General features: G+C 70.3%; 98 protein-coding genes, 1 tRNA gene and 1 pseudogene (2 of these 100 running past the window's edge). 27 read left to right on the forward strand and 73 right to left on the reverse strand.

Annotation, left to right across the window (positions count from 1 at the left end; genetic code table 11):
- From HSO01S_RS02460 to HSO01S_RS02470, 3 genes are all read right to left on the reverse strand, one after another.
- A protein-coding gene (locus HSO01S_RS02460; RefSeq protein ID WP_066038964.1) for a glycoside hydrolase family 3 N-terminal domain-containing protein crosses the window boundary here: on the reverse strand, window positions 1–3,188 show its 5' portion. Its footprint begins 1,720 nt before the window's first position; 3,188 of the gene's 4,908 nt are visible here — the first part of the coding sequence; it begins with the start codon at window positions 3,186–3,188; its stop codon lies beyond the left edge, outside the window.
- A gap of 2 nt (window positions 3,189–3,190) precedes the next feature.
- Window positions 3,191–4,426 (reverse strand): ROK family transcriptional regulator, encoded by a 1,236-nt coding sequence (locus tag HSO01S_RS02465; protein ID WP_066038965.1) that lies wholly within the window; start codon window positions 4,424–4,426, stop codon window positions 3,191–3,193.
- A gap of 118 nt (window positions 4,427–4,544) precedes the next feature.
- Complete coding sequence (locus HSO01S_RS02470; protein ID WP_066038966.1) at window positions 4,545–4,904, reverse strand: DUF2200 domain-containing protein; 360 nt, start codon at window positions 4,902–4,904, stop codon at window positions 4,545–4,547.
- Between the two features lie 105 nt (window positions 4,905–5,009).
- Between HSO01S_RS02470 and HSO01S_RS02475 the strand changes: the two genes are divergently transcribed.
- Both HSO01S_RS02475 and HSO01S_RS02480 read left to right on the forward strand, forming a co-directional pair.
- The gene (locus HSO01S_RS02475) at window positions 5,010–5,456 is read left to right on the forward strand and encodes a MarR family winged helix-turn-helix transcriptional regulator (RefSeq protein ID WP_066038967.1); all 447 of its coding nucleotides are present in this window, start codon (window positions 5,010–5,012) and stop codon (window positions 5,454–5,456) included.
- Window positions 5,457–5,635: 179 nt separating this feature from the next.
- Window positions 5,636–7,036, forward strand: a complete 1,401-nt coding sequence (locus HSO01S_RS02480) for an MATE family efflux transporter (protein WP_066038968.1) — start codon at window positions 5,636–5,638, stop codon at window positions 7,034–7,036.
- A gap of 6 nt (window positions 7,037–7,042) precedes the next feature.
- On the opposite strand, the gene HSO01S_RS02485 is transcribed toward HSO01S_RS02480, so the two are convergent.
- Window positions 7,043–7,600, reverse strand: a complete 558-nt coding sequence (locus HSO01S_RS02485; protein WP_066038969.1) for a 2'-5' RNA ligase family protein — start codon at window positions 7,598–7,600, stop codon at window positions 7,043–7,045.
- A gap of 108 nt (window positions 7,601–7,708) precedes the next feature.
- On the opposite strand from HSO01S_RS02485, the gene HSO01S_RS02490 reads away from it, so the two are divergent.
- Window positions 7,709–8,356, forward strand: coding sequence for a 3'-5' exonuclease (locus HSO01S_RS02490; protein WP_066038970.1), 648 nt, complete (start codon window positions 7,709–7,711; stop codon window positions 8,354–8,356).
- 32 nt (window positions 8,357–8,388) lie between these two features.
- On the opposite strand, the gene HSO01S_RS02495 is transcribed toward HSO01S_RS02490, so the two are convergent.
- Window positions 8,389–8,925 carry a winged helix-turn-helix transcriptional regulator gene (locus HSO01S_RS02495; RefSeq protein ID WP_084361223.1) on the reverse strand — a complete coding sequence of 179 codons (537 nt, stop codon included), beginning with the start codon at window positions 8,923–8,925 and terminating at the stop codon, window positions 8,389–8,391.
- 89 nt (window positions 8,926–9,014) lie between these two features.
- Between HSO01S_RS02495 and HSO01S_RS02500 the strand changes: the two genes are divergently transcribed.
- Window positions 9,015–9,716: an SDR family oxidoreductase gene (locus HSO01S_RS02500; RefSeq protein WP_066038971.1), complete on the forward strand. Its 702-nt coding sequence runs from the start codon at window positions 9,015–9,017 to the stop codon at window positions 9,714–9,716.
- On the opposite strand, the gene HSO01S_RS02505 is transcribed toward HSO01S_RS02500, so the two are convergent.
- Window positions 9,703–10,572: a helix-turn-helix transcriptional regulator gene (locus tag HSO01S_RS02505; RefSeq protein ID WP_066038972.1), complete on the reverse strand. Its 870-nt coding sequence runs from the start codon at window positions 10,570–10,572 to the stop codon at window positions 9,703–9,705. The genes HSO01S_RS02500 and HSO01S_RS02505 overlap by 14 nt on opposite strands.
- Window positions 10,573–10,673: 101 nt before the next feature.
- Between HSO01S_RS02505 and HSO01S_RS02510 the strand changes: the two genes are divergently transcribed.
- Complete coding sequence (locus HSO01S_RS02510) at window positions 10,674–11,354, forward strand: SDR family NAD(P)-dependent oxidoreductase (protein ID WP_066038973.1); 681 nt, start codon at window positions 10,674–10,676, stop codon at window positions 11,352–11,354.
- 16 nt (window positions 11,355–11,370) lie between these two features.
- Here the strand turns inward: HSO01S_RS02510 and HSO01S_RS02515 are convergent, their stop codons facing one another.
- The 4 genes from HSO01S_RS02515 to HSO01S_RS02530 all read right to left on the reverse strand — a co-directional run bounded on the left by HSO01S_RS02515 (window position 11,371) and on the right by HSO01S_RS02530 (window position 16,598).
- The gene (locus HSO01S_RS02515) at window positions 11,371–12,678 is read right to left on the reverse strand and encodes an MFS transporter (RefSeq protein WP_066038974.1); all 1,308 of its coding nucleotides are present in this window, start codon (window positions 12,676–12,678) and stop codon (window positions 11,371–11,373) included.
- A gap of 39 nt (window positions 12,679–12,717) precedes the next feature.
- Window positions 12,718–13,458 (reverse strand): VOC family protein, encoded by a 741-nt coding sequence (locus tag HSO01S_RS02520; RefSeq protein WP_066038975.1) that lies wholly within the window; start codon window positions 13,456–13,458, stop codon window positions 12,718–12,720.
- 148 nt (window positions 13,459–13,606) lie between these two features.
- Entirely contained in the window at window positions 13,607–14,101 is a 495-nt protein-coding gene (locus HSO01S_RS02525; protein ID WP_066038976.1) for a MarR family winged helix-turn-helix transcriptional regulator, read from the reverse strand.
- Window positions 14,094–16,598 carry a glycoside hydrolase family 3 C-terminal domain-containing protein gene (locus HSO01S_RS02530; protein ID WP_066038977.1) on the reverse strand — a complete coding sequence of 835 codons (2,505 nt, stop codon included), beginning with the start codon at window positions 16,596–16,598 and terminating at the stop codon, window positions 14,094–14,096. Before HSO01S_RS02530 ends, HSO01S_RS02525 begins: the two co-directional genes overlap by 8 nt.
- Before the next feature lie 69 nt (window positions 16,599–16,667).
- Between HSO01S_RS02530 and HSO01S_RS02535 the strand changes: the two genes are divergently transcribed.
- On the forward strand, window positions 16,668–17,525 hold the full coding sequence (locus HSO01S_RS02535) for a glycosyltransferase family 2 protein (RefSeq protein ID WP_066039137.1): 858 nt from the start codon (window positions 16,668–16,670) through the stop codon (window positions 17,523–17,525).
- A gap of 54 nt (window positions 17,526–17,579) precedes the next feature.
- Here HSO01S_RS02535 and HSO01S_RS02540 read toward each other — a convergent pair whose 3' ends face one another.
- From HSO01S_RS02540 to HSO01S_RS02645, 21 genes and pseudogenes are all read right to left on the reverse strand, one after another.
- Complete coding sequence (locus HSO01S_RS02540) at window positions 17,580–18,539, reverse strand: SDR family NAD(P)-dependent oxidoreductase (protein WP_084361226.1); 960 nt, start codon at window positions 18,537–18,539, stop codon at window positions 17,580–17,582.
- Between the two features lie 62 nt (window positions 18,540–18,601).
- Window positions 18,602–19,522 (reverse strand): RluA family pseudouridine synthase, encoded by a 921-nt coding sequence (locus tag HSO01S_RS02545; protein ID WP_066039139.1) that lies wholly within the window; start codon window positions 19,520–19,522, stop codon window positions 18,602–18,604.
- A 2-nt stretch (window positions 19,523–19,524) separates the two neighbouring features.
- Window positions 19,525–20,100 (reverse strand): signal peptidase II, encoded by a 576-nt coding sequence (gene lspA, locus HSO01S_RS02550; protein WP_066038978.1) that lies wholly within the window; start codon window positions 20,098–20,100, stop codon window positions 19,525–19,527.
- Window positions 20,090–20,731 carry a DivIVA domain-containing protein gene (locus HSO01S_RS02555; protein ID WP_066038979.1) on the reverse strand — a complete coding sequence of 214 codons (642 nt, stop codon included), beginning with the start codon at window positions 20,729–20,731 and terminating at the stop codon, window positions 20,090–20,092. The genes lspA and HSO01S_RS02555 overlap by 11 nt, the downstream gene beginning before the upstream one ends.
- 149 nt (window positions 20,732–20,880) lie before the next feature.
- Window positions 20,881–21,186, reverse strand: coding sequence for a YggT family protein (locus HSO01S_RS02560; protein ID WP_066038980.1), 306 nt, complete (start codon window positions 21,184–21,186; stop codon window positions 20,881–20,883).
- Between the two features lie 7 nt (window positions 21,187–21,193).
- The gene (locus HSO01S_RS02565; protein WP_066038981.1) at window positions 21,194–21,700 is read right to left on the reverse strand and encodes a cell division protein SepF; all 507 of its coding nucleotides are present in this window, start codon (window positions 21,698–21,700) and stop codon (window positions 21,194–21,196) included.
- Window positions 21,701–21,740: 40 nt separating this feature from the next.
- Window positions 21,741–22,415: a YggS family pyridoxal phosphate-dependent enzyme gene (locus tag HSO01S_RS02570; RefSeq protein ID WP_218003760.1), complete on the reverse strand. Its 675-nt coding sequence runs from the start codon at window positions 22,413–22,415 to the stop codon at window positions 21,741–21,743.
- Entirely contained in the window at window positions 22,415–23,632 is a 1,218-nt protein-coding gene (gene ftsZ / locus HSO01S_RS02575) for a cell division protein FtsZ (RefSeq protein ID WP_066038983.1), read from the reverse strand. The genes HSO01S_RS02570 and ftsZ overlap by 1 nt, the downstream gene beginning before the upstream one ends.
- Before the next feature lie 203 nt (window positions 23,633–23,835).
- Window positions 23,836–25,197, reverse strand: coding sequence for a cell division protein FtsQ/DivIB (locus tag HSO01S_RS02580; protein ID WP_245635855.1), 1,362 nt, complete (start codon window positions 25,195–25,197; stop codon window positions 23,836–23,838).
- 302 nt (window positions 25,198–25,499) lie between these two features.
- Window positions 25,500–26,930, reverse strand: a pseudogene (gene murC / locus HSO01S_RS02590) (UDP-N-acetylmuramate--L-alanine ligase); the annotation flags it as partial.
- Between the two features lie 78 nt (window positions 26,931–27,008).
- Complete coding sequence (locus tag HSO01S_RS02595) at window positions 27,009–28,142, reverse strand: UDP-N-acetylglucosamine--N-acetylmuramyl-(pentapeptide) pyrophosphoryl-undecaprenol N-acetylglucosamine transferase (RefSeq protein WP_066038985.1); 1,134 nt, start codon at window positions 28,140–28,142, stop codon at window positions 27,009–27,011.
- The gene (gene ftsW, locus HSO01S_RS02600; protein ID WP_373280199.1) at window positions 28,139–29,500 is read right to left on the reverse strand and encodes a putative lipid II flippase FtsW; all 1,362 of its coding nucleotides are present in this window, start codon (window positions 29,498–29,500) and stop codon (window positions 28,139–28,141) included. Before ftsW ends, HSO01S_RS02595 begins: the two co-directional genes overlap by 4 nt.
- Window positions 29,457–31,007 (reverse strand): UDP-N-acetylmuramoyl-L-alanine--D-glutamate ligase, encoded by a 1,551-nt coding sequence (gene murD, locus HSO01S_RS02605; RefSeq protein WP_066038986.1) that lies wholly within the window; start codon window positions 31,005–31,007, stop codon window positions 29,457–29,459. Before murD ends, ftsW begins: the two co-directional genes overlap by 44 nt.
- On the reverse strand, window positions 31,007–32,101 hold the full coding sequence (gene mraY, locus HSO01S_RS02610) for a phospho-N-acetylmuramoyl-pentapeptide-transferase (RefSeq protein WP_066038987.1): 1,095 nt from the start codon (window positions 32,099–32,101) through the stop codon (window positions 31,007–31,009). Before mraY ends, murD begins: the two co-directional genes overlap by 1 nt.
- Window positions 32,098–33,540: a UDP-N-acetylmuramoyl-tripeptide--D-alanyl-D-alanine ligase gene (locus HSO01S_RS02615; RefSeq protein WP_066038988.1), complete on the reverse strand. Its 1,443-nt coding sequence runs from the start codon at window positions 33,538–33,540 to the stop codon at window positions 32,098–32,100. Before HSO01S_RS02615 ends, mraY begins: the two co-directional genes overlap by 4 nt.
- A 3-nt stretch (window positions 33,541–33,543) precedes the next feature.
- Window positions 33,544–35,130 (reverse strand): Mur ligase family protein, encoded by a 1,587-nt coding sequence (locus HSO01S_RS02620; RefSeq protein WP_066038989.1) that lies wholly within the window; start codon window positions 35,128–35,130, stop codon window positions 33,544–33,546.
- A 15-nt stretch (window positions 35,131–35,145) separates the two neighbouring features.
- Complete coding sequence (locus HSO01S_RS02625; protein ID WP_245635856.1) at window positions 35,146–36,933, reverse strand: peptidoglycan D,D-transpeptidase FtsI family protein; 1,788 nt, start codon at window positions 36,931–36,933, stop codon at window positions 35,146–35,148.
- Between the two features lie 6 nt (window positions 36,934–36,939).
- Complete coding sequence (gene ftsL / locus HSO01S_RS19175) at window positions 36,940–37,662, reverse strand: cell division protein FtsL (protein ID WP_066038991.1); 723 nt, start codon at window positions 37,660–37,662, stop codon at window positions 36,940–36,942.
- Window positions 37,659–38,630 carry a 16S rRNA (cytosine(1402)-N(4))-methyltransferase RsmH gene (gene rsmH, locus HSO01S_RS02635; protein WP_066038992.1) on the reverse strand — a complete coding sequence of 324 codons (972 nt, stop codon included), beginning with the start codon at window positions 38,628–38,630 and terminating at the stop codon, window positions 37,659–37,661. Before rsmH ends, ftsL begins: the two co-directional genes overlap by 4 nt.
- A 104-nt stretch (window positions 38,631–38,734) precedes the next feature.
- Complete coding sequence (gene mraZ / locus HSO01S_RS02640) at window positions 38,735–39,166, reverse strand: division/cell wall cluster transcriptional repressor MraZ (protein WP_066038993.1); 432 nt, start codon at window positions 39,164–39,166, stop codon at window positions 38,735–38,737.
- Between the two features lie 261 nt (window positions 39,167–39,427).
- The gene (locus HSO01S_RS02645) at window positions 39,428–39,823 is read right to left on the reverse strand and encodes an SCO2097 family morphological protein (RefSeq protein ID WP_066038994.1); all 396 of its coding nucleotides are present in this window, start codon (window positions 39,821–39,823) and stop codon (window positions 39,428–39,430) included.
- A gap of 77 nt (window positions 39,824–39,900) precedes the next feature.
- Here HSO01S_RS02645 and HSO01S_RS02650 point away from each other — a divergent pair, with 77 nt between their 5' ends.
- On the forward strand, window positions 39,901–41,013 hold the full coding sequence (locus HSO01S_RS02650) for a polyprenyl synthetase family protein (RefSeq protein WP_066038995.1): 1,113 nt from the start codon (window positions 39,901–39,903) through the stop codon (window positions 41,011–41,013).
- 16 nt (window positions 41,014–41,029) lie between these two features.
- Here HSO01S_RS02650 and HSO01S_RS02655 read toward each other — a convergent pair whose 3' ends face one another.
- Window positions 41,030–41,365 carry an Rv2175c family DNA-binding protein gene (locus HSO01S_RS02655; RefSeq protein WP_066038996.1) on the reverse strand — a complete coding sequence of 112 codons (336 nt, stop codon included), beginning with the start codon at window positions 41,363–41,365 and terminating at the stop codon, window positions 41,030–41,032.
- Between the two features lie 135 nt (window positions 41,366–41,500).
- Between HSO01S_RS02655 and pknB the strand changes: the two genes are divergently transcribed.
- Entirely contained in the window at window positions 41,501–43,519 is a 2,019-nt protein-coding gene (pknB, locus tag HSO01S_RS02660; protein WP_066038997.1) for a Stk1 family PASTA domain-containing Ser/Thr kinase, read from the forward strand.
- Between the two features lie 153 nt (window positions 43,520–43,672).
- Here pknB and HSO01S_RS02665 read toward each other — a convergent pair whose 3' ends face one another.
- Genes HSO01S_RS02665 through HSO01S_RS02675 form a run of 3 tightly spaced genes read right to left on the reverse strand, consistent with a single transcriptional unit; the run spans window position 43,673 to window position 46,742 of the window.
- A complete protein-coding gene (locus HSO01S_RS02665; protein WP_066038998.1) occupies window positions 43,673–45,055 on the reverse strand; it encodes a class II 3-deoxy-7-phosphoheptulonate synthase in 1,383 nt (460 codons plus the stop codon).
- A gap of 31 nt (window positions 45,056–45,086) precedes the next feature.
- Window positions 45,087–45,791 (reverse strand): lysophospholipid acyltransferase family protein, encoded by a 705-nt coding sequence (locus tag HSO01S_RS02670; protein WP_066038999.1) that lies wholly within the window; start codon window positions 45,789–45,791, stop codon window positions 45,087–45,089.
- Between the two features lie 3 nt (window positions 45,792–45,794).
- Window positions 45,795–46,742: an ROK family glucokinase gene (locus HSO01S_RS02675; protein ID WP_066039000.1), complete on the reverse strand. Its 948-nt coding sequence runs from the start codon at window positions 46,740–46,742 to the stop codon at window positions 45,795–45,797.
- Window positions 46,743–46,845: 103 nt separating this feature from the next.
- Between HSO01S_RS02675 and HSO01S_RS02680 the strand changes: the two genes are divergently transcribed.
- Window positions 46,846–48,669 carry an AMP-dependent synthetase/ligase gene (locus HSO01S_RS02680; protein ID WP_066039001.1) on the forward strand — a complete coding sequence of 608 codons (1,824 nt, stop codon included), beginning with the start codon at window positions 46,846–46,848 and terminating at the stop codon, window positions 48,667–48,669.
- Window positions 48,670–48,759: 90 nt separating this feature from the next.
- Here the strand turns inward: HSO01S_RS02680 and def are convergent, their stop codons facing one another.
- Window positions 48,760–49,251, reverse strand: coding sequence for a peptide deformylase (def, locus tag HSO01S_RS02685; RefSeq protein WP_066039002.1), 492 nt, complete (start codon window positions 49,249–49,251; stop codon window positions 48,760–48,762).
- 44 nt (window positions 49,252–49,295) lie between these two features.
- On the reverse strand, window positions 49,296–52,706 hold the full coding sequence (locus HSO01S_RS02690; protein ID WP_066039003.1) for a pyruvate carboxylase: 3,411 nt from the start codon (window positions 52,704–52,706) through the stop codon (window positions 49,296–49,298).
- A 75-nt stretch (window positions 52,707–52,781) separates the two neighbouring features.
- Between HSO01S_RS02690 and HSO01S_RS02695 the strand changes: the two genes are divergently transcribed.
- Window positions 52,782–53,591 (forward strand): ParA family protein, encoded by an 810-nt coding sequence (locus tag HSO01S_RS02695; RefSeq protein WP_066039004.1) that lies wholly within the window; start codon window positions 52,782–52,784, stop codon window positions 53,589–53,591.
- A 95-nt stretch (window positions 53,592–53,686) separates the two neighbouring features.
- On the opposite strand, the gene HSO01S_RS02700 is transcribed toward HSO01S_RS02695, so the two are convergent.
- From HSO01S_RS02700 to HSO01S_RS02710, 3 genes are all read right to left on the reverse strand, one after another.
- Window positions 53,687–54,235, reverse strand: a complete 549-nt coding sequence (locus HSO01S_RS02700; protein WP_066039005.1) for a MerR family transcriptional regulator — start codon at window positions 54,233–54,235, stop codon at window positions 53,687–53,689.
- A gap of 123 nt (window positions 54,236–54,358) precedes the next feature.
- Window positions 54,359–55,105 (reverse strand): transcriptional regulator FtsR, encoded by a 747-nt coding sequence (gene ftsR, locus HSO01S_RS02705; RefSeq protein WP_084361229.1) that lies wholly within the window; start codon window positions 55,103–55,105, stop codon window positions 54,359–54,361.
- Window positions 55,105–55,587 (reverse strand): FHA domain-containing protein, encoded by a 483-nt coding sequence (locus HSO01S_RS02710; protein WP_066039006.1) that lies wholly within the window; start codon window positions 55,585–55,587, stop codon window positions 55,105–55,107. The genes ftsR and HSO01S_RS02710 overlap by 1 nt, the downstream gene beginning before the upstream one ends.
- Before the next feature lie 99 nt (window positions 55,588–55,686).
- Here HSO01S_RS02710 and HSO01S_RS02715 point away from each other — a divergent pair, with 99 nt between their 5' ends.
- A complete protein-coding gene (locus HSO01S_RS02715; protein WP_066039007.1) occupies window positions 55,687–56,535 on the forward strand; it encodes a DUF1295 domain-containing protein in 849 nt (282 codons plus the stop codon).
- Here the strand turns inward: HSO01S_RS02715 and HSO01S_RS02720 are convergent.
- The gene (locus HSO01S_RS02720; protein WP_066039008.1) at window positions 56,532–57,362 is read right to left on the reverse strand and encodes an aldo/keto reductase; all 831 of its coding nucleotides are present in this window, start codon (window positions 57,360–57,362) and stop codon (window positions 56,532–56,534) included. The genes HSO01S_RS02715 and HSO01S_RS02720 overlap by 4 nt on opposite strands.
- The gene (locus tag HSO01S_RS02725) at window positions 57,359–57,832 is read right to left on the reverse strand and encodes a hypothetical protein (protein WP_066039009.1); all 474 of its coding nucleotides are present in this window, start codon (window positions 57,830–57,832) and stop codon (window positions 57,359–57,361) included. The genes HSO01S_RS02720 and HSO01S_RS02725 overlap by 4 nt, the downstream gene beginning before the upstream one ends.
- A gap of 162 nt (window positions 57,833–57,994) precedes the next feature.
- On the opposite strand from HSO01S_RS02725, the gene HSO01S_RS02730 reads away from it, so the two are divergent.
- Window positions 57,995–58,870 (forward strand): alpha/beta fold hydrolase, encoded by an 876-nt coding sequence (locus HSO01S_RS02730; RefSeq protein ID WP_066039143.1) that lies wholly within the window; start codon window positions 57,995–57,997, stop codon window positions 58,868–58,870.
- Here HSO01S_RS02730 and ppk2 read toward each other — a convergent pair.
- The 5 genes from ppk2 to HSO01S_RS02750 all read right to left on the reverse strand — a co-directional run bounded on the left by ppk2 (window position 58,849) and on the right by HSO01S_RS02750 (window position 64,300).
- Window positions 58,849–59,769, reverse strand: a complete 921-nt coding sequence (gene ppk2 / locus HSO01S_RS02735) for a polyphosphate kinase 2 (RefSeq protein ID WP_157078854.1) — start codon at window positions 59,767–59,769, stop codon at window positions 58,849–58,851. The two genes, HSO01S_RS02730 and ppk2, sit on opposite strands and share 22 nt — an antisense overlap.
- 57 nt (window positions 59,770–59,826) lie before the next feature.
- Window positions 59,827–59,979: a hypothetical protein gene (locus HSO01S_RS18570; protein ID WP_157078855.1), complete on the reverse strand. Its 153-nt coding sequence runs from the start codon at window positions 59,977–59,979 to the stop codon at window positions 59,827–59,829.
- A gap of 48 nt (window positions 59,980–60,027) precedes the next feature.
- Window positions 60,028–63,273, reverse strand: coding sequence for a helix-turn-helix transcriptional regulator (locus HSO01S_RS19575; protein WP_066039010.1), 3,246 nt, complete (start codon window positions 63,271–63,273; stop codon window positions 60,028–60,030).
- A 2-nt stretch (window positions 63,274–63,275) separates the two neighbouring features.
- Entirely contained in the window at window positions 63,276–63,557 is a 282-nt protein-coding gene (locus HSO01S_RS02745; protein ID WP_066039011.1) for a hypothetical protein, read from the reverse strand.
- A 125-nt stretch (window positions 63,558–63,682) separates the two neighbouring features.
- On the reverse strand, window positions 63,683–64,300 hold the full coding sequence (locus HSO01S_RS02750) for a PadR family transcriptional regulator (protein ID WP_066039012.1): 618 nt from the start codon (window positions 64,298–64,300) through the stop codon (window positions 63,683–63,685).
- A 174-nt stretch (window positions 64,301–64,474) separates the two neighbouring features.
- Here HSO01S_RS02750 and HSO01S_RS02755 point away from each other — a divergent pair, with 174 nt between their 5' ends.
- Window positions 64,475–65,431 carry a Dyp-type peroxidase gene (locus HSO01S_RS02755; protein ID WP_066039013.1) on the forward strand — a complete coding sequence of 319 codons (957 nt, stop codon included), beginning with the start codon at window positions 64,475–64,477 and terminating at the stop codon, window positions 65,429–65,431.
- A gap of 28 nt (window positions 65,432–65,459) precedes the next feature.
- Here HSO01S_RS02755 and HSO01S_RS02760 read toward each other — a convergent pair whose 3' ends face one another.
- Window positions 65,460–66,839 carry an NtaA/DmoA family FMN-dependent monooxygenase gene (locus tag HSO01S_RS02760; RefSeq protein ID WP_066039014.1) on the reverse strand — a complete coding sequence of 460 codons (1,380 nt, stop codon included), beginning with the start codon at window positions 66,837–66,839 and terminating at the stop codon, window positions 65,460–65,462.
- 55 nt (window positions 66,840–66,894) lie between these two features.
- On the opposite strand from HSO01S_RS02760, the gene HSO01S_RS02765 reads away from it, so the two are divergent.
- Window positions 66,895–67,500 (forward strand): helix-turn-helix domain-containing protein, encoded by a 606-nt coding sequence (locus tag HSO01S_RS02765; protein ID WP_066039015.1) that lies wholly within the window; start codon window positions 66,895–66,897, stop codon window positions 67,498–67,500.
- 39 nt (window positions 67,501–67,539) lie between these two features.
- Here HSO01S_RS02765 and HSO01S_RS02770 read toward each other — a convergent pair whose 3' ends face one another.
- From HSO01S_RS02770 to HSO01S_RS02800, 7 genes are all read right to left on the reverse strand, one after another.
- Window positions 67,540–68,391 carry a mycofactocin-coupled SDR family oxidoreductase gene (locus HSO01S_RS02770; protein ID WP_066039016.1) on the reverse strand — a complete coding sequence of 284 codons (852 nt, stop codon included), beginning with the start codon at window positions 68,389–68,391 and terminating at the stop codon, window positions 67,540–67,542.
- Window positions 68,392–68,558: 167 nt separating this feature from the next.
- Window positions 68,559–68,631, reverse strand: a tRNA-Ala gene (locus HSO01S_RS02775).
- A 79-nt stretch (window positions 68,632–68,710) separates the two neighbouring features.
- The gene (rsfS, locus tag HSO01S_RS02780; RefSeq protein ID WP_066039017.1) at window positions 68,711–69,082 is read right to left on the reverse strand and encodes a ribosome silencing factor; all 372 of its coding nucleotides are present in this window, start codon (window positions 69,080–69,082) and stop codon (window positions 68,711–68,713) included.
- Window positions 69,083–69,108: 26 nt separating this feature from the next.
- A complete protein-coding gene (locus HSO01S_RS02785) occupies window positions 69,109–70,245 on the reverse strand; it encodes a hypothetical protein (RefSeq protein WP_066039018.1) in 1,137 nt (378 codons plus the stop codon).
- Window positions 70,246–70,292: 47 nt separating this feature from the next.
- The gene (gene nadD / locus HSO01S_RS02790) at window positions 70,293–70,946 is read right to left on the reverse strand and encodes a nicotinate-nucleotide adenylyltransferase (RefSeq protein ID WP_084361232.1); all 654 of its coding nucleotides are present in this window, start codon (window positions 70,944–70,946) and stop codon (window positions 70,293–70,295) included.
- 9 nt (window positions 70,947–70,955) lie between these two features.
- The gene (locus HSO01S_RS02795; protein ID WP_066039020.1) at window positions 70,956–71,180 is read right to left on the reverse strand and encodes a hypothetical protein; all 225 of its coding nucleotides are present in this window, start codon (window positions 71,178–71,180) and stop codon (window positions 70,956–70,958) included.
- Between the two features lie 41 nt (window positions 71,181–71,221).
- On the reverse strand, window positions 71,222–72,568 hold the full coding sequence (locus HSO01S_RS02800; RefSeq protein ID WP_084361233.1) for a glutamate-5-semialdehyde dehydrogenase: 1,347 nt from the start codon (window positions 72,566–72,568) through the stop codon (window positions 71,222–71,224).
- Between the two features lie 36 nt (window positions 72,569–72,604).
- Between HSO01S_RS02800 and HSO01S_RS02805 the strand changes: the two genes are divergently transcribed.
- From HSO01S_RS02805 to HSO01S_RS02815, 3 genes are all read left to right on the forward strand, one after another.
- Window positions 72,605–73,543 (forward strand): EamA family transporter, encoded by a 939-nt coding sequence (locus HSO01S_RS02805; protein ID WP_066039021.1) that lies wholly within the window; start codon window positions 72,605–72,607, stop codon window positions 73,541–73,543.
- Window positions 73,544–73,616: 73 nt separating this feature from the next.
- Entirely contained in the window at window positions 73,617–75,845 is a 2,229-nt protein-coding gene (locus HSO01S_RS02810; RefSeq protein WP_157078856.1) for a hypothetical protein, read from the forward strand.
- Between the two features lie 4 nt (window positions 75,846–75,849).
- On the forward strand, window positions 75,850–76,917 hold the full coding sequence (locus tag HSO01S_RS02815) for a YncE family protein (protein ID WP_157078857.1): 1,068 nt from the start codon (window positions 75,850–75,852) through the stop codon (window positions 76,915–76,917).
- A gap of 77 nt (window positions 76,918–76,994) precedes the next feature.
- Here HSO01S_RS02815 and proB read toward each other — a convergent pair whose 3' ends face one another.
- The 4 genes from proB to rplU form a co-directional block, all read right to left on the reverse strand.
- Entirely contained in the window at window positions 76,995–77,834 is an 840-nt protein-coding gene (gene proB / locus HSO01S_RS02820; protein WP_245635858.1) for a glutamate 5-kinase, read from the reverse strand.
- A complete protein-coding gene (gene obgE / locus HSO01S_RS02825; protein WP_066039024.1) occupies window positions 77,831–79,345 on the reverse strand; it encodes a GTPase ObgE in 1,515 nt (504 codons plus the stop codon). Before obgE ends, proB begins: the two co-directional genes overlap by 4 nt.
- A 120-nt stretch (window positions 79,346–79,465) precedes the next feature.
- A complete protein-coding gene (rpmA, locus tag HSO01S_RS02830; RefSeq protein ID WP_066039025.1) occupies window positions 79,466–79,726 on the reverse strand; it encodes a 50S ribosomal protein L27 in 261 nt (86 codons plus the stop codon).
- Between the two features lie 12 nt (window positions 79,727–79,738).
- Window positions 79,739–80,047 carry a 50S ribosomal protein L21 gene (gene rplU / locus HSO01S_RS02835; protein WP_066039026.1) on the reverse strand — a complete coding sequence of 103 codons (309 nt, stop codon included), beginning with the start codon at window positions 80,045–80,047 and terminating at the stop codon, window positions 79,739–79,741.
- 156 nt (window positions 80,048–80,203) lie between these two features.
- Here rplU and HSO01S_RS02840 point away from each other — a divergent pair, with 156 nt between their 5' ends.
- Window positions 80,204–80,479 (forward strand): DUF4031 domain-containing protein, encoded by a 276-nt coding sequence (locus tag HSO01S_RS02840; RefSeq protein WP_066039027.1) that lies wholly within the window; start codon window positions 80,204–80,206, stop codon window positions 80,477–80,479.
- Between the two features lie 39 nt (window positions 80,480–80,518).
- Here the strand turns inward: HSO01S_RS02840 and HSO01S_RS02845 are convergent, their stop codons facing one another.
- Complete coding sequence (locus HSO01S_RS02845) at window positions 80,519–83,452, reverse strand: Rne/Rng family ribonuclease (protein ID WP_066039028.1); 2,934 nt, start codon at window positions 83,450–83,452, stop codon at window positions 80,519–80,521.
- A gap of 296 nt (window positions 83,453–83,748) precedes the next feature.
- Here HSO01S_RS02845 and HSO01S_RS02850 point away from each other — a divergent pair, with 296 nt between their 5' ends.
- Window positions 83,749–84,363, forward strand: a complete 615-nt coding sequence (locus HSO01S_RS02850) for a vitamin K epoxide reductase family protein (protein WP_245635859.1) — start codon at window positions 83,749–83,751, stop codon at window positions 84,361–84,363.
- Between the two features lie 44 nt (window positions 84,364–84,407).
- Here the strand turns inward: HSO01S_RS02850 and ndk are convergent, their stop codons facing one another.
- From ndk to HSO01S_RS02875, 5 genes are all read right to left on the reverse strand, one after another.
- On the reverse strand, window positions 84,408–84,836 hold the full coding sequence (ndk, locus tag HSO01S_RS02855; RefSeq protein ID WP_066039030.1) for a nucleoside-diphosphate kinase: 429 nt from the start codon (window positions 84,834–84,836) through the stop codon (window positions 84,408–84,410).
- A 61-nt stretch (window positions 84,837–84,897) separates the two neighbouring features.
- Entirely contained in the window at window positions 84,898–85,308 is a 411-nt protein-coding gene (locus tag HSO01S_RS02860; protein ID WP_066039031.1) for a DUF4233 domain-containing protein, read from the reverse strand.
- Window positions 85,305–86,765, reverse strand: coding sequence for a bifunctional folylpolyglutamate synthase/dihydrofolate synthase (locus tag HSO01S_RS02865; protein WP_084361235.1), 1,461 nt, complete (start codon window positions 86,763–86,765; stop codon window positions 85,305–85,307). Before HSO01S_RS02865 ends, HSO01S_RS02860 begins: the two co-directional genes overlap by 4 nt.
- The gene (locus HSO01S_RS02870; RefSeq protein ID WP_066039032.1) at window positions 86,758–90,192 is read right to left on the reverse strand and encodes an isoleucine--tRNA ligase; all 3,435 of its coding nucleotides are present in this window, start codon (window positions 90,190–90,192) and stop codon (window positions 86,758–86,760) included. Before HSO01S_RS02870 ends, HSO01S_RS02865 begins: the two co-directional genes overlap by 8 nt.
- 227 nt (window positions 90,193–90,419) lie before the next feature.
- Window positions 90,420–91,082, reverse strand: coding sequence for a TetR/AcrR family transcriptional regulator (locus HSO01S_RS02875; protein WP_066039033.1), 663 nt, complete (start codon window positions 91,080–91,082; stop codon window positions 90,420–90,422).
- A gap of 112 nt (window positions 91,083–91,194) precedes the next feature.
- Between HSO01S_RS02875 and HSO01S_RS02880 the strand changes: the two genes are divergently transcribed.
- From HSO01S_RS02880 to HSO01S_RS02895, 4 genes are all read left to right on the forward strand, one after another.
- Window positions 91,195–92,871 carry an ABC transporter substrate-binding protein gene (locus tag HSO01S_RS02880; RefSeq protein WP_066039034.1) on the forward strand — a complete coding sequence of 559 codons (1,677 nt, stop codon included), beginning with the start codon at window positions 91,195–91,197 and terminating at the stop codon, window positions 92,869–92,871.
- A 4-nt stretch (window positions 92,872–92,875) separates the two neighbouring features.
- Window positions 92,876–93,853, forward strand: coding sequence for an ABC transporter permease (locus HSO01S_RS02885; RefSeq protein WP_373280200.1), 978 nt, complete (start codon window positions 92,876–92,878; stop codon window positions 93,851–93,853).
- Window positions 93,854–93,942: 89 nt separating this feature from the next.
- The gene (locus tag HSO01S_RS02890) at window positions 93,943–94,773 is read left to right on the forward strand and encodes an ABC transporter permease (protein ID WP_066039147.1); all 831 of its coding nucleotides are present in this window, start codon (window positions 93,943–93,945) and stop codon (window positions 94,771–94,773) included.
- Window positions 94,770–96,569: a dipeptide ABC transporter ATP-binding protein gene (locus tag HSO01S_RS02895; RefSeq protein WP_066039036.1), complete on the forward strand. Its 1,800-nt coding sequence runs from the start codon at window positions 94,770–94,772 to the stop codon at window positions 96,567–96,569. Before HSO01S_RS02890 ends, HSO01S_RS02895 begins: the two co-directional genes overlap by 4 nt.
- Window positions 96,570–96,676: 107 nt before the next feature.
- Here HSO01S_RS02895 and HSO01S_RS02900 read toward each other — a convergent pair whose 3' ends face one another.
- Window positions 96,677–103,060 carry a family 78 glycoside hydrolase catalytic domain gene (locus HSO01S_RS02900; RefSeq protein ID WP_066039037.1) on the reverse strand — a complete coding sequence of 2,128 codons (6,384 nt, stop codon included), beginning with the start codon at window positions 103,058–103,060 and terminating at the stop codon, window positions 96,677–96,679.
- 338 nt (window positions 103,061–103,398) lie between these two features.
- Here HSO01S_RS02900 and HSO01S_RS02905 point away from each other — a divergent pair, with 338 nt between their 5' ends.
- Window positions 103,399–104,283, forward strand: a complete 885-nt coding sequence (locus HSO01S_RS02905) for a type IV toxin-antitoxin system AbiEi family antitoxin domain-containing protein (protein ID WP_066039038.1) — start codon at window positions 103,399–103,401, stop codon at window positions 104,281–104,283.
- 66 nt (window positions 104,284–104,349) lie between these two features.
- Here the strand turns inward: HSO01S_RS02905 and ispG are convergent, their stop codons facing one another.
- The 5 genes from ispG to HSO01S_RS02930 form a co-directional block, all read right to left on the reverse strand.
- Entirely contained in the window at window positions 104,350–105,498 is a 1,149-nt protein-coding gene (gene ispG, locus HSO01S_RS02910; protein WP_174522960.1) for a flavodoxin-dependent (E)-4-hydroxy-3-methylbut-2-enyl-diphosphate synthase, read from the reverse strand.
- Between the two features lie 103 nt (window positions 105,499–105,601).
- Window positions 105,602–106,930, reverse strand: coding sequence for a M50 family metallopeptidase (locus HSO01S_RS02915; RefSeq protein WP_066039040.1), 1,329 nt, complete (start codon window positions 106,928–106,930; stop codon window positions 105,602–105,604).
- A gap of 122 nt (window positions 106,931–107,052) precedes the next feature.
- Window positions 107,053–108,135 carry a 1-deoxy-D-xylulose-5-phosphate reductoisomerase gene (gene dxr / locus HSO01S_RS02920; RefSeq protein ID WP_066039041.1) on the reverse strand — a complete coding sequence of 361 codons (1,083 nt, stop codon included), beginning with the start codon at window positions 108,133–108,135 and terminating at the stop codon, window positions 107,053–107,055.
- 102 nt (window positions 108,136–108,237) lie between these two features.
- The gene (locus HSO01S_RS02925; RefSeq protein WP_066039042.1) at window positions 108,238–109,224 is read right to left on the reverse strand and encodes an FKBP-type peptidyl-prolyl cis-trans isomerase; all 987 of its coding nucleotides are present in this window, start codon (window positions 109,222–109,224) and stop codon (window positions 108,238–108,240) included.
- 107 nt (window positions 109,225–109,331) lie between these two features.
- Window positions 109,332–110,822, reverse strand: a complete 1,491-nt coding sequence (locus HSO01S_RS02930) for a DHA2 family efflux MFS transporter permease subunit (protein WP_245635860.1) — start codon at window positions 110,820–110,822, stop codon at window positions 109,332–109,334.
- Between the two features lie 74 nt (window positions 110,823–110,896).
- Here HSO01S_RS02930 and HSO01S_RS02935 point away from each other — a divergent pair, with 74 nt between their 5' ends.
- Window positions 110,897–112,087 carry a glycoside hydrolase family 76 protein gene (locus HSO01S_RS02935; RefSeq protein ID WP_066039043.1) on the forward strand — a complete coding sequence of 397 codons (1,191 nt, stop codon included), beginning with the start codon at window positions 110,897–110,899 and terminating at the stop codon, window positions 112,085–112,087.
- On the opposite strand, the gene HSO01S_RS02940 is transcribed toward HSO01S_RS02935, so the two are convergent.
- Both HSO01S_RS02940 and HSO01S_RS02945 read right to left on the reverse strand, forming a co-directional pair.
- Window positions 112,049–112,492 (reverse strand): hypothetical protein, encoded by a 444-nt coding sequence (locus HSO01S_RS02940; RefSeq protein WP_066039044.1) that lies wholly within the window; start codon window positions 112,490–112,492, stop codon window positions 112,049–112,051. The genes HSO01S_RS02935 and HSO01S_RS02940 overlap by 39 nt on opposite strands.
- A 2-nt stretch (window positions 112,493–112,494) precedes the next feature.
- Window positions 112,495–113,022: an OsmC family protein gene (locus HSO01S_RS02945; RefSeq protein WP_066039045.1), complete on the reverse strand. Its 528-nt coding sequence runs from the start codon at window positions 113,020–113,022 to the stop codon at window positions 112,495–112,497.
- A 52-nt stretch (window positions 113,023–113,074) separates the two neighbouring features.
- On the opposite strand from HSO01S_RS02945, the gene gabT reads away from it, so the two are divergent.
- Together gabT and HSO01S_RS02955 are read left to right on the forward strand one after the other, a co-directional pair.
- On the forward strand, window positions 113,075–114,448 hold the full coding sequence (gene gabT, locus HSO01S_RS02950; RefSeq protein ID WP_066039046.1) for a 4-aminobutyrate--2-oxoglutarate transaminase: 1,374 nt from the start codon (window positions 113,075–113,077) through the stop codon (window positions 114,446–114,448).
- Window positions 114,449–114,462: 14 nt separating this feature from the next.
- On the forward strand, window positions 114,463–115,107 hold the 5' portion of the coding sequence (locus HSO01S_RS02955; protein ID WP_084361254.1) for an asparaginase. It continues 345 nt past the right edge of the window; the window shows 645 of its 990 coding nt (coding positions 1–645); the start codon lies at window positions 114,463–114,465; the stop codon falls past the right edge of the window.

A 115,107-nucleotide genomic window follows, 5' to 3' on the forward strand; every position in this document is an offset into this window, starting at 1 on the left:
ACGTCGCCCGTGCCGCCGATGTCGACACCCGAGTACGACGGCATGATGCTGCCGACCCCCGCGTCGATCGAGGGGATGTACGGGTCGACGTAGGTCGTCATGAACTGCTCGAGCGACGGCGACTCGGTGAGCCCCTGGTCGATCGGGTAGCCGTTGCCGGCCTTGGACGGGTCGTAGGTCGTGCCGCCGTCACCGACCCAGTGCTTCGCCGTGGCGAGCACCTCGTCGGCCGCCGACTTGTCGGCCGGGTCGTCGCCCTGGAGGCCGACCGTGTTGGCCGCCGAGAAGGTGGTGACCAGCGCCGGGTCCTCACCGAACGACTCGTAGGTGCGGCCCCAGCGCTCGTCGCGGCTGACGCACAGGCACGGGGCGAACGCCCAGTTCACACCGGTGGTCTTGGTCTCGATCGCGGTGTCCTCGGCCAGCGTCTGCACGAGGGCGGGGTCGCGGGTCGCGCCGAGTCCGATGTTGTGCGGGAAGATCGTCGCGTCGAGCACGTTGCTGTGGCCGTGCACCGCGTCCGCGCCGTAGAGCAGCGGGATCTGGAGCGAGGTCGACAGCGCCTGCTTCTGGAACCCGTCGATCATCCCGGCCCACGCTTCCGGCGTGTTCTGGGCGGGCGTGGATCCGCCGCCCGAGAGGATCGAACCGAGGCCGAGGTCGGCGATCTGGCTCGGCGTCTTGAGTCCGAGCCGCTCGGCCTGCGCCATCTGGCCGACCTTCTCGGCCAGGCTCATCCGGCTCATCAGGTCTTCGACCCTGGTCGCCGTGGGGAGCGAGGAGTCGAGGTACGGCAGGCCGTGGGCGTTGACCACGACCTTCGGCGCCGACGCCGGGAGCTGCGCGCCCTCGGCGTCGAGCACGATCGGGATGCTCCGGGCCTGGTCACCCGTGGTGCCGGCCGCCAGCGCCGAGACGTCGAAGGTCTGGGTCGTGCCGGACTCGGTTCCCGCGGCGAAGGTGAGCGTGCCGCCGAAGCCGGCGACGTGCGTGCCGATCTCGGCGGTGCCCGTCCCGGGGCCGTAGGTCACGTCGACGGGGCCGGTGAGGGGCTCGCCGTTCGAGGTGGTCAGGGTCACGCCGACCTGCGCGGTGGCGCCCGGGTCGAGGAGGTAGACGTCCTGCGAGGTGGTGACCGTCAGGTTCGCCGCCTGCTCCGGGGTGCCGTAGAGCTGCACGTCGTCGACGGCCCAGTTGGCGCTCGTCGGCTTGCCGGGCGCGAAGGTGATCGCGAAGCCCCAGGCGCTCGTGAGGTCGAGGGTACCGTTCTTCGTGGCGGCGTTTCCGGGCTGGTAGTCGCCGATCTTGAAGGCGCTGAACGGCAGTTCGACCAGCTTCCAGCGGCTCGTCGAGCTGCCCCAGTTGTCCTTGAAGGTCGCGGTCCAGAGCTCGGAGTGCTCGCCGTCGGGCCCGCCGTCCTTGAGCTCGACCTTGATGTCGTCACCGGCGGTCGGCGAGGCGGGGTTCGACGCCTGCGAGGCGTACCACCAGAAGCGGAGGCCCTGGTACGAGCTCCAGTCCTGTGACGAGGCGAGGTTGTCGCTGAAGCCCGCGTAGCCGCCGGCCGGGATCAGGTAGCTGCCGGAGAGCACCTTGTTGTCGGGCACGTCACCGCGCTCCTGTGAGGTGACGGACATGGTCGCCAGGTTCTCCGACGAACCCCAGGTGAAGAAGCCGACGGGGTTCGCGGAGGTGCTGAGCGGCACGGTGCCCTGGAAGTCCTCCAGGGTGGTCGCGCGCTCGAAGGTGCCGAAATCGTCGAACGACCAGGTGCCCGCGCCGAGGCCGGTGAGGGTGACGGCGAAGCCGGTCGCGGCCGAGGGCGTGAAGCGGGCCGGGTTCGCCGGGTCGTTCTTCACGCGGAGGTCGGTGAACAGCACGCTGACCCGGCGCCATCCGGTCGAGTCGTCGATGACGGTGCGGTCGAAGAGCTGGCCGCCGGACTTGACCTCGTAGCCGAGCGACTTGCCGCTGCCAGTGCCGAGGAACCAGAAGCTGAAGCCGTCCGACGCCGACCAGTCCTGCGCGGCGGTGTCGTTGGTGAAGCCGAACCAGTCGGAGCCGGTGGGCACGCCCGATACGGTCGCGACGAGCACGTGATTGTCGACCGGGGAGCCGGGGATGGTGTCGTCGACGACGGTCGAGAGCACGGGCTTCACCTCGTCGCGGCTGGCCCAGGTGGAGTAGTCGGCGGGGACGCCGGACTCGAAGCCCTGGAGCACCGTGGTCGCGCCGTCGTTCGGCAGGTCGCCGGTCGGGCGGATGGTCACCACGGCGGTGTTCCGCGAGCCGATGGTGATGCCGTCGGAGGGGTCGGTGAGAGCGAGCGTGAAGGTGCGGACGGGCGTCAGTGCGCCGTGCGAGACGGTGGGCACGGTGACGGATGCGGTGGTCTGGCCGGCCGGGATGGTCACGACCTGGTCGACGGCCGTGTAGTCGGTGCCCGCGGTGGCGGAGGCGTCCGAGCTGGTGACGTGCACCGTCTGGTCGGCGTCCGAGACGCTGTTCAGCGAGACACCGACGGTCGCGTCGGATCCGGCGGCCACGTCGACGGCCTGCGTGTCGAAACCGGCGGTGGGCACGGCGACCGTGCCGCGCACCGCGAAGGTGTACACGGAGTAGCCGTAGTAGTGCAGCGTCGGTGCCTCCCAGGTGGCGGCCGCACGCTTCAGCATCGCCAGGCGCACGTACCGGGCCTGGACGGGGGCGTCGAAGACGACCTGCTCGGTGCCGCCGACGCCCGCGGTCTTCGAGGCCGCGGTGCTCCAGCTGGCCTCCTCACCCGGGTTCGCGGAGGCGACCTGCACGTCGTAGGCGACCGCGTAGGCGGCCTCCCACGAGATCGAGACGCCGGTGACCGTGGCGATCGAGCCGAGGTCGCTGGTGAGGGACGCCGTGAAGGTCGTGTCCGAGTCGGGACCGTTGCCGCTGGCCCAGCGGGTGGCGTCGTTGCCGTCGGTGGCGTTCGACGCGGGGAAGTTGCCGTCCTTGTCGTTCTGCGACGCCGACGCGGTGGTCGTGCCGGTGAGCGCGAGGTCGGGCTCCGCGGCGACCGCGGACTGGGCGGCCGACTGGCCGACGACCAGGAACGCCGCCATCAGCGCGGAGACGACTCCGGTGGCGACGATGCCGCGCAGTGAGCGGCGGGGGAAACGGATGGCAACGGACCGAGGGCCGGGTGCGGGCACTGTCACTCCTTCATGACGAACCGTTCGGCATCGAACGGAACTTCCAGTACAACCTCTGAATTCGTCCGGTCCCAGGACGAATGCGCCCCGGTCCGGCGTGTCGCGGATCGACCCGCTCCGGAGGCCCAGGCGGCCGAGAGGGTGCGGTCGATGATGCCCACGAGTTCTGAGCGCTCGCCGAGCGCAGCAGCCTGGATGCGCACGCGGGGTGACCCCTCAGCGGCTCCGCCGGCACCCTCACCGCTGGGATCCTCGTTGTCCGGCGTGAACCGGGCGAACGCATCCTTCACGCCCTCCATCAAGGCGCCGTCCGAGGCCCCGAAACGGCCGCCGAGGATGACGACCTCGGCGTCGACGAACGCGCTCAGCTGTGCGATCGCGCGGCCGACGCGGAGGCCGGCGAGCCGGCGGTCGGGCAGGCTCGCGGCGACGACCGTCTCGAGGCATCCGCGACGGCCGCAGCGGCAGACCTCGCCGTGCGGGTCGACCTGGATGTGGCCCATCTCGCCGCTGGTGCCCCGGGCGCCCGACAGCAGCATCCCGTCGACGATCACCCCCGAGCCGATGCCGTGTCCGAGCTTGACGTAGAGCAGGTTGTCGAGCTCGGGTGAGCCGCCGTGGATGCGTTCGCCCCAGGCGCCGAAATTCGCGTCGTTGTCGTGCACGATCGGCCCGGGCAGCCCCGGCGGTCTCGCTTCGACAGCGGAGACGTTCTGCCAGCCGAGGAGCGCGACGGGGGCGAGGACCATGCCGGTTGGTTTGGTCACCGGGAAGGGGAACGAGACGCCGAAGCCGGCGACGTCCGTCGCACCCACGCCCGCGCGCGTCAGCGACGCGGCGACGAGCCGGTGGAGCTCGCGGAAGGTGGCGCGCGCCGAGTCGTCGACGGGGAACGGGATGCGCGTCTCCTCGAGCACGCGCCCCTTCAGGTCGCAGACGGCGACTGTCAGGTGCCGGTGCCCGATGTCGGCTGCGACGACGACGCCGCTCTGGCCGGCGAGCTCGAGCACGGCGGTCGGTCGCCCGCGCTGAGCGCCGTGCGCCGAACGGAGGGCGCCCTGCACGAGGCGCCTCTCGACCACGAGTCCCTGGGCGATGAGCTCGGAGACCGCCTGAGCGACGACGCTCCGGGAGAGCCCGGTGTGCTCGGCGATCGCGCGCCGCGTGGTCTGGCCTGCGCGCCGGATGAACTCGAGATGGTCGCTGCGCCCCGACCCGTTCTGTGCTGGAACCGTCACCGTGCATCCCCTTCGATGACCGACGTCGTACTACTCATTCACCGCTCCCCCGAACGGGGGAGCGCACTCTCCTCTCATTGAAACACAGCCCGGCCCGAGGCGGCGTCGACGATCGAGGTCAGGCCCGGAGGATCGAGGTCATCTTCTTGCCCCGCGCGACCTCGTCGACGAGCTTGTCGAGGTAGCGGATGTTCTGCATGAGCGGATCGTCGATCTCCTCGACCCGGATGCCGCAGATCAGGCCGGTGATCAGCGAGGCGTTCGGGTTTGGAGCGGGGGCGTCGGCGAAGAAGGCGCGGAAGTCGGTGCGCTCGGAGAGGATGCGCTGGAGCGCGTCGTCGTCGTAGCCGGTCAGCCAGGAGATCACCTGATGCAACTCGGCCTCGGTGTGGCCCTTCCGCTCCACCTTGGCGAGGTAGTGCGGATAGATGTCGGCGAAGGCGGTGCGGAAGATGCGGTGCTCGGTCGTCTCGGTCATGGGTCCCTCCTCGTCCTCCCACGGTAGCGAGGCCTCTCCGGCGGCACTAGACATCCGATAGTTCGAGGGTTGACTGTTTGAGATCTAACAGTTAGAGTTCTGAGCATGGACGAGACGGACTTCGACTACACGACCTCCCTGCAGCTGCTCCGCTGGATCGGCTGGGCGCAGCGGAAGGCCGGCGAGGACTGGATCCGGGAGCGCGGGCTCAGCCACGAGCAGAGCTTCGCCCTCGGTTTCCTCGTGCAGAACCCCGGATCCATCCAGCGGGACATCGCCGCGATGACCCGGACGAGCCCGGCCAGCGTGTCGAGCCTCCTGCAGGGGCTCGAGCGCCGCGAGCTCATCGAACGACGCAGCGAGGGCGGCAACGCCCGCGTCAAGCGCGTCTACCCCACCCGCGCCGGGATCGACCTGATCTCCGGTTTCGACGAGGCCATGGCCGCAACCGAGGACGAGATCCTCGCCCCGCTCAGCAGCACCGAGCGGGACACCCTGAACGCCCTCCTCACCAAGATCACGGGCCAGCTCCCGAAGCCGACCCGCTCGTAAGCAGGGCCGCCCTCGGGCGGACCCGGACCCGCATCCCGACGTCACCGCCTCCCCCGGGTCGCGGCACTCCGTCGCGCCTCGGAGCCCGGCTCCGTCGCGCACCCGATCACCTCCTCCACTCACCCCCGCCGTGCCGGCGTCCGCCGGCGCGCGCTCGAACCTGCCCGAAAGGAGCCGTCATGAGCACCTCGAACCGCTGGTACCTCTCGACCGCACCCGTCCTTCGCGCCCTCGTGCACCTCTGCGTGCCGATGGCCGCCGCCATGATCGTCGGCGCCGTCTACAACGTCATCAACGCCGGCTTCATCGGCTCGCTGCACGACAGCAGCCTGCTCGCCGCCGTCACCCTCGGGAGCCCGGTGCTCGCCCTGGTGATGGCCGTCGGCGGCGTCTTCGGCGTGGGCGGCGGCGCCCTCATCTCCCGCCTGCTCGGCGCCTCGGAGAACGAGCCGGAGCGGGCGGGCGAGATCAAGCACGTCTCGTCGTTCGCCCTCTGGGGATCCGTCCTCTCCGGTGCCGCCCTCGGTGGCATCGGCCTGGTTTTCCTCACTCCCCTGGTGACCCTCCTCGGCGCGGACGCCTCGGCGACCGCCGCCACGAGCGCCTACATCGGCGTCATGCTCGCCTTCGTCCCGGTGCTCGCCGCGGCCTTCTGCCTCGAGCAGATCGTGCGCGCCGAGGGAGCGGCCCGGCAGGTGATGATCGCGCTGATCGCGTCGACCGTGGCGAACATCCTGTTCGATCTGCTGTTCATCCTGGTGCTGGGCTGGGGCGTCGCCGGGGCCGCGCTCGCGATGGGGCTGTCGAACCTCGGGGTCGTGGTCTACTTCGCCGTGTGGCTCCACCGCACGAGCGAGCACGTGAGCCTCGCCCCGCGCTGGTTCACGCTCGCGCCCGCGGTCCTCAAGCCGGTGTTCGGGGTGGGTTCGGGCGAACTGCTGCAGTCGGCCTTCCTGATCGTGACCTCACTCGTCCTCAACAACCTCGCGGTCGCCTACGGCGACACGGCGCTGGCGGCCATGGGGGTCGCGGTGCGCATCGCCCAGGTGCCGGAGTTCCTCGTGATGGGCGTCACGCTCGGCATCCTGCCCCTGCTGGCCTACTCGTACGGCAAAGGCGACCGGGAGCGGCTGAACGCCGCGCTCCGCGTCTCGGCGATCACGGTCGGAGCGATCGTGCTCGTGTCGGCCGGCGCGGTCTACGCTTTCCGCGAGCCGCTGTTCTCGGCGTTCTCGTCGGACCCGTCGGTGCTGGTGATCGGCGTCACCATCCTGACCGCGCAGCTCGTCGCCATGATCGTGAACGGATTCACGGGCCTGCTCACCTCGCTCTTCCAGGCGACCGGCCGTTCGCTGCCGGCCATCCTGATGTCGCTGTCGCAGGGCGTGCTGTTCATCCCGATCGTGCTGCTGGGCAACCTGTGGTTCGGGCTCGCCGGGATCATCTGGTCGCTGACCGTCTCGGAGGCGATCGTGTTCGTGCTCGGCGTGGCGCTCTGGCTCGGCACGCGGAGGGCGATCGACCGGGGTCTCGACGAGGGCAGCCCGGAGCGGGCCGAGGCGGTGCTCGAGGAGGCGTGAGCCTTCTCAGTCCGAGCCCGCGAGGGTGGTGACGGTGGATGTCGGCGAGTCCCAGAGTCGGAGGCCGGTCACTGCGGCGCCGGCTGGGGCGGCCCCGGTCAAGCCGGCTTCCTCGACCAGCCGCAGGGCCTGCGGGAGGGCGTCGAGGCGCATCCGCCGCGCGAGCGTGACGTGGGGCATCCAGTCGCCCGGGGTTGTGTGCGGCGCATCCTCACCGCCTCCCCCGGCCCGGGCGTGGACGGCGGCGTGCAGGTCGAGCAGGGCCCGGGTCGGGACGACCGAGCGCACGAGCACCCGTCGGTCGCCCTCGCCGAACAGGAGGGGCGCGCCGAGCTCGATCGGCAGCGGGAGCGGAAGGCCGGCGAAGGTCTCCGGCCCGGGGAGCGCCAGCCCCGTGCCGGGCCGCACCAGCAGCGTGACATGCGGGCGGTTGCTGGGCGACGGATGCGAGCCCAGGCTCGAGAGACCCGCCTCGGCGAGCGCCGTCCACTGCCGCCGGATCCACTCGTCCGTCGCGCCGTCGAGCACGAGCTCGAGGCTCCGGATCGGGCGGGAGTCATTCATCCTCCCAGTGTGCCGCGGGCGGGCGGATGTCGGGGACGCCGTCCAGGGGCGCTGTCGGTGGGTGCGCCTAGCGTCGTGGATGCATCCGCACCGACCGAGAAGAGCCCCATGAACGCCCGTGGTTTCGCCACCATCGACTTCGAGACGAGCGGGCTCGCGCCCTCGCACGGGGCGCGGGCGCTCGAGATCGCGGTCGTGCACTCCGATCCCGACGGCGTGGTCACGGGCCGGTGGGACACGTTGATCGGCGTCGACGGGCCGGTGGGGCGGGTCGACATCCACCGCATCTCCCGCTCGGCGCTGGCCGGGGCGCCGGAGTTCGGGCAGATCGCACCGGGCCTGGTCGAGCTGTTGCGCGGCCGGGTCGTCGTGGCGCACAACGCCGGCTTCGACCTCCGCTTCCTGGTCGCCGAACTGGGGCTGATCGGCTACCGCTTCGCCGCGGCGCCGGTCAGCCTGTGCACGCAACGGCTCGCCCGCAGCTATCTGCCCGGGGTGCGGCGCTCGCTCGCACACCTGTGCGAGGTGTTCGGCATCGCGCTCGAGGGCGCGCACCGCGCCTCGGTCGACGCCCTGGCCACGGCCCAACTGCTCGAGTGCTACCTCGCGAACTCGTCCGACCGCTCGGGCTTCCACGCGCAGCTCGACCGGGCCGCCGCACTCCCCCACCGTCCCCTCCCGGCGAGCGGGGTGCCCTGGTACCCGCGCGAGCGCGTGCCGGGCACGGCCTGGTCGCGGCCCGCGTTCCGGGCCTGATCGCATTCCGGGCCTGATCGGGTTCGGTGCGTTCAGGCGCGCTCGAGCGCGGGCCGCGAATCCTCGGGCCGCGCATTCTCGGGCTGTGCATTCTCGGGCTGTGCATCCTCGGGCCGCGCATGCTCGGGCGGCACCGCTTCGGGCCGGATGCGCTCCGGGTCGACGAGGCGGTCGCCCGCGCGCGCGGCCGGCGCGAGCCGCTCCCCGGTCTCGGCATCGACGAAGCGCATCCCCGCCGGCGCCGACGAGGGCCGGTTGCGGTCGGCCCAGTCGCCGAGCGCCAGCAGCACCATCGCGAGCTCCTGCCCGGCGCCGGTGAGCACGTACTCGTCGCGCGCCCGCCCGCTCTCGGGCTTGTAGGAGCGTCGCTCGAGCACTCCCCCCTCGACCAGGGTCGCCAGCCGCGCGGTGAGCACTTCGCGCGGGATGCCGAGCGACTCCTGGAACCGGCTGAACCGTGTCGTGCCGGCCAGAGCGTCGCGGACGATCATGAGCGTCCACTTCTCGCCGAGCACGTCGAGGGAGCGGGCGATGGGACAGCGGTCGTCGCCGCCGAGGATGCCGAGCATCCCGTCATCGTACCTGAGTTCGGTTAGCAGAGCCAGTATGCTAGGTTCGCTTCACGAACTCAGATGTACGAAACCGATGAAGGAGACTCATGGACATCCACGGAGCGACAGTGCTGGTGACCGGCGCCAACGGCGGACTGGGCGCGGAATTCGTGCGGCAGGCCCTCGACCGCGGAGCGGCGACGGTCTACGCGACCGCCCGCTCGCCGCGCGAGTGGGACGACGACCGCATCCGCCCGCTCGCCCTCGACGTGACCGACGAGACGAGCGTGCAGGCCGCCCTGGCCGCGGCCCCCGACGTCTCGATCGTCGTGAACAACGCCGGGGTGGGTGGAGCTGGCCGCCTCCTCGACACCTCGGTCGCCGACGTCGAGCAGGTCTTCGCCACCAACGTCTTCGGCGCCCTCCGGGTCGCGAAGGCCTTCGCCCCCTCGCTCGCCGCCCAGGGCGGAGGCGCCCTCGTCGACGTGCACTCCGTGCTCAGCTGGCTGGCGCTCGCGGGCGGCTACTCCGCCTCGAAGGCGGCCCTCTGGTCGCTCACGAACTCGCTCCGGGTCGAGCTCGCGCCCCAGGGCACCCTCGTGCTCGGCGCGCACCTCGGCTACACCGACACCCCGATGACCGCCGCCCTCGAGGCCGAGAAGAACGACCCGGCCGACGTCGTCTCCGCGATCTGGGACGCAGTGGCCGCCGGCCACGACGAGGTGCTGGTCGACCAGGTCAGCCGCGACGTGAAGTCGGCGCTCTCCGGCCCGGTCGCCGCCCTCTACCCCCAGCTCAGCGGCCGCTGAGCTCCACCACATCCCCCTCGGGCGCCGTCCCGAGCGTCTGCAGCCCGGTGACCCGGAGCAGGTCGAGCTTCGCCTCGTCCTCGCTGCCCGGCTCGACCGTGTAGACCACGATCCGCAGGTCGCCGCCCGGCACGGTGAGCACGTCGCAGTCGACCGTGATCGGCCCCACCGGGGTGCCGGTCACGGTCTTGCGGCTGGAGCGATGCTCAGCCACCTTGGCCTCGGCCCAGCGCCGCTCGAACTCCGGTGATTCCGCGCGCAACCGCGCCACCAGGTCGGCCAGCGCGGCGTCATCCGGGTACCTGCCGAGGGCCGAGCGCAGGTCCGCCGCCAGATCGCTCGCGAACTCCTCCTCGTGCCGCTCGTCGAACTCGGTGCCGTCGTGGCCGGTGGTGAAGTGCCGCCACACCAGGTTGCGGTCGCGGCCGGTGTGCGCTGAGGGGTCGCCGGCGAGCGCGGCCCAGAGCGGGTTCCACAAAAGGATGTCGTGGGTCGCGGTGAAGACCGCGAGAGGCACGTCGCCGAGCCGGTCGACGATCCGCTGCACCCCGGGGGTGATGTGCTGCGGCACGACGCCCCGCGTCGGCGGCGCGACACCGGCGACCCGGTACAGGTGGTCCCGCTCGTCCTCGGTCAGCCGGAGGGCGATCGCGAGCGCTCCGAGCAGCTGGGGCGACGGATGCGAGGCCCGGCCCTGCTCCAGCCGCACGATGTAGTCCACGCTCACCCCGGCGAGCGCCGCGAGCTCCTCGCGCCGAAGCCCGCTGGTGCGCCGCAGACCACCGGCGGGGAGCCCGACATCGGCGGGGCGCACGCGGTCGCGCCACGAGCGGAGCACACTGGCGAATTCGGTCATGTCCCCATCCTGCCCTCCCCCGGGCCGGTCTCCCTGGTACTCGCAGTCCCCCTGACGAGGGGTGCCTGGGAGAACCCGCGCCGCGGGCACAGCATGGAGCCATGACCATCACACTCATCACCGGGGCCAACAAGAGCCTCGGTCTCGAAACCGCCCGCCGCCTCCTCGAGGCCGGCCACACCGTCTACGCCGGCGTCCGCGACCCGGCCTCCGCCGACGCCGTCCGTGCACTCGGCGCCGAGGTCGTGCAGCTCGACGTCACCGACCAGGCGAGCGTCGACGCGGCCCTCGCCTCACTCCCCGCCCTCGACGTGCTCGTGAACAACGCCGGGGTGCTCGGCACCTCGTTCGGCGTCGACGACCTCTCGGCCGAAGCCATGCAGGCGGTGCTCGACACCAACGTGCTCGGCATCGTGCGCGTCACCCAGGCCGCGCTGCCGCTGCTCCGTGCATCCGACGCCCCGGTGATCTTGAACGTCGCCTCGGGCGTCGGCTTCCCCCGCTACCTTCAGGATCCCGCCCGCGACGAGTACCCGGTGCCCGCGATCCCCTACGCCGCCTCGAAGGCCGCGGTGATCACGCTGACCGTGCAGTACGCCAAGAACCTGCCCGGCTTCCGCATCAACGCGAGCGACCCGGGCTACACCGCGACCGACTTCAACGGCCACGGCGGCCACCAGACGGTGACCGAAGGCACGGATGCGACGGTCGCGCTCGCCCTGGTCGGGGCGGACGGCCCCACCGGCGAGTTCCACGACCGTCACGGCCGCGTCGAGCTCTAGGCCGGCACGCCCGCCTTCAGGCCCCGAGCTTCTCGCGCACCGTGCGATAGGTCTCGGGGCCGAAGACGGCCACGACCGACGAGAGCACCGACGCCCCGCCGCAGAGCAGCACGGCGGGCACCCAGTTCGTGCCCCCGGCGCCGGCGGCCTGGGCGATCGCGGGCGCGAAGCCCGCCAGCAGGATGCCGAGCATGAGTCCCACGGCCATCCCGGTGTACCGCACCGACGCCGGGAACAGCTCCGGGTAGTAGACCGCCCCGATGGTGATCGGGATGCAGTAGAAGATTCCGATCCCGAGGATGCCCGAGACGAAGATCAGCGGGATGTCGCCGGCGTCGATCGCGACGAACAGCAGCAGCATGCAGACGCTCGAGGCCAGCGACCCCGCGATGAACAGCGGCTTCCGGCCGAACCGGTCCGAGAGCAGTCCGGCGAGCGGCGCCATGACCACGGCGACGAAGTTCGCGATCGACACGACGGTGAGCATCACGGCGCTCGGGATGCCGTTCGCGCTGCCGTAGGCGAGGGCGAAGACGTTGAAGATCGTTCCGACGATGTTGATCGTGCTGAGCGCGAGCACCCGCAGCACGGTGCGCCAGTGATTCGCCAGCAGTTCCGCGATCGGCAGCTTCGCCCGCGATCCGTCGTTCTTCAGGGCCTCGAAGGTCTCGGTCTCCTCGAGCTTTCGGCGCAGCAGATAGGCGACCACGGTGAAGACGCCGCTGATCAGGAACGGCACGCGCCAGCCCCAGCTGAGCAGCTGATCCTCGGGCAGGGCCGCGATCGGGATGAAGACGAGGCTGCCGAGCGCGATGCCGAACTGCATCCCGCTCATCGTGAAGCTCGTGAAGAATCCGCGCCGGCCGACCGGGGCGTGCTCGACGGTCAGTGAGGTCGAGCCCGGAGACTCACCGCCGGCCGAGAGACCCTGCAGCAGCCGGAGAAGGATGAGCAGAGCCGGCGCCGCCCAGCCGATCGCCGCGAAGGTCGGCAGCAGGCCGATGGCGAAGGTCGCCACTCCCATCAGCGCGATGGTGAGCACGAGTGCGCGTCTGCGCCCGAAGCGGTCGCCGATGTGCCCCCAGAGCACCGCACCCAGCGGCCTCACGACGTAGGCGACGCCGAAGGTGGCGATCGAGACCAGGGTCGCGGCGGCCCCGGAATCCGGGAAGAACAGCCGCCCGAAGATCAGGGCCGAGGCCGAACCGTAGACGAGGAAGTCGTAGTACTCCAGCGCGCTGCCGAAGAAACCGGAGACCGCCGCGCGACGCGCCTGCGCCGACGACGGGGAGGTGGAGGTGCCTGTACTGGTCTTTACCGACATGAGGTGCTCCGTTGCAGATGGGGTGGCGAATGGATGCGGTCAGGGGGCGATCGGGGCGAGCTCGCCCTGATCGATCGGCGCGTGGTCGAGGGTGATCGGGTTCAGCCGGATGGCCTGGGGCCCGTCGGTCGTGCCGAAGCCCACGGCGTAGAGGCCGTCCGGCCCGCCGTTGTAGGAGAGCTCGACGCCCCAGGCATCCGGGTCGATCGCGTCGCCGAGCCAGTCGCGGAGGCCCTCCTCGGTGCCGCCGAGCTCGAGCGAGGTGACGCCGGTCGCCTGTGCGTCGCCCGTTCCGGGCTGGGTGTCGAGGAGGCTCGAGTGCGAGCCGAGATCGGGCACGTAGTAGATGTTCGGGCGGCCGACGAGCCAGGAGTTGCGGAAGTCGGGGGCGTGCAGCGCTTTGCCGCGCTTCTGGCCGGGGACCATCAGCTCCTTGCCACCGGCGATCTCCGCCGACGACTCGACACCGCGGTGCCGGGCGAAGGCCGCGATCTCCTCCGGGTCGTCGCTGCGGAGGCAGAGCCCGGCGAAGCAGTCCCCCGTCGCGGTCTGGCGTTCGAGCTCGAGGGCCAGCGGGCGGCGCTCGGCGATCATGCGGTGGTCGACGATGCTCTCGACCTCGATGTAGACGTGCCCGCCGAGCGAGATGATCTTCTGGCCGAGACCGAGCCCGGGGAACCAGCCCCCGTCGGCACTGCCGAGGCCGGTGCGGCGCGAGATCTCCAGTGTCGTGCGGTAGAGGTTGTCGGACCAGATGGCGATGTGGTCGAGCGAGATCATCCAAGGACTCCTTCACGTGCCCGTTCGAGTTATTACAAATTCGAAGTTATTCCGGACATGTTACCGCGGATGTCCTCAAGTGTTTCGAATTTGTAAAACTCGCAGAAACCGCGAGTGGAGAGTGAGTCCGCCCGGGAGATTCCTGCGCTCAGGCTCCCGCAGCACGCACCTGGTCGGGCAACAGCCCACCGGTCGCCTCGCCGCGGAGGTGGAGCTGCAGCTGGCCCAGCACCCGGTGGAGCGCCTCGACGTCGCCCGGGTCGAGCGGCTCGATCACCGCGTCGACGATCATGTCGTTCTGGGTCTGCGAGACCTCGACCAGCAGAGCGCGACCCGCGTCCGTGATCCGCGCGAGCACCCCGCGCTCGTCGTCGCGCGCGAGCACGCGTTCGGCGAGACCCGCCTTCTCGAGCTGACCCACCTGGTAGGTCAGGCCGCTCGGCGTGCTCACCAGTTTGTTGGCGAGCTCCGTCATCCGCAGCTCTCCGCCGGCGTTCCGCAGCCGGATCAGCACCTCGTACTGCGAGTACTTGATGCCGGTGTGATCGCGGGTCGCGCGGTCGGCGCGGCGCTCGAGCAGCTTGCCCACGTCGATCAGCCGCTCGAACAGCGCGAGCTGCACGGAGTCGAGCTTCTCAGCCATGGAGTCCCTCCGATCGCGGAGCCGGCGGCTCCTCGTCCCTGGACCGCCCATGGTATCGACCCGGCCCCGAGAGCAGGTTCACGAGGCGCAGCAGGAGGCGGGTGCCTCGGCGGCCTACCGCGCCTTCGGTGACGGTGGGGAACATCCGGAACGCAAGCTGCGCCACCACCTCACCGGCGACCCGGTCGACTCCCGCGCCGGGCGGAGCGCCGATCGTCTTGACCGCGACGGCACGGAGGAGACGGAAGAGCAGGCGGCCGACGAGCGCGCCCTGCATGTCGCGCACCGCGGTGTCGAGCGTGAAGGAGCCCGGGCGGGCGGCCACGTTCGGCGGCGCCGCCCGGCCGAGGAGGCGCGCGAAGTCGGCGGCGGGGAACGGATCGCGGGTGGTCGCGGAGGGGTGGTCGTAGGCGTCGATGCGCGGGGCCCCGGTCGGTGCCTCCGTCGGCTCAGCGCCCGGGATGTCGACCTCGGCTCGGTACAGGATGTCGCGAGACGACCGCCCCACCCGCACCTCGTAGCGCCCGGGCTCGGGCCGCCAGGCCCCGCGCCCGGCATCCCACACCCGGAAGGCGCGCTCGTCGACGCGGAGCCGCACCGGCGCGCTCTCGCCCGGCTCGAGCTCCACCTTGGCGAAGGCGCGGAGCTCGTGCTCGGGCCGGAAGACGCTCGGGGCGTCCTGGTGCAGGTACACCTGCACCACCTCGCTGCCGCGACGCGAGCCGGAGTTCGTCACGACGAGCGAGACGTCGAGCTCGGCGCCCTCCTCGGCCGCCTCGACGTCCACTTCGGAGCAGTCGAACCGCGTGTACGACAGGCCGTGCCCGAACGGGAAGGCGACCTCGGCCCCCACCGAGTCCGACCACCGGTAGCCCACGTAGAGGCTCTCCCGGTACTCGACCGTCGCGGGGCCGTTCGGCATCCCCGCCACCGGATGGTCGGAGTAGCGCACGGGGAAGGTCTCGGCCAGCCGCCCACCCGGTTCCGCGATCCCGAGCAGCACGTCGGCCAGGGCGCCGCCCGAGGCCTGACCGCCGAGGTAGGCCTCCAGCACGACCGGCACCTCGTCGCGCCAGGGCAGCTCGACGGGCGCGCCGTTCTGCAGCACCACGATCGTCTGCGGGTTCATCGCCCGCACGGCTCGCACGAGCCGGTCGTGCGCCGGCGGCAGTCTCAGGTGGGAGCGGTCCACGCCCTCGGTCTCGTAGGTCTCGGGGAGGCCGACGACCACGACCGCCACGTCGGCGACCGCCGCCGTCTCCTCGGCCTCGGCCAGCTGTGCGGCCGTCGAGCGGCTGGTCGCGCGGTCGTAGCCCGGTGCGTAGAGCACGGCGGTGCCGTCTGCGCGCGCGGGAAGCGCGTCGGTCAGGGCATCGAGCAGCGTGTCGACACGCGTCGGCACGACGTGCGAGCTGCCCGCGCCCTGGAACCGCGGCTCATCCGCGAATGCGCCGATCACGGCGACGCGGATGCCCGAGCCGGCCGCGAGCGGCAGCAGACCGCCCTCGTTCTTCAGCAGCACGGTCCCGGCGGTCGCCGCGCGACGGGCGAGCGCGTGGTGCGCGTCGAGATCGGGTGCGGGCCCGCCGTCCGCGATCCCCCGGTGCTCGTCGAGGAGGGTCAGGATGCGCGCCACGGCCCGGTCGAGGTCGTCCCGTCCGAGCGCCCCCGAACGCAGGGCGGCACGCACATAGGCGTCGTCGCCGCGCCCGAGCCCCGGCATCGTGAGATCGGTGCCCGCCGGGATGGATGCGCAGCGGTCCCAGGAGGCGCCCCAGTCCGAGAGCACCACGCCCTCGAAGCCCCACTCCTCACGCAGGATGCCGTTCAGGAGCGCTGCGTTCTCGGTGCAGTGCCATCCGTTGAGGCGGTTGTAGGCCGCCATCACGGTCGCGGGCCGCGCGCGGCGCACCACGTGCTCGAAGGCGGCGAGGTACAGCTCGCGGAGGGCCCGGTCGTCGACCACCGACTCCACGCCGTACCGGCGCTGCTCGGTGTTGTTGGCCGCCAGGTGCTTGAGCGAGGCGCCCACGCCCACGCTCTGCACCCCCTCGACCCACGCGGCCCCGAGCTCGCCGGAGACCAGCGGATCCTCGGAGAAGTACTCGAAGTCACGGCCCCCGACGGGCGTGCGTTTCAGGTTGACGCCGGGGCCGAGGAGAACGCCGATGCCGTGCCCGGCGGCCTCGCGGCCGAGCGCGACGCCGACCTCGCGCACCAGTGCCGGATCCCAGGAGGCCCCGAGCGCCGAGGCGGTGGGGAAGCAGGTCGCCGGGTGCGAGGCGAACATCGACATGCCGGAGCCGTCGTGCGGGCGGCGCACCCCGTGCGGGCCGTCGCCCAGACGCAGCGCGGGGATGCCGAGGCGTTCGACGGCGACCGTGGTCCAGGCATCCGCCCCGGCCGTCAGCGCGACCTTCTCGTCGTCGGTCAACCGCGCGATCAGGTCGCCGGCGGCAGGGGCCGTCGCGGGTGCGTCAGGTCGGATGCCGGTCATGTGCTCCCATCGTAGAAGACCGCGTCTGCTTCTGCCGTGGAGCGGGCCCGCCATGCCAGACTGAGCACCGTGACCGACGCCACTGAGCTGCCCACCGTCTCCATCGTCATCCCCGCCTACAACGAGGAGGCCGGAATCCGGCACTGCCTCGTCGCGGCCATCGAACAGACCGTCAAGGCGCACGAGATCATCGTGGTCGACAATCGCTCCACCGACGGCACGCGCGCCGCGGTCGAGGCGATGGCGACGGCCTTCCCCGAGGCGAACATCCGGCTGGTGACCCAGGATGCCGAGCAGGGCATAACCCCCACCCGGAACGCGGGCTTCGACGCCGCGACGGGCGTGGTGATCGGGCGCATCGACGCGGACAGCGCGCTCTTCCCCGACTGGGTCGAGCAGGTGCAGCGGGCCTTCGCCACCGGCGAGTTCGTCGCGGCCAGCGGGCCGGTCGAGTACTACGACATGCCGATGCGGGCGTTCGGCCACCACGCCGACGACACCTTCCGCAAGCTGCAGGTCAAGCTCGCCGGCAAGTACGTCTTCCTCTTCGGCACGAACATGGCGATCACCAAGGAGGCCTGGCTCGCGGTGCGCGGCGACGTCTGCCCCGACCGCGAAGACCTCATGCACGAAGACCTCGACCTCGCCGTGCACCTCGCCCTCAAGGGCCTCAAGGTCGGCTACGTCTCGGCGATGGTGGTCGGGATGTCGGCCCGCCGCCTCGACTCGTCGCCGCGCGACTACCTGTACTACGTCGAGCGCTTCGAGCGCACCTACGCGGCCCACGGCATCCACGACCTGCGCCTGCTGGCGCCGATGGCGGTGTTCCTCGGAATCTACCCGGCCCTGCACGCCGAGCGGCGGCTGCACGAGCACCGCACGGCGCAGCAGTGGGGCGGGGTGCCGCGGCCGGTCAAGGCCGACTGAGCCCGGCGAACCCGGCCCCGCCGAGCCCGGCAGACCCGGCCGGTCCCGCCGGCGCTAGTCCCGCGCGTCCTCCTGGCGCATCCGCTCGCGGATGCCGCCGTCGACGCCCCGGCCCGCGGCCATCGGCTCGTAGATCGCGCCGTCGGTCGGCGGCTCGGGATCGCCCTTCTTCGACTCGGCGTCGGCCGTCTTGCCCGAGAGGCGTTCGGTGACACCGGGGAACAGGTGGTGCGAGACATCGGCGAGCCGGGCCTTTACCCCCACGGGCTGTTCCGGCTTGGGGTTCGTGCAGGCCTCGACGATCGCGTCGACGACGATCTGCGGGTCGTCCATGGCGGCCATCCGCGGCGTGCGACCGCTGTAGTTGGCGGCGTGGGTCCACCAGGGGGTGTCGACCGCCCAGGGCAGGATCGTGCCGACCGAGATCCGCTCGTCCTCCCCCGTCAAGCGCAGTTCCTCGTTGAGCGAGCGCCCGAGGCTGAGCACCGCGGCCTTGGACGCGGCGTAGGACGACTGGTAAGCCAGCGGCACCTCGCTGTCGACCGAACCGACATTCACCAGGGTGCCGCCGCCCTGCGCACGGAACCGCGTCAACGCGACGTGCGCTCCGTAGATCAGGCCTTTGAGGTTCACGTCGATGATCCGCGCGTGGGCCTCGAGCGGGATGTCCCAGAAGAAGCCGATGGCGCCCACGCCCACGTTGTTCACCCAGACGTCGATGGAGCCGAACCGCTTGACCGCCGCATCCGCCAGCCGTTCCACGGCCGCCGGATCACTCACGTCGGTGGTCACCGCGAGGGCCGTGCCGCCTGCGCCTACGATCTGCGCGACCAGCTCGTCGAGCAGGTCGGTGCGTCTGGCGGCCAGCACCACCTGGGCGCCCTGCGCGGTGAGCTTCTCCGCCGCACCGCGCCCGAACCCGCTCGAGGCGCCGGTGATGACGATCGTCTTGCCCGTCACGCCGGAGGCTTCGTCCGTCGTGGTTCCGTCTGTGGTGCCGTTGTCGTCGCTCATGCAGGACATCGTGCCCCCGCGGCCGGGATTCCGCGCGGGGGTTGCGGCCACCTCAGCCCGGACTAGTCGTTCTCGACGATGTCCAGCGCGTGCCGCAGGTCGGCCGGGTACCGACTCTCGAACGACACGTACTCGCGGGTCTCGGGGTGGATGAACCCGAGCCGCATCGCGTGCAGCCACTGCCGCGTGAGCCCGAGCCGTGCCGAGAGGATCGGATCAGCTCCGTACATCGTGTCGCCGACGCAGGGATGCCGCTGTGCGGCCATGTGCACCCGGATCTGGTGCGTGCGACCGGTCTCGAGGTGCACCTCGAGCAGGGTCGCGGCGCGGAACGCCTCGAGCGTCTCGTAGTGCGTGATCGACGGCTTGCCGGCGGCGGTGACCGCGAACTTCCAGTCCGACTTCGGATGCCGGCCGATCGGGGCGTCGATGGTGCCCGAGAACGGATCGGGGTGCCCCTGCACGAGCGCGTGGTAGATCTTGTCGACCTCGCGGTCGTGGAAGGCGCGCTTCAGCCAGGTGTAGGCGGCCTCGCTCTTGGCGACGACCATCAGGCCGCTGGTGCCCGCATCCAGCCGGTGCACGATGCCCGCGCGCTCGGCCGCGCCACTGGTGGCGACGCGGTAGCCCGCGCCGGCCAGGGCGCCGAGCACCGTCGGGCCGGTCCAGCCGACCGAGGGATGCGCGGCCACGCCCACGGGCTTGTCGATCACGATGATGCTGTCGTCGTCGTAGACGACCTCGAGCTCGGGGACGACGACGGGCACGATCGACGGCTCTTCCCGGGGAGACCACTCGACCGAGAGCCAGGTGTCGCGGTGCAGCTTGTCGGACTTGCCCACCGTGCGGCCGTCGACGCTCACTCCCCCGGCTTCGACCACCTCGGCGGCGAAGGTCCGGGAGAAGCCGAGCAACTTGGCGATCCCGGCGTCGACGCGCGAGCCGTCGAGGCCGTCGGGCACCGGGAGGGTGCGGGATTCCACCACTAGACCTGCTCGCGCTCGTCGGCGGTCGTGCTGCCGGTCTCGCCGTCCGCATCCTTCGGCGCAGCGACGTGCCGCGTGCCGTCGAGGCCGATGCCCCGGATGGTGAGGATGAGGAACAGCACCATCGCGGCCGTGATCGACACGTCGGCGAGGTTGAAGATCGCGGGCAGCAACGGGATCGTGATGAAGTCGACCACGTGGCCGACGCCGAAGCCTGGCTCCTTGAAGAGCCGGTCGATCAGGTTGCCGATCGTGCCGCCGAGCAGCAGTCCGAAGACCCAGGCCCAGGCGAACGAGCGGATGCGCCGCGCGAACCAGATGATGAACACCGTGACGGCGGCGGCGAGGATCGAGAAGATCCAGGTGTAGGCGTTTCCGATCGAGAAGGCGGCGCCCGAGTTCTTCACAAAGCGAAATTGGATGAGGTCGCCCACGACGGGGACGACCTCACCCAATTCGAGGTTCTGTACGACCAGGAGCTTCGTGATCTGATCGATCGCGATCGACGCGAATGCGACGACCGCGAGGACGATCAGAACCCGGGGGCGGCCCTTCGAGCTCTCGCTAACCGCCAAAGCCGCTGAAGCTCGACGTCGGAGAAGGGCTCTTCTCGCCGTCGACGCTCGAGGAGGTCAGCTCCTGGAGCTGGTCTTCGATGTAGGTCTTGAGACCGGCGCGGTAGTCCTTCTCGAACGTGCGCAGCTCGTCGATGCGGTGCTCGATGCCGGCCTTCTCCTGGTTGAGACGGGCCAGCTCGTTACGCTGCTTGGTCTCGGCCTCGGCCACGATGCGCGCGGCGGTGGCGTGACCCTCGGCGATGAGCGCGTCGCGCTTGTCGGCACCTTCCTTGACGTGCTCGTCGTGGAGGCGACGGGCCAGCTGGAGGAGGTTCGTGGTGGAGACGGACTCGTCATCGACCTCGGGGGCGGCGGGAGCCGCGGCGACGGGTGCGGGCACCTCGGCGACGGGGGCCGGAGCCGGGACCTCGACGACAGCCTCTTCGACGACGGCGGCGACCGGGGCAGGAGCCTCGGAGGAGGCGCCGGACTCGAGCTTGGCCTTCAGTTCCTCGTTCTCCTGCGTCAGACGGCGCAGTTCGACGACGACCTCGTCGAGGAAGTCATCCACCTCGTCCTGGTCGTAACCTTCACGGAACTTGGTCTGAGAAAATCTCTTGTTAACAACATCTTCCGGAGTTAACGCCATGGTTTTCCACCTTTATTGCTTCGACAAACAGTGATAACGCGTTGCTAACCGTAGCAACATTCCTGACGAACGTCCCGTGAACGGCACGATCTCGTCCGAGGCCTTCCGCTTCAGGATACATGGGTGCCCCGTTCGGGGCTCACCGCCGGTCAGGCGGCTCGGAGGAAGCCGGCGACGGACATCGCGATGATGACCAGGAGCATCGTGATGCTCCAACCGAAGTCGAGGGCGATCGCGCCCACGCGCAGCGGCGGGATGATGCGACGGAAGAAGCGGATCGGCGGATCGGTCACCGTGTAGGTGACCTCGGCCAGCACCAGCACCCCGCCGGACGGCCGCCAGTCGCGGCGGACCGTCCGGACGAGGTCGAGGATGAACCGTCCCCACATCAGGAAGAAGTACAGCAGGAGAGCGAAATAGACGACGGTCGCGATGATGGAGACGAGGGAACCCACTCGCTAATTATGACTGGACGAAGAAGGACGACTCCGCGCGTGCCTCGGTGCCGTTGTCCCCGGAGACGGAGACGTGCGACGGCGAGAGCAGGAAGACCTTGTTCGTGACGCGCTCGATCTTGCCGTAGAGGCCCTGCGAGAGGCCGCCGGCGAAGTCGATCAGGCGGCGCGCGTCGGCATCCGTCATCTGCGACAGGTTCATGATCACCGGGATGCCTTCGCGGAAGTTCTCGGCGATGACCTGGGCGTCCTTGTACTGCTTGGGGTGGACGGTGAGGATTTCGTTCATTTCAGCAGGTGCCACATTCTTGGGGGTGTGCGCGGACTTGCGGAGAGGCGTCACGGGGGCGCGGTTCGAGGTCGCAGCCGGCTGCTGCCGCGGCGCCTCGGGCGCGGGGGCGGCCTGCGGGTGCGGGACGGGGGCGACGGGCGCCTGGGTCGCGGGAGCCTCGTACTCGAGCTCCTCGTCGGCGAGACCCAGGTACACCATGGTCTTGCGGAGTGGGTTGGCCATCAGAACCTCCGGTTGCAGTTGCTTCTTCTTATCCCCGAGATTAATCGCGCGGAGGCCGTAAACCGGTGATTGCGGTGCCGATCCGCAGGTGTGTCGCGCCCTCGGCGATGGCCTCGCGGAAGTCGTTCGACATGCCGGCCGACATCCAGCGCGCCTCGGGGACGACGGTTCGCACCCGGTCGCCGAGGGCCCGGAGCCGTGCGAAGGCGGCTCGCGGTTCCTCGTCGAGGGGCGCGACGGCCATCACGCCGAGAAGACGCAGATCGTCCGTCGCGGCGACACGCTCGGCGAGTTCGACGAGCTGATCCGGATGCGCTCCCCCGCGGGCCGGGTCGTCCGTGAGGTTGACCTGGAGGAAGACGTCGAGAGGATGCTCGCCCCCCGCGAGCTTGTCGACGAGCTCCTGGCGGTCGACCGAGTGGATCACCGTGGCGTACTCCCGGGCTTGGCGCGCCTTCTTCGTCTGCAGCTGGCCCACGAAGTGCCAGTTCAGGTCGAGGTCGGCCAGTTCGGCAGCCTTCTCGCGCGCCTCCTGGTGACGGTTCTCGCCGAAGTCGCGGATCCCGAGGGCGTGGAGATCACGGACCAGCTCCACGGGGTGGTACTTGGTCACGACGATCAGCGTCAGCTCGTCGGGTGAACGACCGGCGGAGCGGGCCGCATCCGAGATCTCGGATCCGACCCGCTCGACACGCTCGGCGAGGGAGGGTTCGATCACTTCAGGAAGTCGGGGACATCCAGGTCGGCGTCGTCGTCCTCGGACGCGGGGTCGAGGGCGACCGCGCCGGTGAGGCCCAGGTCGCTGGTCGCGTTCTGCCAGACCGGCGAGCTCGGCGCAGCCTGCTGCTCCTCGGCGGCCTCGGGCTTCTGGTCGCGACGGAGGGTCGCGGTCGCGGCGCCACCGCGGCCGAAGGGGTCGACCTCCTCGGCGTTGCCCACGAAGCTCCCGCGGCGCGTGTCGGCCGGAGGGGTGTTCGCGTTCGGCTCGCCGCCGTCGAAGCCCGCGGCGATGACCGTGACGCGCACCTCGTCGCCGAGGGTGTCGTCGATCACGGCACCGAAGATGATGTTGGCCTCCGGGTGCACCGCATCCTGGACCAGCTTGGCGGCGTCGTTGATCTCGAAGATGCCGAGGTTCGATCCGCCCTGGATCGAGAGCAGCACGCCGTGCGCGCCGTCGATCGAGGCCTCGAGCAGCGGGCTCGCCACCGCCAGCTCGGCCGCCTTGATGGCGCGGTCGGCGCCCCGGCTCGAGCCGATGCCCATGAGTGCGGAACCGGCACCCTGCATGACCGACTTGACGTCGGCGAAGTCGAGGTTGATCAGGCCCGGCGTGGTGATCAGGTCGGTGATGCCCTGCACACCGGCCAGGAGCACCTGGTCGGCGGTCGAGAAGGCCTCGAGCATGCTGATGCCGCGGTCGCTGATCTCCAGCAGGCGGTCGTTCGGCACGACGATGAGGGTGTCGACCTCGTTCTTCAGGGTCGCGACGCCATCTTCGGCCTGGGCCGCCCGGCGCTTGCCCTCGAAGCCGAAGGGCTTCGTGACGACACCGATGGTCAGGGCGCCGATCGACTTGGCGATTCGCGCCACGACGGGCGCGCCGCCGGTGCCGGTACCGCCGCCCTCTCCGGCGGTGACGAAGACCATGTCGGCGCCGGCGAGGGCTTCCTCGATCTCCTCCGCGTGGTCCTCGGCGGCACGACGGCCGACCTCGGGGTCGGCACCCGCTCCGAGTCCCCGGGTGATCTCGCGGCCGACGTCGAGCTTGACGTCGGCGTCGCTCATGAGCAGCGCCTGCGCGTCGGTGTTGATCGCGATGAACTCGACTCCGCGGAGCCCGAGCTCGATCATGCGGTTGACGGCGTTCACGCCGCCGCCGCCGATGCCGACGACCTTGATCACGGCGAGGTAGTTCTGGTTTGACGTCACGTCCGGCCTCCGCTGGAACCTTAAACTTCAACTTGAAAGTTAAAGTTATTCCGAGTATGTATTTCCTAGGTGCGAAGCTACGCGAGGATGCGGCGCACGACTCCCACCACGCGCCGCGTGTCGCGAACGGGGCGAGATTCTCTTCGCTGCGAGCACGTCGCGAGCACCTCGGACGCGCCTGCCTCGCCGAAGCTGCGCACCGGTCAGCGGACCACGGGGTTCTGCGGGCTCGACACGTCGTACTCGACGGCCGCCGCCGGATCCTGCGTCGCGATCAGGCGCTGCAGGATGACGGCCTTGAGCTCCGAGTCCTCCGCGCTCCCCCACACCACGCGCTGGCCGGCCCCGCCGAAGACGAGGGTGACGCTGTCGGGCGTGGTGCCGCTGATCCGGTCGACCTGGCTGAGCAGGGCATCCGGAAGCGAGGTCAGCACGGCGGCCGCCGCCTCGAACCCGGGGCTGCCGATCTGGGTGCCGGTCAGGTCGATCACCGGGAAGCCCGCGATGCGCTCGACGCTCTGCTGCACGGTCACGCCGGCCGCGTCGAGCAGGTCGAAGCCGGTCGCCGTCTGCACCTGCGCCACGGGACGGCGCTCGACCACGCGGATCGCGAGGATGTCCGGCGGCCGCGCCTCGACCGAGTACGACTCGATCATCGGGAACTGGGCGAGATCGCGTTCGATCGCCCCGTAGTCGACCAGTGCGAGCGGGCGCCCGACCTGGTCGTCGAGGGCGTTGGTGACCGCGGTGACGTCCACTCGTGAGGTGCCTTCGATCGCGACCCCGCGCACGGCGAGGAGCGGTGAGTAGGCGGCGAGCAGCACGACGAGCACCAGGCCGGCGACGGCTCCCCCGCTGATCAGCCAGGCCAGGCGACGACGGCGGGACCGCTGGGTGAACCGCCGCGACTCGTCGCGCTCGTACCGCTGGCGTGACCGGGTGGCCTGCTTGAGCTGTCGGCGGGCGTCGCCCGCGCGGGTGCGCCAGGATGCGGCGGTGCCGGTCGCGGGACGGCTCGCGCTCGGTGCTGGCGTGCTCTGGCCCGAAGCGCTCCGTGCTGACGTGCTCTGGGCCGACTTGCTCGGCGCAGACTTGCCGGAGCGGGCGATCGGTTCGGTGACCCCGGAGTCGGCGGCCTTCGACTTCGCCGACGCCGCGCCGCTCGGGCGCGCTCCGGAGTTCTTGAGGCCGGCGATCTTCGGTCCGCGTCGATTCGAGGCTGCGCCCTTCCGTGCCACCGGCTCGGTGAGCTCGTGGTCCCGACTCGTGGGGCGCGCACCACCTGACTGAGTGCCGGGGGTCGCGGCCTTCGCACCGGCGTTCGCGCCAGCGCTTCGGTCGCGGTCCTCGGGAGCGCGCGGCGTCGTCCACCACGCCTCGCCGAGCGACGAGCTGCGGGAGGCCGATCCCGAGCGCGGCCGAGCGGACGACGAAGCAGACGGGGCGGCAGGGGCCTTCGAGGTGGATGCGGCCGGGGCCTCCGCGGGTACGGCCTTCGCTGCCGGGGAACCGCCACCACGGCCGGCACGACCGGGTCGGCCCAGCGGCGTGACCGGTTCCGTCACATCCGAGGCGGACGACGAGGAAGCCGGCGATGACGATCGTGCCGACGGTGACGAGGGTGACGACGGCGCAGACGGCGAGGGAGCGGCCGGAGCCGCCTTCGCGTCGGAGGCGCGAGGCGGCACGGGTCGGCGCTTCGACCCCCGCGCTCCCCGGCCGTCACCCGGCGCGGGCGACCCGGCCGACGGGGGCGGCGGCGGTGGAGGCGTGATGCCGGGCGGTCTTTTCACTCTCCTCCAGCGGCCGCACCGGCCGATGCCGCTGCACCGGAGGCCGAGCCGGAGGCAGAACCTGGGGCCGATCCAGGGGCCGAGCCGGAAGCGTCGGCATCCGAACCGTCGGAACCGCCCGAACCCAGCGACTCGAGCAGCTGCGGCACGATCAGGTTCACGTCACCGCAGCCGAGCGTCACCACGAAGTCGCCCGGCTCGGCGATCGTCGCCAGGTAGTCGGCGGCCCGCTGCCAGTCGTCGATGTAGGCCACGCGCGACGGGTCGTCGAAGCGCTCGGAGACGAGCTCGCCCGTCACGCCCTCGATCGGGTCCTCGCGCGCGCCGCACACCTCGAGCACGATCGTGAAGTCGGCCGTGCGCTCGAGCGTCTCGGCGAACTCTCCCGCCATCAGCTTCGTGCGGCTGTACAGGTGCGGCTGGTGCACGGCGATGATGCGGCCCTCGCCGACGACCGTGCGCGCGGCGGTGAGCGCCGCATCCACCTCGGTCGGGTGGTGGGCGTAGTCGTCGTAGACGCTCACGCCGCCGACCGTGCCGTGGAGTTCGAACCGGCGCCCGGTGCCGCCGAACGCGCCGATCGCGGCCAGGGCCGCATCCAGGGGGAAGCCGAGCCCGACCAGCACGGCGGCCGCTCCCGTGGCGTTGATCGCGTTGTGGTGGCCGGGCACGCGCAGGACTCCCGGGTAGCTCTGGTCACGGTAGTCGACCGTGAAGCGCACGGGCCCGTCGGTCTGGATGGAGTGCACCCGCAGGTCGGCATCCTCGGCCTCGCCGAAGGTGAGCACGTTCGGGTGCGAGAGTCGCGCCGAGACCCGGAGCGCCCCGGCGTCGTCGGAGGAGATGACGACCAGTTCGTTCGCGGCGTCGGCGAACTGCACGAAGGCGTCCTCGACGGCCTCGACCGAGCCGTAGTGGTCGAGGTGATCCGGGTCGACGTTCGTGATGAGCGCGACGGCGGTGTCGTAGAGCAGGAACGAGCCGTCCGACTCGTCGGCCTCGAGCACGAAGAGCTCGCCGTCGCCGAAGGCCGACGAGGTGCCGAGCTCGGAGATCACGCCGCCGTTGACGAAACTCGGCTCCTGGTCGAGTTCGAGCAGACCGGTGACGATCATGCCCGTCGAGGTGGTCTTGCCGTGGGCGCCGGCGACCGCGACCAGGCGGTTCCGGTTCGAGAGCCAGGCGAGGGCCTGGGAGCGGTGCAGGATGGTCATCCCGCGCTCCTGGGCCCGAAGGTACTCGGGGTTGTCGGGCCAGAGCGCGCTCGTCACGACGAGGGTGTCGGCCTCGCCGACATTCGCGCCGTCGTGGCCGACCGCGACCGGGATGCCGATCGCGCGGAGCTTGGCGGCGGTCTTGGAGTCGGTGCGGTCCGAGCCGGTGACGGTAAGACCGGCGGCGTGGTAGAGCCGCGCGATGCCGCTCATCCCGCTGCCGCCGATGCCGACGAAGTGCACGGCGCCGAGGTCGTCTGGGATGGGGATCGAGAGGTCGGGCTTGATCAAGCGGTCACGCCCTTTCTGTGGTGGTGGGGGTCGGGTGCGGCACGCGAGGTGCGAGGGACAAGGTTACGCTCACCCGGCTCACGGTTGGCCCAGTGCCGGCTCGCCCGGCGCCTGCCGGCCCGGACCTGCGGAGGCCAGGGCCCGTTCGACCAAAGCGACCAGGCGTGCCGAGGCGTCGGGGATCCCGACCTCGACCGACCGGGCCGCCATCTGCTGGATGCGGTCACGGTCTTCGAGCACCGCGAGCAGTTCTCCGGCGACCCAGTCGGGCGTGAAGTCGGCGTCATCGACGAGGAGCGCGCCGCCCGCGCCCACCAGGTCCTGCGCGTTGAAGCGCTGCTCCCCGTTGCCGACCGGGTAAGGCACGAGCACGGAAGGCACCCCGACGACGGCGAGTTCGGAGACCGTGGATCCGCCGGCCCTCGAGACGGCGAAGTCGGCGACCGCGAGAGCCAGCTCCATGCGGTCGCAGTACTCGAGGTAGACGTAGCCCGGAAGGTGCGGATCCGAGACCTCGGAGCGGTCGCCCGCGATGTGCAGCACGTTCCAGCCGGCTCCGACGAGCCGTTCGGCCGTCGCATGGATCGTCTCGTTGATCCGCCGGGCGCCGAGCGATCCGCCGGTCACCAGCAGGGTGGGCCGGGCCGGGTCGAGCCCGAAGAGCGAGGCCCCCTCAGCCGCCGCTGCCGCGCGCGCCTCAGGATCTGCGAGAGCGGTGACCTCCTCGCGGAGGGGCATGCCGACGAGCGTCGCATTCGGGAGCGTCGTGCTCGCGAAGGTCACGCCGACCCAGCGCGAGGAGCGCGCCCCGAGCCGGTTCGCGAGGCCGGGCTTCGCATTGCCCTCGTGGATGACGAAGGGGATGCCCGCCCGCCGTGCCCCGAGGTAGCCGGGCGCGGAGGCGTAACCGCCGAAACCGACGACCGCGTCGACCCCGCGCGAACGGATGATCGAGGCCACCTGCGCGATCGTGCGCCGGAGCGCCCCGGGGAAGCGCAGCGCGGCCGCGTTCGGCCGGCGCGGGAAGGGGAGCTTGGGGACGGTGAGCAGTTCATAGCCGCGCTCGGGCACCAGCCGGGCCTCAAGGCCCTCCGCGGTTCCGAGCACGAGCACCGTGGCCGCCGGGTCGCGGCGCCGCAGTTCGTCGGCCGTGGCGAGCAGCGGGTTCACGTGACCCGCGGTGCCTCCCCCGGCGAGGAGGTAGGTGGTCATCGCCGCGTCACCAGCGGGACGCCCGAGCGGGCGGAGCGACCGGTGCGAGCGGACCCCGCCGCCGCAGCCGCAGCCGCGTCCTCGCGGGCCACCGCGGCGGCCGCCCCCGCCGTCAGGGCGTTCTCGCGCGCGATCGACAGCACGACCCCGATCGCCGCCAGGGTGGTCAGAAGCGCCGACCCGCCTGACGAGATCAGCGGCAGCGGCACACCGAGCACGGGCAGCACGCCGAGCACGACCGCGATGTTCACGAAGGCCTGCCCGATCAGCCAGACCATGACGGCGCCGGTGACGACCTTCGAGAACATGTCGCTGGTCGAGCGGATGATGCGCACGAAGGCGATGGCCAGCACGATAAACAGCAGCAGAACCACGATCGCGCCGACGAGCCCGAGCTCCTCGCCGATGATCGCGAAGATGTAGTCGTTGTCGGCGGCGGGCAGCCACGACCACTTGGCGCGGGAGTTGCCGAGGCCGACGCCGAAGACGCCTCCGCCGGCCAGCGCCCACTCGCCGTGCTGGGCCTGCCAGTCGGTGCCCTCGTAGTCGGCGTTGGTGCCGCTGAAGAACGACATGATGCGGGTGGTGCGGCTCTCGCTCGAGAAGGCGACGACCACGGCGATGACCGAGCCGACGATGAGCGGGATGGCGAGCATCCGGAGCTTGATGCCGGCGAAGAACAGCGCGCCGAAGACGAGCCCGGCCATGATCATGACCGTTCCGAGGTCGCCGCCGAGCAGCACGAGCAGGATGGCGCCACCGGCCACGGGCAGGATCGGCACGATCACGTGACCGAGCCGGCCGAGCAGGGCCTCCTTCTTGGCCAGGATGGCGCCCATCCAGACCACCAGCGCGAGCTTCACGAGCTCGGAGGGCTGGAAGGTGAAGCCGCCGATCGCGATCCAGTTGAGGTTGCCGCCCACCTCGTCGCCGAGGGGGGTGAACACGAGCAGCTGCACGCCCATGGCGAAGAAGATCGCCAGCCACGCCCAGCGCTTCCAGAAGCGGATGGGCAGGCGCGATACGACCAGCATCAGCGGGATGCCGATCAGCGCGAACAGGCCCTGCTTCGAGAACACGCCGAAGAAGCCCTGCCGCTGCGTGAACGAGTCGATCGAGCTGGAGGAGAGCACCATCACGAGCCCGAGGAGCACCAGGAAGAGCGTCGTGCCGAGCAGCAGGAAGTAGTTGCTCGACTCGGCGGTGAACACCTGGCCGAGCGAGATGCGGGCCGAGGCCACGCCGGAGGCCGCACCCGAACCCCGCGAACCGGCAGGGCCACGCGAACCGGCAGGGCCGCGGGACGAGCCGGATCTACTCCGGCCGAGCCACGGGAGATTCCGGGAGGGTGTCGTCACCGTCATTACCTCCCACGTGCTTGCGCACCGCCTCCGCGAATCGGTTTCCCCGATCGGCGTAGTCCACGAACTGGTCCATCGACGCGGCTGCCGGTGCCAGCAGCACCACGTCTCCCGGATGCGCCGCCTCGGCCGCCAGAGCGACCGCCACGGACATCACGTCATCAGTCTCATCGTGATCGACCTCGAACAGCGGAAGCTCCGGCGCGTGTCGCCGGATGGAGCCGACGACCTCCTGGCGGTCGACGCCGATCACCACGACGGCGCGCACCCGCGCGCCCACGGCGCCGGACGCGTCGAGCACGGCGTCGCGGACCAGCGGATCGATGTCCACGCCCTTCAGCAGCCCGCCGACGACCCAGACGACCGAGGGGTAGGCCTTGATCGAGGCCGCGGCGGCGTGCGGATTCGTGGCCTTGGAGTCGTCGACCCAGGTCACTCCCCCAGCGGTCACGACATGCTCGATGCGGTGCCGGTCGAGCTCGAACCCCGCGAGGGCGGCCCGGATCGCCTCGATCGAGACCCCGTAGCTGCGGGCGAGCGCCGCGGCGGCGAGCACGTCGGCGACGGTGTGCGTGGCTCCGAGTCCGCGTTCGCGGAGCTCGTCCACGGTCGCGATCTCCAGAGCCGTGTCGCGCCGCTCGTCGTGGAAGGCCCGGTCGACGAGGATGCCGTCGACCACGCCGAAATCGCTCGGCCCGGGGATGCCGAGACCGAAGCCGATGGCGCGGGCGCCCTCGACCACGTCGGCCTCCTCGACCATGGTGCGGGTGAGCGGGTCGGCCGTGTTGTACACGCAGGCCACCTGGGTGTTCGTGTACACCCGCGCCTTGGCGGCCGCGTAGGCCTCGAACGAGCCGTGCCAGTCGAGGTGGTCGTCGGCGACGTTCAGCACGACCGCCGAGTACGGAGACATGCTCGAGGTCGAGTGCAGCTGGTAGCTCGAGAGCTCGACGACGAGCACGTCGAAGCCGGCGGGGTCGCGGATGGCGTCCAGCACCGGGATGCCGATGTTCCCGCAGGGCGCGACCCGGTGGCCGGCCGCGAGCAGCATCGTGGCCGTGAGCTGCACGGTCGTGGTCTTGCCGTTGGTGCCGGTGACGGCGATCCAGTCAGCCGGCTTGCCGGTCTGCGCATCCACCACCTTGTCGCGGAGGCGCCAGGCGAGTTCGACGTCGCCCCAGACCGGGATGCCGTGGTCGGCCGCCCAGACCAGGAGCGGGTCGTCGGGGTGGTAGCCGGGCGAGGCGACGACGAGGTCGGCCTCCAGCGCGTCGAGCTCGGGCGGGACGACGCCGGCCGGAGCGAGAACGAGGGTCGCGCCGATCACCGGGATCAGGTCGGCCCACTTCGGCTGCGCCTTCTCGGCGACGACGAGCACGGTGGCGCCGAGTTCGGCCAGGGTGTCTGCGACCGAGAAGCCGGTGACCCCGAGGCCGAGCACGGCGACGCGGAGGCCCTTCCAGTCGGCGTGCCAGCTGGTCAGGTCGGAGAGCGGTGCGGCCATCAGCGCGACAGCCACTCGAGGTAGAACGAGCCGACGGCGCCCGCGACGAACAGCCCCGCGATGATCCAGAACCGCACCACGATCGTGACCTCGGCCCAGCCCTTCATCTCGAAGTGGTGGTGCAGCGGGCTCGCCCGCCAGATGCGTTTGCCCTTGGTGAGCTTGAAGTAGGTGAGCTGCACGGCCACCTGGCCGGCGACGATCACGAAGATGCCGCCGATCAGCACGAGCAGGAGTTCGGTGCGGGCGAGGATCGCGAGCGCCGCGAGGGCTCCGCCGAGCGCCAGCGAACCGGTGTCGCCGAGGAAGATCTTGGCGGGGTTGGTGTTCCACCAGAGGAACCCGATCAGCGCGCCCACGACGGTCGCGGCGACCACCGCGAGGTCGAGCGGGTCGCGCACGTCGTAGCACTTGTCGAGCACGTCGGTGTCGAGGGTGACGCTGGCGCAGGACTGGTTGAACTGCCAGAAGCCGATGATCACGAACGAGCCGATGGCCAGGATGCTCGACCCCGGCGCGAGCCCGTCAAGCCCGTCGGTGAGGTTCACGCCGTTCGACGTGGCCATAACCATGAAGCAGATCCAGATGACGAAGGCGATCGTGCCGAGCACGACCCCCCAGGAGAGGAAGTCGAACGGCAGGTCGCGGATGAAGGAGATCTGAGTGGAGGCCGGCGTCTCGCCGATCTCGTTCGGGAACTGGATCGCCAGGAGCGCGAACACGATGCCGACGATCACCTGACCGACGATCTTGGCGACCGGGCTGAGCCCGAGGCTCCGCTCCTTACGCACCTTCATGAAGTCGTCGATGAAGCCGACGATCCCGAGCCCCGTCATCAGGAACAGCACCAGCAGCCCGGAGACGGTGGGCGGCTCCTGCGTGAACAGGGCCGACACGAAGTAGCCGAACAGCACCGCCAGGATGATGACGATGCCGCCCATCGTGGGCGTCCCGCGCTTGACGTGGTGCGCATCCGGGGTGTCGACGTTGATGAACTGGCCCCAGGCGAACCGCTTGAAGATGCGGATGAACACGGGCGTCAGGAACAGGGTGAACGCCAGCGACAGAGAGGCGGACGCCAGGAGGGTGATCATGAATTGGCCTCCGCGATCCGGTCGCCGAGGAAGCGCAGGCCCGCCGAGTTCGACGACTTGACCAGCACGAGGTCGCCGGGGCGCGTGTCGGCCGCGACGAGCTCGAAGGCCTCGTCGGCGGTCTCGACGAAGACGGCTTCGCCGCCCCAGGAACCCTCGTGCTCGGCCGCGAGGTGCACCGCGCGGGCGCCCTCGCCGACCACGATCAGCCGCTCGATGTTGAAGCGGACGACCATGCGGCCGATCCGGTCGTGCTCCTCGACGGAGTACGGGCCGAGCTCGCTCATCTCGCCGAGGATTGCGGTGGTGCGCTGGCCGGGGCGCGCGATCAGCGCGAGGGTCTTGAGGGCGGCGGCCATCGAGTCGGGGCTCGCGTTGTAGGCGTCGTTGATCACGGTGACGCCGTCCTTGCCGCCCATGACCTCCATGCGCCAGCGCTCGGCGCGGGTGACGGTCTCGAGGGCGGCCACGATCTCGTCGATCTGCACGCCGAGCACGTGGGCGGCGGAGGCCGCGGCCAGCGCGTTCATCACGTGGTGCTCGCCGAGCACGGCGAACTTCACCGGGCGCGACTGCCCCTCGGGAAGATGCAGCACGAAGGAGGTGCCCTCGGCGGTCGCGTCGATCTCGGTCGCCCGCACGGCGGCGTCGTCGGAGAGCCCGAACCACAGCACCTGGGCGTCGGTCTTCTCCGCCATCCCGGCGACCCGGGGGTCGTCGAGGTTGAGCACGGCGGTGTCGGCCGGCTCGAGGTCGATCACCATCTCGGTCTTGGTCGCGAGGGTGGTCTCGATGCCGCCGAACTCGCCCGCGTGGGCGAGACCGACCGTGAGGACGACTCCGACGTCGGGCTTCGCCATCCGGATCAGCCGGGTGATCTCGCCCTTGCCGCTCGCGCCCATCTCGGCCACGAGGAAACGCGTGGTCGGCGTGAGCTTCAGCATCGTCAGCGGAGCGCCGACCTCGTTGTTGAACGAGTCGCGGGGCGCCACGGTCTCGCCGACGCGCTTCAGGATGGCGCGGAGGAGGTTCTTGGTGGTGGTCTTGCCGTTGGAGCCTGTGATGCCGACGACCTTCAGGTCACCGCCCGCGCGCACGCGGGAGACGACCTCGGTCGCGAAGTGCCCGAGCGCGAGCACGGAGTCCTCGACCACGACCTGGGGCACGGTGAGATCGTGCCCGTCGGTCTTCGCGAAGGCGTGCTCGACCACGACGAGCGCGGCGCCGGCCTCGACGGCCGCGCCGACGAAGCGGTGGCCGTCGTCGAACTCGCCGCGCTTGGCGACGAAGACGTCACCCTCGCCGATCAGGCGGGAGTCGGTGTCGACCGTTCCGTTGACGACCGTCTGCGGGCTCCAGCCCGCGCGCGAGGCGGCATCGGTGATCACGAGTTCGCCCTGGAGCGCCGTCGCGATCTCGGTCAGTGTGAGATCGAGCATGTGTCAGAGCCATCCGTGTTCGTGCAGCGCGTTGCGCGCGTCGTCGCGGGCGGAGTAGGGGATCCGCTCTCCTGCGACCTCGTGGTAGTCCTCGTGCCCGGGGCCGGCGTAGAGGATGACGTCACCCTCCTCGGCCAGGGACAGAGCGGTGCGGAAGGCCGCCCGGGGGTCGGCGACCTCGTGGATCTCGCGATCCGGAACGGCCGCGCGGGCCGCGTCGATCAGCACACGGCGGATCGTGGCCGGGTCTTCGGAGCGGGGGTGGAAGTCGGTGACGACCACCGCATCCGACAATCGGGCGGCGATCGCGCCCATGTCTTCGCGCTTCGAGGGGTCGCGGTCGCCGTCGGCGCCGAAGAGCATGATGATGCGGCCGTCGGTGACCCGGCGGATCGACTCGAGGGTCGAGATGAACGCGTCGGGGCTGTGCCCGTAGTCGATGTAGACGATCGGCCCGCGCTCACCGGAGACCTTCTCGGCCCGGCCCGGGATGTACACGTCGATGCCGGCGACGAAGTCCTCGTCGTCGATCTCCGTGCCGTCTTCGTCGTGCGGCACGTTCAGGGCGTGCGCGATCGCGTCGAGGTCGAAGCCCGACTCGACGAGCATCACGATCGCCAAGGCGGCGTTGGCCGCCATGTACCGGCCGAGCAGCGGCACCGAGGTCGTGAGCACCCGGTGCTCGGGACCCTGGAGGGTGAACGTCGTGCGGTCGGCGCGCTCCTCGTCGATCAGCAGCGTCCACTCCGCGTCCGCGTCGGGATCGGTCGAGATCGTGGTGAGCGGGATGCGCGACTCGGCCGCGAGCCGGGAACCCCACTCGCCGTCGACGATCACGACGCCGCGCCGGGCGCGGTCGGGCTGGAACAGCTCGGCCTTCGCCTGGAAGTACACGTCCATCGTCTCGTAGTCGTCGAGGTGGTCGTGGGTGAGGTTGGTGAACCCGACGACGTCGAAGACGATGCCGTCGATGCGGTGCTGAGTGATGGCCTGGGCCGACACCTCGAGCACGGCGGCGCGCACGTCGGCCTCGCGCATCCGGGCCAGCATGGCGTGGATCTCGGTGGCCTCGGGGGTGGTGAGCTTGGAGACGATGGTCTCGTCGCCGATCTTCCGCTCCGCGGTCGTGCTGATGCCCGCGACGATGCCGAGCTGACGGAGGATCGCCTCCAGCAGGTAGGCGACGCTCGTCTTGCCGTTCGTGCCGGTGACGCCGAACAGGGTGGGCGGATCCTCCCGCGTGCGGTAGATCCACGCGGCGAGCTCACCGAGCGCCAGCCGGGGCTCGGGCGTCACGATGACCGGGAGCCCGGAGTCGATCGCGAGCTCGGCGCCCTCGTCGTCGGTGAGGATCGCGACGGCACCCGCCTCCTTGGCGGCCTCGGCGAAGGAGGCGCCATGGAACCGCGCGCCCTTCAGGCCCACGTAGAGGTCGCCGGGCATCACGTCCTTGGACGAGATGGTGACCCCGGAGACCACCTCGGCGACCGGTGCGCCACGGTGTTCGAACCCGAAATCCTCCACCAGATGAGGGAGCGATCGCGCGATCGGATGCTCGGGCCGTAGAGCCGAGGAATCCCGATCAGCCACTGGTCTCCTTCATGCTCAATACGTCGTCGGCAGGTCTGGGCCCGGTTCCGTGGAGGGCAGAACCCGCTTCTCCTTCAGAACCTGCGACATGATCTTCTGGAAGACCGGTGCCGCAGCCAGAGCCGACTCAATGGTAACGGGCTTCGCGATGGTCACCGAAACGACGTACTGCGGATCCTCCGCCGGAGCCAGTCCGGCGAGCGAGGTCACGTAGCTGGAACCGTAGGCTCCGTTGCCGTCGCTCATCTGCGCGGTACCGGTCTTGGCGGCGACCCGGTAGCCCGGGATCTGCAGGTCGGCCTTGGCGTACCCGCCGGTCACGACGGTCTCGAGCATGTTGATCGTGTCGGTGGCCGCGGAGGGCGAGACGACCTGCGTGCCGGTCGCATCCGGCACCTGGGTCATCGTGCCGTCGGGCTGACGGCAGCCCTCGACGAGCTGCACCGGGAGCCGCACGCCGCCGTTGCCGAGCGCCTGGTAGACGCTGGCCATCTGCACGGCCGTGGTCGCCACGCCCTGGCCGAAGGTGGTGGTGAGGTTGGTCTGGTCGTCCCACTGGTCCCACGGCGAGAGGATGCCGCCGGACTCACCGGGGAAGCCGACCTCGCTGGACGAGCCGATGTGGAACGCCTGCATGTAGTTGTAGCGCTGCTCCGGGGTGAGCAGTTCGCCGAGCATCGCGGTACCGGTGTTGGAGGACTCCTGCATGACGCCGGCGAAGGTGAGGCGGAGCGGGTCGACGTGGAACTCGCTGTCGCGGGTCGACGCCCCGTTCGGGTCGGTGTAGATGTAGGGCGCCTCGACCTGGGTGCCCACGTTGGCGAGCCCCGCATCCAGCACCGAGGCCGCGGTCAGCGCCTTGAACGTCGAACCGGGCTCGAAGGGCGCCTGGAAGGCGATCGAGCCGCGATCGGTGCTGGGCGTGCCGTCGATGTTGTTGGGGTCGACGCTCGGGTAGTCGGCGACCGCGAGCAGCTTGCCGGTCTTGACCTCCTGCACCACGACGGTGCCCCAGGCGGCGCCGGTCTCCTTGATGCGGTCGACCAGGGCCTGCTGCGAGAACCACTGCAGGTCGCTGTCGAGGGTCAGCACCGCGGTGCCGCCGTCGACCGCCTGCGTGGTCGTGACCGTGCTGCCCGGGATGGCGACGCCGTCGGCGCCGCGCTCGTAGGTCTCGAGGCCGTCGGTGCCCACCAGGCACTGGTTGTCGATCTGCTCGACGCCGGCGGAGCCCGTGGGCTTGCCCTCGCCGTCCTCTCCCATGAAGCCGACCACGCTGCCGGCGACCGCTCCGTTCGGGTAGGTGCGGACCGGGTTCGACTCGTAGTACAGCCACGGGATGCCCAGATCGCGGATGGCGCGGAACGCGTCGACGTCGATGTCCTTGACCACGTAGGCGAAGTTCGAGGTCGGGTCGGCCGTCAGCGTGCCGTAGACCTGATCGGCCGTCTGGCCGGTGATCGCCGCGATCTCCGCGGCGGCCTGGGTCGGCGTGACCGTGCTGGTCGTGCCGTCGGCGGCCGTGCGCGTGAAGTCGGTGACCGACTTGGGCGACGCGGTGACGCCGTAGCGGAGCACCGTGGTGGCGAGCACCGTGCCGTCGGCGTCGACGATGTCACCGCGAAGGCCGTAGATCGAGGTGCTCGCGGAGAGCTTGTCGAACGAGGCGGCGTTGAGGGTGTCGGCCTGCACGATCTGGATCGTGACGAGCCGCACGACGAACACCGCGACCACGGCGACGACCGCCATGACGGCCAGAGCGGCCCGTCGCTTCGTGGTGCGGTTGGCTGCTGCGGGGTTCACGAGGCGTTATCGCGTCGTCGGGGAGGGAAGTGCACCCTGCCACGGTACGTCGGCCTGCGGCTGGGCCGCGGGAGGCGCGCTCGCCGCGTCAGGGGTTGCCCCGGCAGCGGCGGTACCGGTCGCGGTCGCCGTGCCGGTTCCTGTGCCGGTCGCTGCGCCGGTACCGGTGCCGGTGCCCGCCGCGGCGGGGGTGCCGGTCGCGGCGGTGACGCTGGGTGCGACGAGCAGGGAGTTCGGGATGAGGGTCTGTCCGCCCGTGAGGGTCGGCGCCGACGCGGAGGCGGCGACCGGTGAACCGAGCACGGCGCCGTCGGAGAGGCGCAGGTAGACGGGGGCGCTGTTGGCGACCATCCCGAGCGACTCGGCGCTGGCGGCCAGGTTCTGCGGCGAGGAGAGCTTGTCGAACTGCTCGGAGAGCACCTGGTTGCTGCGGTCGAGCTCCTTCTGGGTCTGCTGCAGCGACGAGATCTCGTAGGCGCCGTCGGAGAGGCCGATGCTGAGCATCAGCTGCGTCACGACGATCGCGAGCACGCCGGTGACGACAACGGCCGCGTAGGCGATCTTCGGGCGGGCCCGCTTCTGGCTGCGGGTCGGGACGATCTCGATCCGCGGCGCGATCGGCAGGTCGTGACCCGGGAAGGCCGGGGCCGGGAGCTTCGGAGCGGCGGAGCCACCGGACATGAGGTTCGGGCGGGGTCGCGCCATGTAGGCGCCGGCGGGATTGCTCACGCGATCCTCCTGTTCGGTTCGGCTTGACGGATCTTCTCGGCCGCGCGGAGGCGGACCGGGATGGCACGGGGGTTGCGGGCACGCTCCTCGTCGTCGGCGAGCTCGGCGCCGCGGACGAGGAGGGTGAGTTCGGGGCGGTGCTCGGGGAGCTCGACCGGGAGGCCGGCGGGAGCGGAGGAGGTGGAGCGCTTCGCGAGCTCGCGCTTCACGATCCGGTCTTCGAGCGACTGGAAGGCGAGCACCACGATCCGGCCGCCGACGGCGAGGGCGTCGATGGCCTTCGGGAGAGCACGTTCGAGCACCGCGAGCTCGGCGTTCACCTCGATCCGCAGCGCCTGGAAGACGCGCTTGGCGGGGTGACCGGAGTTCGAGAACTTGGCGGGTGTCGCCGCCTGGATGATGTCGACCAGGTGTCCGGACCGGAGGATCGGGCCGTCCTCGCGGGCGGCGACGATCTTGCGGGCGTACCGGTCGGCGAGCTTCTCCTCGCCGTACTCGCGGAAGATGCGGCGGAGGTCGGCCTCGGAGTAGGTGGCGATGATCTCGGCGGCCGTGAACTCGGCCGTGTCGTCCATCCGCATGTCCAGCGGAGCATCCTTCGAGTACGAGAAGCCGCGGTCGACCTCGTCGAGCTGCATGGAGGAAACGCCGAGGTCGAACAGGATGCCCTCGACCTGGTCGATGCCCAGGTCGTCGAGGGCCTCGTCGATCTGGTCGTAGGTGCAGTGCACGAGGTCGATGCGGTCGGCGAAGGGGGCGAGCCGCTCCCCCGCCAGTCGCAGCGCGTTGGGATCGCGGTCGAGCCCGACGAGGTGGAGCTCGGGGAACGCGGTGAGGAAGGCCTCGGAGTGGCCGCCGAGCCCGAGGGTGCAGTCGACGAGCACGGCACCCGGTCGACCGAGGGCGGGGCCGAGGAGGTCGAGGCTCCGCTCGAGAAGGACCGAGGTGTGGATGTCGGGGATCTCCATCTGAATCCGGATCCTGATTCGCAACCCCTGATCCCCATCCATTCCGACCTGGCACCGGGGAAGTGCGCCAGGGCGACGAACGGCTGGGAGTCAGGGGCGACGACTCAGAACAGGCCCGGGATCACCTCCTCGTCGGTCTCGGAGAAGGCGGCTTCCTGGGCTTCGAGGTAGGCGTTCCACGCCTCCGCGTCCCAGATCTCGGCGCGGGAGCCGACGCCGATCACGACGAGGTCGCGGTCGAGCTTGGCGTAGCCGCGCAAGGGGGCGGGGATCGTGATGCGGTTCTGCTTGTCCGGGGTCTCGGCGCTGGCGCCGGAGAGGAACACGCGCTGGTAGTCACGGGCCTGCTTGCTCGTGACCGGTGCCTGGCGGATCTTCTCGTGCAGCGTCTCGAACTCGCGGGTGGAGAAGACGTAGATGCAGTTCTCCTGGCCCCGGGTCATGACGACACCGCCGGCGAGCTCTTCACGGAACTTGGCCGGGAGGATGATGCGCCCTTTTTCGTCGAGCTTGGGTGCGTAGGTGCCAAGGAACATCTACCTCCCCTTACTCTTCCGGCCAGAATTGTGGGCTTGGCTCCACTTTACTCCACTACCCACCACCAATCAATGCATTCACGCTTTCCGACGCGCCGAATCGCACCTTCAGCCGCGGAATTGTGCGGATCTCGGCGGTGGAGGGAAATGGAGGGATTTCGTCGGGACCGGGAGTGTCCGGGCACAAAAAAAGACCGGCCCGAAGGCCGGTCTTGATCCGGGGGGAGCGAAAGGGAGCTGCCCCGGGAGGATGGTGGAGGGTTACTCGCGATCGTCGTCGCGGCGTTCCCACCGGTCGTTCAGTCGATCCATGAAGCCCGACTTGGACGACGCCGAGTTCTTGCCGGCGCCGGCGGCGGCGCGCGGAGCCCCCGGGGCGGCGGCGGCGGGACGACCTCGTCGCGTGCGGCGGAGTGCGAGCAGCACGCCGGCGAACATCGCGACGAACCCGACCAGGCCGATGACCGGCTGGTGGAAGATCACACCGGCGATCACGACACCGAGACCCAGGATCCCGACCAGGATTCCCAGCACGAGCGCGCCGTAGTTCAATCGGCCTCGGCCACCGCCGACGGCCGACACGAAGTCGGCGTCGTTGTGGTAGAGGCTGCGCTCCATCTCATCGAGGAGTCGTTGTTCTTGCTCCGAAAGCGGCATCCTTTTTTCACCTCAGGCTCGGGACCGACGCGTGGTAGTGCTGATTGTAGTGCGCGCAGTCTAGCTAGGCTAGGCGAGTGATGGAAAGCCCACGCCTAGTCAAACTGGTCGACTCACGAATCAACGAGTTCCTCGTGTCGCGTGATTCCATTCTCGACCGGATCGCCCCCGAACTCGCCCCCTTCGCCCGGTTCTCGCGGGATCTTCTCAGCGGCGGCAAGAGGTTCCGCGCGCAGTTCTGCTACTGGGGCTGGCGGGCGGTCTCCCCCGCCGGATCCACCCCCGGCGCCGTGCCCACCGAGGCCGATCTCGACGCGCTCATCGACCTCTGCGCGGGGCTCGAGCTCTTCCACGCGGCCGCCCTCGTCCACGACGACATCATCGACAACTCCGACACCCGTCGCGGGATGCCGGCGGTGCACCGCCGGTTCGAGTCCCTGCACCGTGAGGAGGACTGGCGCGGCCCCGGCCGGAGCTTCGGCGAAGGCAGCGCCATCCTGCTCGGCGACCTGCTGCTGGCGTGGAGCGACGAGATCATCGCCCGCGGCATCCTGGGCGCTCCCTCCCTGCAGACCCACGTCGCGGCCCGCGAGGCGATCGACACCATGCGCACCGAGGTGACGCTCGGCCAGTACCTCGACCTGCTCGAGGAACGCGCCTGGGCGACGGTCGACGCCGAGCGCTCGCTCGAGCGGGCCGAGCGCGTGATCGTGTACAAGTCGGCGAAGTACAGCGTCGAGGCGCCGCTCGTGATCGGCGCGTCCCTCCGTGGGGCGACCCCGGCCCAGCTCGACTCGCTGCGCCGCTTCGGCCTGCCGCTCGGCATCGCCTTCCAGCTGCGCGACGACGTGCTCGGGGTGTTCGGCGACGCCGAGCGCACCGGCAAGCCGAGCGGTGACGACCTCCGCGAAGGCAAGCGCACGGTGCTGGTCTCGATCACGCGCTCCCGGCTCGACGGCTCGTCGCGCCGGCTCTTCGACGAGCTGATCGGCGACCCCGACCTCGACGAGGAGCAGATCCGGATGCTGCAGCGCACGATGGTCGACGCGGGTGCGGTGACCGAGGTCGAGATGATGATCGCGGGGCGTCTGCGTGCCGCGCTCGAAGAGCTCGAGCGGTCGCCGCTCGGTGACACGGCGCGCACCGAGCTCGCGAGCCTCGCCCGCACGATCACCGATCGGCAGAGCTGACCGGCGGTTCCTCAGCTCACAGCGCCTGGGCGATCCTTCGCACCTCGGCCTTGCGGCCCGCCCGCAGTGCGGCGAGCGGCGCCGCATCCAGCAGCTCGTTGGGCTCGAGCAGCCACTCCATGATCTCGTCGTCGGTGAAGCGGTTGTCGGCGAGCAGGATGATGGTGCCGCGGAGCTCGGTCAGCGGCTCGCCGTCCCGGATGAAGTCGGCCGGCACCTGGATCACCCCGTCGCGGCGGACCGCGACGAGGTGGCGGTCCTCGATCAGGCGCCGGACCTGACTGGGCGTGAGCTCCAGCTGGTCGGCGAGGTCGGGAACGGTCAGCCACTCGGTGGCGGGCAGATCAGTCACGAGTACAGATTGCCACGCATCCGGGCGGGCATGACAATCCCGTTCGGTCACGAAAGCATAAAAAAGGGGCCGGAGCGCCGCATCCACCAGTGTCTATACGGCCAAGTGGATATCCCGCTCTCTAGACTCGAACCCGTGACCAGTGCCCCGCCCGACCCCATGCTCGGACGTCTCATCGACGGCCGGTATCAGGTCCGGTCGCGGATCGCGCGCGGCGGCATGGCCACGGTCTACCTCGCCACCGATCTGCGCCTCGAGCGCCAGGTGGCCATCAAGATCATGCACGGCCACCTGGCCGACGACGCCGTCTTCAAGGAGCGTTTCGTGCAGGAGGCCCGATCGGCGGCCCGGCTCGCACATCCGAACGTCGTGAACGTCTTCGACCAGGGCCAGGACAGCGACATGGCCTACCTGGTGATGGAGTACCTCCCCGGGATGACGCTCCGCGACCTTCTGAAGGATTACGGAAAGCTCACCACCGAGCAGACGGTCGACGTGATGGATGCGGTGCTCGGCGGTCTCGCGGCCGCGCACAAGGCCGGCATCGTTCACCGCGACCTCAAGCCCGAGAACGTGCTGCTGGCCGACGACGGTCGCATCAAGATCAGCGACTTCGGGCTCGCCCGGGCGGTCTCGGCGAACACGGCGACCGGGCAGGCGCTGCTCGGCACGATCGCGTACCTCTCCCCCGAGCTCCTGACCCGCGGCACCGCCGACGCCCGTAGCGACATCTACGCGGCCGGCATCATGATGTACGAGATGCTCGTCGGTGCGCAGCCCTACGTGGGCGAGCAGCCGATGGCGATCGCGTTCCAGCACGCCAACGACCAGATGCCCACGCCCAGCTCGGCGAACCCGGACGTGCCGGACCAGCTCGACGACCTGGTGCTCTGGGCGACCTCGAAGAGCCCGGACGACCGGCCGACGGATGCGCGCGAGATGCTCGAGCGGCTCCGCTCGGCTGAGGGCGAGATCGCGGGCTCGCGTCGCTCCCCCAATGCGACCGGCCGCACGGTCGTCATGCCGCCCGACACCTTCGACGCCGATCTCGACCAGGCGCAGACCCAGGTGCTCGAGGCGCGTCGGCGCACCGACCCGTTGTCGATCCTGGATCCGGATGCGTCGGCCACGACGGTCTACGGCAGCTCGGTCGCGTCGCGGCCGGGTGCCGGTGCTTCGGCACCTGCCGGCGGCGGGTCGAAGCCGCCGCGTCCCGGTGCCCAGGAGCGGCTCGACCGCAAGGCCTCGGGCCGTCGGAAGCGCGGGGCGTGGATCTTCGTGATCGTCGTCGTGCTCGCGGCGGCGCTGGGTGGTGGCGCCTGGTACTTCGGAGCCGGCCCCGGCGCGAAGACGACGGTGACGGATGTGGCGGGCCAATCCTCCGAGCAGGCGGTCGGCACGCTGACGCAGCTCGGCTTCAAGCCGACCGCGGTCCCCCAGTCGAACCCCACGGTCGCCTCCGGCACGGTCATCTCCACAGACCCGACGGCGGGCTCCTCGGTGCAGAGCGGCGCGGAGATCACGGTCTACGTGTCCTCCGGCCCCGCGATGCTCGACGTGCCGACGCTCGCCGGTCTCAAAGAAGCGGATGCGGTGGCCGCCCTGCAGCAGGCCGGCTTCACCTCGGCCGGGTCGACCCAGCAGTTCAAGTCCGACGTGCCGGCGGGCATCGTGATCGCCCCGCTCGGCGCCGACGGCAACGTGCTCGGCAAGCAGTACGGCGACCAGCAGCCGGTCACGCTCGTGGTCTCGCTGGGCCCGGTGCCGGATGTGGTAGGCCAGACCCTCGAGGAGGCGCAGGCAACGCTGTTCGACGTCGGGCTCTCGGGCGTGGAGGGCTCGCAGGACTTCAGCGACGACATCCCCGAGGGCGAGGTCTACCAGGCGGTCGTGACGACCGACCCGGTTCGCCCCGGCGACCAGGTGACCCTCAACATCTCGCGCGGCCCCGAGCCGGTCACGGTGCCCTCGGGCCTGAACGGCATGTCGTGGACCGACGCAAAGCCCAAGCTCGTGGCCCTCGGCTTCGACCTGCAGTACAACGCGGTCGCCGACGCCTTCCCCGACACCTTCAAGGTCTCGGCCACCGACCCGGCTTCCGGCACCTCGGTCCCCCGAGGCACCAAGCTCATAGTCAGCTTCAGCGTCTTCTAGCCCGGGCCGCCCCGCCACCCTCTGGACCCCGATCCTTCCCGGTGCACGCTCTCCCGGGCCCCCACCCCTTCCGCCGACCCGTCAAAAACCGCCCTACCCGGCGTCCGGAAGGGCGGTTTCTGACGGCTCGCGGCCGAGGTGGTGCGTGGAGGGTCAGCGACCTCCGGAGGACGCCACGAGCTCCTCAGCCACGAGGAACGCCAGCTCGAGCGACTGCATGTGGTTCAGGCGCGGGTCGCAGAGGGACTCGTAGCGGGTCGCCAGGGTGTCCTCGTCGATGTGCTCCGAACCGCCGAGGCACTCGGTGACGTCGTCGCCGGTGAGCTCGACGTGGATGCCGCCGGGGTGCGTTCCCGCCGCCCGGTGCGCCTCGAAGAAGCCCTTGACCTCATCCACCACGTCGTCGAACCGCCGCGTCTTGTAGCCGTTCGGGGTGGTCAGGCCGTTGCCGTGCATCGGGTCGGTGACCCACAGCGGCAGCGCATCCGAAGCCTTGATCGCCTCCAGCAGGGGCGGCAGGGCGTCGCGGATCTTGCCCGCGCCCATCCGCGTGATGAAGGTCAGGCGCCCGGGCTCCCGGTTGGGGTCGAGCTTGTCGATCAAGCGCAGCATGTCGTCGGCCGACGTGCTCGGGCCGAGCTTCACACCGATCGGGTTGCGCACCCGGGAGAGGAAGTCGACGTGCCCGCCGTCGAGGTCGCGCGTGCGCTCCCCGATCCAGACGAAGTGCGACGAGGTGTTGTACGGCGTTCCGGTGCGCGAGTCGATGCGGGTCATCGGCCGCTCGTAGTCGAACAGCAGCGCCTCGTGGCTGACGTAGAACTCGGTGCGCTTCAGCGCCTCGAAGTCGGCGCCGCAGGCGACCATGAACTTGACCGCACGGTCGATCTCGCCCGCGAGCTGCTCGTAGCGCACGTTGGCCGGGTTCGAGGTGAAGCCCTTGTTCCAGTGGTGCACCTGACGGAGGTCGGCGAAGCCGCCCTGCGTGAAGGCCCGGATGAGGTTCAGCGTCGACGCGGCCATGTGGTAGCCGTCGAGCAGTCGCTGCGGGTTCGCGGTGCGCGACTCCGGGGTGAAGTCGTAGCCGTTCACGATGTCGCCACGGTACGCCGGCAGGGTGACCCCGCCGCGCGTCTCGGTGTCGCTCGAGCGGGGCTTGGCGAACTGGCCCGCCATCCGCCCCATCTTGATCACGGGCATCGAGGCGCCGTAGGTCAGCACGACGGCCATCTGCAGGATGGTCTTCACCCGGTCACGGATCTGGTCGGCCGTGGCTCCCGCGAAGGTCTCGGCGCAGTCGCCGCCCTGCAGGAGGAAGGCCTCGCCGCGGGCTGCTGCGGCCAGTCGGTCACGCAGGTTGTCGACCTCGCCGGCGAACACCAGCGGGGGAAGCCCCGCGATCTCGCGGGAGACCGCCTCGACGGCCGTCTGGTCGGGCCATGCCGGCTGCTGCTTGACCGGGAGAGTGCGCCAATAGTCCAGACCCGCGATCACCGATTCATCCGCTTCGACGACGAGTTCTGTTGGATCTACCACTGGACTTGTTTCCCGTATCTATTTGAAGTCTCTACGAGGCAGAGACAGGTCGCACGACTTTCGCGCGTTTCTCCTTGACCGAAGTCGCGTACACGTCGGAGTATTCCTGGCCGCCCAGGCGGTGGAGCTCGTACATGATCTCGTCGGTCACCGAGCGAAGGATGAACCGGTCGGATTCCAGCCCTTCGAACCTAGAGAAATCTAACGGCTCGCCGATGACGATGCCAACCCGCATGATCTTGGGCACCTTCGTGCCGATCGGCATGACCTTTTCGGTGTCGATCATCGCGACCGGGATGATCGGCACGTGCGCCTCGAGCACCATCCGGGCCACACCCGTGCGGCCCCGGTAGAGCTTGCCGTCGGGGCTGCGGGTGCCCTCGGGGTAGATGCCGAGCAGCTCGCCGCGCGAGAGCACGGCGAGGCCGGTGTTGAGCGAGGCCTCGGAGGCCTTGCCGCCCGAGCGGTCGATCGGGATCTGGCCGGAGGCGTTGAAGAACAGCCGACTCAGGAAGCCCTTGATGCCCTTGCCGGTGAAGTAGTCGCTCTTCGCCAGGAACGACACGTGCCGGTCGACGACGACGGGCAGGAACACCGAGTCGCTGAAGGAGAGGTGGTTCGAGGCGAGGATCGCCGCCCCGTTCGCCGGGATGTTCTCGAGCCCGATCACCCAGGGCCGGAAGAAGGTCTTGAGGAAGGGAGCGACCACCAGGTACTTCGCGAGGAAATAGAACACGGCTCAGATCGTCTCGGCGTAGTGACGGGCGAGGTCGGCGGCGCCGACGACCCCGGCGTCGTTGACCAGCTCGGCGATCGCGAACTCGGGCTCCGGGTGGTATCCCCGGGCCGGCAGCGTCTCGAGGAAGGCGGCACGGATGGGATCCAGCAGCAGGTCGCCGGCCTGGGCGACTCCCCCACCGATCACGAACAGCTGCGGGTCGAGCACGGCGGCGAGGCTCGAGCAGGCCTGCCCGATCCAGCTGCCGAGGGTGCGGAGGGCGGAGAGGGCCCCGGGGTCGCCGACCCCGATCAGCTCGCTCACGTCGAGACCGGTGAGCACGCCGTTTCGGGTGCGCACCGAGGCGAGCGCCTGGCCGATGCCGCCCGCGTCGGCGAGCTCGTTGGCCATCCGGAGCAGGGCGCGGCCCGAGCCGTACTGCTCGATGCAGCCGTGCGCGCCGCAGCCGCAGGGCAGACCGCCCGGCACGACACGGAGATGACCGAGCTCGGCACCGGCGCCGAAGCCGCCGCGGAACAGCCGGTCGCCGGAGACGATCGCGCCGCCCACGCCCGTGCCGATCGTGAGGGTGACCATGTCGCTGACCAGCCGGCCCGCGCCGAACCGGAACTCGGCCCAGCCCGCCGCATTGGCGTCGTTCTCGACCACGATCGGGATACCGAGCCGCTTCTCGAGCTTCTCGCGGAAGGGCTCGTTGCGCCAGTTGATGTTCGGCGCGTAATAGACGGTCGACTGCGAGGCGTCTATGAAGCCGGCGGCGGCGACGCCGACCGCGGAGATCTCCTGACCCTCCGAGAGGTGCTGGACCATCTCGACCACCGTGTCCTCGATGACCTGGGGCTCTGCGGCGAAGGTGGGACGGCGGTTGTGGGAGACGATCGTGCCGAGCTCGTCGACCACCGCGCCGGCGATCTTCGTGCCACCGATGTCGATTCCGATGGCCCGCATGGCTGTGTTCCTCTCGACGACGTGCGACGGTGCCCAGGGAAGCCCCGGACGCACCAAGTAGAGTGTAGATGAGTTGCACTCGACCGGTACCGAAGGAGCTGCCGTGGACCAGTATTTCGTTCCCCCCGTCGTCACAGCCGACCCGGAGGCCAACACCACCGATCTCCTGATCGAGCGTGTCCGGCTCACCCCCGACGAGCCGCTGTTCTCGGTTCCCGAGGGCGCGGGCTGGCGTGACATCACCGCCGCGGAGTTCCTCACCCAGGTGCGCGCGGTCGCCAAGGGCCTGATCGCGGCGGGCATCGAGCCCGGCGACAAGATCGGCCTGATGTGCAAGACCCGCTACGAGTGGACGTTGATCGACTTCGCGACCTGGTTCGCCGGTGCCGTGCTCGTGCCGATCTACGAGACCTCCTCCCCCGCCCAGGTGCAGTGGAACATGAGCGACTCGGGCGCGACCGCTGTCATCCTCGAGACTGCCGACCACTTCGCCCGTTTCGACGAGGTGCACGCCGACCTGCCGCTGGTCACCCGCGTCTGGCAGGTCGACCTCGGCGACCTCGACAAGCTCGCCTCCTCGGGAGGCGCCGTCTCCGACGAGGAGCTCGAGCGCCGCCGCACGCTCGCGAAGGGTTCCGACCTCGCCACCCTGATCTACACCTCGGGCACGATGGGGCGCCCGAAGGGCTGTATCCTGACGCACTCGAACTTCGTCGAACTCAGCCGCAACGCCGCGGTCGTGATGAAGGACATCGTGAAGCCCGGCGCATCCACTCTGCTGTTCATCACGACGGCGCACGTGTTCGCACGGTTCATCTCGATCCTCTCGGTGCACGGCGGCGTGAAGGTGGGCCATCAGGCCGACACGAAGCAGCTGCTGCCCGCGCTCGGGTCGTTCAAGCCCACCTTCCTGCTGGCCGTGCCGCGCGTGTTCGAGAAGGTCTACAACTCCTCCGAGCAGAAGGCCGAGACCGGTGGGCGGGGCAAGATTTTCCGCAGCGCCGCCGCTGTGGCCGTCGAACACTCCGAGGCTCTGGATGCCGGGCACGTGCCGCTCGGGCTGCGCCTCAAGTTCGCGCTCTTCGACCGGCTGGTCTACTCCAAGCTGCGGGCGGCCCTCGGCGGCCGGGTGCAGTACGCCGTCTCCGGCTCTGCACCCCTCGGCCACCGTCTCGGCCACTTCTACCGCAGCCTCGGCATCACGATCCTCGAGGGCTACGGCCTCACCGAGACCACGGCGCCCGCCACGGTGAACCTCACCGACAAGTTCAAGATCGGCTCGGTCGGCCCGGCGCTGCCCGGCGTCGGCATCAAGATCGCCGACGACGGCGAGATCCTCGTCGCCGGCGTCAACGTGTTCGCCGGCTACTGGCAGAACGAGGCGGCGACCGCTGACGTGATGGATGGCGAGTGGTTCAAGACCGGCGACATCGGTGCGCTCGACGACGACGGCTTCCTCACCATCACCGGCCGAAAGAAGGAGATCATCGTGACGGCGGGCGGCAAGAACGTCGCCCCGGCCGCGCTCGAGGACCCCATCCGCTCGAACCCGCTGGTCGGTCAGGTCGTCGTTGTCGGCGACCAGAAGCCGTTCATCTCGGCCCTGATCACCCTCGACGCGGAGATGCTGCCGGTCTGGCTCGGCAACAACGGTCAGAGCGCGACGCTGACCCTCGCCGAAGCCGCCGTCAACCCGGCGGTGCTCGCCGAGGTGCAGCGCGCGGTCGACGCGGCCAACACGCTGGTGTCGCGGGCGGAGTCGATCCGCAAGTTCGTCGTGCTGAGCGACGACTTCACCGAGGCGAGCGGCCACCTGACGCCGAAGCTTTCGATCAAGCGCGCCGTGATCCTCAAGGACTACGCCCCCGTCATCGAGGGCATCTACAACGCGGCCCCCGCCACCGAGGGGCAGTCGCTCGTGCACTAGCGCACGGCCATGTCCGAACCGTCAAAAACCGCCCTTCCGGTCGCCGGATAGGGCGGTTTTTGACGTTTCGCCCTCGGGCGGGGTGGGGGGTCAGAACCAGGCGGACTCACGGACTTGGCGCATGGCCTCGCGACGGGAGGGCTTGTCGAGGCGGTCGAGGTAGAGCAGGCCGTCGAGGTGATCGGTCTCGTGCTGCAGCGCCTGCGCGAGCACCCCGGTGCCGCTGACCTCGATCTCGTTGCCATCGAGGTCGATGCCCCGGGCCCGCGCGAACGGGTACCGGCTGGTCTTGAACCAGAGGTTCGGCACCGAGAGGCAGCCCTCGTCGACCAGCTCAGGCTCTCCCGAGACCTCGACGACGACGGGGTTCAGGATGTAGCCGATCTCGCCGTCGACGTTGTAGCTGAAGGCGCGCAGGTTGACCCCGATCTGCGACGCGGCGACGCCGGCACGGCCGGGCACCTTGACGCTGTCGATCAGGTCGTCGACGAGCGACCTGACCCTGTCGTCGATCTCGACGATGGGGTCGGACACGGTCTTCAGCACGGGGTCGCCGAACAGGCGGATCTCACGGACGGTCACTCTGGGGAACTCTCTCTCGGGCTGCGCTTCTCGGGCAGCTTGTCTCAGGCAGGGTCGACGACGACGATCAGATCGCCGGCCTCGACCTGCTGGGTGATGGGGATCGCGAGGCGCGAGACGGTTCCGGCGATCGGAGTGGTGATCGCGGCCTCCATCTTCATCGCCTCGATGGTGGCGACGGGGTCGCCCGCCGCGACGGTGTCGCCCTCGGCGACCTTGAGCGTCACGACGCCGGAGAAGGGCGCGGGCACCTGGCCGGGCCGGCCCGCATCCGCCTTCTCTGCTGCCTTCGTCTCGACCTTCACGGAGCGGTCGCGCACGTTGACGGGGCGCAGCTGGCCGTTGAGCGTGGTCATGACGGTCCGCATGCCCTTCTCGTCGACCTCGCCGATCGCCTCGAGGCCGACGAACAGGCGCACGCCCTTGTCGATCTCGACGACGTGCTCGACGCCCTGCTGAAGGCCGTAGAGGTAGTCGACCGTGTCGACGACGGAGAGGTCGCCGAACTGCTCGCGGGCCTCCTCGAAGGTGCGGGTCGGGGCCGGGAACAGCAGGCGGTTGAGCGTCGCCCGGCGCTCGAGCGCGTCGGCGTCGGGTGCGATCGATGCCTGATCCTCGGCCGACAGCGCGGTGACCCCGATGTTCACGGTCTTGCCCTCGAGCACCTTGGTGCGGAACGGCTCGGGCCATCCGCCCGGCAGTTCGCCGAGCTCGCCGGCCATGAAGCCGATCACCGAGTCGGGGATGTCGTAGTTGCCCGGGTTCGCCTCGAAGTCGGCGGGGTCGGCCTTCACGGCGGCGAGGTGCAGCGCGAGATCGCCCACGACCTTCGACGACGGGGTGACCTTGGGGATGCGCCCGAGGATCCTGTTCGCCGCGGCGTAGAGATCCTCGATCAGCTCGAAGTCGTCGGCGAGGCCGAGCGCGATCGCCTGCTGCCGCAGGTTCGAGAGCTGGCCTCCCGGGATCTCGTGCCGGTACACCCGGCCGGTCGGCCCGGGCAGTCCCGACTCGAACGGGGCGTACACGTGCCGCACGGCCTCCCAGTACGGCTCCAGGTCGCTGACCGCCTCGAGCGAGAGCCCGGTGTCGCGCTCGGTGTGCGCGAGCGCGGCGACCAGAGCGGATGCACTGGGCTGCGAGGTCGTGCCCGCCATCGGCGCACTCGCCACGTCGACCGCATCCGCCCCCGCCGCACTGGCGGCCAGCAGCGTCGCGAGCTGCCCGCCCGCGGTGTCGTGGGTGTGAACGTGGACCGGCAGCTCGAACTCCTGGCGGAACGCCGCCACGAGCTTCGCCGCCGCCGCGGGCCGGAGCAGGCCCGCCATGTCCTTGATCGCGAGCACGTGCGCGCCCGAGGCGACGATCTGCTCGGCGAGCTTCAGGTAGTAGTCGAGCGTGTAGAGGTCTTCGGCGGGGTCGAGCAGGTCGCCGGTGTAGCAGACGGCGACCTCGGCGATCGTCGTGCCGGTGGCGAGCACCGACTCGATCGCGGGCCGCATCTGCGACACGTCGTTCAGGGCGTCGAAGATGCGGAAGATGTCGATCCCGGTCGCGGCGGCCTCACGGACGAAGGCATCCGTGACCTCGGTCGGGTACGGGGTGTAGCCGACCGTGTTGCGGCCGCGGAGGAGCATCTGGATGGCGATGTTCGGCAGCGCCTCCCGAAGGGTCGCGAGGCGCTCCCACGGGTCTTCGCCGAGGAAGCGGAGGGCGACGTCGTAGGTCGCTCCACCCCAGGCCTCGACGCTGAGTAGCTGCGGGGTCATGCGCGCCACGTAGGGAGCCGCCGCCACGAGGTCGCGGGTGCGGACACGGGTCGCCAGGAGCGACTGGTGCGCGTCGCGCATGGTCGTCTCGGTGACCGCCAGGGCGGTCTGCGCCCGGAGCGCCGCCGCGAACCCGACCGGGCCGAGTTCGAGCAGGCGCTGGCGGGAGCCGTCGGGCGCCGGCGTCTGGAGGTCGATCGCCGGGAGCTTCACCTCGGGCGAGACCCCGCCCAGGTGCGGGCCGTTCGGCTGGTTCACCGTCACGTCGGCGAGCCAGTTGAGGATCTTGGTCCCACGGTCTTTCGACTGGTGGCCGCCGAGCAGTTCGGGTCGCTCCTCGATGAAGCTCGTGCTCAAGTCGCCGGCGGCGAACGAGGGGTCGTCGAGCACACCCTGCAGGAACGGGATGTTCGTCGACACGCCTCGGATGCGGAACTCTGCCAGAGCGCGCCGGGCCCGCCGCACCGCGGCCGGGAAGTCGCGGCCGCGGCAGGTCATCTTGGCCAGCATCGAGTCGAAGTGCGGCGAGATCTGAGCCCCCACGTCGACGGTGCCGCCATCCAGCCGCACACCCGCGCCGCCCGGAGAGCGGTAGGCGACGATCTTGCCCGTGTCGGGGCGGAAGCCGGCCGTCGGATCCTCGGTCGTGATGCGGCACTGCAGGGCGGCGCCGTGCAGCACGATGTCGTCCTGGTGCATGCCGAGCTCGTCGAAGGTCGCCCCGCTCGCGATCAGCATCTGCGACTGCACGAGGTCGACGTCGGTGACCTCCTCGGTCACCGTGTGCTCGACCTGGATGCGCGGGTTCATCTCGATGAACACGTGCTGCCCCGCGCGCTCCCCCACCGTGTCGACCAGGAACTCGACCGTGCCGGCGTTGACGTAGCCGATCGACTTCGCGAATTTGATGGCGTCCGAGTGCAAGGCCTCGCGGAGCTCGTCGCTGATGTTCGGCGCCGGAGCGATCTCGACGACCTTCTGGTTGCGGCGCTGCACCGAGCAGTCGCGCTCGAACAGGTGCAGGGTCTCCCCCGTCGAGTCGGCCAGGATCTGCACCTCGATGTGCCGGGGCCGCAGCACCGCCTGCTCGAGGAACATCGTCGCGTCGCCGAATGCACTGTCGGCCTCCCGCATCGCCGCCTCGAGGGCGCCACGCAACTCCTCACGGGTCTCGACCCGGCGCATCCCCCGCCCGCCGCCACCCGCGACCGCCTTCGCGAACACGGGGAAGCCGATCTCGTCGGCCGCTGCGATCAGCACGTCGAGGTCGGTCGTCGCCGGTGACGACTTGAGCACCGGCACGCCGGCCGCGATCGCGTGCTCCTTCGCGGTGACCTTGTTTCCCGCCATCTCGAGCACGTGCTCGCCGGGGCCGATGAAGGTGATGCCGTTCTCGGCGGCGGCCTTCGCGAGCTCGGGGTTCTCGGAGAGGAAGCCGTAGCCCGGGTAGATCGCATCGGCGCCCGACTCCTTCGCCACGCGGATGATCTCGGCGACATCCAGGTACGCCCTGACCGGATGCCCCTCCTCACCGATCTGGTAGGCCTCGTCGGCCTTCAACCGGTGCATCGAGTTGCGGTCCTCGTAGGGGAACACCGCGACGGTCTTCGCACCCAGTTCGAACGCGGCCCGGAACGCCCTGATCGCTATCTCTCCGCGGTTGGCAACCAGAATCTTTGTGAACATCGAGACCTCTCGGGCACATGCGCGTACAGCGAACAGTTAGGTTCTCCAAGCCTAGTGAAGGTAACGTTGTCGACTGTGCATGTACTCAGCGTCTCTTCCCTCAAGGGGGGTGTGGGCAAGACCACAGTGACGCTCGGGCTCGCCTCCGCAGCGTTCGCCAAGGGATTGCGCACCCTCGTCGTCGATCTCGACCCCCAGTCGGACGTGTCGACCGGTATGGACATCCGTGTCGCCGGTCACCTCAACGTCGCCGACGTGCTCGCCTCTCCCAAGGAGAAGGTCGTCCGTGCGGCGATCGCCCCCTCGGGGTGGACGAAGGATCGCGGTGGCAAGATCGACGTCCTGATCGGCAGCCCCTCCGCCCTCAACTTCGACGGGCCGCACCCGTCCATCCGCGACATCTGGAAGCTCGAAGAGGCACTGGCCACGGTCGAGAGCGAGTACGACCTCGTGCTCATCGACTGCGCCCCGTCTCTGAACGCTCTCACGCGCACCGCCTGGGCGGCATCCGACCGCGTCTCGGTCGTGACCGAGCCCGGGCTGTTCTCCGTCGCCGCCGCCGACCGCGCCCTGCGCGCGATCGAGGAGATCCGCCGCGGTCTCTCCCCTCGCCTGCAGCCCCTCGGCATCATCGTGAACCGCGTGCGGTCGCAGTCGCTCGAGCACCAGTTCCGCATCAAGGAGCTGCGCGACATGTTCGGCCCGCTCGTGCTCTCGCCTCAGCTGCCCGAGCGCACCTCGCTGCAGCAGGCCCAGGGCGCCGCGAAGCCCCTGCACGTCTGGCCCGGCGAGGGCGCCCAGGAGATGGCGCGCAACTTCGACCTCCTCCTCGAGCGCGTCATGCGCACGGGTCGCGTGGGCGAGTACGCCGAGCTGAAGGCCTAACCCCTTCCTTCTCCTCTTCGAGAAGTCAAAAAAACGTCCAAACTCATCGAGTTGGACGTTTTTTTGACTCCTCGAGGGAGTCAGAGGTTCTGGGGTCAGACTGCCTTGCGGGCGGCGCGGCGCTGGGCGAGCTCGTCGTTGGGCTCGACGACCATGGAGTCGATGTCGACCAGGCTGTTCTCGACCTCGCGCAGCACCTTGCCCACGGCGATGCCGAAGACACCCTGGCCGCGGCTGACGAGGTCGATGACCTCGTCGTTCGAGGTGCAGAGGTAGACGCTCGCACCGTCGGACATCAGCGTGGTCTGTGCCAGGTCGTTGATGCCGGATTCGCGGAGCTGGTTGATCGCGGTGCGGATCTGCTGCAGCGAGATGCCGGTGTCCAGCAGACGCTTGACGAGCTTCAGCACGAGGATGTCGCGGAAGCCGTAGAGCCGCTGCGATCCGGAACCCGCGGCCCCGCGGACGGTGGGCTCGACGAGCGCGGTGCGCGCCCAGTAGTCGAGCTGACGGTAGGTGATGCCGGCGGCACGGGCGGCGACGGCGCCGCGATAGCCGCTGGCGTCGTCGAGGTCCGGCATGCCGTCGGTGAAAAGGAGCCCGAGGTCGTAGCGAGAATCGTCGTTCTGGCTTAGCTCGCTCATTGCGCCTTCCATCGTCCGGTGCATCCGGAACGTCTCGTGTTCGTACCCCACGCTAGCGACCGCGACCCGTGGGGGCAACGACATCACCCATTCGGCTCCGGCGTGTCGCGGAGGACGGGTCGGTCAGGGGGTGATCCGGCCGAGCGCCGAGCGGATGAGGCTCGATCGCACGATCTCCAGCTGGCCCGCGATCTCCATCGCCATCTCGGCGACCTTGGCCCGGCTGGACGGGTCGCGACGGCGCGCCACCGGCATCAGAGCGCTCTCGATCAGGCCGAGTTCGCGCTCGGTGGCCTGCCGGAAGCCGCGAAGGTGCCGCGGCTCGATCCCGCTGCGCTGCAGTTCGACGAGGGCCTTCAGCACGACGAGCGAATCCTCGCCGTACGACTCAGCCGGGGTGAGCACCGCGGCCGAGAAGGCATCCTGCACCAGCATCGGCGTGGCACCCGCCTCGCGGGTCAGATCCTCCCGCGAGAGGCGACGGCCGGTCTGCAGGATGGACGCCCCGCCCACCAGGGCCGAGCCGGGCATCGGGGGGTTGAGCCCCGCATCCACGTCGGCGAGGTACTCCTTGATCACCGCGAGCGGCAGGTAGCAGTCGCGCTGCATGGTGAGGATGAGACGCAGGCGGCTCAGGTCGTTCTGCGAGAACTTGCGGTAGCCCGACGCGGTGCGGGCCGGATGCACGAGGCCGCGCTCTTCGAGGAAGCGCAGCTTCGAGGGCGTCAGGTCGGGGAAGTCGGCGGTGAGCTTCGCGAGCACCTGGCCGATGCCGAGCAGCGGGCCCTGCGATGCGGACTCGGAGGCCGGGCTCCCGGGCGCGGACGAAGACGAGGACTCCGCCGACCGGCGGGGCTGTGCGGCTGCCACTACTCTCCAGCGGCGGTGACGACGTCGATCCGCGACGGGTAGAACGTGAGGCGGAACTTGCCGATCTGCACCTCGGCGCCGTCGTCGAGGAGCGCCTCGTCGACACGCACGCCACCGACGTAGGTGCCGTTCAGCGAGCCAAGGTCGCGCACCGTGAAGGTGTGGCCGTGGCGGGCGAACTCGGCGTGCCGGCGCGAGACCGTCACATCGTCGAGGAAGATGTCGGCGTTCGGGTGGCGGCCCACGGTGCTGACGGAGGTGTCGAGCAGGAAGCGGGCGCCCGAATTGGGGCCGCGACGGACGATCAGGAGCGCAGAACCGGAGGGCAGGGCCGCGATCGACTCGAGCTCCTCGCTCGTGACTCCGCCTTCGAGGGCGGCCAGCTGCGCCGCGAACTCGCCCGTGAGGGAGAGCGTCGTGTCGGCGGCCGACGCGGGCACGGGGATGCTCGTGGTGCGATCGTCGTTCGTGTGGTTCGTCATCCCTCAGCCCTCCTAGCTCCGTCCAGCGTAGCCGATCACGCCCCCTCCTCCACCCGGGAATTCCCGGGACGCAGGCCGAGCATCCCCTATGCTCGTCGCATGTCGCCTCTGATCGCCTCGCTCTGGGTTCTCGCTGCGGTGTCGCTGGCCGTCTGGGTGGCCTCCTTGATCACGCGGGAGTACTCCTGGGTCGACCGGATCTGGTCGATCGTGCCGCTGGTCTACGTCTGGATCTTCGCCGGCGCGGCCGGGCTCTCCGACCCGAGGCTCAACCTCATGGCGGTCGTCGTGACGCTGTGGGGCGCGCGGCTGACCTTCAACTTCGCCCGTAAGGGCGGCTACGCCCCGGGTGGCGAGGACTACCGGTGGGCGGTGCTGCGCGGGCGGATGTCGCCGCGCCTCTTCCAGGTGTTCAATCTGTTCTTCATCACGATCTACCAGAACGTGATCCTGTTCCTCATCACGATGCCGGCCCTGACCGCGTACGAGAACCGCTCGACGCCGTTCGGTCTGCTCGACGGACTGCTGCTGGCCCTGTTCGTCGTCTTCACCGTCGGCGAGACGATCGCCGACCAGGAGCAGTGGGACTTCCACCGCTGGAAGCGGGCCGAGACGGCCGCCGGTCGCGAGCCACGGCCGCGTTTCCTGCAGAGCGGGCTCTTCCGCTTCTCGCGCCACCCGAACTTCTTCTTCGAGCAGGCGCAGTGGTGGGTGCTGTTCTTCATCGGGGCGGTCGCCGCCGGATCGGTGCTTCAGTGGACCGTCGTCGGCGCGGTGCTGCTCACCCTGCTGTTCATCGGCTCGACGGTCTTCACCGAGAGCATCTCGCTGTCGAAGTACCCGGAGTACGCCGACTACAAGGAGAGGACGTCGGCGCTCATCCCCTGGTTCCCCAGGAAGAGTCGCACCGACGTCCCCGTCGCAGCAACGAACCAGCGCGCCGGCTAGTTCACCTCGAGCGGGCTGGAGCCGTTGCGGCCGTCCTCCCCGCGGTCGAGCGTCGCGATGGTCGCGATCTCGGAGGCCGACAGCTCGAAGTCGAAGACGTCGAAGTTCTGCGCCATCCGGTCTTTGTTGTTGCTTTTCGGGATGACGATGTTGCCGACATCCAGGTGCCAGCGGATGATCGTCTGCGGCACAGACTTACCGTGCGCCTCGGCGATGGCGGACAGCTCGGGCGACTCGTTGATCTTGCCCTGGCCGAGCGGGCCCCACGCCTCGATCGCGATGCCCTTCTCGGCGGCGAACGCCCGCAGCTCGGCCTGCTGGAAGTCGACGTGCAGCTCGACCTGGTTGACCGCGGGGACGATCTCGGTCTCGGCGATCAGGCGCTCGAGGTGGTCGACCGTGAAGTTCGAGACACCGATGGCCTTGGCGCGGCCGGAGGCGAGGATCTTCTCCATCGAACGCCACGCGTCGAGGTAGGTGTCGCGCTCGGGCGTGGGCCAGTGGATGAGGTACAGGTCGACGTAGTCGGTGCCCAGGCGGGCGAGGCTCTTCTCGAACGCGGCCTCCGCATCCGTCTGGTCGTCGTTCCAGAGCTTGGTGGTGAGGAAGATCTCCTCGCGCGGGATGCCCGACTCCTTGAGGGCGTGACCGACGCCCTCTTCGTTCTGGTAGATCTTGGCGGTGTCGATGTGGCGGTAGCCGACGTCGAGCGCGTCACGGACGACGCGGCCGGTCTTGTCGGGGTCGACCTTGAAGACTCCGAAGCCGAGCTGCGGAATGGTGATCCCGTTGTTGAGGGTGACGAGGGGAACTGCGTTTTCAGTCATTCCCCAAGCCTATTCTCGTCGTCCGACACCAGGGTGCGGACGATCAGGTCGAGCACAGCTTCGCCGTACGCGTCCTGGGCCGAGAGCGCCTCGAAGGTGCGGCGTTCGCCCCGCACCACGGCGGTCACGAGGTAGAGCGGCTCCTCGGGGTCGGAGCGGTCGACCGCGAGCTGCTCGAAGCCGTCGCGGAGGAGGCTGCGCAACTGATCCTCCCGCGGGAGCCACAGGGTGTCGGCGATGTCGACGGAGTCGAGCGCCCACTCGGTCGTGCCGTTGAAGCCGATCAGCCGGCCGGACGGGAAGTCGTGCACCTCGGCGGTCATCTCGCTGACGGTGAAGACCTCGCCCTCACCCTGCTCCTCGGCCTCACCGGTGACGTCGGCGGTCTCGATCACGAAGGCGTCGCCGGATCGCGGGTGCCAGCGGAGACCCGCGGTGCGGAGCGCCCGGGCCAGCTCGATGGAGATCATGCGCCCATCATCCCAGCGAAGCCTGAGCTTCGCGGGGGCAATCCGATCCGGCGAGGTCTCCGAACCACCTCGGTGACCGACCCCTATGCGCCCTCTCCCCTGACGACGGCGCCGGAGGTCCTCGGTCTCAGGACGGTGCGGGTGCCGACGCGCCTGGGCCCGATGACGGTTCGGTACGGTCCTCGCACGTCGGGCCACGCGACCATCCTCGTGCACGGCGCCGCCGGCACCTGGACGACCTGGACGCCGCTGATCGAGGCGGCCCGGCGAGCCGGACGTCGCTCGCCGAACGTGCTGCTGGTCGAGCTTCCCGGCTGGGGCGACACCCCGCTGCCGGATCGACCGCTGAGGAACGGCAAGGACTCCCGCACGATCGACGCCTACGCGCGGGCGGTCGCGGATGCGGCCCGAGCGCTCGGCCACCGCGAGTGGACCGTGACCGGCCACTCGCTCGGCGGCGTGATCGCCCTGCACCTCGCGGCCATCGAACCGGTGGCGACCCGGGCCGTCGGCCTGGTCTCGGCGACCACCTTCGCCGTCATGGATGCGGCCGCGCACCCGGTGCGCCGGTTCGTCTCGCTGCCGGCCTACGTCGGCCTCCTCGTCGTGATGCGGGTCTTCGCACCGCTGGGCGACACCGCGAGCCGCCTGCTCGGCTGGCTCGACCGGAGGGGGATGCTGCCCGCGATCGTGTCCCCGCTGTTCGCCCAGCCCTCGCGCATCCCCGTCTCGGTGACGCGGGCGCTGGCCGCCGAGGTGCGGCCTCGGACCTTCGTGATGGCCTCGGACGAAGCCGCTCGCTACCCGGCCGCCGAGCTCTGGGCCGGCATCCGCTGCCCGGTGCGCTCGGTGCACGGCGAGCACGACGCCTTCGTCGCCGCCTCGGACGACGAACGTCTGGCCGAACTGATCGAGGACTACTCGGTGACCGTGCTCCCCGGCTCCGGGCACTTCGCGCAGATCGAGGAGCCCGCGCTGACCCTCCAGGCGCTCTCGGATGTGGCCGAGGTGAACGGCTACTTCTCGCCGCGCTCGTAGACGCTCTCGGCCGGGCCGACGACCAGCGGATCCGGGCGGCCGACGATCTCGTCGTCACGCTCGGCGTAGTCGAACAGGCTCAGCACGTGACGCATCGCCTCGAGCCGGGCGCGCTTCTTGTCGTTGCTCTTGACCACGGTCCAGGGCGCCGCCTCGGTGTCGGTCTCGGCGAACATCGCCTCCTTGGCGACCGTGTAGGAGTCCCACTTGTCCAGCGAGGCGATGTCCATGGGTGACAGCTTCCACTGCCTCACCGGATCGACCTGCCGGATCGCGAACCGGGTGAGCTGCTCGCTCTTGGAGACCGAGAACCAGAACTTGACGACGTCGACGCCGTCCTGCACGAGCATCCGTTCGAAGGCCGGCGCCTGCAGCATGAAGCGCTCGTACTCGCTGTCGTCGCAGAAGCCCATCACCCGCTCGACGCCGGCGCGGTTGTACCAGGAGCGGTCGAAGAGCACGATCTCACCGGCGGCCGGCAGGTGCGTGACGTAGCGCTGGAAGTACCACTGGGTGCTCTCGCGGTCGGTCGGCTTCTCGAGCGCCACGACCCGGGCGCCGCGGGGGTTGAGGTGCTCGGTGAAGCGCTTGATGGTGCCGCCCTTGCCGGCGGCGTCGCGGCCCTCGAAGACGACGACCAGGCGGCGGCCCTCGGCCTTGACCCAGTTCTGCAGCTTGAGCAGTTCGATCTGCAGGAGGCGCTTGGCCGACTCGTACTCGTCGCGGCCCATCCGCTCGGCGTAGGGGTAGCCCTCGCGCCAGGTGTCGACGGGCGAACCGTCGCGCCCGACCAGGATCGGGTCGTCGTCGTCGGTCTCGACGACGACGTACCCGAGGAGGTCGTCGAGATCGATGGGGGTGATCGGCTCGGTTCGGGTGGTCTCGTGGTCGTCGGTCATCGGGGCTCCGTTCGGGTCGCGCGTCAGGGAGTCTCGCGGGGATTCCCGGCGCGGGGGCTACCGGACGGTGAACGTGAGGTGAACGCGCCGCCCGCTCTCCGCCCCGCCACGGCACGGGATTCGGCGGTAGCCGTCGCGGGCGAGGGTGCGGATCGTGGCCACGACGGCCACCGCGGCGAGGACGACGAGGAGTGCGACGAAGAAGATCATGCACCGAGGCTGCTCGCTGAGTCGCGGCCCGGGCATCGGGCGGATGCCCTAGCCTTCCGGGTCGAGGGCTCGGGCCAGGTAAGCCGCTTCGGTGCGGGTCGCGGTGCCTGTCTTGCGCAGGATGTTCGAGACGTGCACGCTCGCCGTCTTCGCGCTGATGAACAGGGTCTCGGCGATCTGCCGGTTGCTCAGGCCGGTCGCCAGCAGCGCGAGCACCTGGCGCTCACGGTCGGTCAGGCCGGCCTCGGCCAGGCGGTCGGCGAGCGGATGCGCGGCGACCGGATGCGGGCCGGCCGGATGCGCGGCGGTCGGGTGCGCGCCGGTCGGGTGCGGGCCGGTCGGGTGCGGGCCCGCCGGATGCCCGGCATCGGGCGACCCGGACCCGCCCGCTTGAGCGATGGCGCCGGAACGCACCTGGCTGCCGCCGACACCGGGATCGGCGATCCCCCGGGCACGGCCGAACCGCCGTTCGAGGACCGTCACGAGATCGACCACCCGCCCGAGGCCGAGCTCGCGTGCTCGGGCCGCGGCCTCCTGGGCTTCGGCCCGCGCCGCGACACGGTCTCCGGTCGCCGCGAGCGCTCCCGCGAGCCGGAAACGCGCGTAGGGCTGCAGGCGGGCCGGCACCTCGGGAGCGGCCAGCGCGTGGACCGCCGCCGCCCAGCTCGCCGGATCGGCCCCGGCGCCGCCGGGCCCGGCGAGCTCGGCCTCGACCAGCAGACGGTAGGCGTCGGCACCGGGCCAGGCAGCGGCGGACCCGGCGGTGCCGGGCCAGGCAGCGGCGGACTCGCCGGCACTGGGCCAGGCGGCATACCGAACCACCGACTCCCGCGCGCGGTCAGCCGCCGCCTCGGCGCTCGGGTCGCCCGACTGCGGGCCACCGGGCTCGAGGTCGACTCCCGACGCGCGGGCCCGGCCGAGGATGCGGGCGGCTATCGCGGCCAGCGGCAGATCGTAGGCGGGGAAGTCGCGGTGATCCTCGGCGAAGAGCACCTGCACCTCCCGCCACGCTCCGGGCAGGTCACCCGAGGCCAGCGCGATCTCGCCGGCGACGGCGGCGAGGCCGAGGCGGGACTGCGCGTCGATCCGCAACTGCCGCTGGAGGCCGGTGCGCCAGCTCCGGAGCAGGCGGGCCGCGAGCGCGACGTCCCCCGACCAGAGCACCTGCTCGAGCTTCAGCCGCTGCAGATGGGCACTGAAGCCGATCGGCGGATCCAGGTCGAGAGCGCGGTCGAGGAGTTCTGCGGCGCGCGCCGTCTCGCCGAGCGCGGCCAGCGGGGCGACCACGTTCGAGACGAGCATCACACCGGAGGTGCGCTCGACCCCGCGCTCCCGGGCGCGGTCGACCCCGGCCTCGGCGAGCGCCGCGGCGTCGCGGAACCGGCCGATCAATAACAGGGCATCCGACTCGTTGACCCAGTAGCGCAGGCGCGCCGAGTCATCGCCGTCGGCGAGCTCACCCGCGAGTGCGAGGTCGGCGAGACCCGCGTCGATCCCGCCGGCGGAGAGGCGGGCCATGCCCCGGATGTTGGCTGCCACCGACATCCGGGGACGCGAGCCCACCTGCTCGGCCTCGGCGAACGCCGCATCGGCGGTCTCGATCGCCTCGGCGAACCGCGCATCCAGCATCAGTCGTGCCGCGAGCTCGCCAAGTACGTTGGCCCGGAGCACGGTGGCTTGTTGCGCGTTGGCGGGGTGCGGGGCGAGGAGGTCGAGCGCTTCGCGGAGCAGGGTGATGGACCCGGTCTGGCCGAGGTTCGCCAGGTAGGAGGCTTTGTCACGGAGCAATCGGGCCAGTCGGCGCCGCGACTCCTCGTCGGCGAGCTCGGCAAGCGGGTCGGCACCGGCCGCCGCCGGGCCAGCCGCGCGAGCGGCCTCGATGGCCTCGTCGACCAGAGCGACGGCCCGTTCGCTCTCCCCCGCGTTGCGCAGGATGTACGCGGTCTCGGCCAGCAGCTCGATCCGGCTTCGTCCGGCCGTGGACTCGGCGTCGGGCACCCTGTCCCACAGCTCGAGCGCGCGCTCCCCCAGCCGGGCGGCCGAGGCGTTGGCGAACGACGCCCGCGCCCTGTCCATGGCGAGGAGCGAGGCGGTGAACGCGGCGGGGATGTCGTGCGCCGCCATCCAGTGGTACGACACCGCGGAGGGATCGTCACGCTGCTCGAGGGCGCGCGCATAGGCCGTGTGAAACCGCACCCGTTCTCCGGGCAGCAGCTGATCGTGGACGGCCTCGCGCACGAGTGCGTGGCGGAACGAGTACGAGGTCTCGTCGACCTCGAGCACCCGCGCCGCCACCGCCTCGCGCGCCGCCTCGTCGAGCGCCTCGGCGCTCGTTCCGCTCACCGCGGCGAGCAGCTCGTGCTCGACCCGCACTCCCCCGGCGGCGAGCTGCCTCAGCAGGCGCTGGGCCGCATCGCTGAGACCCTCGTACCGCGCGAGGAGCAGATCGCGCAGCGTGCCCGGCAGCGCGGCCACGCCGTCCCAGCGGGAGGAGGCGTCGTCGGGGAGCGCGGAAGCGGCATCCGTCTCACCCGTACCGCCCAGGAGTTCTTCGACGAAGAACGGGACCCCGTCGGTGCGGGCGACGACGAGCGCGAGGTCACGCGCCTCGAGGGGGCGGCCCGCGAGAGCGATCGCCAGCCGGCGTACCTGGTTCGCGGTGAGGCGCGGCAGCTCGCGGCGGATGACCCTCCGGTTGCGGTCGAGCTCGGGAAGCCAGCCGCGCAGCGGATGCCCACGGCCGAGCTCGTCGCTGCGATAGGTGACGACGACGAGCAGCCGGGCCCGCTCGAGCACGCGGACGAGGAAGCGGAGAAGAGCGAGTGTGGCCTGATCGGCCCAGTGCAGGTCTTCGATCACCGCGACGATCGGCCTCTCGACGGCCGCGCCTTCCAGCGCCATCGCCACCGCGTCGAAGAGCCGCTCGCCGGACGCCGCCTCGCGCGCCTCAGGGGTCGCCCGCAGCTCGGGCAGCAGGATCGCCAGCGCGTCAGCGCCTGGACCGGCCGCCTCGAGCAGAGCGGTCTGCCCGATCGTGCCGGCCAGCGATCGCAGCAGGGCCACGATCGGACCATAGGGCGGAGCATCGCTGTCGAGGTCGACGCATTGCCCCCGCAGCACCGTCACCTCGTCGAGGCCGGAAAGGAACTCGGCGAGCAAGCGCGTCTTGCCGATGCCCGCCTCGCCGCTGATCACGACCGTGCGGGTCTGCCCGCGACGGGACTCCTCGAGCGCGGAGGCGAGCGACTCGAGGTCGCTCTCGCGCCCGATCAGGAGCGGGCTGGTGATCGGCATGCCTACATCGTGGCACCGGCCGCCGACACCGGGTTCCGGGCCTCGGACCGGGGGCCGGATGCGGCCTGCTCAGGCTGACCGTGAGCGGCGTCGCGCCGGGCCTGCTCAGGCTGACCGGTAGCGGCGTCGCGCCTGGCCTGCTCCGCCCGCAGAGCCTGCTCCGCCGCCCGTTCCTGCGTCAGCCTCCGGAACTCGAGCTCGCGGGTGAAACGCTCCTCCTCCGCGTCGCGGAGCCAGGAGAAGGTGTACTCGGTGATCATCATGATGTCCTCCGTCTCGATCACGCGGTCGGTATGACCGCCGTGTGATCGAGACTCCGCTCTGAGGAGGGGTGGGGACATCGGTCATCTGCCTTAGGTCTGACCGCGTGCTGCGGTGGAGACCCGAGGCGGGACCGGGGCCCTGAGGCCTAGTCGGCCAGGATGAGGTACAGCGCACGCCGTGCCTCGTCGATCTTCTCGGTGGCCTGCACCCGCTGCTCCTCGGTGGCCGCGAAGCGGAACTGCTGCACAACCCCCATGAGCTTTCCGATGCTGGCGTGGAACTCGGCGTCGGCGGTCGACTGACCGGGGGTCGCCTCCCAGGCCTTGGCGAGTTCGTCGGCGTTCTCGGCCACGTAGGCCGTGCCGGCCTCGGTGAGCTCGAACACCGTGCGCTTGCCGTCGCCGGTGGCGACGATCAGCTCCTCGTCGACGAGCTGCTGCAGGGTGGGGTAGACCGAGCCGGGGCTCGGGCGCCAGACGCCGCCGGTCTTCTCGGCGATCGCCTTGATCAGGCCGTAGCCGTTCGAGGGCGCCTCGGAGAGCAGGGACAGGATGGCCGAGCGCACGTCGCCGCGGCTCGCCCGCTGGTGGCCGCGCGGGCCGAAACCGGGTCCAAAGCCGCGGAACTCGCCGGGGCCGAAGCCCGGTCGGCCGCGTCCGTGGCCCTGGGGGTCGCGGCGACGGCCGGAGCGGCCGCCCTCGCGATCGTGGAAGTCGTGGTGCTGGTGGTTCTCGTGGTTCTGGAAGTCATGAATGCCTCGCATGGGAGCATCCGCCTTTCGTTTGAAGTGAATGTCGCGACTGTAACGCGATGTGTCAAAGATATATCGGTTAATCCGTCCTGTCAAGTCAAAGATATATCGCTGAATTCCCAGAAGAAGGATCCTTCCTCTTCAGAGAGGACGACCCCCCTCCGCCCACGGCCATAGGATCGCAGCATGCATGACGAGGCCTGGGACCGCACTCCGATCGAACCGCAGAGCGTCGACGCCCCCCTGTCGACCGCAGCCGTCTTCCTGGTCGTCACGATCGCCGACGGAGACGACGCCGTCGCCACCGTGCGCGACGTGATCTCCGACATCGGCGGCCTGGTCAGGGCCGTAGGCTTCCGCGACCTGAACGCGCACCTCTCCTGCAACGTGGGCATCGGCTCGGATGCCTGGGACCGGCTGGGCCAGACCTCGCGCCCCGCGCAGCTGCGGTCGTTCTTCGAGGTCAAGGGACCGGTGCACACCGCCGTGTCGACGCCCGGCGACCTGCTGTTCCACATCCGCGCTGAGCGCGCCGACTTCGTCTTCGAGCTCGAGCGGCTCATCCTCACGACCCTCGGTGACGCCGTCACGGTCGCCGACGAGGTCAACGGGTTCCGGTACTTCGATTCGCGCGACCTGCTCGGGTTCGTGGACGGCACCGAGAACCCGACCGGCGCATCCATGGCCCGTGCCTCCCTGATCGGCGAGGAGGATCCGGAGTTCCGCGGCGGCAGCTACGTGGTGGTGCAGAAGTACCTGCACGACCTGACCGCCTGGACCTCGCTGCCGGTGGAGCTGCAGGAGAAGATCATCGGCCGCACGAAGCTCGACAACGTCGAGCTCGACGACGCGGTCGAGGGCCAGAAGGCGCACAAGACGCTCGCCACGATCGTCGACGCGAACGGCGTGGAGCACGACATCCTCCGCGACAACATGCCCTTCGGCCGCCCGGGTCAGGACGAGTTCGGTACCTATTTCATCGGCTACGCCCGCGACCTCTGGGTGATCGAGGAGATGCTGCGGAACATGTTCGTCGGCAACCCGGTCGGATCGTACGACCAGATCCTCGACTTCTCGACGGCTGTGACGGGCACGACGTTCTTCGTGCCGTCGAACGACGTGCTCGAAAGCCTCGGCGGCTAGACAGGCAGGCGTCTAGGCAGCTCGGCGGCTAGGCCGAACGCCCCACCCTGAAGTCGTACCCGCGATGGGTCTCGGGCAGCTGCGTGCAGCCCACGCCGAACAGGCGCTCGCGCAGGGTGTCCCCCTCGTACTCGTGGCGGGCGAGCCCCCGGTCGCGGAGCACCGGGAGCAGCAGGTCGATCAGGTCGTCGTAGGTTTCGGGAACGAGGTGCGGCTGGATGAGGAAGCCGTCGGCCCCGGTCGCCGCGACGAACTCCTCGATCTGGTCGGCGACCTCCTCGGGCGCCCCCACGAACACGCTGCCGTTGATGCCGGTGCGTCGGAAGTTCTCGAGGATGTCGCGGACCAGCGGCGCCGGCTTCCCGTCGGCTCCCAGGTAGCGCTCGAGGTTGGACTGCCCGAGCTCGGTGCTCTTCTGCGCGATCGGCTTGTCCGGATCCAGCGCGAGCAGGTCGACCCCGGTGTTGCCGGCGTAGATCGCGGCGGCGCCCTCGTCGGTCGACATCGCGAGCATCTCGGCGTGCTTGGCCCACGCCTCCTCGCTGGTCGGGGCGGTGATGAACAGGGCGCCCACCATGACCTTGATCGCGTCGGCGGGGCGCCCCGCGGCGACCGCGCTCTCCCGGATGCCGGCGATCGTGCGGGCCACGGTCGCGGGCTCCCCTCCGCCCACGAAGACCGCCTCGGCGTTGCGGCCCGCGAACTGACGGCCCCGCCCGGAGGCCCCGGCCTGCACGAGCAGGGGCGTGCGCTGCGGCGAGGGCGGCAGGTTCAGGATGCCGTCGGTCCGGAAGTAGGGACCCTCGTGATGCACCATGTGCACCTTCGCCGGGTCGGCGTAGACAGCGGACTCCTTGTCGAGAACGAGGGCGTCGTCCTCCCACGACCCCTCCCACAGGGTGAGGTTCACGTCGAGGTAGTCGTCGGCCATGTCGTAACGGAGGTCGTGCGCGATCAGCTCCTTGCCCATCAAGGCGGCGACGGTCGCTCCCGACGACCCGGTGACGATGTTCCAGCCGATCCGCCCGTCGGTGAAGTGGTCGAGCGTGGCGAACCGGCGCGCGTTGGCCGCGGGCGGCTCGACCGTGGTGGAGGTGGTCAGGATGTAGCCGAGCTTCTCGGTCACGGCGGCCAGGGCCGAGATCAAGGGCATCGGGTCGCCGTGCGGGATGCCCCGGCCCTCGCGCACCGAGGCGGGAAGCAGTTCGCCGTCGAGCGCCGGGAAGCCGTAGCTGTCAGCGAGGAAGAGGAAGTCGAGCTTCGCGTCCTCGAACTTCCGCGCCAGCGCGGTCCAGTGGGCGAGCTTGGTGAAGTTCGCCGACTCGTCGCGCGGACTCTGCCAGGCCGAGCCGACCGTGCCGTTCGGACCGATGTACTGGAAGATGCCGAAGACCAGGGGGCTGCTCATGGCAATATTTATCGCATAAATATTTTTCCGGGCTGTTTCGGGAGGTTTCGACGAGATGAACGACGACCGGCGACGCACGACGGGGCCGCTCGACGACGAGGCCGTCTCGATGGGCGCGCGCATCCGGAGCCTGCGGACAGAGCGCGGCCTGACGCTGGTACAGCTCGCCGTCGCGGCCGGGATGTCGCAGCCGTTCCTCAGCCTGGTCGAGCGCGGCCATGCCCGGCTCAGCCTCGCCTCGATGGCGAAGCTCTCCGCGGCTCTCGGCATCCGCTCGGGCGCCCTGCTCGCCGAGCCGGCGGCCAGCCGGTCGACCGCGGACGGCGTGGATGTCGTGCACCGGGCGGACGCGCGCGTCCCGTCGGGAGCGCGGTCGGTCTGGCAGCTCGCTCAGCTGCCGGGAGGACTGTTCGGCATCGAGATGTGGGGCAGCGAAGAGGTGTTCTCGGAGACGGCGGTGCACGACGAGGACGAGTTCCTCTACCTGCTCGAGGGAAGCCTCGAAGTCGGATTCGAGGTCGGCACGCCCGACGGCGCGGTGCACCGGCTTGGCGCCGGGGACTCGCTGACGGTCGCGGCGGGCATCCCGCACGGGTGGCGGGCCGTGGGCCCCGAAGGGTACCGGGTGGTCGTGGTGACCTCCGGGGGCCGCAGCCACTGAACGGGTTCGGCGTCTACCGCGGAGACCGCCTGTGCTACGTCACTTCGGGTCCATGTTGATGCCGGCCATCGCGAGGTGACCCGAGTCCACCGGCAGGCTGACGCCCGTGATGTTCGAGGCCATCTCGGAGTTGAGGAAGGCCGCGGCGTTCGCGATGACCTCAGGCTGCATGAAGCCGGATCCCTTGAGGATGCCGTAGGTGCGGCCCGCGGCCATCAGGTCGTCATACGTGCCGCCGGGGTGCCCGGCCATCATGTCGTAGCCCTGCTGATTGTTCGTCATTCCGGTGAGGATGGTTCCCGGGTTGACGGTGTTCGCGCGGATGCCCTGCGGGCCGAGCTCGACCGCGATCGCCTTCATCAGCCCCACCACGCCGAACTTCGCCGCCGTGTAGTGCGAGAAGAACGGTCCACCCTCCAGGCCGTTGACGGAGGAGGTCAGCACGATCGAACCCTGCTGGCGCTCGACCATGTGCGGCACGACCGCCTTGACCGACTGCCAGACGCCGGTGAGGTTGATGTCGATCATCTCCTGCCACTGCTCGCGGGTCATCTCGGCGACGGGGCCGAGGGTCCAGATGCCGGCGTTGCCGATCAGGCAGTCGATCTGGCCGAACTGGGCGATGCCCTCGGCGACGGCCGCGTCGAGCGCACCCTGGTCGCGGACGTCGGCCTCGATGCTGAGAACCCGGCGGTCGAGGGCCTCGACCTGGCTGACGGTCTCGGCCATGTCCTCGGCCGTGGTGTGGGCGTAGGGCACGGTGGCGAACGGCTCCGTCGTGTCGATGAATACGATGTCGGCGCCCTCCTTGGCTGAGACGACCGCGTGGGCCCGGCCCTGGCCGCGGCCTCCGCCGGTGATGAAGACGACTTTTCCGTCGAGAAGACCCATTTCATGCTCCTTTGCACTGGTGCTTTCGCTGGCTCGGATGCTTTGTTGCACTCGATGCCAGAAGGGTACTCCGCAGCCCTCGCGGGCGCGACCCCCGGCACGGTCGGCGATCTTCGGGCAGAAACGACGAAACCCCCGCCGATCTCTCGATCAGCGGGGGTTTTCTGTGGACCCGAGGGGATTCGAACCCCTGACCCCCTGCATGCCATGCAGGTGCGCTACCAGCTGCGCCACGGGCCCAGGTGACTGGGCGTTTTTCCCGATCTCCCGGAAACAACTTGTCTAGGTTACTACATGGAAAGAGTGCTCGTGAACCACTTCACGCATCCGCCGGGGTGACCGCGAGCGGCACGACCGGGCAGTCCTTCCAGAGGCGCTCGAGCGAGTAGTACATGCGGTCCTCCTCGTGGAAGACGTGCACGACGATGTCGCCGAAATCGAGCAGGATCCAGCGCCCGTCGGACAGGCCCTCGCGACGGATCGCCTTCGCGCCAGCCTCGGCCATCTTGTCCTGGATCTCCTCGGAGATGGCGATGACATTGCGCTCGTTGCGGCCCGAGGCCAGCAGGAACACGTCGGTGAGGGGCAGCGGCCCCGACACGTCGAGAGCGACGAGGTTCTCGGCCTGCTTGGAGTCGGCCGCCTGTGCGGCGATCTGGGTGAGTTCGAGGGAACGGGTGGAAGCGGTCACGAAGACTTTCTGGTCGTGGAGGTGGGTCAGAAGACCCGGAAGACGAAGACCGCGAACAGCAGGCCCACGACGCCGACCGCGAGCACGCCCGCGGTGATGGCGAGGACGAGCGGGGCGTTGGCGCGCGCGCGCTTCGGGGGCGTGATCAGCGAGGTCGACGAGGTGTTGGTGCTGATGGCGCGGCTGGCGCTCACGGGAGCGACCTCGGATCCGCCCATCTCGACCTCGTTGCGCTCGAGGAGCGTGTCGAGGTCGTTGGACTCGAGGCCGGATGCGGGGGCGCCGAGGGCACCGAAGCTGGCCGGGAGGTCGATCGACCCGGTGATGATGACCTCACCGGTCTCATCGAGGGCCGTACCGACGTCGTTGGAGCCGGGGACGGTGGGGAGCACGAGAGCGCTCGTCGTCGAGATCGAGTTCGCGGCGGCGGCGTTCCGCACCGAGATCAGGTCGTCGAACGAGGAGGGCAGCTGGTCGCTCGAGACGCGAGCGCGCTCGGACGGGCTCTGGAACAGGGGCGCCAGCGGGGGCTGGGCGGCGGCGGCCTCACGGGCCTCGCGCTCCTCGGCGGCGACGTGCGCCGCCGCCTCGGCGGTCGGGTCGACGGTCTCGGCGATCGGGACGTCGATCACCATCTCCTCGACCACGGTCTCGCCGGTGTCGTCGGAGGTGGTGATGATCTCGGCGTGCTCGGCGGTGTCGTCGTCGCCCTCGTCGGCGAACTGCGTGTCGTTGTCGGACGAGGGGATGAGCACGGGCTCGGACATCGGGACGACGTCGATCACGGGCTGCACGGTCGTCGCCGGCTCGGCGTCGTCGACCGCGTCGTCGGAGGAGACGATCTCGGGGACGATGGTGTCTTCGTCGATCTCGTCGATGGAGGCGGCGGAGACCGGTGACGGGGTCTCGGTCTGCTCGGCCTGCTCGGCCGCATCCACGGGCTGGGCCTCGGTCGCGGCTGCCGTCTCGGCGGGCGTGGCCGGCCCCTGCTCGCGCAGGGCGCGGCGGGACGCCGAGCCGGTGGACTCGGTGTCTGCGGCGTCGGCGCCTGCGGGCGCAGCGGCTGCGGCTTCGCGCTCGGCGTCGGCCTTGCGCGCGGCCTCGGCCTCTTCGGCCGCCTTGGCGTCAGCTTCGCGCTCCTTGCGCGGTTTCTGGCGCTCCATTTCACGTAGCTGGCGCCGCGTCAGCGGCTGCTCATCGTGCGACAAACTCATTCAACACTCCGATATAGGTGGTGCTTGGTGATGTACTGAACGACACCGTCGGGTACCAAGTACCACACCGGAAAACCCCGGCCGACCCGGCCGCGACAGTCAGTGGACGATATCGCAAGCGCCGGAACTTCCAAATAGCTTACGTCCTGCTGCGGCAAAGACGAAACCGCGAAGGTGTGACCGGGCCGGGAGACCGCCACGAAATGGGCGAGTCCCCACAGCTCGTCGACGTCTTTCCAGCTCAGGATCTGGGCGATCGCATCCGCCCCGGAGATGAAGAACAGGTCATCGTCGGGGTGCTGTTGCTTCAGGTCGCGGAGGGTGTCGATCGTGTACGTGACGCCGCCGCGGTCGATGTCGACGCGGCTGACGGTGAAGTTCGGGTTGGATGCGGTGGCGATCACCGTCATCAGGTAGCGGTGCTCCCCTGTCGTGACCGGCTCCTTGTGCCAGGGCCGCCCGGTCGGGACGAAGACGACCTCGTCGAGGTCGAACGAGTTCGCGACCTCGCTGGCGGCCACGAGGTGGCCGTGGTGGATCGGGTCGAACGTGCCGCCCATCACTCCGACGCGGCGGCGTCGCTTCGTGGACGGCGCATCAGACGGCGCATCCGCCTGCGGCTCGCCCGTCGCAGGCGTGAGGGTCGTCATCCTCCGGGACTAGTGGTCCGCGCCCGTGCGGTCGGCCTGACCGTGCACGTCGTGGGTCGCGGCGAAGGACGCCGACTTCTGCGGGTGGCGGTTCGCGACGTCGCGGTAGCTCCAGGTCACGAAACCGAGGGCGATGAAGACGACGGCCGCGATCATCCCGAACACGATGGGCGGGAAGGGGAGCACGACATGCTGGTCGACCTCGGCCGCGAGAACACTCACCAGAACGGACATTTCTACTCCCACAGGTCGTAACGAACTCTCTTACGATACCGCTAACTGCGGAACTGGCCCGACCCCCGCACCAGCCACTTGGTGCTGGTGAGCTCGGGCAGCCCCATCGGGCCGCGCGCGTGCAGCTTCTGGGTCGAGATGCCGACCTCGGCGCCGAAGCCGAACTCGCCGCCGTCGGTGAAGCGCGTGGAGGCGTTGACCATCACCACGGCCGAGTCGACTTCGTTGAGAAAGCGCTCGGCATTGCCCAGATCGTTCGTGATGATCGACTCGGTGTGGTGGGTGGAGTAGCGGCGGATGTGCTCCATCGCCTCATCGACGTCGCGCACGACGCGCACTGCGAGGTCGAGGCTCATGTACTCGGTGGCCCAGTCGTCCTCGGTGGCGACCACCGCATCCGGGAACAGGGCGCGCGTGGCTTCGTCGCCGTGGATGACGACACCGGATGCGGCGAGCCGCCCCAGCACCGGCCCGAGCAGGCGCTCTGCCGCGGCCTCGTGCACGAGCAGGGTCTCGAGGGCGTTGCAGACGCTAGGGCGCTGCACCTTGGCGTTGTGCACGATGTCGATCGCCCACTGCTCGTTCGCCGACTCGTCGAGGAAGACGTGCACCACTCCCGCGCCGGTCTCGATCACGGGGACCTTCGACTCGGTGACGACGGTCTCGATCAGCTGGGCGCTGCCGCGCGGGATGAGGACGTCGACCTTGCCGCGGGCGCGCATGAGCGCCTTGGCGCCGTCGCGGCCGAACTCGTCGATCGTCTGCACGGCGGCCCCGGGGAGGCCGACCTCTTCGAGGGCGCCCTGGATGAGCCCGACGAGCACGCGGTTGGTGTTCTCGGCGGCCGAACCGCCGCGGAGCACCACGGCGTTGCCGCTCTTGATCGCCAGCGCGGCGATGTCGACCGTGACGTTGGGGCGGGCCTCGTAGATCGCGCCGACCACACCGAAGGGCACGCGGACCTGGTCGATGCGCACGCCGTTGGGCAGGTTGCGGCCGCGGATGCTCTCGCCGACCGGGTCGGTCAGGCCGATGATCTCGCGCACGGCGCCGGCGAGCGAGCCGAGGCGGGGGGCGTCGAGGCGCAGGCGGTCTTGAAGGGCGGTGGAGAGGCCGTTCTCGCGGCCGTTGGCCAGGTCGAGGTCGTTGGCGGGGACGACCTCGGCGGCCGCGCCCTCGATCGCGCGGGCGATGGCTTCGAGGGCGCTGTTCTTGAGGTCGGTCGTGGCGGTGGCGAGCACGAGGGAGGCGGTGCGGGAGGCCGTGAGCTTGGCGTCGAAGGCGGGGTCGGGGGTCTGTGCCGTCTCGGCGTTCTCCGGGTTCTCCGTCTTCTCCGTCGAATTGGTGCGGACGGGCGTGACCTGATCGGGCGCGATAACCTCAGACATGCCCGAATTCTACGCGTCCGGGGCGGAGGTCGGCGGGTGGCGCTGATCGTTCTGTTGGCGCTGGGGTCGAGCCTCTTCTACGGCACCTCCGATTTCCTGGGCGCTCTGGCGGCCCGCCGGCTGGCCGTCCTGCCCGCCACGCTGATCACCTATCTCTTCGGGGCGGCGGTGATCGGTGTCGCGTTGCTCTTCGGCGGCTGGACCGTCTCCGAGCCGGCCCTCGTCGCCGGCTCGGCGGCCGCCCTGTTCGCGATCGTCGGCTTCGTCGCCTTCTATGCAGCGCTGGCGATCGGGCCGATGAGCCTCTTGTCGCCGGCGATCGCGGTAATCCAGGCCCTCGTGCCGATCGTGGCGGCCGCGGTCACCGGGCAGGCGCTCTCGCCGCTCGGCTGGGGCGCGGTGGCGCTGGCGGTCGTGGCGGGCATCCTGATCTCGGTGCAGCGGACCCCCGGCGCCCTCCGCGTCACGCTGCCGGGCGCGGTGCTGGCGCTCGTCTCGGGCGTCACGCTCGGGGCGTCGATCGTGGCGCTCGACTCATCCCCCGCCTCCTCGGGCCTGTTCCCGGCTTTCCTCGAGATGGCGGGCGGCATCCTCGTCCTGGCCCTGCTCATGCTCGCCCTCCGCCTCCTCCACCTCCGCCCCACCTGGCTGGCCGCCGACCCCACCCCGCCGGCCGCGCCCGCCGCTGCCACCCTTCCGCCCGGGTCGGATGGCGCGTCGGATCGACCTCGGGGTGCTTCTCGTCCGGCGTCGCTCACGGCGGCGGCCGCAGGCCTCCTCCTCGGCACGGCCAACGCCCTCCTCCTGCTCGCCCTCCACGGCGGAAACCTCGCGGCCGTCTCGGTGCTCTCGGCCCTCTACCCGATCGCGACGGTCATCCTCGCCGCCCTCGTCCTCCGCGAGCGCGTCTCCCCCACGCAACTCGCCGGCATCGCCCTGGCCGTCCTGGCGGCCACCCTCCTCAGCCTCTCCTGAACTCACTGCTTGAGAACCGGCCACCGTCATGGCACTCTTACCTGAGTTTCCCTCAGTTAAGAAAGTTGATCCGATGTCCTCAGCAGTATCTCCACCCCGAAGCGGGCCCTTCCGCTCCCGATCCCTGGCGGGCCTGGGCCTCGTCGCAGCCCTCCTAGCGGGCGGTCTGGTCCACCTCGCCGCCCCCGCGGCCGAGGCCCTCCCCGCCGAGTGCCAACCTCGTTTCGACGGCTGGACCAGCAAAGGCAGCTACACCTGGTTCGACGAGAAGGGACAGGAGCACATAACCGAGCTGGGGGTGAAGGAGAAATGGGTTCTCGGCTCGAATTGCGATGTCATCTACAACCCGACGGACATCCCGGACCGAGATGGCAGCGCTCCGGCCCCCGACGTTCCAAGCTCGCCGGGTCCTGTGGTCCCCCCGCCCCCGCCTTCGGTGCCACCAGGGGCCGGCCCAAAATGCGTCGCCGGAGCCAACAACGCCACGACGCCCGGAATGGACCCTGAAGGCGCGACCGGAACCGGAGACCTCGTCAAGGAGAACGTCGAAGCCGGCCAGAAGACAAACGATCTGGTGCTCAACATGACATCCCCCTCGCGGATCGTCTCCATGAATGTCAACCTCGGCACTCCTGAGTCCGGTGTTCCCGGTTCTAACCCCTTCGAGGGAATGACCCCCGAGCAGGCGGCGCAGTCCCTCTACTGGCCCGGCGGTGAGCTTCCCTATCTCGAGACGGGCGGCCCCGCGAGTGAGATCCTGAACGACATCGCGAGGCTCGCGATCCGAGCAGCCCAAGGACACGCCGGGTCCAAGTCAGCGTTCCTGCGTAATTTCGGAAAGTACCCGCCCACGACCCGCAACCTCGTCATTAAGGAGGTCCTGGACATCCTCGACAAGGCCGAAGCTCAGTACGTCGCGACGTACAAGACGCTTCCCCCGGGCGCGCAGGATCTCGTGGACGGCATCTTCGAACTGATCGATCTCGCTCTGAAGGTGCCGATCGATGGGCCCGCTCCTGCCGACCTGGCGCCGCTTTATGCGGCAGCTGCCAGAGAGGGTTCGTCGGGCACAGCCTCCGGAAGCGCCTGCGGACAGATCGCGGCCGCCGAGGTCGCGCCGATGGCCGGATTGACCACCGGCTCCGATTGGGTGACGATCACACTTACGGGCACGGTTCATGGAACCGTGATCGACCGTCTCAAAGCCCTCGCCGCTACGGCCCCGCCGCTGTACTGTCCGCCGACGACGGTGGACGCCGTGGCCGGCCAGGAGATGATCCACAATGTGACCGACGAGTGCGTCGGAACGGTTTCGTCCGTGCGGCTGCTGAACCGCCGCGAGATCAACTCCCTTCCCAGCGCGCAGTCCCGATCCCTCATGCTCAACACGGCGGAATCGGTGGACTCGGACCTCGTTGCCTCGGCCTCATTAGCGAGCTTCGCTGACCTGGACTCGACATCGTGGCTCGCCGAGGGAAACGCCGGCTTCGGTGCCGGGCGCACCGGCGATCTCCGGTACAAAGCACCCGAGACGGCCGGGGGTTACAGCGATGCACTCGTCGCCGCCGCAACCGGCACCGACGGAATCGAACGCCCGTTCCTCGTGAAGGTCATCGTGCGCACGCCACCAGTGTGCAAAACGGACGGGCCGATCCACGGCCTGGACCCGGACGGCACCCACGGGGCTCTCACAGGCGGCACGCTCGAAGTGAATCGCGGGCAGTTCTTCCTGATCGATCCCAAGATGCTGTGCTCGACGGACGGTCGCGACAGCTACCGGGTCGACATCGCCGGAGCGATCCCGGGGACGACTCGAGAGGTGGATGCCGATGGGAACTACCTGTACACCTGGAACGACACCGGCAAGGTCGGCCAGGTCGGCACGCTGGTCGTGACCGGGTGGGACGAAGTGACCGGAGCGCCGAGCGCACCTGTCAGCCTCAAGGTCGTCGTGCGCGACGTGGCTCCTGTCTGCAAGGACGTGAACCTCACCTACGACGCCGCGACTCTCAAGGGCGCACCGATGACTGTGCCCCTGGATTGTGCACTGCCCGACGGATTGGCGCTGCTCGAGACTCCCGTGGCTCGCTTCCCGGGGACCTCGTCGGACGACGGCACGGTGTTCGAGCAGCCGGAAGGGACCTTCCGGGTCACCGGATCCACGGTCACCTTCACGCCGTCAGCCGGAGCGAGGGGCAGCATGACCGCCACCGACGTGCGCGCGTGGTCGTCCGCCCCCGGCGGCGACCTGCGGCCGCGGGAGAGCAACGCGTTCGCGATCCGCATCGAACTGAAGGGATAGAAGGATGCGCAACTTCAGCAAAGCAACTGTCGCCGCAGGTGTGGCGGCCGTGATCCTGACGGCGGGCGTGATCCCCGCCGCCCACGCCGAGGTGACCGAGATCGATCCGGGCGGGTTCACGCCTTCCTCGATCGCGGTCGATCCGAACACGCATCGAGCGTTCGCTTTGGATGCACGGGATGGCTCGATCACCGTGATCGACACCACCACGAATGCCGTGATCGGCAAACTGCCCGGAACGCTCGGCTGGTCACACGACGAAGCCTTCCTGGCGGTCGACCCTGCGCTCGGCCAGATCTACACGATCGGCATGTGGATGCCGGTCGCGGGAGGCCGTGAGTATTTCATCGATGTGCAGACCGAGGACCTGGGTGGATTCCCCGCCGGATGGAGCGGGAGTGGGAGGACCCTCGGGCGGAACGTCCGGCCGACGGCCGCGGCAATCGATCCATTCACCCACGCGGTGTTCGTCTCGACCGCCGAGTCGTCGGGCCCGCTGACGATCAACCGGTTGATGACCCTCACCGGCGGTACCCGGCCGTACGACGTCGGTCCGCTGACCCAGCTCGTGCGTCTGCCGAACAACCAGGCGGTGGACTCGCTCGCGGTCGATCCGCTACTGCGGCAGGTGTACGTCTCGAACCCGGGCGCGGGCAGCGTCTCGGTGATCGACGAGGTGACGGGCGCCTACAAGGGGCTCGACATCGCCGTGGGGCGTCAGCCCCGCGGCCTCGCGGTCGACACGTACACCCACGAGGTGTTCGTCGCGAACGCGGGGTCGGGAACGGTCGGAGTGATCGACGGCTACAGCCGCACGGCCACCGCCGCCGCGATCCCCGTGGGCGGGGTCCCGGATGAGGTCGATATCGATCAGATCCGCGGCCGGGTCTACGTGAAGCAGGACGGCGCGGGTGGTTCCGACTCGGTCAGCACCTTCGACAGCGCCACCCACACCGCGGCGGGCTCGCCCGTCGCAGTCGGGCCCACGCGCGAGGTCGCCATCGACGGCCTGAACCATTCCGTCTACGCCGCCAAGGCGACCGGAAGCTCCATCACGGTCGTGACGGAGTAGCGCCGAAGAAGAGAAGCGGGGTGCGTCCGGTCGAAACCGGGCGCATCCCGCCTCGTCGCGTGGGGCGCGCCAGTACTTCAGTCGGCGACGAGGGTGAAGGAACCCGTGGGGGTTCGGGGGGCCGGGTCGGGCGAGGGCTCGAAGAAGGTGCCGATGTCGTCGCCCGAGAGGGCCGCGGCAACCTGGGCCGTCGAGGTCACGAGCACGGCCGTGCCCGAGGCCGCCGCCAGGCGGGCCGCCTGCACCTTGGTCGCCGCTCCCCCGGTGCCGACGCCGGCCGCTCCGACCGAGCCGAAGGTGACTCCGGCGAGGTCGTCGCCGAGGGGCACGGAGGTGATCTTCACCGCACCGGGCTCCTGCGGGGGGCGCGTGTAGAGCGCGTCGACGTCCGAGAGCAGGATGAGCGCATCAGCCCCGACCAGCTGCGAGACGAGGGCGGCGAGCCGGTCGTTGTCGCCGAAGCGGATCTCGTGGGTGGCGACGGTGTCGTTCTCATTCACGATCGGCAGGATGCGGAGGCCGAGCAGGCGGTCCATCGCGCGCTGCGCGTTCGAGCGGTGCGTGGGGTTCTCGAGGTCGCCCGCGGTCAGCAGGACCTGCCCCGCCACGATCCCGTAGCGCCGCAGGCTGTCTCCGTAGCGCAGGATGAGCACGTTCTGGCCGACCGCGGCCGCCGCCTGCTGCGTCGCGAGATCGGTGGGACGGGCGTCGAGCTGCAGGTACGGCATGCCCGTGGCGATCGCTCCGGAGGAGACCAGGATGACCTCGGTGCCGCGGGCATGCGCCGCCGCGAGGGCGTCGACGAGCGGCTCGATCTGGCCGGCGTTCTCGCCGCTGATCGACGAGGAGCCGACCTTCACCACGACCCGCCGGGCCCCGGGGATCCCGGCGCGCGACAGGAGGGGGCTACGGGTCACGACTCGTCCTCGTCGTCGTTCTTCCAGAGCCCCGCTTCCTTCTCGCGGACCAGCTCGGCACGGGCCTCGGACTTCGCGTCCATCAGGTCGTAGTACTCCTCGCGGCGCTGGTGGCTCGTGCGGCGACGCGGGCCGTCCAGGCGCGCATCCGTTCCACGCGGGGCGGTGACCAGCTCGGCGGTCGAGGTGAGCGTGGGCTCCCAGTCGAAGACGATGCCGTTGCCGGCGCCGATGACGACGGCCGAGCCGGCGACGGCTCCGGCCTTGAACAGCCTGTCCTCGACGCCGAGCTTCGCGAGCCGGTCGGCGAGGAAACCGACGGCCTCGTCGTTGGTGAAGTCGGTCTGCTGCACCCAGCGCTCGGGCTTGGCGCCGAGGATGCGGTACACGTTGCCGTGCGTGCCGCCCTCGACCTTGATCTCGAAGCCGGCCTCGTCGACCGCGCGGGGGCGCATCACGATGCGGGTGGCCTTGGGCTCCGCGGCGGCGAGCACCCGCGCATCCTCGACCAGCTGGCCGAGCGCGAAGGAGAGCTGACGCAGACCCTCGTGGCTCGCCGTCGAGATCTCGAAGACGCGGTAGCCGCGGGCCTCGAGGTCGGGCTTGACGAAGTCGGCGAGCTCGCGCGCCTCGGGCACGTCGATCTTGTTCAGCGCGATCAGCTGCGGCCGGTCGAGCAGGGGCACCTGGCCCTCGGGCACGGGGTACGCGGCCAGCTCGGCCTGGATGATGTCGAGATCCGAGATCGGGTCACGGCCGGGCTCGAGCGTGGCGCAGTCGAGCACGTGCAGCAGAGCGCTGCAGCGCTCGACGTGGCGGAGGAACTCCAGGCCGAGGCCCTTGCCCTCGCTCGCGCCCTCGATCAGACCGGGCACGTCGGCGATGGTGTACCGGATGCCACCGGACTCGACCACACCCAGGTTCGGGTGCAGCGTCGTGAACGGGTAGTCGGCGATCTTCGGCTTCGCGGCCGACATCGCGGCGACGAGACTCGACTTGCCCGCCGAGGGGAAGCCCACGAGGGCGATGTCGGCGACCGTCTTGAGCTCGAGCAGGACGTCGCCCTGCCAGCCCTCGGTTCCGAGCAGCGCGAAGCCGGGAGCCTTGCGCTTGGTGGTCGAGAGCGCGGCGTTGCCGAGACCGCCCTGACCGCCCTCGGCGATGACGTAGCGCATGCCGGGCTCGGCCATGTCGATCAGCTCGTCGCCGTCGGCGCTCTTCACGACCGTGCCGACGGGCACGCTCAGCTCGAGCTCCTCGCCGTTGGCGCCGGCGCGGTGGTCGCCCATGCCGGGGCCGCCGTTGGTCGACGAGACATGCGGATGCCGGTGGAATCCGAGAAGAGTCGTTGTTTGCGGGTCGCTGACGAGCACGATGTCGCCGCCGTGCCCTCCGTTGCCACCGTCGGGGCCTGCGAGCGGCTTGAACTTCTCGCGGCGCACGGACACGCATCCGTTGCCGCCGTTGCCGGCCCTGAGGTGCAGGGTCACATGGTCGACGAAAGTCACCATTACGGTTCCCTCACACTCTCTTCTCATACTGCAGTGGCCGGCGCCCTCGGGGGCACCGACCGGAAAACCAAAAGCAGGGGCGGGCGCTAGGCCCACCCCTGCTCGAAGCGACTCGCGACGTTACTCGGCGGCCGCTGCGACGATGTTGACGACCTTGCGGCCACCCTTGTTGCCGAACTCGACCGCACCAGCCGACAGGGCGAACAGCGTGTCGTCTCCGCCACGGCCGACGTTGATGCCGGGGTGGAAGTGCGTGCCGCGCTGGCGGACGATGATCTCGCCCGCGCCGACGACCTGGCCACCGAAGCGCTTCACGCCGAGACGCTGAGCGTTGGAATCACGACCGTTGCGAGTGGAGCTCGCGCCCTTTTTGTGTGCCATCTGCCTTGATCCTTACTTGATTCCGGTGACCTTGACACGGGTCAGCTCCTGGCGGTGGCCCTGGCGCTTCTTGTATCCGGTCTTGTTCTTGAACTTCTGGATGACGATCTTCGGGCCGCGGAGGTCTTCGAGGACCTCGGCGGTGACCTTCACCTTGGAAAGCGACGTGGCGTCGGAGGTGATGTTCTCACCGTCGACGAGCAGCACTGCCGCCAGTTCGATGTTGCCGTCTTTGTCAGCCTTGATCCGGTCGAGGGTGACAATGGTGCCGACCTCTACCTTTTCCTGCCGACCACCGGCGCGCACAACTGCGTAAACCAATTTACGTACCTAACTCTTTTAGGGGCCCTCAAAAGCGCAATCTGCAACGCTTGGAAGTCTTGGCGATAGCGAGAGAAAGCTCTACGCACACCAGCGGTCAAGCTTACTTGAATCCGCGATTTCGGTCAAACCGGGCCGAGTGGGATACTCAGCCTCGTGACCGTGTTGATCGACAAGCCCATGTGGCCAGCCCACGGTACCATCTGGGGCCACCTCGTCAGCGACGAATCGCTGGAGGAACTGCACGTCTTCGCGCGGATGGCCGGGTTGCCGCCGCGCAGCTTCGATCTCGACCACTACGACGTGCCGGTCGACCGGTACGACGAGCTGGTGGCCGCAGGCGCGCTGCCGGTCAGCTACCGCGACCTGGTGGTCAGGCTGCGGCGGAGCGGCCTCCGAATCCGTTCGAAGGACCGCCCCGCCAAGCACTGACCGGGCACCCGAGGGTGCCGCGGATGCGGGCGCTGCCGGCTACTTGTCGTCGACCGGAGCCGACACCGCGGCCGTCGACACCCGGCGGCTGCGTCCGCGGCCCTGACCGGGCTGCTTCGGCTCGGGAAGGGCGTCGAGCACGGAATCGAGCAGCTGCGTCGCATCCGGAGTCACCACGCGGGGCGCACGGGCGGCCTTCGTGACGGGGATGTCGAGGATCGCGACCGGGACGTCGTTCTCGGGCTCGCGAGCCGCAGGAACCTCTGCACGCGCCTGCGCAGGCGCCTCCGCCGGCACGTCGGCCGCAGCGTGCTGCGGCTGCGCCTGCGGTTCGGCCTGCGTCTGCTGCGAGTCCGCCTCGGCCTCGCCCCTGCTGTGGCGCGACTTGCGGCGACGCGAGCTGGATGCGGTGGCCGCCTTCTCGGAACGCGTCTCCCCCGCTGCCGGCTCGGCTGCGCGGGATTCGGAGCCGTCGACCGGGGTGGTGACCGAATCGGGGGCGGCCGCCTCGGGCGAGGTGGACGCGGCAGGCGCCGCATCCGTCGCCGCCTCGGCCGGGATCGTCTGGATCGCACCGGTCGCCGGAGCGATCGTGCTCGCCGCGATCTTGGCCAGAGCGTTCTTCGCGTCGTCGGTGATGGCGTGGGTGACCCCGTTGCCGTTGCTCGAGGACGAGCCGTTGCCGTTCGACGACGACCCGTTGCCGCCACCGTTGCCGTTACCGCCGTTGCCGCCGTTCGACCCGCCGTTGCCGTTGCCGCCGCGCGAGCGACGGTTGTTCGACGAGGAGTTGCCGGCCTGCGGGGGCTGGCTCGACTGGCGGTGCTTCACGACGGGGTCGTGGTGCACGATGATGCCGCGGCCGGCGCAGAACTCGCACGGCTCGCTGAAGGACTCCAGGAGCCCGAGGCCGAGCTTCTTGCGGGTCATCTGCACGAGTCCGAGCGAGGTGACCTCGGCGACCTGGTGCTTGGTGCGGTCGCGTGACAGGCACTCGATCATCCGGCGCAGCACGAGGTCGCGGTTGGACTCCAGCACCATGTCGATGAAGTCGACCACGATGATGCCGCCGATGTCGCGGAGCCGCAGCTGCCGCACGATCTCCTCGGCGGCCTCGAGGTTGTTCTTCGTGACCGTCTCCTCGAGGTTTCCGCCCGAGCCGACGAATTTGCCGGTGTTGACGTCGACGACCGTCATGGCCTCCGTGCGGTCGATCACCAGCGAGCCGCCCGAGGGCAGCCAGACCTTGCGGTCGAGGGCCTTCTCGATCTGCTCCGAGATGCGGTACTCGTCGAACGCGTCGCGCTCGCCCTCGTACTTCTCGACGCGGTCGAGGAGGTCGGGAGCGACGGCTGCGAGGTAGTTCTCGATCGTGGCCTGGGCGTCGTCGCCGGAGATCACGAGCTTGTGGAAGTCCTCGTTGAAGACGTCGCGCACGATCTTGATCAGGAGATCCGGCTCGGAGTGCAGCAGGTGCGGAGCCTGCTGCTTCTTGACCTGCTCGCTGATGTGCGCCCACTGCGAGGTGAGGCGGTTGACGTCGAGGGTCAGCTGCTCCTCGGTGGCGCCCTCCGAGGCGGTGCGCACGATGACGCCGACGTTGTCGGGGAGCACCTCCTTCAGGATGCGCTTGAGCCGGGCACGCTCGGTGTCCGGCAGTTTGCGTGAGATGCCGTTCATCGAGCCGTTCGGCACGTAGACGAGGTAGCGGCCGGGCAGGCTGACCTGGCTGGTGAGGCGGGCGCCCTTGTGTCCGACCGGATCCTTCGTGACCTGGACGAGCACGGTGTCGCCGGACTTCAGCGCGAGTTCGATGCGGCGGGGCTGCGTGCCCTTGCCCTCGTTGTTCTCGGCCGCGGCATCCCAGTCGACCTCGCCGGAGTAGAGCACGGCGTTGCGGCCGCGGCCGATGTCGACGAAGGCTGCCTCCATGCTCGGCAGCACGTTCTGCACGCGGCCGAGGTAGACGTTGCCGATGAGCGAGGCGTCCTGCGCCTTCGCGACGTAGTGCTCGACGAGCACGCCGTCTTCGAGGACGCCGATCTGGATCTTGTCGTTCTTGGCGCGGACCACCATCACGCGGTCGACGGCCTCGCGGCGGGCGAGGAACTCGGCCTCGGTGACCACGGGGCGGCGTCGGCCGGCGTCACGGCCGTCGCGACGGCGCTGCTTCTTGGCCTCGAGCCGGGTGGAGCCCTTGACGCGCTGCGGCTCGGTGATGAGCTCGGGCTCGCGCGGGGTGCGCACCTTGACGACGGTGTTCGCCGGGTCGTTGTCTCCCCCGCGCCCCTCTTCGCCGGAGCGGCGGCGCGAACGGCGTCGGACGCCCGACTCGGACGGCTGACCGCCGCGGTCGTCGCGGCCGTCGTCGTCGCGGTCGTCACCGAGATCGCGGCCCCGGTCGTCGCGGCGGTCGTCCCGGTTCCGGTCGCCGCCGCGCGGCGGCAGCGGAGGAAGGTCGGGCAGGTCGGGTGCCTGGAAGAAGAGCGAGGTGGTGCTGAGGGCACGCGCGGGAGGCGCGGCAGGAGCATCCTGACCGGCGGAGGCGTTGCCAGAGACGCCGGCCGCGAACGGGGCGAGGCCCGGCTCGTCGTCGTGCTGGACCTCGAGCACGGCCGCGGCGGCGAGGCCGGAACCGGTCGCGGGGGCCGCAGCCTCAGGAGCAGCGGTGTCAGCGCCGACAGCGTCGAGCTCAGCAGCGTCTGCCGCAGCGGCGTCAGGCTCAGCAACTGCGGGCACGGCGGCCTGCGGCGCATTGGCCTGCGGTGCGTTCGTCTGGGGCGCCGAAGCCCGGCGCGAGGAGCTCCGTGGCTCCGGCTGCGTTGCGGGAGTCTCGGGCTGCGCCTCGGGCATCGAACCCTGGGGCTCGGTCTTCTTCACCGCCCGGCGGCCGCCGAACAGACGGGTCTTCCGCCGCCCTGTTCCCTCTCCGTTGTTCGCATCCTGGTCATTGTGTGAATTTTTCTCCACCATCTCTGGTGCAACTCCTTGCCAGCCAGGGGCTCACGCCCTCCGGCAGGTACTCTCAAGAACGAAGATCCGCGTTCGCGAAGCTCTCCGCCAATCTCTCTGGTGCGCCGGCCCGGTGATGACCGGGGCCGGTCGCTCTGTCTGTCTTCTGCGTCGGACCGGGTGCCGCGAGGAGCATCGCTCTCGTGCAGCCGGCCGAAAAGCCTTCTTGGCGGTGACCGTGACGTTCACGGAAACCTACGTCGATTATCGCACGCATTCCCAGAATGCTCGCGTACCCGCTCTGCAATAATGCGTTGGTGCCTGCCGAAACGATCCCGTACCGCCGCCCGATCGGCCTGGCCGTGTTCCTCATCGTCGCCGGGGTGATCGGCTGGTACTCGGCGTTCGATCTGACTCTGGAGCGCATCCAGACCCTGATCAACCCGGACTACGCGCCCAGCTGCAACATCTCGCCGCTGGTGACCTGTGGGCCGAACATGGCGAGCCAGCAGGGCTCGATCTTCGGCTTCCCGAACCCGATCATCGGGGTGGCCGCGTTCGTGGCGCCCATCGTCGTGGGCGTCGCCATCCTGGCCGGCGCCCGATTCGCCAAGTGGTTCTGGGTGCTGTTCAACCTCGGCTTCGTCGGCGCCCTGGTCTTCATCATCTGGCTGATCGGCCAGAGCATTTTCGTGCTGGGCACGCTGTGCCCCTACTGCATGCTCGTCTGGTCGGTGGTCATCCCGCTGTTCTGGTACGTGACGGCCTACAACCTCAAGCAAGGGCACTTCGGCAACGGGAAGAGGAGCCGCGAGGTCGCGGCGCTCGTCTACCCGTGGGTGTGGACCCTGGTGCTGCTCAGCTACCTGGTGATCGTGGTGATCGCGCAGCTGCGGCTCGACGCGATCACCGCGATCTTCCAGTCGCTGTAGCGGCCCGCCCGGCGGCTACCGGCTACCGGCTACCGGCTACCGGCTCAGTCGAACCAGAGGGCGAGCTCGCGCTCGGCCGACTCGGGCGAGTCGCTGCCGTGCACGAGGTTCTGCTGCACGGCGAGGCCCCAGTCGCGGGCGAGGTCGCCGCGGATCGTGCCGGGCGCGGCCGTGGTCGGGTCGGTGGTGCCGGCGAGCGAGCGGAAGCCCTCGATCACGCGGTTGCCCGCGATACGGAGCGCGACGATCGGGCCGGACTCCATGAACTCCACGAGCGGCTCGTAGAAGGGCTTGCCCTGGTGCTCCTCGTAGTGCGACGCGAGCAGCTCGCGGTTCGGCTCGATGAGCTTGATGTCGACGAGCTGGTAGCCCTTGGCCTCGATGCGGCGCAGGATCTCGCCGGTGAGGTTGCGGGCGACCCCGTCGGGCTTGACGAGAACGAGGGTTTCTTCGACGTACGTGGGCACGGTCATCCTTCCGAGTGGCCGCGGGATGCGCGGCGCGAACTGTCCGAAGACACCCTAGCGGGCCGAGCTAACCGTCTTCCGAAGGGCTCCGGGGCTCGGCGCCCTCCCCCGCCTGCTCCTCCGCGGCGCGGGCCTCGGCGGCCCGGAGCGCGTTGTCGCGGTCGATGGATGCACCCTTGACCAGGCAGTAGACCCAGAGCGCGATGAAGATGGCGGCCACCACGGAGAGGGCGGGGGCGAAGAAGCACGCGGCCACGATGACCGCCTGCAGCACCCACCCCACCGCGTACGCCCACCGGTGCCGAAGCAGCGCCGCGGTGCCGATGAGCGCGAGGCAGAGCACCGCTCCCCCGCCGAGCGCGATCGTAGGAGGCAACGCCTTGAGCCCGAAGATCACCAGGGCGGCGAAGAACATGACGATCGACTCGAAGCCGAGCACGATCGAGCAGAGGCTCTGCCGGACGGAGCCGCCTCTCACGCGTCGTCGCCCTTCCACCCCTCGGCGGCGGCGAGGCCGATGACCTCGCCCACGAGCGTGATCGAGCCGGTGACCAGCACCGCCCCCTTCTCCGACTCGCCCGCGAGCTCGCGGGCCTGGTCGAGGGCGGCCTCGAGCTCGGGCTCCACCAGCACGCGATCGGCGCCGACGATGCCGACGACGGTCGAGGCGAGCTCGTCGGGGTCGATCGCCCGGTCCGACGACGAGGAGGTGATGACGAACTCGTCGACCACGGGGTCGAGCGCCCGCACGATCCCCTCGACGTCCTTGTCGGCAAGCACCGCAATCACGGCGATGACCTTGTCGAAGGTGAAGTACTCGGTCACCGCGGCCGCGAGGGCCTGGGCGCCGCCCGGGTTGTGGGCGGCGTCGACCAGCACGGTCGGCTCGATGCCGACCAGCTGGAGGCGGCCGGGCGAGGTCACCGTGGCGAAGCCCTCGGTCAGCACCTCGTCCGAGAGCGCCTGGGTGCCGGCGCCGAGGAAGGACTCCACGGCGGCGACCGCGACGGCGGCGTTGTGCCCCTGGTGCGCTCCGTAGAGCGGCAGGAAGTGGTCGCGGTAGGTGCCGGCTAGGCCCTGGACCGAGACCAGCTGGCCGCCGACCGCGACCGTCGACTCGAGCAGCCGGAAGCCGTCGCCCTCGACCGCGAACCGCGACTCGGACAGGCTCGCGGCGCGTTGGAGTTCGGCCAGCGCCTCGGCGGGCTGGATGGCCGAGACGACCTCGGCCGCGGGCTTGATGATCCCGGACTTGGTGCGCGCGATCTCGGCGACCGTGTTGCCGAGACGGGCGGTGTGGTCGAGGGAGATCGGCGTGATCACGGCGACCTGGCCGTCGGCGATGTTGGTGGAGTCCCACTCCCCGCCCATCCCGACCTCGATCACGGCGACGTCGACGGGCGCGTCGGCGAAGGAGGCGAAGGCGAGCACGGAGAGGGCCTCGAAGAAGGTCAGCCCGGGTTCGCCCTCGGCCGCGAGCTCGGAGTCGATGATGCCGAGGAAGGGCTCGATGTCGCGCCAGTTCGCGGCGAGGGCCTCGTTCGAGATCGGCTGCCCGTCGATCATGATGCGCTCGTTGAGGCGCTCGAGGTGCGGACTCGTGAAGAGCCCGGTGCGGAGCCCGTAGGCCCGCAGGATGCTCTCGATCATCCGGCTGGTCGAGGTCTTGCCGTTGGTGCCTGTGATGTGGATGACGGGGTACGAGCGCTGCGGGTCTCCCAGCAGTTCCGCGGCACGGCGGGTGGCCGTCAGGCGGGGCTGCGGAGCCGCCTCGCCCAGGCGGGCGAGCAGGGCCCGGTAGACCGCGTCGCCCTCCTCGACGAACTCGTCGGGGGCGTCGAGGCCGACCTCCTCGAAGCCGTCACCGGTGCCCTCGGTCTCGTCGGGGTCGTCGGCGGGGGGCCCGAAGTCTCCTCCGAAGAACTGGTCAGACATTCTGGGTCACCGACTTCCGGCTCACGGCGATGATGAACTCGTCCTGGTTGGCGTACTTGCCCGCTGCGACACGCACGAAGTGCTCGGGCGCGGCTCCGGTGAGGGTGCCGAGCCATTCCGAGGCGAGCACCTCACGATACCCGTCGAGCGACGGGGTGCCGGCCGGGGCGTGGGATGCGAACGAGGTCGCGAGAGTCTCGGCCGCTAGGTCGACCGCGGTGGCGGAGGCGACGGCCGCCGCATCCTCGTCGCTGAAGAAGACCAGGTCGAGGTTGATACGGTCGCTCACCTCGAAGCCGGCCGACTTCCGCACGTCCTGAACGGCACGGATGATGTCCCGGGCCAGGCCCTCGGCCTCGAGCTCGGGCGTGGTCTGCGTGTCGAGCAGCACGAAGCCGCCGTTCGGCAGCAGGGCGACGCCCACACTGTCGGAGTCGTTGGTCGCGACCAGGGTCAGCTCGTACTCCCCCTCCAGTAGCTGGATGCCGCCGGCGGTGACCACGTCGTTCTCCTCGGACCACTCGCCGGTGCGGGCCGCCTTGATGGCCTGCTGCACGCTCTTCCCGAGGCGCGGACCCGCGACCCGGGCGTTCACGGTCAGGCGCGACGAGAGACCGTAGTCGGCCGGGGCCGTCTCGCTCTGCTCGGCGAACGTCACCGACTTGACGTTCAGCTCGTCCTTCAGGATCGACTCGAAGGCGGCGAGGTTCTCGGCCCCGTCGGCGACGATCGTGAGGCCGGCGAGCGGCAGGCGCACGCGCAGACCGTTGAGCTTGCGGAGCGAGAGCACCGTCGACGAGATCGAGCGCACGGTGTCCATGGTGTGCACGAGGCCGACGTCGGCCGGGAAGTGGTTCTCGTTCGGCCAGTCGGTCAGGTGCACGCTGCGGCCGCCGGTGAGGCCCTTCCACATCGCGTCCGCCACCAGCGGGATGAGCGGGGCGGCCACCCGGGTGACCGTCTCGAGCACCGTGTAGAGGGTGTCGAAGGCGTCGTGGTCGTCGCCGGACCAGAACCGGTCGCGCGACCGCCGGACGTACCAGTTGGTGAGCACGTCGGCGAAGTCGCGGAGCTTCGCGGAGGCGAGCGTCGCATCCAGGCCCTCGAGATCGGCGGTCACCGACTGCACGAGCTCGCGCGTCTTGGCGAGCAGGTACCGATCGAGCACGTCCTTCGAGTCGGTGCGCCACTGAGCTTCGTAGCCGCCCTCCTCCGCACTGTTCGCATAGAGGGTGAAGAAATAGTAGGTGCTCCACAGGGGCAGGAGGAGTTCGCGGACGCCCTGGCGGATGCCCTCCTCGGTGACGACGAGGTTGCCGCCGCGGAGGACGCTCGAAGACATCAGGAACCAGCGCATCGCATCCGACCCGTCGCGGTCGAAGACCTCGGAGACGTCGGGATAGTTGCGGAGCGACTTCGACATCTTCTGCCCGTCGGAGCCGAGCACGATCCCGTGGCTGATCACGTTCTTGAACGCGGGCCGGTCGAACAGCGCGGTGGAGAGCACGTGCATGACGTAGAACCAGCCGCGGGTCTGCCCGATGTACTCGACGATGAAGTCGGCCGGGCTGTGGGTGGCGAACCACTCCTCGTTCTCGAACGGGTAGTGCACCTGGGCGAACGGCATCGATCCCGAGTCGAACCAGACGTCGAAGACGTCGGTGATGCGGCGCATGGTCGAGCGGCCGGTCGGGTCGTCGGGGTTCGGCCGGGTGAGTTCGTCGATGAACGGGCGGTGCAGGTCGGGCTCGCCGTCGCGATTGACCGGCAGCCGGCCGAAGTCGGCCTCGAGCTCGGCGAGCGAGCCGTAGACGTCGATGCGCGGGTACTCAGGGTCGTCGCTCTTCCAGACCGGGATGGGCGAACCCCAGTAGCGGTTGCGCGAGATCGACCAGTCGCGGGCGCCGGAGAGCCACTTGCCGAACTGGCCGTCCTTGACGTTCTCGGGCACCCAGTCGATCTGCTGGTTGAGCTCTTCCATGCGGTCGCGGATGGGCAGCACGCGCACGAACCAGCTCGACACGGCCTTGTAGATCAGCGGGTTGCGGCAGCGCCAGCAGTGCGGGTAGCTGTGCTCGTAGCTGGCCTGGCGGAGCAGGCGCCCCTCGGCCTTCAGCAGCTGGGTGAGCGGCTTGTTCGCGTCGAAGACCTGCAGGCCCTCGACGTCGTGCACGGTGGAGAGGAAGCGGCCGCCGTCGTCGACGGAGATGATGACCGGGATGCCCGCGGCCTCGCAGACCTTCTGGTCCTCCTCGCCGTAGGCGGGGGCCTGGTGCACGATGCCGGTGCCGTCGGTGGTCGAGACGTAGTCGGCGACGAGGATCTGCCAGGCGTTCTCGGTGCCCCACTTCTCGGTGTCGGCGTAGTAGTCCCAGAGGCGGTCGTAGGCGACGCCCTCGAGCTCACGGCCCGTGATCGTGCGGGTGACCGCGGCGCGGGCCTCCTCGGCCGAGTCGTATCCGAGGTCTTTGGCGTAGTTGCCGACCAGGTCGACCGCGAGCAGATAGTCGGCGACCAGCACGGTGGTGGAGGGCGCGACCGTGGCGCGGCCGGTGTCGGTGCCCTCGGGCACGGGGTCGCCCGAAGCGACCTCGCGGGCGACCGGGGTGTCGGCCGTGCCGTTGGGGCCGGCAGGAACCACGGCGTACTCGATCGACGGACCGACGGCGAGGGCCATATTGGTCGGCAGGGTCCAGGGCGTCGTCGTCCAGGCCAGGGCGCGCACGCCGGTGAGCCCGAGGGCCTCGGCGCGGCTGCCGACGAGGGGGAAGGTGACGGTGACCGTCTGGTCCTGACGCATCTTGTAGACGTCGTCGTCCATCCGCAGCTCGTGGTTCGAGAGCGGGGTCTCGTCCTTCCAGCAGTAGGGCAGCACACGGTAGCCCTCGTAGGCGAGGCCCTTGCCGTGCAGCTCCTTGAAGGCCCAGAGCACGCTCTCCATGAAGGTGGTGTCGAGCGTCTTGTAGTCGTTGTCGAAGTCGACCCAGCGGGCCTGGCGGGTGACGTAGTCGCGCCACTCCTGGGTGTACTGCAGCACCGACTTCCGCGAGGCGTCGTTGAACACCTCGATGCCCATCTCCTCGATCTGGCTCTTCTCGGTGATGCCCAGCTGCTTCATCGCCTCGAGCTCGGCGGGGAGGCCGTGCGTGTCCCAGCCGAAGCGGCGCTCGACCTTCTTGCCGCGCATGGTCTGGAAGCGCGGGAAGACGTCTTTCGCGTACCCGGTCAGCAGGTGGCCGTAGTGCGGCAGGCCGTTCGCGAACGGCGGGCCGTCGTAGAACACCCACTCGGGCTTGCCGTCGCGGTTGTCGATGCTGGCCTGGAAGGTGTCGTCCTGCTTCCAGAACGCCAGCACCCCCTGCTCGAGGTCGGGGAAGCTCGGCGAGGGGACGATGGACGAGAAGTCGTCGGAGTCTTTGGGGTACATGGGCTCTCCTGGAGGGCGGATGACGCTGCTGCCTGTTCCACGAGGACGGATCGGAGCCGGAGCCCCCCACCGCGGTACCACCTCGCTTGCGCCCCTGCTCGCGCAGGGACGCCGCTCGTTCTCAGGTTGTGACGGACCCGACCCGTCCGGTTCTACTGAGCGCTCGCACGCCGTTCCTCCGGAGGCTCCCCGGTGATGGCCGGTTCACTGCCTTGGTATAGGCGATTCTACCCGATCGCGGGGTCGCGGCGGGCGGGCGTCGGTGCATCCGATCCGTACCCCGCGACGACCGGATGCACGACCCGCGCCAGGTAGGCCTCCAGCGGTTCGCGGTCGGGCCCGTCGGCGGCCCAGCGACCGACCGCCGCGGCGGCGGCCCCGACCACGGCGAGCGCGACGGCCCGCGCCGTGAGGGCCGCGTCCGGCCCGGCGAGCCGGGTGGAGAGGAACAGCTCGATGGCGTCCGCATGGGCCAGGGCCCGGGCGAGACCGGCGGCCTTCAGTTCGCCGTCGATGCCCATCACCTCGTACTGCGTGAGCACGAGGGGTGCGCGCTGGGCGCTGAAGCCGCGGGCGGTGACGAGGAGGGCCCGCTCGACCGCGTCGAGGGGCGGGGTCTCCGGCGGCGTGGCGACCAGGGCATCCGTGAGGGCGGTCAGGCTCGCGTCGAGCTCGATCCAGAGCAGATCGCTCTTGGCCGAGAAGTAGTTGAAGAAGGTGTTGCGGCTGACGCCGGCGCGCTGGGTGATCTGCTCGATCGTGGTGCGGGCGTAGCCGTTCTCGAGGAAGAGCTCGGAGGCGGCTTCTTCGAGCATGGCCTTCGAGGAGGCGCGGGGGCGGCCTCGGGTGGCCGGTGCATTCGAGGGCTCCGCGCCGGTGTTCGCGGCCATCGTGCCTCCGGAATCGCGGATCGGGGAATAATTAGATCAAGTCCAACAATTAGACTCATTGTGATCACAGCGGATCACCCCCTTCACCCTCCCATACGAGACAGGTTTCGTCGTGCCCCTGCGCCACCGTTCATCGCTCCTCGTGCTCGCCGCGGCGACCACCGCATCCGCTCTGCTGCTGGCCGGCTGCACCGCCGACGGCGCGGGCACCTCGGGGGGCGGCTCGGCACCGAGCACGCCCGTCGCGGGCGGCACCCTCACCTACGCCACCGGCTTCGGCGAGCCGACCTGCCTCGACCCGCACGTCGGCGGCAACATGCCGCAGGCGCTGCTCGGCACGAACGTGCTCGAGTCGCTGTTCTCGCAGGATGCCGAGGGCGCCATCGTGCCGTGGCTCGCGACGGGCGCGACCCCCTCGGCCGACGGCCTCTCCTGGGACGTGGCCCTCCGCGACGACGTGAGCTTCACCGACGGCACCCCGTTCGACGCCGCCGCCGTCGCGGCGAACGTGGCGCACATGAAGGATCCGGCGACCGAATCGTCGACTGCCATCCTGGCCCTCGGCAAGGTAACGTCGGTCGAGGTCGTCGACCCCACCACGGCCCGCTTCGTGCTCACCGAGCCCGACAGCGCGCTGCTCGAGTCGCTCGCGCAGACCTGGCTCGCGATGGAGTCGCCCGCCGGCCTCGCCCGCGGCATGGAGGCGAACTGCGAGGATCCCATCGGCACCGGGCCGTTCGTGGTCGACAGCTGGACCAAGCAGGACAACGTGACGCTCTCGCGGAACGACTCGTACAATTCCTCCCCCGCCGGCGCGGCGCACGAGGGCCCCGCGTACCTCTCGACCATCGTGTGGCGGTTCATCCCCGACCCGGCGACCCGGTTCGCGGCGCTGCAGTCGGGACAGGTCGACGTGATCGACGAGATGCAGCCCGACAACGTGGTCACGGCACAGGATGCGGCGGCCTCGGGCGGACAGCTCGGCGTGCTGACCGGCGCGCTGCCGGGCGCGTCCATCCGGCTCGAGCTCAACTCGGGCTACGCGCCCTTCGACGACGAGCGTGTGCGAAAGGCCTTCATCGCCTCGGCCGACGTGAACCCGGGCATCGAGAGCCTGTTCTTCGGCACGGTCGACCGCTCGTACTCGGTGCTGTCCTCATCCACCCCCTTCGGCGCCTCCTTCGAGGACGACTACGCGATCGACACGGACCGCGCCAACCAGCTGCTCGACGAGGCGGGCTGGACCGGCCGCGACAGCGAGGGTTACCGCACCAAGGACGGCGCACGCCTGACCGTCGACTTCCCGATCTCGACGAACCAGTCGATCCCCGCCGAGCAGTCGCTGTTCGAGCAGATCCAGGCGACCACGAAGGACGTCGGCTTCGACGTCGAGCTGCACCCGCTCGACCTGTCAAGCTGGTACGCCTCGCTCGCGGCCTGGGACTTCGGGGTCACCAGCGCGATCTACACGAAGAACTCGCCCGACGTGCTGCGCATCCTTTACGACTCGGCCAACATCATCCCGGCGCCGAGCGGCTACCACCCGAACCACTCGCACGTGTCGATCCCCGAGCTCGACGCGTTGCTGACCACGGCCGGCGAGACGAACGATCAGGCCGAGCGGGCCGACGCGTACCAGAAGGCGCAGAAGATCCTCGCCGACGGTGCCTACGTGCTGCCGCTCTACGACCACCTGCAGAAGATCGGCTACTCGACGCGGGTGCAGGGGCTGTCGCTGCTGCCGACGCTGCAGCTGCCGTACCTCGCGGACTCGTGGGTTCAGCAGTAGCGGCGTGAGCGGGGTTGTGGGGGCGCGGCGGGCGGATGCGCGGGGCTGGGGCCCGCTGCTGCGCGGGCTGCTGCTGCGGCTGGCCGGCGCGGTCTTCGTGCTGTGGGCCGCGGCGACGCTGACCTTCTTCGGGCTGCGGCTGATCCCGGGCGACCCGGCGCAGGCATTACTCGGCGGCCCCGGATCGCAGGCCTCGGCCGAGGCGCTCGCCCAGGTGCGGGCCGAGAACGGGCTCGATCAGCCGCTGATCCTGCAGTACCTCGCGCAGCTCGGGCGGCTCGCGACGGGTGACCTCGGCACCTCGTACGCCCAGAAGAACTCGGTGCTCTCGATCATCGGGTCGCAGATCGGCGGCACCCTGTTGCTCGCCGTGCTCGCGCTCGCGGTCGCCTGGCTGATCGCGCTGGGGCTCGCGCTCTGGGCGACCCGGGGCGGCCGGATCGCGGCCGCCGTCGGGTCGGGGCTCGAGATCGTGGCGGCCGCCGTTCCGCACTTCTGGCTGGCGCTCGTGCTGGTGCTGATCTTCAGCACGACGCTCCGCTGGCTGCCCGCGGTGAGCACGTCGGGGCCCGCGGGGCTGGTGCTGCCCGTGCTCACACTCGCGATCCCGCTGGCCGGGTTCTTGGGGCAGGTGATCCGGGAGTCGGTGCTCGACGCCCTGGCCGCGCCCTTCACGCTGTCGGCGCGGGCGCGTGGCGAGACCGAGAACGGCATTCGGTGGCGGCACGTGCTGCGGCACGGGGCGCTGCCCGGCATCGCGCTGTCGGGGTGGGCGTTCGGGTGGCTGATCTCGGGCGCAGTCGTGGTCGAGACGGTCTTCGCGCGGCCCGGGCTCGGGCGCACGTTGCTGAACGCGGTGCAGCTGCGGGACGTGCCGCTCGTGGTGGGAGTCGTGCTCGTGGTGGCGCTCGGGTACGTGCTCGTGACGGTGCTGACCGACGGGGCCTCACGGCTCGCGGATCCTCGGGAGCGTGCGGCGTGAGCGTGCTTCCTGAGGGGTCGGTGGCGGCTGGGTGGTCCGGGGCGGCTGGGTCGGCTGGGTCGTCCGGGCCCGTGGGGTCGGCGGGATCGGTGGCGGGGAGGGGTTCTCGGCGCGGGCGTCGGCTCGGGCTCGGCGTCGGCCAGTGGGTGTCGCTCGGGTTCCTGCTGTCGCTGGTGCTGGCGGCGGTCTGGCCGGGGCTTCTCGCACCCGGCGACCCGCTCGCGATCGACCCGCGCGCGGCGTTCGTGCCGCCCGGGTGGGGGCATCCATTCGGCACGGACGAATCGGGGCGCGACATCTACACCCGTGTGGTGCACGGTGCGGCCCCCTCGCTCGTGATCGGGGTCGCGGCCACGGCGATCGGCGTGGGTCTCGCGCTGGTGCTCGGCATGCTCGCGGCGCTCGCCGGGCGGATCGTCGACTTCGCGGTGAGCCGGTTGCTCGAGGTGCTGTTCGCGTTTCCGGGGTTGTTGCTGGCGCTGCTCGTGATCACCGTCTACGGGCCGGGGGTCGTGACCTCGACGGTCGCGGTCGGGCTCGCGACGGCGCCGGGGTACGCGCGGATCATCCGGTCGCAGACGCTCTCGGTCGCCGCCTCGCCGTACATCGAGGCCGCCGTGGTGCTCGGGAAGTCGCGGGGGCGCATCCTGGCTCGGCACATCCTGCCGAACGCGCTCGTGCCGGTATTCGTGCTCGTGACGCTCGGGGTCGGGCAGGCGATCGTGTGGGCGGCCGCGCTCAGCTACCTCGGGCTCGGGGCCGAGCCGCCGGCGCCGGAGTGGGGGGCGATGCTGTTCGCGGGCAAGAACTACGTGACGAGTGCGTGGTGGATGACGTTCTTCCCGGGCCTGGTGATCGTGCTCGCGGCGGCGGCGACCACGGTGCTGGGGCGGGCGCTGCAGAAACGGGGTGTGCGGTGAGCGCGCTGCTGCGGGTCGAGGAGTTGCGCGTCGGGTTCGGGCGGCGAGGGACGGGTTCCGTCGTCGACGGGGTGTCGTTCGCGGTGCACGCGGGGCGGGCCGTGGCGATCGTGGGCGAGTCCGGGTCGGGCAAGTCCGTGACCGCGCGGACGCTGGTCGGGCTCGCGGGAGCCGGATCGTGGCAGACCGCCGAGGCACTGGAGGTGCTCGGCAAGCCGGCGCCGCTCGGGGCGGGGCCTTCGTCGCGGGCGTGGCGGAGCATCCGGGGCCGGCAGATCGGGCTCGTGCTGCAGGATGCGCTGGTGTCGCTCGACCCGCTGCGGCCGATCGGGCGGGAGATCGGCGACGCCATCCGGTTGCACACCCCGCTCTCGGCGGCGCAGCGCACGGCGCGGGTGCTCGAGCTGCTCGAGGCGGTCGGGATGCCGGACCCGGCCGAGCGGATCGGGCAGCGCTCGGGCGAGCTCTCGGGCGGGCAGCGGCAGCGGGCGCTGATCGCCGCGGGACTCGCGGCCGACCCCGCGGTGCTGATCGCCGACGAGCCGACGACGGCGCTGGACACGACGGTGCAGGCGCAGATCCTCGCGCTGTTCGAGACCGTGAAGGCGCGGGGCACGGGGCTGCTCTTCATCAGCCACGACCTGGCGGTGGTCTCCCGGATCGCGGACGAGGTGCTCGTCATGCGCGCCGGGCGGGTGGTGGAGCAGGGGCCGGCCGCCGAGGTCTTGGGCGACCCGCAGCACGAATACACGAAGGCGCTGCTGCGGGCGGTGCCCGCGGGGGTGCCGCGCGGGCGGCGCCTGAGCGAGGGTGCAGGTGCGCCGGGTGCGGGCGCGCAGGATGCGGTGGATGCTGCTGCTGCGGCATCGCTGGAGGCGCCGCTCGATTTGATGAGCGGCGGATCGGTGCTCGAGGTGCGGGACGTGCGCAAGACGTTCGCGGTGCGGGGGCGGGAGCGGGGCGACGTCCGGGTCGCCGTGGACGGGGTGTCGCTCGAGATCGCGCGCGGGACGACGCTGGGGCTGGTCGGCGAGTCGGGGTCGGGGAAGACGACGCTGGCGCGGATGGTGCTCGGGCTCGCCACACCCGACTCGGGCGAGGTGCTGCTCGACGGGGCACCGTGGGCTCCAGGTCCGGAGCGGCTGCGGCGAGCACGCCGACCGCTGATGGGGGCGGTGTATCAGGATGCGTTGTCGTCGTTCGATCCGCGGCTGACGGTGGGGCAGATCCTCGCGGACGCCCTCGACGTGCCGGGAGTGCGCGCCGACCCGCGAGACCGGCACTCCCCCGTTGCCGAGCCGGGTAGCGGTGCGCGGACCTACCCATCCGGCCGGGACGCCGCGGGCGCAGAGCCGACCGGTGCGAACCGGGCGGCGCGAGCGGACCGGGTGACGGGACTGCTGGAGGACGTGGGGCTGGCAGCGGAGACGGCCGGGATGCGGCCCATCCACCTCTCGGGCGGACAGCGGCAGCGCGTCGCCATCGCGCGAGCGCTGGCCCCGGGGCCCGAGCTGCTCATCTGCGACGAGCCGGTGTCGGCGTTGGACGTGTCGATCCAGGCGCAGATCCTCGACCTCTTCGACGAGCTGCAGCGCACCCGCGGGTTGAGCTACCTCTTCATCTCGCACGACCTCGGGGTGATCCGGCACATGAGCGACCGGGTCGCCGTGATGAAGGACGGGCGGATCGTCGAGCACGGCACGACCGAGGCGGTGTTCGCCTCCCCCGCCGATGCGTACACGCGCACGCTGCTCGCCGCGGTGCTCCCGCCGCCCGGGCCCGCGCGGACGCTCTGACGGTCTGACACTCACGGTGGATGCACGAACGGGCTGAAGATCGCAGTCATACGTGCACAGTGCACGCATGAGCACGATCTTCAGCCCGTTCGGCAACGAGCCCGCGGTCAGGCGGAGCGGCGACGGTACCCGAGGAGGAGGAGCGCTCCGAGAGCGGCCAGCAGTCCCCCGCCGAGCGCCCAGCCCCAGACCGGGAAGCCGGTCGAGGCGAGCACGGTCGCCGGCACGGTGAGGTCGCCGGAGCCGGTGCCGCCGGTTCCCGCGCCGCCCGACCCGGTGCCGCCGGTGCCGGACCCACCCGAGCCCGAGCCGCCGGAGCCGTCGCCCGACCCACCCGTGCCGGAGCCGTCGTCGGCCACGAGCACGAGGTCGTGCGCCCCGCCCGGGAAGTCGGCCGGCACCATGACCGCCGCCGAGATCACTCCGCGCCCGTCGGCCAGCACCGTGCCGAGGACGACCGGGTCGGAGTGCAGTTCGATCCGCACCGACTGCCCGGCCCGGAACCCGCTCGCCTCGATCAGCAGCCCGGCACCCGGGACGACCTCGAACGTGGACGGGGCGTCCGACCGGGACAGCTCGAGCGGGGCCCCGACGTTCCCGGCGACGTCCACCGCGCGCACGGCGACCCGTTCCGGGGTAGCCGACGCCGCGATCAGCGCGCTCAGGCCGTCGACCCAGGTCGATCCGTCGAGCGAGTACTGCAGCCGGGCGATCCCCGAGCCCGTCGGGGCGGCACCGCCGGCGGCACTCCCCGCCGGGTCGGTGCCCACCGCGGCCACCCGCCCGGCCGAGGTCAGCCAGCCCCACACCGTCGGCGCGGTCGCATCGACCTTGGCCTCGAGCGTCTGCACGGCGCTGACGTTGCCCGCGGCATCCGTCGCCCGCACCTGCACCTGCGTGACGCCCTCGGGCAGGGCGACCGGCGCCGAGTAGGTCGCCCAAGCGGCCTCCCCGAGCCGGTACTCGACCACAAGGCCGGCACCAGCACCAGCACCAGCACCAGCACCAGCACCAGCACCAGCACCAGCACCAGCAGAGTCATCCGTCGCCACGACCGTCAGCGCGGCCCCCGCGACGTGCCACCCGCCGAGCCCCTCGTTCGACACCGTGGCCGATACCGTCGGCGCCGTCACATCGGGGATCACGACGACTCCCGACAGCGACCCCGCCGCCTCGACGTTGCCGGCCACGTCGACCGAGCGGTACTCGACCTTGAAGGGTCCGGCCGCACTGATCGTCACCGAGGTGCCGACCATCCAGGCACCGCCGTCGACCCGGTACGAGGTGCCGTCGCCCGCCACCCCCGAGGTCGCGTCGGTCGCGTCGAGCGTGATCGTCGCCGGCCCGGTCGAGACGTCCGCGTCGTCACCCGACCCGAAGCTGCCGCCGCGGGTCGCGGTCGTGGCCGGGGCCACCGTGTCGATCCGCACCGGGAGCGACTGGGTCGGCGAGACGTTGCCGGCCGCATCCGTCGCGCTGTAGGTCACCGTGTGCGACCCTTCGCCGCTCACCGCGAACGGGGCGGTGTACGGCGCGAGCGCATCCTGGTCGACGCCGAACGACACGGCAGGGGCACCCGCCCGGTCGTCCTGCGCCGCGAGCGACACCGTCACCGGAGCCGTGCGGAACCACCCACTCGAGCGATCCGGCGTCGCCGGGTCGGTCGAGGCCACGACCACAGGCGCCGTGGTGTCGGCCGCGACGGGCAGGCTCCAGACGTCGGCGATCGAGGGGTCGTAGAAGGCGTGGTCGTCGAGGTTCTCGAACTTCACCCGCACCGAATCTCCGGATGCGCGGGCCGCGTCGACGAGGATCTCGTACGTCTCGGTGCCCACCCCGCCGGTGTGGCTGAACAGCCGTGTCGCCACCTCGACGCCGTCGACGTAGACCTTGTACTTCTTGGTCTGCGGCTTGTCGTAGGTCTCGATCGAGCGCAGCACGAACGGCTGGCCCGGAGTCACCGCGAGGTCGAACTCGAACGACGAGAAGTCGGTCAGGTGCCCGGCGTACCGGCGGGTGAGTCCGGCCTCGCTGCTCGTCCCGGACGAGCTCGAGGCGGCGAGCAGGTGGGCCCGCTCGCTCGTGTCGTCGCCCAGGTCGATGTGGTCGAGCGCACCGGCCTCGGCCAGCGGGGTGAGCGCCACACCGAGGGTCACGGCAGCCGTCGCGTAGACGGTGCCCTGGTCGGCGAAGCTCGCGGTCAGCGGAGCCGAGACGGAGGCCTGCTCCAGACCGAACGGCGCCGTCACCGGAACCCGCAGCGTCACCGATCCCCCGGCCGGTACCACCGTGGTGGCGGTGTCGAACGGGGTCGTCCAGCCCTCCGGCACGGCGACCGAGAGGCGGCCGGCCGCGGGCTGCGCGCCCTGGTTGGCGACGACCGCCACGACCGTCGCGGTCGACCCGGGCGTAATCGAGGAGGGCTCGACCGTCACCGAGGAGAACTGCACCGGGGAGTCGACCGCGATGGAGGCATCCACGGGAATCCCGATCGCCGTGCCCTGCACGAGGTACGTGACCCGCACCGGGGCCGGGACCGCGCCGGGGAGCCGGTCGGCCGGGACGGTGAACGCGAGTTCGGCCGAGGCCTCTGCGCCGGCCGCGAGGCCGTCGGCGACCTTGGTGCGCGAATCGACGGATCCCCACGAACCGTCGAGGCCGCCCGCGCCGGTGACGAGCTGAGCGGTCACCGCGCCGAGCTCCGAGGTGCCCGTGTTCGTGACCGTGGCCACGAGCGCACCCGCTTCGCCCGGCTTGAACCCGGGGCGGCTGCCCGCCACGCTCGCCGAGACGCCGAGGAGTGTCGAGACGGTCGCGTCGGCGGCGGTGCGCACGTCGGCGGCCGACTGCGTCAGAGATGTGCGAGCCGGACCGTCTGCCAGCGCCGCGGCCCACTTCTCGACCTCGGCGAGGGCGGGGTAGGCCGCCACGAGCCCCTGAGCGGCGGCGACGGGGTCTCCGCCCTGTGCCGTGCCGAGCGCCGAGACCACGCGGGCCCGCAGGGTTTCGACGAGAGCAGTGCCGGAGCTGTGCTCCGCATCCGTCAGCCCGCCGTCGGCGTGGGCCGACTCGACGGCCGCGGCCAGTGCGTCGACCCGGTCGATGACCGCGCCCACCGCCTCGGACCGGTCGTCGACCACGAAGGTGTAGTCGCCCGAACCGACGGTCACGAGCACCTCGGTGCCGTCGGCGGAGGCCTCGACCGAGTGCACGCCGGCGACCTGGTCGAGCGCGAGCCCGCCCTCGGTCGCGGCCCACCGGGTGGTCGTGGGCAGGTGCACCACGGCGGTCGAGCCGACCGGAACGTGGGTGGCGAGGGTGAGCTGGGAGCCGTCGCGCTTCCAGTCGGAGCTGACCGGCCCGAACGGCGTCTGCGTCGTGGCCTTCGCCCAGGCGAGCTGGTCGGTCACGGCCGGGGCGATCGTGATGTCGCGGTAGCCGGTGGTCTCCGAGCTCCGGATGCCGGCGACGTCGTGGTAGAACCAGTCGTCGACGGTGCCGAGGAAGTAGTGTCCGCGGCTGCGGGCATCCAGCGACCAGTGCTCCCACATGCTGGTGGCGCCGTTCTCGATCATGTAGCCCCAGCTCGGGTACTCGGTCTGCACCGCGACCTTGTAGGCGAGGTCGGCGTGCCCGTACTTCGTGAGCATCGGCAGCAGGTACTTCGAGCCGAGCGAGCCGGTGTTGAGCTTGTTCCCCTTTGCGACGACGTCGGCGGCGAGGCTGTCGGCCACGCGCTGGGCGGTGGCGTCGTCGGGGGCGAGGCCGAAGGCGAGGGCCAGTGCGTTGTGCGTCTGGCGGTAGCCGTTGTCGCCGTTGCCGCGGTAGTAGCCGGCGGCGGTGTCGAGGAAGGCGTCGTTGAAGCCCTGCTTCACGACGGCGGCGTTCGCGTCGAACTTCGCCGCGTCGGCGGGCCTGCCGAGCAGGGTCGCCGTCTTCGACATCGAGGTGAGCATCGTGTAGAGGTAGGCGGTGCCGCTCACGCGGGTGTCTTCGGGCGCATTGCCGCCGGCCGGGCTCGCCTCCGGGCTGACCCAGTCGCCGAGGCGGTTGTCGGGCACGACCCCGCCGGGCGAGCGGGCGAACTCGAGGTCGACGTACTTCGCCATGTCGTCGTAGTACTTCGCGAGCACCTGCTCGTCTCCGCCGTACTGGTAGAGCCACCACGGGATCAGGATGAACGCCGAGTGCCACGGGGTCGCGACTCCCCACTGGCCCCACTGGTCGGAGCTCGGGGCGATCACGAGCGGGGCACCGGCGGCGTCGCGGGAGTCGTCGATGTCGCCGATCCACTTCTCGAACAGGTTCTGGGTGTCGAGGTTCATCAGGAACATCTCGGCGCCGACCGCGGCGTCACCGGTCCAGCCGTTCTTCTCGAACATCGGGGTGTCGGTGGGAATCGAGTGGATGTTGTTGAGCAGCGTGTCGACGACCGCCCGGTGGGTCTCGTTCATGATGCGGTCGGCGCTGTCGAACGATCCGGTCTCGGGGGCGTCGGTGTGCAGCACCTCGGCGGTGAAGGCGCTGAGCGGGGGCGCCTCGGTGCCGGGCCAGCCGGACACCTCGATGTACTGGAAGCCCTTGTACGAGAACTTCCCGCCCCAGGTCTCGGGGGCCCCGGTGCCGGCGAGCACGAAGCGGTCGGTCTGGAAGCCGTTGGCGAAACCGCCGTTGTTCGAGAAGTTCACCCGGCCGTCGGCCGTGAGCTTCTCGCCGTACTGCGCGCGGATCGTCGTGCCGGCCGGCCCCTGGGCCGTGAACTTCACGGTGCCCGCGAGGACGCGCGGGAACTTCACGCGCCACACCCCGTCGGCCACCTGCACGACCTCGGTCGCCGGAAGCTCCTCGGTGACCCGGATGGGCTGCTGCTGCTGGTTGATCAGCTCGCCCTTCGGCCCGGCGGCCTCGGCGGCGTTCCCCCAGGCGCGGTCGTCGAAGCCGACCGTGTCGAAGCCGGGCTGCGCCTTCGACGCGTCGAAGGTCTCGCCGCCGTAGAGGTCGTCGAGGCGGGTGGGGCCGTCGTGCAGCCGCCAGCTGTCGTCGGTCACGACGTCATTCGTCGTGCCGTCGGTGTACTGGATGCGCAGCAGTGCGCGCCCGACCGGCTCGTCGTGGAACGGCGGGCTCTGCCAGTTCCAGACGTTCGGGTTGGTCATGCCGTAGAAGCCGCGGCCGAGCTCGAGGCCGAGCGCGTTGTCGCCCGCGCGGAGCTGGTCGGTCAGGTCGGTCACCGTGTACTGGGCGTGGTCGTCGTAGTCGGTGAAGCCGGGCGAGAGGATCTCGTCGTTGATCGGCGCGCCGTTCAGGCTCACGTTCGCGTAGCCGCCGGCGGCGACGTAGATCTTCGCGTCGGCGACGGTCTTCGCGGCGTCGACGGCGAACTCGGTGCGGAGGAGCGGGGCGGGTGCGACGGTGCCGGTGGGCGGGCGGACGCCGGTGCCCCAGGGTCCGGTGCCGTAGGTCGCCTGGACGGCGGCGGCGGGCCAGGCGGAGTCGTCGAACGCGCGGGACTCGAAGCCGGTGGGGATGGTCTTGACGGCCTTCCAGGCCGCATCCGTCGTGGTCGTGGTGGTGCTGCCGTCGGTATAGGTGACGCGGATCTTGGCGAGCAGGCCGGCGGGCGAGTTCGGCCCGTTGGTCGTGCGCACGGCGATCGTGTTCGCGCCGGTGGCCTGGAGGGAAGTGGTGAACGACTTGGAGCCCTGCCACTCGTTCTCGGCACCCGCGGTGCGACCGAGCTCGGTGCCGTTGACCCAGAGCGCGTACGAGTCGTCGGCGGTGATGATCACCTCGGCGGTCTTGGGGGTCTTGCCCGCCGGGGCGGGGAGGGTGGTGCGGAAGGCGCGATCCTCGGCGGGGGCGTAGGGGGCGCCGGGTTCGGGGGTCCAGATCCAGCTGGCTCCGGAGAAGTCGAGCTGGTCGGCGGCAGCGGCGCGGGCGTTGCCGATCCAGGCGCTGCCGGCCCAGTCGGCCTCGTCGAAGAGGCCGGTGCCGAAGGTCGAGGTGGCGGTCGCGGTGCCGGCGGAGGTGACGACGTCGACCGTCCAGGTGTACTGGGTCGCGGGGGCGAGGGGGGTGCCGGCGTACTCGATCGCCGTGGAGGCGGTGGAGGTGACGACGCCGGTGTCCCAGAGGGGGGTGGGGGCTGCGTTCGCTGTTCCGGCGGCGGCTCCGGCCGTGGTGACGCGGATGCGGTACGAGGTCTGCGTGACGTCGCGCGCATTCGAGCTGGTCACCCAGGAGAAGCGGGGGGACGGGACGTCGATGCCTAGGGGCTCGGTGCGGTTCTCGACCTCGAGGGTGCCGAGGGTGATGCCGGTGGCGGGGGCGTCGGCGGCTTGGGTTGCTGTTTTCGCTTCCGCGCTTGCCGCCGCCACCGCTGCCGGCAGGGCCGACGCGGGCAGCGCGGCACCCGTGGCCACCAGGCCGAGACTGAGGATGCCGGCCAGGGCGGCACCGAGCGTGAAGCGGCCGAGAGTGGTTCTGGTCATGAGTGCGCTGTCTCCTGCGGCTCGACGTTGAGGGAGGGGCGGCGCGTGCTGAATCGTTTCATCGCGCCGGGTTTCGGCGAACGTAGCACGGCTCGCGGAGGCTTCTCAAGGGCGTCTTATCGCGCCACCAGGCCGATTGAACAGCGGTTTTGCGGGCCCCTTCGCCCCTCGGTGGGCGTCTTTCGGCGGGGTGCCGCCGGTGCCGCTCGCTCGGCTGTCTGACAACGTGAGTCATATTGAACACGGGGATTCCTCCACAATCGCTCTGTTCAACGCGCTCCTCCACAGCGACGGGCCGTCGTGACCGCACCGGGTGCTGCGTGCCGCAGGCTGTCGGCGTGCTCCTTCCGATCCTGCAGTCGCTCGGCGGCGTCGCCTCGACGCGGCAACTCGCCGACCACGGCATCGGCGACGCCGAGGTGCGCGCTGCGGTGCGCCGGGGCGACGTGCTCCGGATCCGCCAGGGCTGGCTCGCGCTTCCCACCGCCGACCGCGAGGTCGTCGCGGCGGTACGCGTCGGAGGCGCCCTCACCTGCACGTCCCTCCTCACCCGCCTCGGCGTCTGGTGCGCCCCCGACCCCCGCCTCCATGTCCGCGTCCCGCAAAGCACCGGACACGTCGGGTCGCCCACTGAACGCGGTCGGCCCTTACGCCCCCATGACCCCGTGACGATTCACCGCCCGGCCTGGGGTGGATCGATCACCTCGCCCGTCGACGGCGTGGTGGCGTCGCTGCGTAATGCCATGCTCTGCCAGGAGCGACTCGACGCGATCGTCTCGCTCGATTCGGCCTTGAACAAGAAGCTGATCACGATGTCGATGCTGTCCGACCTGGTGGCTCCGCTTCCCGCGAAGTGCCAGGCTCTCGCGAAGCTGGTCGACCCTGGTGCGCAATCCGGGCTCGAGACCAAGGCGCGCGTCCGCCTGCATGGACGGCGCATCAGGGTGCGCAGCCAGGTGGAGATCGCCGGCGTGGGGCGCATCGACCTGCTGGTGGGCGACCGCCTCGTGCTCGAGCTTGACGGCTACCAATGGCACTCGTCGCGCACTGCCTTCGAGGATGACCGCCGTCGAGACCTCGCACTGAAGGAGCTCGGTTACATCGTGATCCGGCTGAGCTACGCCCAGGTCATGTACGACTGGCCGGCCTGCGAGACCGTCATCCTCGAGATCGTGCGCCGCCGCGAGCACATGTGGCGGCGGGGTGTTCGAATGGGCTGCTGAGAGCAGCTATACGTGCATATTGCACGCATAGGCAGCCTCAGCAGCCCATTCGGAACGCGAAGACGGTCAGGCGGTGACGACCTCGGGCGAACCGACGGCCCCGGGGGGCATTTCGGCCGCGAGGCGGTTCGCCTCCTCGATCAGCGTCGCCACGATCTCCGACTCGGGCACGGTCTTGATGACCTCGCCACGCACGAAGATCTGGCCCTTGCCGTTGCCCGACGCGACGCCGAGGTCGGCCTCGCGGGCCTCGCCCGGTCCGTTGACGACGCAGCCCATGACCGCGACGCGCAGCGGCACGGTCATGCCCTCGAGCCCGTCGGTCACGTCGTTGGCGAGCGAGTAGACGTCGACCTGGGCGCGCCCGCACGAGGGGCAGGACACGATCTCGAGCTTGCGCTCACGGAGGTTCAGCGACTGCAGGATCTGCAGCCCGACCTTGACCTCCTCGGCCGGCGGCGCCGACAGCGAGACGCGGATCGTGTCGCCGATGCCCTCCGACAGCAGGATGCCGAAGGCGGTCGCGCTCTTGATGGTTCCCTGGAACGACGGCCCGGCCTCGGTCACGCCGAGGTGCAGCGGCCAGTCGCCGCGTTCGGCGAGCAGGCGGTAAGCCTTGACCATCACGATCGGGTCGTTGTGCTTGACCGAGATCTTGAAGTCGTGGAAGTCGTGTTCCTCGAACAGCGACGCCTCCCAGACCGCGCTCTCCACGAGCGCCTCCGGGGTGGCCTTGCCGTACTTCTCGAGCAGCCGCGGGTCGAGCGACCCGGCGTTCACACCGATGCGGATCGAGACCTCGGCCGCCTTGGCCGCCGCAGCGATCTCGCCCACCTTGTCGTCGAACTTGCGGATGTTGCCCGGGTTCACGCGCACAGCGGCGCACCCGGCGTCGATCGCCGCGAACACGTAGTTCGGCTGGAAGTGGATGTCGGCGATCACCGGGATCTGGCTCTTCTTCGCGATGATCGGCAGCGCCTCGGCGTCGTCCCGCGAGGGCACGGCGACGCGCACGATGTCGCAGCCCGAAGCGGTGAGCTCGGCGATCTGCTGGAGCGTGGCGTTGATGTTCGGCGTGGGGGTCGTCGTCATGGACTGCACGCTGACCGGCGCATCTCCGCCGACGAGCACCTTGCCCACCTTGATCTGCCGTGACTTGCGGCGGGGGGCGAGGGTTTCGGGAACCTTGGGCATCCCTAGATTGATTGCAGGCACGATTTCAGTCTAAGTCCGCAATCTGAACAGCAGGTCAGCACCGGCTGAACCCGGCGAGCCGCCGACCCACCGACCATGCGAACCGGCGATCCCGCCCCACCGATCACCCGAAGACGTTGACCGGCTTCACGATGTCGGCGTACACGAGCAGCGCCGTCATGCCGCCGAACAGGATGACGACCGCGAAGGTCAGCGGCATCAGCTTGGCGGCGTCGACCGGCCCCGGATCCTTGCGCTTGAACAGCTTCGCGAACCCGCGCCGGATCGCCTCCCACAGCGCCGACACCACGTGCCCGCCGTCCAGCGGCGTGAGCGGCACGAGGTTGATCACGAACAGCGCCACGTTGAGCGACCCGAGCAGCCCCAGCAGCGAGGCCGCCTTCGCCGCGATCGGGATGCTGTCGATCGACGCGATCTCGCCCGCCACCCGGCCGACGCCGACGACGCTGATCGGGCCGTTGATGTCGCGCTCCCCCGGTCCGAACGCGGCCTGTGCCACGTCGTAGAGCCGCTGCGGGAGGTTCGCAACGAGCCCCACGGTCGACCCGATGTTCTCCCCCACCATCGGCAGCACCGAGGTGATGGGCTGCGGCACGAGCTCGGAGGCAGCGCCGATCCCGACGAATCCGACGTCCTGCGTCTGCTTCGTGCCATCGGCGTTCTCGACCACCTTGCCGGCGTCGTCGAGCACGTACCGCTCTGTCAGCAGCGGCGTGAGCGAGAGCGTCACGTCCTGGCCGCCGCGCTCGACCACGAGCGGCAGGGTCTGCCCGGCCGAGTCGCGGATGATGTCGGTCGACTGGTCCCAGCTGGTGATCGGGGTGCCGCCGAGGCTCACGAGCCTGTCGCCGGGCTGGATGCCGGCCGCCGCGCCGGGCGACGCCGCATCCCCCGCCGCGCACTCGGTCTGTTCGCTGCCGGCCGGGAGCACGCAGGCCGAGACGCTGCCGACGGTGGTCGAGGCCTGGGCGGTGCCGAAGCCGACGAGCACGATGGCGAAGAAGACGACGGCGAGCACGAGGTTCATGAACGGGCCGCCGAGCATGACGATGATCCGCTGCCAGACGGGCTTCCGGTAGAACGCGCGATCCTCGTCCTGGCCGATCGAGAGCTGGCTGGCCTGGCGTGCATCCTGAACCATCGACTGGAAGAAGCCGGTGCTGTTCGCGACCGGCTTCTCGCCGGCGTGACGCGGGGGGAACATCCCGACCATCGAGATGTAGCCGCCGAGCGGCACGGCCTTGACGCCGTACTCGGTCTCGCCCTTGCGACGCGAGAAGACGGTCGGGCCGAAGCCGATCATGTACTGCGTGACCTTGATGCCGAAGAGCTTGGCGGGCACCAGGTGCCCGACCTCGTGGAGACCGATCGAAACGGCGACGCCGATGGCGATGATGAGCACGCCGAGGATGAACTGCAGGACCGTTTCCACACGAGGACACTACCCTGGCCCGCGACGAGGCCGCTGATCAGCGGCTGTACGCCCGATGTGCGGCAGGTGTGGATGCGGCAGCAGCCGCGTCCCGGCCCGAGATCACCCGAGATCAGCCGAGATCAGCCCGCGATCAGCCGGTCGGCCGTCGCGCGCGCCCAGAGCTCGGACTCGGCGAGCGACTCGACCGTGACTTCCTCAGACGGCATCTCGTGCAGGTCGACGACCCGGGCGACCGTGTCGACGATGTCGAGGAAGCCGATCCGCCCGGCGTGGAACGCCGCGACCGCCTGTTCGTTGGCCGCGTTGAAGACGGCCGGGTAGCTGCCGCCCGCGCGTCCGACGCGCTTGGCCAGGGCGACGGCCGGGAAGGCCTCCTCGTCCAGCGGCGCGAAGGTCCACGACTGCGCGGTCGTCCAGTCCAGAGGCATGCCGACGCCGGGCACGCGTGCCGGCCAGTGCAGCCCGAGCGCGATCGGCAGCCGCATGTCCGGCGGGGAGGCCTGGGCGATGGTCGATCCGTCGACGAACTCGACCATCGAGTGCACGATCGACTGCGGATGCACGGTGACGGCGATGTCCGAATAGGGCACGTCGAAGAGCAGGTGCGCCTCGATCACCTCGAGTCCCTTGTTGATCAGGGTGGCCGAGTTCGTGGTGACGACCAGGCCCATGTCCCAGGTCGGATGCGCGAGCGCCTCGCGCGGGGTGACGGTCGCCATCTCGGCGCGGCTGCGGCCGCGGAACGGCCCGCCCGACGCGGTGAGCACGAGACGGGCGACCTCCTCGGCGGTACCCGAGCGGAGGGCCTGGGCGATCGCGGAGTGCTCGGAGTCGACCGGCACGATCTGGCCGGGGGCCGCGGCACGCTTCACCAGGTCGCCGCCGACGATCAGGCTCTCCTTGTTGGCGAGCGCAAGCGTCCGCCCCGCCTCGAGGGCGGCGAGGGTGGGGCCGAGACCGACCGAGCCGGTGATGCCGTTGAGCACGACGTCGGCCTCGACGTCGTGGATCAGCTGCTCGGCCTCGCGTGCCCCGAGGCCGGTGTCGGCGACGCCGAACTCGGCGGCCTGGGCGTCGAGGGTCTCGCGGTTCGTGCCCGCAACGAGACCGACCACCTCGAACAGTTCGGGATTGGCCCGGATCACGTCGAGCGCCTGGACGCCGATCGAGCCGGTGGAACCGAGGATGATGACACGTCTCACCGTGCAATCATCCCAGACGGTCCCGTCACGCCTCACATGCGGAACGGGCGGTGCGGACGACCCGCACCGCCCGTTCCGGCAGTTCTCCCGTGATGCCTGTGCCTACGCCGAGGCGGTCGCCAGGATGTCGATCACGAACACGATCGTGTCGGTGCCCGAGATACCGGCCGAGCTGTTGCCGGCGCTACCGTAGCCCTGGTCCGGCGGGATGACGACGACGACCTGCGAGCCGACCGACTGGCCGACGAGCGCGGCCGAGAAGCCCTTGACGACACCGGTGGTCGGGAAAGTGCGCGGACCGCCCTGGCCCCAGCTCTGGTCGAAGATCTTGCCGGTGCCCCAGACGAGGCCCTGGTACTGCACGGTGACGTTGTCTCCGTCGCCGACGGTCGGGCCGTCGCCCTTCTTCAGCACCTCGGTCTTGAGCTCGGTGGGAGCGTCGCCCGAGGGGATCGTCACCGTGGGGGCTCCGTCGTCACCGAGGGTGACGGTGGGGAAGCCGTCCTGCGCCGGCTGGTCCTCGCCCTGGGCGCGGGTCGGGATGATGCCCTCGACGTCGGCGACCATGACCATCGAGTCGGTCGCGGTGATGCCGAGCGAGGTGTTGCCGGTGTCGCCGAAGGCGTCGGCCGGCGGGATGACCGCGACCACGCGCGAGCCGACCGGCACGCAGTTCACGGCGTTGACGATGCCGGGGATGTACTGGGTCGCGTCGACCGTGAGCTGCAGCTGGGTGCCGCCCTCGTCGAGCGTCGAGAAGACCTGGCTGCCGCTGGTGGCGTTGTAGATGGTGAAGTCGATCGTGGCGACGTCGCCGGTCTTCACGGTGTCGCCGGTGCCCTCGGTCACGACGGTGCGCTGGGTCGTGTCGACCGTCAGCGGGCCGGTGAAGGCGGTGGTCGGCGCGGATCCGACGTCACCGGTCACGGTCACGCTGTTCGACTCGGTACCGGCCGACGCCGAGGTGCAGTCGCCCGAGGCCTGGTCGGCGGAGTCGGTGGAGGCCGGAGCCGGGTCGGATGACGAGCATCCGGCGAGAAGGAGAGTGGCGGCGATCGCGGCCGCAGCCAGTGCCGGAATTGAGCGCATGAGTCCTCTTCGAGAGATGGGGGGAATGCTGCACAGTCTTGCTCAGCGGCCTTGGGCCAAGCTGGTGAGGGCCTGGGAGCCCGCACGGCGTGCACGCCCGGTCGAGCCTACCGGCTGGGCGCGGCCCCGGCATCGGGGGCGGGTGCATCCGGGGCGGCGGCATCCGGGATCACCGGCGCCGACCCGGAAGAAGGCACAGAAGGCGCTGCCGCAGGCGCCGCCGCCGCGGGCTTCGCCGCCTTCGACGGGTTCTGGATGCCGATCAGCGACACGACACCGCCCGCCACGAAGAACACCGCGGTCACGAGCACGACCCGGTGGAATCCGTCGAGGTCGAGCACGGCCGCCCCGGCGATCAGGCTCGCGAGCGCCACGGCGATCAGCCCGGCGACCCGCGAGACCGCGTTGTTGACGGCCGAGGCGATGCCCGAGCGCGAGGGGTCGATGGCCCCGAGGATCGCGGCGGTCAGCGGCGCGACCGTGATCGACATCCCGAGACCGAAGACGACGACGGCCGGCAGCACCTGGGTGAGGTAGTCGGCGCTCTGGTCGATCCGGAGCATCAGCAGGAACCCGGCACCGGCGAGGAACGGCCCGACCGTCATGAACAGGCGCGGCCCGATCTTGCCGCTCAGCCGGCCGAACAGGCTCGACAGCCCGATCAGCAGCAGGCTCGTCGGGATCATCGCGAAGCCGGCCTCGGTCGCGCTGTACCCGGCGACCTGCTGCAGGAACACGGCGACGCAGAAGAAGCCGAGCGAGAGCGCCCCGTAGATGAGGAAGGTCGAGACGTTGCCGACCGAGAAGTTGCGCACCCGGAACAGCTCGAGCGGCAGCATCGGCTGCTTCGCCCGGCGCTCGTGCAGGATGAACGCCACGAACGCGACGACGCCCACGATCAGCGGCACGAGCACGACCGGCGATCCCCAGCCGAAGTTCGACTGCTCGATCAGGGCGAACACCGGCAGCCCGAGCCCGACGATGCCGAGGACAGCGCCGACGACGTCGATCTTCGCCCCGGCGATCCGCGCGTGGTCGTGGTCGAGCTTGGTCAGGAGGAACAGGGTCACGATGATCGGCAGCACGTTGATGCCGAAGACCAGCCGCCACGACACCTGATCGACGAGCACGCCGCCGAGGATGGGGCCGGCGATGTTGGCGACGCTCGTGAACGCCGTCCAGGTTCCGATCGCCCTGCTCTGCATCGGGCCGCTGAAGGTGGCGAGGATGAGCGCGAGCGACGAGGGCACGAGCAGCGCCCCCGCGATGCCCTGCAGGCCACGCGAGATGATCAGGAACTCGATCGTCGGCGCGAAGGCGCAGAGCAGCGAGGTCACGCCGAACCCGATCAGGCCCGCCAGCAGCACCTTCTTGCGCCCGAACACGTCCGAGAGCGAGCCGGCGAGCAGGATGACCGCGCCGAGAGTGATCAGGTACGCGTCGACCACCCACTGCTGCGAGGTCAGCTCTCCCCCGAGCTCGCGGCTGATCGCGGGCAGTGCCACGTTGATCACGGTCGCGTCCAGGAACGAGATGAACGAGGCGAGAACAGCCACGGACAGCACGAATCGCTGCTGCGACGACATCTTCTCGGCCATGGGGACAGTCAAGTGCATCCCGGGCCCCGCCGCGACCCCGCCCGCCCGGCATCCACCCGGCATAGGGTGAGCGCGTGACGACGGATGAACGGGGCTGGGCCGAGCGGGCCGCCTCCGCCCAGCAGGCGCTCGGCGCGACCGGTTCCGCCGGGTTCGGCCGCCGCTTCGTGCATGGCGCCTACCGCAACACCTCGAGGCCGCGCCTGCGCCAGGCCTTCCCCCTCAACTACTGGTGGATCGCCCACGTGATCGAGGTGCGCATCGACGGCTTCGAACGCTCGGGCGACGCGCGTCTGCTCGAGGAGGCACGGCTCACCTACGCCCGGCTGGTGCGCCGCAACCACGGCCGGCTCGAGAACGACTACTTCGACGACATGGGCTGGCTCGCGATCGCGGCCCTCCGCCTGCACGACGCCGAGGTGTCGACGACGGGCGGGAGCCGCTCCCGCTATCTGGACGACGCCGTGCAGCTGCAGCGCTACATCGCCGCGCGCGGCTGGAACGACTCCGAGGGCCCGAGCGTGTCCTGGCGCGTGCAGCAGCCTGCGTACAAGAACGCCCCGAGCAACGGGGCCTTCGCGATCGTGTCGGCACGCCTCGCCGACCGCACGGGCGATGCGGCGTACCGCGGGCAGGCCGAAGCGGCGGCACAGTGGATGCGCGAACGCCTGCTGCGCCCGGACCACCTGGTCGCCGACGGCGTCAACCGCCTGGGCGACGGCCGCACCGACACCGACTGGCTCTTCACCTACAACCAGGGGCTGTACGTCGGGGCCCTCGTCGAGCTGGCGGCCGGCTCGGATGGGGCTGGTTCGCGCAGCGACCGCCCAGGCAGCGACCTGGCGGACAGCGCCGGCGACCCCCTCCGCGAGGCCACCGCGACCGCGCTCGCCGCGATCCGGCACTTCGCTCCCCCGCCGGCCCGGGTCGTGACGGGTGAGAACGCCGATCTCCGGGCGCGCGGCGGCGGCGACCTCGGGCTGTTCAAGGGCATCCTCGTGCGGTACCTCGGGCTGCTCGCCGCGCACCTCCCCGACGGGCCGGAGCGCGCCGAGGTCGTCCGCTTCCTCCGCGACACGACCGACACGCTCTGGACGGGAATCCGCGGAACTCCTGGACTCCGGGCGGCCGACGACTGGTCGCAACCCGCCCCGCCGGTCACCTTCCTGTCGACCCAGCTCTCGGCCGTGATGGCGCTCGAGACGCGGGCCCGCCTCGAGGCGGGGTCAGTCCCGCGAGACAACCCGCACCGCGAAGGCGAGTGACTCCGCCGACTCGACGGAGACGAGGATGCGGCGGCTGCGGTCCGCCCCCGCAGGCCCGTCTGCGGACGGGATCCGCTGGGGTCCGCCGACCGGCCGGATGCCCTCGACCGACTCGGCGACCACCTCGAAGAGCTGACGGCCGGCGCCCGGCGCGGTCGTAGCGGCCACCGGCATCCGCTGGCCGAACGCCGGGTCGGCGATGACGGCATCGACCGAGATCGCCCCGGCACGGGTGACGGCCACTACCGTCAGCTCGACCGTGCGCGAGAGGGCCGTGTGCACCGGCGCTTCGCCGGGATGCTCGTTCTCGAACAGGGCCACGACCTCGGCGCGGAAGGCCTCGCCGAGCGTGCCCCGAAGCGTGCGGCCGATGAGAAAGACCTCGACCGGGACGGGCGACGGCATCCTCAGCCGACGACGTCAGCGCGATCGACGTCAGCGCGATCGCCGTCGGCTTCGACGTCGGCGGCTTCGACGACGGCGACCGCGTCGTGGTGCACCGGGAACGCGACCGAGTTCGCGATGAAGCAGACCGCGTTGGCCTCGGCGTGCATCCGCTCGAACTCCTCGGGCTCGACCGATGCCGTGACGGTCACCCGGGGGTGCAGGGTGACCGAGGTGAACCGGCCGCCGTCGCCCTCCTGCTCCATCGTGCCGGTGGCGGCATCCGTGTACCCGGTCACGACGACGCCGTGCTTCACGGCGACGTGCAGGAAGGAGAGCATGTGGCACTCGGCGAGGGCGGCGAGCAGCAGCTCCTCGGGGTTCCAGCGGTCGGCGTCGCCGTGGAAGGTGCGATCGGCCGACGACTCGATCGGGTGCTTGCCCGCGGCCTCGATCGTGCCCTGGCGCCCGTACTCGCGGTAACCGCTCGTGCCGGTGCCGCGATTGCCAAGCCAGGCGACATCCACGCTGTAGTGATGCTCACGATTCACCCCGCCATGCTAACCCCGGCTCCCAGGGGCGCTGGCCTAAACTCGGAGGACTATGACTGACACCCTCGACGCACCGGTTGCTGCCCCCGTCTACACGGTTCCCCAGGAGCGGAAGATCGTCACCGCGATCCCCGGCCCCAAGTCCGAGGCGCTGCACCGGCGACGTCTGGCCGTCGTGCCGCCCGGGGTCTCGAGCGCCCTGCCGGTGTACATCGCCAAGGCGAACGGCGCCATCCTCGTCGACGTCGACGGCAACCAGTTCATCGACCTCGGTGCCGGCATCGGCGTGACCACGATCGGGCACACCGAGGCCGCCGTGGTCGCCGCCGCGGCCGCCCAGCTGCAGGACGTGACGCACACGCTGTTCACGATCACGCCCTACGAGGAGTACGTGCGGGTCGCCGAGTTGCTCGCCGAGAACACCCCCGGCGACTTCGTCAAGCGCACCGTGCTCGTGAACTCGGGCGCCGAGGCGGTCGAGAACGCGGTCAAGATCGCGCGCAAGCACACCCACCGGGTGGGTGTCGCCGTGCTCGAGCACGCCTACCACGGCCGCACGAACCTGACGATGGCGATGAACTTCAAGGCCGCCCCCTACTCCACCGGGTTCGGCCCGTTCGCGGGCGACGTCTACCGCGCCCCCAACTCGTACCCCTACCACGACGGTCTCACCGGCCCCGAGGCCGCGGCCCGTACGATCGCGTACCTCGAGAAGACGGTCGGGGCCGAAGACCTCGCCTGCCTCGTGGCGGAGCCGATCCAGGGCGAGGGCGGCTTCGTCGTCCCGGCCGAGGGGTACCTGCCCGCGCTGCAGGAGTGGTGCACCGAGAACGGCATCGTCTTCATCGCCGACGAGATCCAGAGCGGCATGGCCCGCACCGGCGCCATGTTCGCCAGCGAGCACTTCGGCCTGGTTCCCGACGTGGTGCTGAGCGCCAAGGGCATCGCCGGCGGCCTCCCGCTCGCGGGTGTCACCGGCCGCGCCGAGATCATGGACTCCGCGCAGCCCGGCGGCCTCGGCGGCACCTTCGGCGGCAACCCGGTCGCCGCGGCGGCCGCGGTCGCCGTGTTCGAGCAGATCGAGAAGAGCAACCTCCTCGAGGAGGCCGCCCGCATCGAGCGCACGCTGACCACGGGCCTCCGCGCCCTGCAGCAGAAGTACGACGTGATCGGCGAGGTGCGCGGCATCGGCGCGATGATCGCGATCGAGCTCGTCGAGCCCGGCACCGGCGAGACCACGAAGGCGCCCAACGCGGCCGCCGTCAACAGCATCGTCGCGTACGCCGCTCAGCAGGGCGTGCTCGTGCTCACCGCGGGCACCTACGGCAACGTGCTGCGCTTCCTGCCGAGCCTCGCGACCAGCGACGCCCTGCTCGAAGACGCGCTGTCGGTGATCGACGAGGCGCTCGCCCGGTTCACGGCGTGAGCGACTCGCACCGGATGAACGGGGCCGGCGAACCGGGAACGGCCGGCCTCGAGCAGTCGGTCGAGCTGGCGGTCCTCGACCGCAGCGGTTTCATCGAGTCGCGCCACATCGGTTCGGCCGTCGTGGTCGACCGTGAGGGGAAGGTCGCTCTGTCGTACGGCTCCCCCGAGCTGCCGGTGTACCCGCGATCGTGCATGAAGCCGTTCCAGGCGCTGACCGTGCTCGAGGCGGGCGTCGAGCTCGACCCCGTGCAGACGGTGCTCGCCACCGCGAGCCACGCCGCGACCGCCGCCCATGTCGAGGTCGTGCGGTCGATCCTCGCCCGGGCGGGTCTCGGCGAGGACGCACTCGGCTGCCCGCCCGACTGGCCCGGCGACTCGGCCGCGCGCGATGCCGCACGGGTCGACCCCGGGCATCCGTCGCGCGTCTTCATGAACTGCTCGGGCAAGCACGCGGCCATGCTGCTCGCCTGCGTCGAGAACGGCTGGGAGACCTCGGGTTATCTCGACCCGGAGCACCCGCTTCAGCAGCGCATCCTCGCCACCGTCGAGCGCGAGATCGGCGAGCCGGTCGCGCACTCGGGTGTCGACGGCTGTGGCGCTCCCGTGCACGCGATGTCGCTCGTCGGACTCGCCCGCGGGATCGGGCGCCTTCGCCGT

It is taken from the genome of Herbiconiux solani NBRC 106740 (assembly GCF_001571005.1).
GTDB lineage: Bacteria > Actinomycetota > Actinomycetes > Actinomycetales > Microbacteriaceae > Herbiconiux > Herbiconiux solani.

Bases quoted from the DNA above. Each gene is read 5' to 3' on its own strand.
- HSO01S_RS02470 (WP_066038966.1), bottom strand. From the start codon at position 4,904: ATGACCGAGACGACCGAGCACCGCATCTTCCGCACCGCCTTCGCCGAC.
- HSO01S_RS02475 (WP_066038967.1), top strand. From the start codon at position 5,010: ATGGACGAGACGGACTTCGACTACACGACCTCCCTGCAGCTGCTCCGC.
- HSO01S_RS02480 (WP_066038968.1), top strand. From the start codon at position 5,636: ATGAGCACCTCGAACCGCTGGTACCTCTCGACCGCACCCGTCCTTCGC.
- HSO01S_RS02485 (WP_066038969.1), bottom strand. From the start codon at position 7,600: ATGAATGACTCCCGCCCGATCCGGAGCCTCGAGCTCGTGCTCGACGGC.
- HSO01S_RS02490 (WP_066038970.1), top strand. From the start codon at position 7,709: ATGAACGCCCGTGGTTTCGCCACCATCGACTTCGAGACGAGCGGGCTC.
- HSO01S_RS02495 (WP_084361223.1), bottom strand. From the start codon at position 8,925: ATGCTCGGCATCCTCGGCGGCGACGACCGCTGTCCCATCGCCCGCTCC.
- HSO01S_RS02500 (WP_066038971.1), top strand. From the start codon at position 9,015: ATGGACATCCACGGAGCGACAGTGCTGGTGACCGGCGCCAACGGCGGA.
- HSO01S_RS02505 (WP_066038972.1), bottom strand. From the start codon at position 10,572: ATGACCGAATTCGCCAGTGTGCTCCGCTCGTGGCGCGACCGCGTGCGC.
- HSO01S_RS02510 (WP_066038973.1), top strand. From the start codon at position 10,674: ATGACCATCACACTCATCACCGGGGCCAACAAGAGCCTCGGTCTCGAA.
- HSO01S_RS02515 (WP_066038974.1), bottom strand. From the start codon at position 12,678: ATGTCGGTAAAGACCAGTACAGGCACCTCCACCTCCCCGTCGTCGGCG.
- HSO01S_RS02520 (WP_066038975.1), bottom strand. From the start codon at position 13,458: ATGATCTCGCTCGACCACATCGCCATCTGGTCCGACAACCTCTACCGC.
- HSO01S_RS02525 (WP_066038976.1), bottom strand. From the start codon at position 14,101: ATGGCTGAGAAGCTCGACTCCGTGCAGCTCGCGCTGTTCGAGCGGCTG.
- HSO01S_RS02530 (WP_066038977.1), bottom strand. From the start codon at position 16,598: ATGACCGGCATCCGACCTGACGCACCCGCGACGGCCCCTGCCGCCGGC.
- HSO01S_RS02540 (WP_084361226.1), bottom strand. From the start codon at position 18,539: ATGAGCGACGACAACGGCACCACAGACGGAACCACGACGGACGAAGCC.
- HSO01S_RS02555 (WP_066038979.1), bottom strand. From the start codon at position 20,731: ATGGCGTTAACTCCGGAAGATGTTGTTAACAAGAGATTTTCTCAGACC.
- HSO01S_RS02565 (WP_066038981.1), bottom strand. From the start codon at position 21,700: ATGGCCAACCCACTCCGCAAGACCATGGTGTACCTGGGTCTCGCCGAC.
- HSO01S_RS02595 (WP_066038985.1), bottom strand. From the start codon at position 28,142: ATGACCACCTACCTCCTCGCCGGGGGAGGCACCGCGGGTCACGTGAAC.
- murD (WP_066038986.1), bottom strand. From the start codon at position 31,007: ATGGCCGCACCGCTCTCCGACCTGACCAGCTGGCACGCCGACTGGAAG.
- mraY (WP_066038987.1), bottom strand. From the start codon at position 32,101: ATGATCACCCTCCTGGCGTCCGCCTCTCTGTCGCTGGCGTTCACCCTG.
- HSO01S_RS02615 (WP_066038988.1), bottom strand. From the start codon at position 33,540: ATGCTCGATCTCACACTGACCGAGATCGCGACGGCGCTCCAGGGCGAA.
- rsmH (WP_066038992.1), bottom strand. From the start codon at position 38,630: ATGGAGATCCCCGACATCCACACCTCGGTCCTTCTCGAGCGGAGCCTC.
- mraZ (WP_066038993.1), bottom strand. From the start codon at position 39,166: ATGTTCCTTGGCACCTACGCACCCAAGCTCGACGAAAAAGGGCGCATC.
- HSO01S_RS02645 (WP_066038994.1), bottom strand. From the start codon at position 39,823: ATGCCGCTTTCGGAGCAAGAACAACGACTCCTCGATGAGATGGAGCGC.
- HSO01S_RS02675 (WP_066039000.1), bottom strand. From the start codon at position 46,742: ATGCGGGCCATCGGAATCGACATCGGTGGCACGAAGATCGCCGGCGCG.
- HSO01S_RS02690 (WP_066039003.1), bottom strand. From the start codon at position 52,706: ATGTTCACAAAGATTCTGGTTGCCAACCGCGGAGAGATAGCGATCAGG.
- HSO01S_RS02700 (WP_066039005.1), bottom strand. From the start codon at position 54,235: ATGAGCGAGCTAAGCCAGAACGACGATTCTCGCTACGACCTCGGGCTC.
- HSO01S_RS02710 (WP_066039006.1), bottom strand. From the start codon at position 55,587: ATGACGAACCACACGAACGACGATCGCACCACGAGCATCCCCGTGCCC.
- HSO01S_RS02715 (WP_066039007.1), top strand. From the start codon at position 55,687: ATGTCGCCTCTGATCGCCTCGCTCTGGGTTCTCGCTGCGGTGTCGCTG.
- HSO01S_RS02720 (WP_066039008.1), bottom strand. From the start codon at position 57,362: ATGACTGAAAACGCAGTTCCCCTCGTCACCCTCAACAACGGGATCACC.
- HSO01S_RS02725 (WP_066039009.1), bottom strand. From the start codon at position 57,832: ATGATCTCCATCGAGCTGGCCCGGGCGCTCCGCACCGCGGGTCTCCGC.
- HSO01S_RS02730 (WP_066039143.1), top strand. From the start codon at position 57,995: ATGACGGTTCGGTACGGTCCTCGCACGTCGGGCCACGCGACCATCCTC.
- ppk2 (WP_157078854.1), bottom strand. From the start codon at position 59,769: ATGACCGACGACCACGAGACCACCCGAACCGAGCCGATCACCCCCATC.
- HSO01S_RS18570 (WP_157078855.1), bottom strand. From the start codon at position 59,979: ATGATCTTCTTCGTCGCACTCCTCGTCGTCCTCGCCGCGGTGGCCGTC.
- HSO01S_RS19575 (WP_066039010.1), bottom strand. From the start codon at position 63,273: ATGCCGATCACCAGCCCGCTCCTGATCGGGCGCGAGAGCGACCTCGAG.
- HSO01S_RS02750 (WP_066039012.1), bottom strand. From the start codon at position 64,300: ATGCGAGGCATTCATGACTTCCAGAACCACGAGAACCACCAGCACCAC.
- HSO01S_RS02755 (WP_066039013.1), top strand. From the start codon at position 64,475: ATGCATGACGAGGCCTGGGACCGCACTCCGATCGAACCGCAGAGCGTC.
- HSO01S_RS02760 (WP_066039014.1), bottom strand. From the start codon at position 66,839: ATGAGCAGCCCCCTGGTCTTCGGCATCTTCCAGTACATCGGTCCGAAC.
- HSO01S_RS02765 (WP_066039015.1), top strand. From the start codon at position 66,895: ATGAACGACGACCGGCGACGCACGACGGGGCCGCTCGACGACGAGGCC.
- HSO01S_RS02770 (WP_066039016.1), bottom strand. From the start codon at position 68,391: ATGGGTCTTCTCGACGGAAAAGTCGTCTTCATCACCGGCGGAGGCCGC.
- HSO01S_RS02785 (WP_066039018.1), bottom strand. From the start codon at position 70,245: ATGGAGCGCCAGAAACCGCGCAAGGAGCGCGAAGCTGACGCCAAGGCG.
- nadD (WP_084361232.1), bottom strand. From the start codon at position 70,946: ATGACGACCCTCACGCCTGCGACGGGCGAGCCGCAGGCGGATGCGCCG.
- HSO01S_RS02795 (WP_066039020.1), bottom strand. From the start codon at position 71,180: ATGTCCGTTCTGGTGAGTGTTCTCGCGGCCGAGGTCGACCAGCATGTC.
- HSO01S_RS02800 (WP_084361233.1), bottom strand. From the start codon at position 72,568: ATGTCTGAGGTTATCGCGCCCGATCAGGTCACGCCCGTCCGCACCAAT.
- HSO01S_RS02810 (WP_157078856.1), top strand. From the start codon at position 73,617: ATGTCCTCAGCAGTATCTCCACCCCGAAGCGGGCCCTTCCGCTCCCGA.
- HSO01S_RS02815 (WP_157078857.1), top strand. From the start codon at position 75,850: ATGCGCAACTTCAGCAAAGCAACTGTCGCCGCAGGTGTGGCGGCCGTG.
- obgE (WP_066039024.1), bottom strand. From the start codon at position 79,345: ATGGTGACTTTCGTCGACCATGTGACCCTGCACCTCAGGGCCGGCAAC.
- rpmA (WP_066039025.1), bottom strand. From the start codon at position 79,726: ATGGCACACAAAAAGGGCGCGAGCTCCACTCGCAACGGTCGTGATTCC.
- HSO01S_RS02845 (WP_066039028.1), bottom strand. From the start codon at position 83,452: ATGGTGGAGAAAAATTCACACAATGACCAGGATGCGAACAACGGAGAG.
- ndk (WP_066039030.1), bottom strand. From the start codon at position 84,836: ATGACCGTGCCCACGTACGTCGAAGAAACCCTCGTTCTCGTCAAGCCC.
- HSO01S_RS02865 (WP_084361235.1), bottom strand. From the start codon at position 86,765: ATGTCTGACCAGTTCTTCGGAGGAGACTTCGGGCCCCCCGCCGACGAC.
- HSO01S_RS02870 (WP_066039032.1), bottom strand. From the start codon at position 90,192: ATGTACCCCAAAGACTCCGACGACTTCTCGTCCATCGTCCCCTCGCCG.
- HSO01S_RS02875 (WP_066039033.1), bottom strand. From the start codon at position 91,082: ATGGCCGCGAACACCGGCGCGGAGCCCTCGAATGCACCGGCCACCCGA.
- HSO01S_RS02900 (WP_066039037.1), bottom strand. From the start codon at position 103,060: ATGACCAGAACCACTCTCGGCCGCTTCACGCTCGGTGCCGCCCTGGCC.
- HSO01S_RS02925 (WP_066039042.1), bottom strand. From the start codon at position 109,224: ATGCGCTCAATTCCGGCACTGGCTGCGGCCGCGATCGCCGCCACTCTC.
- HSO01S_RS02930 (WP_245635860.1), bottom strand. From the start codon at position 110,822: ATGGCCGAGAAGATGTCGTCGCAGCAGCGATTCGTGCTGTCCGTGGCT.
- HSO01S_RS02940 (WP_066039044.1), bottom strand. From the start codon at position 112,492: ATGCCGTCGCCCGTCCCGGTCGAGGTCTTTCTCATCGGCCGCACGCTT.
- gabT (WP_066039046.1), top strand. From the start codon at position 113,075: ATGACTGACACCCTCGACGCACCGGTTGCTGCCCCCGTCTACACGGTT.